General features: G+C 73.6%; 73 protein-coding genes. 19 read left to right on the forward strand and 54 right to left on the reverse strand.

Annotated elements, in window-relative coordinates:
• Nucleotides 1–39: 39 nt before the first annotated feature.
• The 13 genes from ACFVN3_RS16785 to ACFVN3_RS16845 form a co-directional block, all read right to left on the reverse strand.
• Nucleotides 40–1,170, reverse strand: a complete 1,131-nt coding sequence (locus ACFVN3_RS16785) for an adenosine deaminase (RefSeq protein ID WP_378234066.1) — start codon at nt 1,168–1,170, stop codon at nt 40–42.
• 63 nt (nt 1,171–1,233) lie between these two features.
• Nucleotides 1,234–1,473 carry a hypothetical protein gene (locus tag ACFVN3_RS16790; RefSeq protein ID WP_378234067.1) on the reverse strand — a complete coding sequence of 80 codons (240 nt, stop codon included), beginning with the start codon at nt 1,471–1,473 and terminating at the stop codon, nt 1,234–1,236.
• An 85-nt stretch (nt 1,474–1,558) separates the two neighbouring features.
• Nucleotides 1,559–2,467, reverse strand: a complete 909-nt coding sequence (locus tag ACFVN3_RS16795) for a hypothetical protein (RefSeq protein WP_378234068.1) — start codon at nt 2,465–2,467, stop codon at nt 1,559–1,561.
• On the reverse strand, nt 2,464–2,808 hold the full coding sequence (locus ACFVN3_RS16800) for a DUF202 domain-containing protein (RefSeq protein ID WP_378234069.1): 345 nt from the start codon (nt 2,806–2,808) through the stop codon (nt 2,464–2,466). Before ACFVN3_RS16800 ends, ACFVN3_RS16795 begins: the two co-directional genes overlap by 4 nt.
• On the reverse strand, nt 2,805–3,224 hold the full coding sequence (locus ACFVN3_RS16805; protein ID WP_378234071.1) for a YidH family protein: 420 nt from the start codon (nt 3,222–3,224) through the stop codon (nt 2,805–2,807). The genes ACFVN3_RS16800 and ACFVN3_RS16805 overlap by 4 nt, the downstream gene beginning before the upstream one ends.
• An 18-nt stretch (nt 3,225–3,242) precedes the next feature.
• Complete coding sequence (locus ACFVN3_RS16810; protein ID WP_378234143.1) at nt 3,243–4,508, reverse strand: thymidine phosphorylase; 1,266 nt, start codon at nt 4,506–4,508, stop codon at nt 3,243–3,245.
• Nucleotides 4,509–4,648: 140 nt separating this feature from the next.
• Complete coding sequence (locus ACFVN3_RS16815) at nt 4,649–5,122, reverse strand: cytidine deaminase (RefSeq protein WP_378234072.1); 474 nt, start codon at nt 5,120–5,122, stop codon at nt 4,649–4,651.
• A gap of 13 nt (nt 5,123–5,135) precedes the next feature.
• Complete coding sequence (locus tag ACFVN3_RS16820) at nt 5,136–6,431, reverse strand: ABC transporter permease (RefSeq protein ID WP_378234073.1); 1,296 nt, start codon at nt 6,429–6,431, stop codon at nt 5,136–5,138.
• The gene (locus tag ACFVN3_RS16825) at nt 6,428–7,729 is read right to left on the reverse strand and encodes an ABC transporter permease (RefSeq protein ID WP_378234145.1); all 1,302 of its coding nucleotides are present in this window, start codon (nt 7,727–7,729) and stop codon (nt 6,428–6,430) included. The genes ACFVN3_RS16820 and ACFVN3_RS16825 overlap by 4 nt, the downstream gene beginning before the upstream one ends.
• Before the next feature lie 11 nt (nt 7,730–7,740).
• Nucleotides 7,741–9,375, reverse strand: a complete 1,635-nt coding sequence (locus ACFVN3_RS16830) for an ABC transporter ATP-binding protein (RefSeq protein WP_378234074.1) — start codon at nt 9,373–9,375, stop codon at nt 7,741–7,743.
• Between the two features lie 168 nt (nt 9,376–9,543).
• Nucleotides 9,544–10,638, reverse strand: a complete 1,095-nt coding sequence (locus ACFVN3_RS16835; protein WP_378234075.1) for a BMP family protein — start codon at nt 10,636–10,638, stop codon at nt 9,544–9,546.
• Between the two features lie 226 nt (nt 10,639–10,864).
• Nucleotides 10,865–12,085, reverse strand: coding sequence for an amidohydrolase (locus tag ACFVN3_RS16840; protein WP_378234077.1), 1,221 nt, complete (start codon nt 12,083–12,085; stop codon nt 10,865–10,867).
• Entirely contained in the window at nt 12,082–13,230 is a 1,149-nt protein-coding gene (locus ACFVN3_RS16845) for a mannose-1-phosphate guanylyltransferase (protein ID WP_378234079.1), read from the reverse strand. The genes ACFVN3_RS16840 and ACFVN3_RS16845 overlap by 4 nt, the downstream gene beginning before the upstream one ends.
• 233 nt (nt 13,231–13,463) lie before the next feature.
• Here ACFVN3_RS16845 and sdhC point away from each other — a divergent pair, with 233 nt between their 5' ends.
• From sdhC to ACFVN3_RS16865, 4 genes are all read left to right on the forward strand, one after another.
• Nucleotides 13,464–13,847 (forward strand): succinate dehydrogenase, cytochrome b556 subunit, encoded by a 384-nt coding sequence (sdhC, locus tag ACFVN3_RS16850; protein WP_081772373.1) that lies wholly within the window; start codon nt 13,464–13,466, stop codon nt 13,845–13,847.
• Nucleotides 13,847–14,308, forward strand: coding sequence for a succinate dehydrogenase hydrophobic membrane anchor subunit (locus tag ACFVN3_RS16855; RefSeq protein ID WP_047233508.1), 462 nt, complete (start codon nt 13,847–13,849; stop codon nt 14,306–14,308). The genes sdhC and ACFVN3_RS16855 overlap by 1 nt, the downstream gene beginning before the upstream one ends.
• Before the next feature lie 67 nt (nt 14,309–14,375).
• The gene (sdhA, locus tag ACFVN3_RS16860) at nt 14,376–16,208 is read left to right on the forward strand and encodes a succinate dehydrogenase flavoprotein subunit (protein ID WP_378234080.1); all 1,833 of its coding nucleotides are present in this window, start codon (nt 14,376–14,378) and stop codon (nt 16,206–16,208) included.
• Entirely contained in the window at nt 16,208–16,975 is a 768-nt protein-coding gene (locus ACFVN3_RS16865) for a succinate dehydrogenase iron-sulfur subunit (RefSeq protein ID WP_378234081.1), read from the forward strand. The genes sdhA and ACFVN3_RS16865 overlap by 1 nt, the downstream gene beginning before the upstream one ends.
• A gap of 177 nt (nt 16,976–17,152) precedes the next feature.
• Here the strand turns inward: ACFVN3_RS16865 and ACFVN3_RS16870 are convergent, their stop codons facing one another.
• The 7 genes from ACFVN3_RS16870 to sigE all read right to left on the reverse strand — a co-directional run bounded on the left by ACFVN3_RS16870 (nt 17,153) and on the right by sigE (nt 23,440).
• Complete coding sequence (locus ACFVN3_RS16870; RefSeq protein ID WP_378234082.1) at nt 17,153–18,307, reverse strand: YihY/virulence factor BrkB family protein; 1,155 nt, start codon at nt 18,305–18,307, stop codon at nt 17,153–17,155.
• A 10-nt stretch (nt 18,308–18,317) separates the two neighbouring features.
• The gene (locus ACFVN3_RS16875) at nt 18,318–18,881 is read right to left on the reverse strand and encodes a 2'-5' RNA ligase family protein (RefSeq protein WP_378234083.1); all 564 of its coding nucleotides are present in this window, start codon (nt 18,879–18,881) and stop codon (nt 18,318–18,320) included.
• Entirely contained in the window at nt 18,878–19,969 is a 1,092-nt protein-coding gene (trpS, locus tag ACFVN3_RS16880; RefSeq protein ID WP_378234085.1) for a tryptophan--tRNA ligase, read from the reverse strand. Before trpS ends, ACFVN3_RS16875 begins: the two co-directional genes overlap by 4 nt.
• Before the next feature lie 71 nt (nt 19,970–20,040).
• The gene (locus ACFVN3_RS16885) at nt 20,041–20,391 is read right to left on the reverse strand and encodes a twin-arginine translocase TatA/TatE family subunit (protein WP_378234086.1); all 351 of its coding nucleotides are present in this window, start codon (nt 20,389–20,391) and stop codon (nt 20,041–20,043) included.
• A gap of 9 nt (nt 20,392–20,400) precedes the next feature.
• Complete coding sequence (locus ACFVN3_RS16890; RefSeq protein WP_378234087.1) at nt 20,401–21,858, reverse strand: S1C family serine protease; 1,458 nt, start codon at nt 21,856–21,858, stop codon at nt 20,401–20,403.
• Nucleotides 21,855–22,817 carry a zf-HC2 domain-containing protein gene (locus ACFVN3_RS16895; protein WP_378234089.1) on the reverse strand — a complete coding sequence of 321 codons (963 nt, stop codon included), beginning with the start codon at nt 22,815–22,817 and terminating at the stop codon, nt 21,855–21,857. Before ACFVN3_RS16895 ends, ACFVN3_RS16890 begins: the two co-directional genes overlap by 4 nt.
• The gene (sigE, locus tag ACFVN3_RS16900) at nt 22,814–23,440 is read right to left on the reverse strand and encodes an RNA polymerase sigma factor SigE (RefSeq protein ID WP_378234090.1); all 627 of its coding nucleotides are present in this window, start codon (nt 23,438–23,440) and stop codon (nt 22,814–22,816) included. The genes ACFVN3_RS16895 and sigE overlap by 4 nt, the downstream gene beginning before the upstream one ends.
• Before the next feature lie 251 nt (nt 23,441–23,691).
• Here sigE and ACFVN3_RS16905 point away from each other — a divergent pair, with 251 nt between their 5' ends.
• On the forward strand, nt 23,692–24,297 hold the full coding sequence (locus tag ACFVN3_RS16905) for an O-methyltransferase (protein ID WP_269430019.1): 606 nt from the start codon (nt 23,692–23,694) through the stop codon (nt 24,295–24,297).
• Nucleotides 24,298–24,328: 31 nt separating this feature from the next.
• Here ACFVN3_RS16905 and ACFVN3_RS16910 read toward each other — a convergent pair whose 3' ends face one another.
• The 6 genes from ACFVN3_RS16910 to dapE form a co-directional block, all read right to left on the reverse strand.
• Nucleotides 24,329–25,891, reverse strand: coding sequence for a leucyl aminopeptidase family protein (locus tag ACFVN3_RS16910; protein ID WP_378234091.1), 1,563 nt, complete (start codon nt 25,889–25,891; stop codon nt 24,329–24,331).
• 60 nt (nt 25,892–25,951) lie between these two features.
• Complete coding sequence (locus tag ACFVN3_RS16915) at nt 25,952–26,119, reverse strand: DUF3117 domain-containing protein (RefSeq protein ID WP_064506638.1); 168 nt, start codon at nt 26,117–26,119, stop codon at nt 25,952–25,954.
• Between the two features lie 120 nt (nt 26,120–26,239).
• Nucleotides 26,240–27,457: a hypothetical protein gene (locus tag ACFVN3_RS16920; protein ID WP_378234092.1), complete on the reverse strand. Its 1,218-nt coding sequence runs from the start codon at nt 27,455–27,457 to the stop codon at nt 26,240–26,242.
• Nucleotides 27,454–28,440, reverse strand: coding sequence for a dihydropteroate synthase (gene folP, locus ACFVN3_RS16925; protein WP_378234094.1), 987 nt, complete (start codon nt 28,438–28,440; stop codon nt 27,454–27,456). The genes ACFVN3_RS16920 and folP overlap by 4 nt, the downstream gene beginning before the upstream one ends.
• 13 nt (nt 28,441–28,453) lie before the next feature.
• Entirely contained in the window at nt 28,454–29,290 is an 837-nt protein-coding gene (locus ACFVN3_RS16930) for a TIGR00730 family Rossman fold protein (RefSeq protein ID WP_378234096.1), read from the reverse strand.
• A gap of 10 nt (nt 29,291–29,300) precedes the next feature.
• A complete protein-coding gene (gene dapE / locus ACFVN3_RS16935) occupies nt 29,301–30,428 on the reverse strand; it encodes a succinyl-diaminopimelate desuccinylase (protein ID WP_378234097.1) in 1,128 nt (375 codons plus the stop codon).
• A 36-nt stretch (nt 30,429–30,464) separates the two neighbouring features.
• Here dapE and dapD point away from each other — a divergent pair, with 36 nt between their 5' ends.
• The gene (dapD, locus tag ACFVN3_RS16940; RefSeq protein WP_378234099.1) at nt 30,465–31,457 is read left to right on the forward strand and encodes a 2,3,4,5-tetrahydropyridine-2,6-dicarboxylate N-succinyltransferase; all 993 of its coding nucleotides are present in this window, start codon (nt 30,465–30,467) and stop codon (nt 31,455–31,457) included.
• Nucleotides 31,458–31,488: 31 nt separating this feature from the next.
• On the forward strand, nt 31,489–32,466 hold the full coding sequence (locus ACFVN3_RS16945; RefSeq protein ID WP_378234101.1) for a hypothetical protein: 978 nt from the start codon (nt 31,489–31,491) through the stop codon (nt 32,464–32,466).
• A gap of 142 nt (nt 32,467–32,608) precedes the next feature.
• On the opposite strand, the gene ACFVN3_RS16950 is transcribed toward ACFVN3_RS16945, so the two are convergent.
• The 3 genes from ACFVN3_RS16950 to fdxA form a co-directional block, all read right to left on the reverse strand.
• Nucleotides 32,609–33,907 carry a citrate synthase gene (locus tag ACFVN3_RS16950; protein ID WP_378234102.1) on the reverse strand — a complete coding sequence of 433 codons (1,299 nt, stop codon included), beginning with the start codon at nt 33,905–33,907 and terminating at the stop codon, nt 32,609–32,611.
• 126 nt (nt 33,908–34,033) lie between these two features.
• Nucleotides 34,034–35,164 carry a succinyldiaminopimelate transaminase gene (dapC, locus tag ACFVN3_RS16955; protein WP_378234103.1) on the reverse strand — a complete coding sequence of 377 codons (1,131 nt, stop codon included), beginning with the start codon at nt 35,162–35,164 and terminating at the stop codon, nt 34,034–34,036.
• A gap of 19 nt (nt 35,165–35,183) precedes the next feature.
• A complete protein-coding gene (gene fdxA, locus ACFVN3_RS16960; protein ID WP_024841122.1) occupies nt 35,184–35,501 on the reverse strand; it encodes a ferredoxin in 318 nt (105 codons plus the stop codon).
• A 154-nt stretch (nt 35,502–35,655) separates the two neighbouring features.
• Between fdxA and ACFVN3_RS16965 the strand changes: the two genes are divergently transcribed.
• Complete coding sequence (locus ACFVN3_RS16965) at nt 35,656–35,949, forward strand: hypothetical protein (protein WP_378234105.1); 294 nt, start codon at nt 35,656–35,658, stop codon at nt 35,947–35,949.
• A 19-nt stretch (nt 35,950–35,968) separates the two neighbouring features.
• Here the strand turns inward: ACFVN3_RS16965 and ACFVN3_RS16970 are convergent, their stop codons facing one another.
• From ACFVN3_RS16970 to ACFVN3_RS17010, 9 genes are all read right to left on the reverse strand, one after another.
• Complete coding sequence (locus ACFVN3_RS16970; protein WP_378234106.1) at nt 35,969–36,964, reverse strand: prephenate dehydrogenase; 996 nt, start codon at nt 36,962–36,964, stop codon at nt 35,969–35,971.
• Nucleotides 36,961–37,923: a prephenate dehydratase gene (locus tag ACFVN3_RS16975; protein WP_378234107.1), complete on the reverse strand. Its 963-nt coding sequence runs from the start codon at nt 37,921–37,923 to the stop codon at nt 36,961–36,963. Before ACFVN3_RS16975 ends, ACFVN3_RS16970 begins: the two co-directional genes overlap by 4 nt.
• The gene (locus ACFVN3_RS16980) at nt 37,920–38,825 is read right to left on the reverse strand and encodes a hypothetical protein (RefSeq protein WP_378234108.1); all 906 of its coding nucleotides are present in this window, start codon (nt 38,823–38,825) and stop codon (nt 37,920–37,922) included. The genes ACFVN3_RS16975 and ACFVN3_RS16980 overlap by 4 nt, the downstream gene beginning before the upstream one ends.
• Before the next feature lie 32 nt (nt 38,826–38,857).
• Complete coding sequence (locus ACFVN3_RS16985; protein WP_378234109.1) at nt 38,858–41,761, reverse strand: VanW family protein; 2,904 nt, start codon at nt 41,759–41,761, stop codon at nt 38,858–38,860.
• 76 nt (nt 41,762–41,837) lie between these two features.
• Nucleotides 41,838–42,287, reverse strand: a complete 450-nt coding sequence (locus tag ACFVN3_RS16990; protein WP_378234110.1) for a hypothetical protein — start codon at nt 42,285–42,287, stop codon at nt 41,838–41,840.
• Between the two features lie 10 nt (nt 42,288–42,297).
• A complete protein-coding gene (locus ACFVN3_RS16995; protein WP_378234111.1) occupies nt 42,298–43,332 on the reverse strand; it encodes a PIG-L family deacetylase in 1,035 nt (344 codons plus the stop codon).
• Nucleotides 43,333–43,345: 13 nt separating this feature from the next.
• Nucleotides 43,346–45,256, reverse strand: a complete 1,911-nt coding sequence (gene typA / locus ACFVN3_RS17000) for a translational GTPase TypA (RefSeq protein ID WP_047232779.1) — start codon at nt 45,254–45,256, stop codon at nt 43,346–43,348.
• A 239-nt stretch (nt 45,257–45,495) separates the two neighbouring features.
• The gene (locus ACFVN3_RS17005) at nt 45,496–47,268 is read right to left on the reverse strand and encodes a BCCT family transporter (RefSeq protein WP_378234112.1); all 1,773 of its coding nucleotides are present in this window, start codon (nt 47,266–47,268) and stop codon (nt 45,496–45,498) included.
• A gap of 132 nt (nt 47,269–47,400) precedes the next feature.
• Complete coding sequence (locus ACFVN3_RS17010; RefSeq protein WP_378234113.1) at nt 47,401–49,230, reverse strand: ABC transporter ATP-binding protein; 1,830 nt, start codon at nt 49,228–49,230, stop codon at nt 47,401–47,403.
• Nucleotides 49,231–49,295: 65 nt separating this feature from the next.
• Here ACFVN3_RS17010 and ACFVN3_RS17015 point away from each other — a divergent pair, with 65 nt between their 5' ends.
• A complete protein-coding gene (locus ACFVN3_RS17015) occupies nt 49,296–49,874 on the forward strand; it encodes a PH domain-containing protein (protein WP_378234116.1) in 579 nt (192 codons plus the stop codon).
• 71 nt (nt 49,875–49,945) lie between these two features.
• Here the strand turns inward: ACFVN3_RS17015 and ACFVN3_RS17020 are convergent, their stop codons facing one another.
• The 6 genes from ACFVN3_RS17020 to ACFVN3_RS17045 form a co-directional block, all read right to left on the reverse strand.
• On the reverse strand, nt 49,946–50,986 hold the full coding sequence (locus ACFVN3_RS17020) for an ABC transporter permease (protein WP_378234117.1): 1,041 nt from the start codon (nt 50,984–50,986) through the stop codon (nt 49,946–49,948).
• Nucleotides 50,983–52,512: an ABC transporter permease gene (locus ACFVN3_RS17025; RefSeq protein ID WP_378234118.1), complete on the reverse strand. Its 1,530-nt coding sequence runs from the start codon at nt 52,510–52,512 to the stop codon at nt 50,983–50,985. The genes ACFVN3_RS17020 and ACFVN3_RS17025 overlap by 4 nt, the downstream gene beginning before the upstream one ends.
• Before the next feature lie 245 nt (nt 52,513–52,757).
• Nucleotides 52,758–54,620, reverse strand: a complete 1,863-nt coding sequence (locus ACFVN3_RS17030) for an ABC transporter family substrate-binding protein (protein WP_378234119.1) — start codon at nt 54,618–54,620, stop codon at nt 52,758–52,760.
• A 325-nt stretch (nt 54,621–54,945) separates the two neighbouring features.
• On the reverse strand, nt 54,946–56,031 hold the full coding sequence (ychF, locus tag ACFVN3_RS17035) for a redox-regulated ATPase YchF (RefSeq protein ID WP_047232774.1): 1,086 nt from the start codon (nt 56,029–56,031) through the stop codon (nt 54,946–54,948).
• Nucleotides 56,032–56,082: 51 nt separating this feature from the next.
• Entirely contained in the window at nt 56,083–57,669 is a 1,587-nt protein-coding gene (locus tag ACFVN3_RS17040; RefSeq protein WP_378234120.1) for a hypothetical protein, read from the reverse strand.
• Nucleotides 57,651–58,535, reverse strand: a complete 885-nt coding sequence (locus ACFVN3_RS17045; RefSeq protein WP_378234121.1) for an ABC transporter ATP-binding protein — start codon at nt 58,533–58,535, stop codon at nt 57,651–57,653. Before ACFVN3_RS17045 ends, ACFVN3_RS17040 begins: the two co-directional genes overlap by 19 nt.
• A 119-nt stretch (nt 58,536–58,654) precedes the next feature.
• On the opposite strand from ACFVN3_RS17045, the gene rmuC reads away from it, so the two are divergent.
• A complete protein-coding gene (rmuC, locus tag ACFVN3_RS17050; RefSeq protein ID WP_378234122.1) occupies nt 58,655–60,163 on the forward strand; it encodes a DNA recombination protein RmuC in 1,509 nt (502 codons plus the stop codon).
• Between the two features lie 45 nt (nt 60,164–60,208).
• Here the strand turns inward: rmuC and ACFVN3_RS17055 are convergent, their stop codons facing one another.
• The gene (locus tag ACFVN3_RS17055; RefSeq protein WP_378234146.1) at nt 60,209–61,228 is read right to left on the reverse strand and encodes a 4-hydroxy-3-methylbut-2-enyl diphosphate reductase; all 1,020 of its coding nucleotides are present in this window, start codon (nt 61,226–61,228) and stop codon (nt 60,209–60,211) included.
• A 300-nt stretch (nt 61,229–61,528) separates the two neighbouring features.
• On the opposite strand from ACFVN3_RS17055, the gene ACFVN3_RS17060 reads away from it, so the two are divergent.
• The 4 genes from ACFVN3_RS17060 to ACFVN3_RS17075 all read left to right on the forward strand — a co-directional run bounded on the left by ACFVN3_RS17060 (nt 61,529) and on the right by ACFVN3_RS17075 (nt 65,729).
• Nucleotides 61,529–62,980: a polysaccharide deacetylase family protein gene (locus ACFVN3_RS17060; RefSeq protein WP_378234123.1), complete on the forward strand. Its 1,452-nt coding sequence runs from the start codon at nt 61,529–61,531 to the stop codon at nt 62,978–62,980.
• An 82-nt stretch (nt 62,981–63,062) separates the two neighbouring features.
• Nucleotides 63,063–64,406 carry an exodeoxyribonuclease VII large subunit gene (xseA, locus tag ACFVN3_RS17065; protein WP_378234124.1) on the forward strand — a complete coding sequence of 448 codons (1,344 nt, stop codon included), beginning with the start codon at nt 63,063–63,065 and terminating at the stop codon, nt 64,404–64,406.
• Nucleotides 64,407–64,467: 61 nt separating this feature from the next.
• Entirely contained in the window at nt 64,468–64,767 is a 300-nt protein-coding gene (locus tag ACFVN3_RS17070; RefSeq protein ID WP_378234125.1) for an exodeoxyribonuclease VII small subunit, read from the forward strand.
• Nucleotides 64,764–65,729, forward strand: coding sequence for a carbohydrate kinase (locus ACFVN3_RS17075; protein ID WP_378234126.1), 966 nt, complete (start codon nt 64,764–64,766; stop codon nt 65,727–65,729). Before ACFVN3_RS17070 ends, ACFVN3_RS17075 begins: the two co-directional genes overlap by 4 nt.
• Nucleotides 65,730–65,786: 57 nt before the next feature.
• Here the strand turns inward: ACFVN3_RS17075 and ACFVN3_RS17080 are convergent, their stop codons facing one another.
• From ACFVN3_RS17080 to ACFVN3_RS17095, 4 genes are all read right to left on the reverse strand, one after another.
• On the reverse strand, nt 65,787–67,040 hold the full coding sequence (locus tag ACFVN3_RS17080; protein ID WP_378234127.1) for an ABC transporter ATP-binding protein: 1,254 nt from the start codon (nt 67,038–67,040) through the stop codon (nt 65,787–65,789).
• A gap of 103 nt (nt 67,041–67,143) precedes the next feature.
• A complete protein-coding gene (locus tag ACFVN3_RS17085) occupies nt 67,144–67,995 on the reverse strand; it encodes a carbohydrate ABC transporter permease (protein WP_378234128.1) in 852 nt (283 codons plus the stop codon).
• Nucleotides 67,995–69,041: a carbohydrate ABC transporter permease gene (locus tag ACFVN3_RS17090; protein WP_378234129.1), complete on the reverse strand. Its 1,047-nt coding sequence runs from the start codon at nt 69,039–69,041 to the stop codon at nt 67,995–67,997. The genes ACFVN3_RS17085 and ACFVN3_RS17090 overlap by 1 nt, the downstream gene beginning before the upstream one ends.
• A complete protein-coding gene (locus tag ACFVN3_RS17095; protein WP_378234130.1) occupies nt 69,038–70,330 on the reverse strand; it encodes an extracellular solute-binding protein in 1,293 nt (430 codons plus the stop codon). The genes ACFVN3_RS17090 and ACFVN3_RS17095 overlap by 4 nt, the downstream gene beginning before the upstream one ends.
• A gap of 128 nt (nt 70,331–70,458) precedes the next feature.
• Here ACFVN3_RS17095 and ACFVN3_RS17100 point away from each other — a divergent pair, with 128 nt between their 5' ends.
• Nucleotides 70,459–71,136, forward strand: coding sequence for a carbonic anhydrase (locus ACFVN3_RS17100; RefSeq protein WP_378234131.1), 678 nt, complete (start codon nt 70,459–70,461; stop codon nt 71,134–71,136).
• A 97-nt stretch (nt 71,137–71,233) separates the two neighbouring features.
• Nucleotides 71,234–72,679: a class II fumarate hydratase gene (locus tag ACFVN3_RS17105; RefSeq protein WP_378234133.1), complete on the forward strand. Its 1,446-nt coding sequence runs from the start codon at nt 71,234–71,236 to the stop codon at nt 72,677–72,679.
• Nucleotides 72,680–72,783: 104 nt separating this feature from the next.
• Here ACFVN3_RS17105 and ACFVN3_RS17110 read toward each other — a convergent pair whose 3' ends face one another.
• Nucleotides 72,784–74,298 carry an MFS transporter gene (locus ACFVN3_RS17110; protein ID WP_378234134.1) on the reverse strand — a complete coding sequence of 505 codons (1,515 nt, stop codon included), beginning with the start codon at nt 74,296–74,298 and terminating at the stop codon, nt 72,784–72,786.
• Between the two features lie 189 nt (nt 74,299–74,487).
• Nucleotides 74,488–74,976, reverse strand: a complete 489-nt coding sequence (locus ACFVN3_RS17115; protein WP_378234135.1) for a MarR family winged helix-turn-helix transcriptional regulator — start codon at nt 74,974–74,976, stop codon at nt 74,488–74,490.
• Nucleotides 74,977–75,051: 75 nt separating this feature from the next.
• Here ACFVN3_RS17115 and ACFVN3_RS17120 point away from each other — a divergent pair, with 75 nt between their 5' ends.
• Complete coding sequence (locus tag ACFVN3_RS17120) at nt 75,052–76,461, forward strand: FUSC family protein (RefSeq protein ID WP_378234136.1); 1,410 nt, start codon at nt 75,052–75,054, stop codon at nt 76,459–76,461.
• Between the two features lie 59 nt (nt 76,462–76,520).
• Here the strand turns inward: ACFVN3_RS17120 and ACFVN3_RS17125 are convergent, their stop codons facing one another.
• The 3 genes from ACFVN3_RS17125 to ACFVN3_RS17135 form a co-directional block, all read right to left on the reverse strand.
• Entirely contained in the window at nt 76,521–77,897 is a 1,377-nt protein-coding gene (locus tag ACFVN3_RS17125; RefSeq protein WP_378234137.1) for a PhoH family protein, read from the reverse strand.
• Nucleotides 77,898–78,239: 342 nt separating this feature from the next.
• Nucleotides 78,240–79,886 (reverse strand): DHA2 family efflux MFS transporter permease subunit, encoded by a 1,647-nt coding sequence (locus ACFVN3_RS17130; protein WP_378234138.1) that lies wholly within the window; start codon nt 79,884–79,886, stop codon nt 78,240–78,242.
• A complete protein-coding gene (locus ACFVN3_RS17135; protein WP_378234139.1) occupies nt 79,883–80,503 on the reverse strand; it encodes a PadR family transcriptional regulator in 621 nt (206 codons plus the stop codon). The genes ACFVN3_RS17130 and ACFVN3_RS17135 overlap by 4 nt, the downstream gene beginning before the upstream one ends.
• Before the next feature lie 171 nt (nt 80,504–80,674).
• On the opposite strand from ACFVN3_RS17135, the gene ACFVN3_RS17140 reads away from it, so the two are divergent.
• Entirely contained in the window at nt 80,675–82,132 is a 1,458-nt protein-coding gene (locus tag ACFVN3_RS17140) for an amidase (protein ID WP_378234140.1), read from the forward strand.
• Nucleotides 82,099–82,683 (forward strand): DUF1697 domain-containing protein, encoded by a 585-nt coding sequence (locus tag ACFVN3_RS17145; protein WP_378234141.1) that lies wholly within the window; start codon nt 82,099–82,101, stop codon nt 82,681–82,683. The genes ACFVN3_RS17140 and ACFVN3_RS17145 overlap by 34 nt, the downstream gene beginning before the upstream one ends.
• Nucleotides 82,684–83,472: the final 789 nt, after the last annotated feature.

The raw sequence follows: 83,472 nt of genomic DNA on the forward strand, positions 1-83,472 counted from the left end.
TCACGGCACCACGGTCGTGCTCGGCAACCCCGGGAAGGGTCAGAGCTGCGCGCCCTGGACCTCCTGGTAGCCCGGCAGGATCACGTCGTCGACGAGCGCGCGGCGCTCGTCGTGGTGGACGAACGCGCTCCACGCGGCGGTCATCGTCACGTCGGCGAGGTCGTCGATCGTCCACCCGGCGTGCTCGACGAGCAGCGCCATCTCCTGCGTCATCGTCGTGCGCGACATGAGGCGGTTGTCGGTGTTGAGCGTGACGGCGAAGTCGAGCTCCTTGAGGCGCGTGATCGGGTGCGCCGCGACCGACGTCGCCGCCCCGGTCTGCACGTTGGACGACGGGCAGAGCTCGAGCGGGATCTGGTGGTCGCGCACCCAGTGCGCGAGGAGGCCGAGCGCCGCAGTCCCGGACTCGCCCTCGGCGCTGTGCGGGAACTCGGGGTCGAACGTGATGTCCTCGACGATGCGCACGCCATGGCCGATCCGGCTCGCCTGCCCGAGGTGCACGGCCTCGGCGATCGACTCCGGGCCGGCGGCCTCGCCCGCGTGGATGGTGACGGGGAAGTTGTGGTCGGCGAGGTAGCGCCAGATCTCCGCGTGGCGCGACGGCGGGAACCCGTCCTCGGCGCCGGCGATGTCGAACCCGACGACGCCGTTCGCGCGGTTCGCGACGGCGAGCTCGGCGATCTCCTGCCAGCGGTCGGCGTGCCGCATGGCCGTGACGAGCTGCCCGACGCGGATGGTGCGCCCCTCGGCGGCGGCCTCGGCGACGCCCTGCTCGATACCGGACTGCACGGCGTCGACCGTCTCCTGGAGGGAGAGGCCGCGCTGCAGGTGCTGCTCGGGCGCCCAGCGCTGCTCGGCGTACACGACGCCGTCGCGCGCGAGGTCGAGCACCGCCTCGCGCGCCACGCGGGCCAGCGCGGCGGGGGTCTGCATGACCGCGATGGTGTGGTCGAACGTCTCGAGGTAGCGCACGAGCGAGCCGGAGTCGGCCGACTCGGCGAACCAGGCGCCGAGGGCCTCGGCGTCGCCCGCGGGGAGCTGGTGACCGACGTCGGCGGCGAGCTCGAGGATCGTGGCGGGGCGGAGCCCCCCGTCGAGATGGTCGTGCAGCACGACCTTGGGCAGCGAGCGGATGACGTCGACCGTCAGGGGGGCGTTCTCGGTGGTCATGCGCTCACGGTACCGGCCGGTACGCCTGCGCTCGCGCCGAGCGGTCGCCCGGTGCCCGGCCGGTCAGGCGTAGTCGTCCTCCTCGCCCGGCACGGCGGACGCCTGCTCGACGACGTCGGCCTCGTTCGCCTCGCCCTCGAGGTCCGGTCGCGCGGTGCGCGGACGGTACTCGTCGCCCTCGTGCTCGGCGTCGTCGACGCCGGGACCGGCGTCCTCCGACTCCTCGACCAGGCTCACGACCTCGTCGTCCTGCTCGACCAGGCCGGCGTCCCGCCACGCGTCGTTCCCGGGCACGGTGCTCATGGCGACTCCTCACCTGACGACTCGGCGCGCGCCACGGACGTGGCGGCGCCTCCATCCTCGCGCCGGGTGCGGGGGCTCGCCAGCCCTACCGGCCGGCGGGCAGGAGGGCCCAGCAGACGTGCGGCCAGCCCCCGAGCGCGCGTCGCACCTCCGGTGACCGCACGCCGTCCAGCAGCGACCCGGCGTCCAGGTCGTGCACGGTGCCCGACGACGGCTCGTAGACCCGGCACCGGCGCGCCTGCGCGTCGGCGTCCGTGAGGAGCACGACGTGGCGCGGCACCGCCGTCGCGATCCCGAGCGCGAGGTCGCCGCCCGTGAAGAGGGGCACCGGCACACCGCGCGCGGCCGCGACGAGGGCGGCCCGGACCACCCGCTCGCTCCCAGCACCGACGACGACGCGCTCGGCGTAGCGCACGTCCGCGTAGCACGCGGCGCGCGCGGCGCCCCACGGCGGTGTCCCGAGGGCGGCGGGCCACGGCAACGGCCCGAGGGCTCCGCGGTTGGTGCGCCGCTTCACCGCCTGCTGCAGCTCCCCGAACCGTGCCGAACCGCCCGACCAGGACCGGCCGCCGGGCCGCGGGTCGTCCCCGGGGCGCAGGCCCGTGGCGAGCCACAGGGCGAGCACCGGGTCGCCGGCCGCGGCGAGCAGGCCGAGCACGGCCGAGCCGCACGTCGTCGCGTCGGTCTGGCGCGCGGGATCCCCGCCGAGCTCGAGCGGTCGGGTCGGGCGGTCGCGTGACACCTCGGGAGCGGCGCGGCCCAGCGGGTCGACGACGGCGCGCCGGGTCCTCGGGTCGAGCGCGCCGAGGGTCGTGGCGAGGGCCCGCACCCGCGAGACGGGGTGGCCCGCGCGGCGGGCGAGGTCGAGCGCGCGCTCCGTGCCGCCGTCGGGCCGGTAGAGGGCACGGGGCGGTGGTCCCGGCACCGCCCGGGCGGCCATGAGCCGCGCGAGGTCGGTGACCCGGAGCGCGCCGAGCGCGCCGGGGACGTTCACGCCGCTCCCAGCGCCCGGCCGAGCGCCCAGACGGCACCCACGAGGGCCAGCACGACGACGAGGCTCGCGACGCGCACGAGGAACGACCACGAGTACAGCCGGCCGCTCCCGGGCAGCCCGCCGGTCGGGGACCGGAGCACGGCGGGGACGAGCGCCAGCACGCCGACGGCGACCGCCGCGCACACGGTCACCGTCGATCCGGAACGGAGGCCGGCTGCCGCGAGGACGAGCGACCCGACGACCACGCCGAGCACCGTCCGCTGCCACGCGAGCGCCGTGCGCTCGGGCTGCAGCCCCTCGTCGCGGGGCGAGGGAGCCGACGGCTCGGGGGCAGCGCTCATGACCCGGTCGCCGACCCGACGGCGTACCCGGCGAGCAGGAGCGCGAGGATGACGACGCCGACGACGAGCACGGGCAGCCCGCTCGGCGCGGGCAGCCGCCGACGCAGGCGCAGCGCGCGCTCGTTGCGGCGCCAGGAGACGAGCGCGTAGCCCGCGAACCCGGCGCCGGCGAGGCACGCGACGCCGGCGACGACGTCGAGCACGCCGGGCATGTCGGCGAACGTCGCGAACGACGTCAGCGCGACCCCGCCCGCGACGAGCCCCAGCCCTGTCCGGACCCACGCGAGCGCGGTGCGCTCGTTCGCGAGGCTGAACCGCGCGTCGGGCTCGGTCCCCACCCCGTACACCGAGCGGGGCCGGCGCGCGTCGGCCGGTGCCTCGGCGCCCGCCCGGACGTCCTGCTCGTCACCGCCCACGGTCAGCGCACGCCCACGTCAGTCCACGCGGTCCAGGACGACCGGTCGACGCTCGACGACGGTGCCCGGGTCCGCGATCGCCCACGCCCCCTCGAGCGCCTGCACGGCCCGCTCGAAGCGCTCGGGCGTGTCCGTGTGCAGCGTCATGAGGTGCTGCCCCTTGCGCACGGTGTCCCCCGGCTTGGCGAACAGCTCGACGCCCGCTCCCGCCTGCACGGGGTCCTCCTTGCGCGCGCGCCCTGCGCCCAGGCGCCACGCGGCGACCCCGACGGCGTACGCGTCGAGCCGCTCGAGCACACCGTCGCGATCGGCCACGACGTGCTCGCGCTCGCGCGCCACCGGCAGCGGGGCCCGCGAGTCGCCGCCCTGCTCGGCGATCATCTCGCGCCACTTGTCGAGCGCGCGCCCGCCGACGAGCGCGTGCCGCACGTCGTCCTCGTCCTGCGGGCGACCCGCACCGGCGAGCATCTCGAGCGCGAGCGCGACCGTGAGGTCGACGACGTCCTGCGGCCCCGCGCCCTTCATCACCTCGACCGACTCGCGCACCTCGAGCGCGTTGCCCGCGGTGAGGCCGAGCGGCGTCGACATGTCCGTGAGCAGCGCGACCGTGCGCACGCCGGCGTCGGTACCGAGGTCGACCATGGTCCGCGCGAGCTCGCGCGCCGAGTCGAGCTCCTTCATGAACGCACCGGAACCGACCTTGACGTCGAGCACCAGGGCCCCGGTGCCCTCCGCGATCTTCTTGCTCATGATCGAGCTCGCGATGAGCGGGATGGACTCGACCGTCCCCGTGACGTCGCGCAGCGCGTACAGGAGCCGGTCGGCGGGCGCGAGCCCGGAGCCCGCCTGGCAGATCACCGCGCCGACGTGCTCGAGCGCGTTCATCATCTGCTCGTTGGTCAGCGCCGCGCGCCAGCCCGGGATCGCCTCGAGCTTGTCGAGCGTGCCGCCCGTGTGCCCGAGGCCGCGCCCGGAGAGCTGCGGCACCGCGACGCCGTACACCGCGACGAGCGGCGCGAGCGGCAGCGTGATCTTGTCCCCCACGCCTCCGGTCGAGTGCTTGTCCGCGGTCGGTCGCGAGAGCCCCGAGAAGTCCATCCGCTCGCCCGAGGCGATCATCGCCTGCGTCCAGCGGCCGATCTCGGTCCGGTCCATGCCGTTGAGGTAGATCGCCATCGCGAGCGCGGCCATCTGCTCCTCGGCGACGACGCCGCGCGTGTAGGCGTCGATCACCCAGTCGATCTGTGCCGCGTCAAGCCGCGCGCCGTCGCGCTTCGTCCGGATGACGTCGACGGCGTCGAACGGCTCGGGAGCCGGCCCCTCGCCGTCCGCTCCCCCGGCGTCGCCGTCGGCCCCGACGGGCGCCTCCGCCGTCGCGTCCTGGTCCTCGGTCCCGCCACCCTGCGGGGTCACGTCGTCGCTGGTCACGAGCGCTCCTCCAGATCCTCGGGCCCGAAGGCGTCGGGCAGCACGTCCCTCATCGTCTTGATACCACGCACGGTGTCGACCAGCAGGTCGGGGCCCCCGTGCTCCCACAGGAGCTGTCGGCAACGCCCGCACGGCATGAGCGTGTCCCCGTGCCGGTCGACGCACGCGAACGCGACGAGGCGGCCCCCGCCCGTCCCAACGAGCGAGCTCACGAGCGAGCACTCGGCGCACAGCGTGACTCCGTACGCGGCGTTCTCGACGTTGCACCCGACGACGACGCGCCCGTCGTCGACGAGCGCGGCGGCGCCCACCGGGAAGCCCGAGTAGGGGGCGTACGCGCGGGCCATGATCTCGCGCGCGGCGTCGCGCAGGGCGTCCCAGTCGACGGACGGCCCGACGGCGGTCCCGCCCGGGTCCGTCCCCTCGCCCGGCCGGGGTTCGGCGTCGTGCACGTGCGGCAGGTCGGTCATCGGCACCGTGGCCTCACTTCACGTAGGGGATGCCCTCGGCGGCCGGCGGGCGCACGCGCCCGACGAGACCCGCGACGGCGAAGATCGTCACGACGTAGGGCGTCATGAGCATGATCTGGCTCGGGATCGGCGTGCCGACGATGCCGAGCACCGTCTGCAGGTTGTCGGAGAAGCCGAAGAGGAGCGCCGCGACGAGCGCGCCGACGGGGTTCCACCGGCCGAGGATCATGGCCGCGAGAGCGATGAAGCCCTTGCCGCCGGTCATCTCCTTGCCGAACGCGAGGCCCGCGGCGACCGTGAAGAACGCGCCGCCGAGGCCGGCGACCGCGCCGCCGAGGATCGTGTTGCGCACGCGGGTCGCGTTGACCTTGATGCCCACCGTGTCGGCGGCCTTGGGGTGCTCGCCGACCGCACGCAGGCGCAGGCCCCACCGGCTCCGGAAGAGGAAGACCTGGAGCAGGATCACGACGACGTACATGATGTAGACGAGCAGCGTCTGGCGGAAGAGCACCGGCCCCACGACGGGGATCTGCGACAGCACCGGGATCTCGATCACGGGGAGCGGGGTCCGCGTGTTCCACGTGCCCGGGTCCTCGGTCAGCACCGTGGAGTACAGGTAGCTCGTCACGCCCACGACGAGCACGTTGAGCACGACGCCGACGATGATCTGGTTCACCCAGTACTTCACCGAGAAGATCACGAGCAGCACACCCACGAGAGCGCCCGCGATCGGGGCCGCGATGAGGCCCGCGTACGCGGACGACGTCAGCGACGCGACGACCGCGGCGAGGAAGGCCCCGGCGAGGAGCTGGCCCTCGATCGCGATGTTGATGATGCCGACGCGCTCGCACAGCACGCCCGAGAGCGCGCCGAACACGAGCGGGACCGCCAGGAAGAGCGAGCCCTGCAGCAGCCCCGTGAGCGGGATCGCGGACTTGCCCGCCCCCGCCCAGCTCAGGAAGGCGAAGACCACGGCGACGCCGAACACGATGGGGAGCCAGACGCCGACCTTGCGCCGGTCGCGCGCCGCCCAGAAGGACAGCCCTGCGAGCAGGAGCGCGAGGATCGACAGGAACAGGGACGCTCCCGTGGAGCTGACCGTGATCGGCTCGATCTGGAAGAAGTCGTTCGCCGTCGAGAGGCGGAACGTCGTCTGCTGCCCGCCGGCGGGGAGCAGGGCGAAGAAGACCAGCGACAGCAGCCCGATGACCGCGTACGCGACGGGGGCCTTCCAGCTGATGGGCGGCAGCGGCTTGGCCGCGCGCTCCGGCGCGGCGGCCGGCGCCGGGGTGGTGGTCGCGGTGCTCATGCTCCGGCCTCCTGCGTCGTGGTGGTGGTCGTGGCCGCCTTGGCCCGCCGTCTCGCGGCGTGACGCTCGGCGCGCGTCGGGCCACCCGGGGTGGGGAGCCGGAAGATCGCCCGCACGAGCGGCGGGGCGGCGATGAAGAGCACGATGAGGGACTGCACGACGAGCACGATGTCGATCGGCGTCCCGGTGCGCGCCTGCATCGCGAAGCCGCCCGCGCGGAGGGCGCCGAAGAGCAGACCGGCGAGGACGGTGCCGAGCGGCCGGGAGCGACCGAGGAGCGCCACGGTGATCGCGTCGAACCCGAAGCTCGCGGCGACGCCGGCGGTGAGGACCTTCTCGGTGCCGAGCACCTGCGCGGCGCCGCCGAGACCGGCGAGCGCACCGGCGATGGCCATGACCCAGACGGTCACCCACGCCACGGAGATGCCCGCCGTGCGCGCCGCGTGCGGGTTCTCGCCGACCGCGCGGAAACGGAAGCCGAGCGTCGAGCGCTCCATGAGCCACCACACGCCCACGGCCACGAGCAGGGCGAGCACGAAGCCGAGGTGCAGGCGGAAGCCCTCGCCGAGCAGCAGCGGGAACGTGGCCGAGCTCGGGATGGGCGGGCTGATCGGGTTGCTGCTGCCCGGGCGCTGGAACGCGGGCGTCGTGAGCAGGTACGCCACGAGGTAGACCGCGATGTTGTTGAGCATGATCGTGACGATCACCTCGTGCGCGCCCGTCCTGGCCTTGAGCACGCCCGCGATGCTCGCCCAGATCGCCCCGCCGAGCGCGGCACCGAGGACCGCGAGCAGCAGGTGCAGGCCGGGGGGCAAGGAGAACGTGAAGCCGATGAACCCGGCGAAGATGCCGCCCAGGATGATCTGGCCCTGCGCACCGATGTTGAACAGGCCGGCGCGGAACCCGATGCCGAGGCCGAGGCCCGCGAGGATGAGCGGGGTCGAGACCGTCATGGTCTCGGTCAGCGGGCGGAGGGCCCGCTGGAGGTCGGGCGCCTGGAAGTTGATGACGGCGCCCTGGAAGAGCGCGCTGTAGGCGCCGAACACGGCGTTCCAGACGGCCTCGAAGAAGTCCGCCGGCCGCGCGAAGAAGTAGGTCGCGGCCTCCTGGACCTCCGGGTCGGCCGCCGCGATGAGCACGCCGCCGAGGACGAGGGCCGCGACGATCGCGAGCAGCGAGACGAGCCAGCTGCTCTCCAGCATCTCGCGCAGGATGCTCGCTCCGGCCGGCGGCCGGGGCTTCGTGGTGTCGCTCGGCGGCGCGGGCGTCGGCGGGACGGCCGCCGCGTCGTCGGGCATGGCCTGCTGGGTCACTGGATCTCCTCCTCGCGGGCGTCGGCGTCGGCCAGGTCGACATCGACCCCGGCGCTCGACGGCGCGTCTCCCGCCTCGATGTCGGCCTCGCCGAGGGTGGTGCGGTGCTCGGCCGCCTGCGCGACGGCCTCGTCGAGCGGGACCCCCGCCATCATGAGCCCCAGCACGTCGCGGTCCGTGCCGCCGGGGACGACGCCGACGATGCGACCGCGGTACATCACGGCGATCCGGTCCGCGAGGGCGAGCACCTCGTCGAGCTCGGTCGAGACGATGATCACGGGGGTGCCGTTGTCGCGCTCCTCGACGACCCGCTTGTGGACGAACTCGATCGACCCGACGTCGAGCCCGCGCGTCGGCTGCGACGCGATGAGCAGGCGCAGCGGGCGCGACATCTCGCGCGCGAGGACGACCTTCTGCTGGTTGCCGCCGGAGAGGTTCCCGGCCGGCACCTCGACCGTCTGGGTGCGGACGTCGAACTCGACCACCCGCTGCTCGGCGTTGTCGCGGATCGCGGCCCGGTTGAGCGCGCCGCCGCGCGAGTAGGGGGGACGGTCGAAGAGGTCGAGGACGAGGTTCTCCTCGACGGAGAACGTCCCGACGATGCCGTCCGTGCTCCGGTCCTCCGGCACGTACCCGACGCCGGCGGCGAGCACGTCCGACACCCCGCGGCCGACGAGCTCCTTGCCGTCGAGCGTGATCGAGCCGGCGACGGGCTTGCGCAGGCCGACGATCGTCTCGGTGAGCTCGGTCTGCCCGTTGCCCTGGACGCCCGCGAGGACGAGGATCTCGCCCCGCGCGACGTCGAGGCTCACGCGGTCGACGACCGCGGTGTCGAGGTCGTCCATCACCGTGAGGTCGGTGACCCGGAACGTCGCGTCGCCCGGCTCGGCCGTCGTCTTCTCCACGCCGAGCGAGACGGAGCGGCCGACCATGAGGGACGCGAGCTCGGTCTCGCTCGCGCTCGGGTCCGCGGTCCCGACGACCTTCCCGCGGCGGATGACCGTGATGCGGTCCGCCACGGCACGCACCTCGCGCAGCTTGTGCGTGATGAAGACGATCGACGTCCCCGCGGCCTTGAGCTGTCGCATGATCGCGATGAGCTCGTCGGTCTCCTGCGGGGTCAGGACCGCGGTCGGCTCGTCGAGGATGAGCACGCGCGCGTCGCGCGACAGCGCTTTGATGATCTCGACGCGCTGCTGCACGCCGACCGGGATGTCCTCGACCATCGCGTCCGGGTCGACCTCGAACCCGAAGCGGTCGGAGATCTCCTGGACCAGCCGCCGCGCGCGCCGGGCGTCGATGAGACCGGCCCCCTTCACGGGCTCGTGGCCCAGCGCGACGTTCTCCGCCACCGAGAACACCGGGACCAGCATGAAGTGCTGGTGCACCATCCCGATCCCTGCGGCCATGGCGTCGCCCGGTCCGGTGAAGGCGACCGGCTGGTCGTCGACGAGGATCTCGCCGTCGTCCGGGTCGTACAGGCCGTACAGCACGTTCATGAGCGTGCTCTTGCCCGCACCGTTCTCGCCCAGCAGGGCGTGGATCTCGCCTGGCTCGATCACCAGGTCGATGTGGTCGTTCGCGACCAGGGACCCGAACACCTTCGTGATCCCGCGCAGCTCCAGCTTCACCGGGCGGCCTCTCTGAGAACAGGGAACTCCATCGAACCGTACTTCCGTCGCGTCGTCGCCTCGTGCGTCGCCTCATGACGACGGTGGCCCGGGCGGGCTCGCCCGGGCCACCGTCCCGCCGGTCCCGGCCGCCGCAGCGGGCACGGGACCGACGGTCTCAGAGAGTCGTCACGGGGTGTTGGTCGACTCCACGACCAGGTCCCCGGCGATGATCTGCTCCTGGTACTGGGCGAGCATGTCCTGCAGCTCGGCCGGCACCTTGTCCTCGAAGTCGTGGAACGGCGCGAGGCCGACGCCCTCGTTCTCGAGCGTGCCCACGTAGGGCTCGTTGGTGAAGTTGCCGTCGACCGACTCGCTCACCGTGTCGAAGACCGCCGGACCGATCTGCTTCATCACCGAGGTGATGATGATGTCGCCGTACTCGGTCGTGAGGAAGCCGTCCGAGTCGACCCAGATGATCTTCGCGCCGCCGCTCTGCGCGGCGGCCGCCGCACCGAGACCCACCGGGCCGGCGACGGGCATGATGATGTCCGCGCCCTGGTCGATGAAGCCCTGCGCGAGGTTCTGGCCGTTCGCCTGGTTCTCGAAGTCACCGGTGAAGGAGCCCGTCTGGGCCGCCTTGTCCCAGCCGAGGGTCTTGACCTCGGTGCCGTTGTCCTCGTTGTACTTCGCGACGCCGTCGACGAAGCCGTCCATGAAGATGGCGACCGACGGGATCTGGATGCCGCCGAACGTGGCGACCGTGCCCGTCTCGGTCATGCCCGCCGCGAGGTAGCCCGCGAGGAACGCGGCCTCGGCCGTGTTGAAGAGGATCGGCTTGGCGTTGTCGATCTCGACCGGGTTGAAGTCCGCGTCGGAGAACGACGAGTCGATGAGGGCGAAGTTCGTGTCGGGGTTCGCCTCCGCCGCTGCCTGGATCGGGTCCTCGAGGAGGAAGCCGACGCCGATGACGAGGTTGCAGCCCTGCTGGACGAGGTTGTCGATGTTCGGCGCGTAGTCCGTGTCCGCCGAGGACTCGACCTCGGTGGCCGTGATCCCCAGCTCGGACTCCGCCTGCTCCAGGCCCTCGAAACCGGCCTGGTTGAAGGACTGGTCGTCGAAACCGCCGGCGTCGGACACCATGCACGCGGAGAAGTCGGAGTTGCCGCCCGCGGTGTCGTCGCCGCCGCCGGTCGTCTCGTCGTCCTCGGGTGCGGCGCCGCACGCAGCCAGCGCGAGCGCGGCGACGGCCGCGAGCGCGGTGACCTGAGTCGCTCTCTTCACCTGATAGCTCCTGTCGTTCTCGTAGCAGGGCCGCGCAGGGAAGGACCCCTGGGTCCTCCCGAGCTCCGTTGCACGGGAGGACCGGTCCGTCGGCCTCTATAGGACCGAACACTAATCAGCCGGAGGGGTCCTGCACGTTACTTGTCGGTAACGCCGCTGCTTCGTTATGCAAGCGTCACTTTGCGTCTGAGGCGTGACACACCCCTGTCCACGGGTCGGGACCGCTTCACCCGTCCTGACCGGCGGCGACACGGGCGAGCAGGCGCATCCCCGCGTCGACCGCGCGCTCGTCGACCTGGAGGTCGCCCTGGTGGATGTCGTAGCTGCGCCCCCCGGGGGTCCGCGTGCCCAGCCGCGCCATCGCGCCCGGGACCTTCGTGAGGTACCAGGCGAAGTCCTCGCCGCCGAGCGACTGCTCCGTCAGGAGCACCGAGTCCGGGCCGAGGACGTCGCGCGCCGCGGCCTCGAGCAGGCCGGTGCAGCGCTCGTCGTTCTCCACCGGCGGCACGCCGCGCGTGTGGTGCACGGTCACCTCGACCTCGTAGGGCGCGACGACCTGCTCGACGGCGTCGTGCAGCACCTGCCCCGCGAACTCCCACGCGCGCACGTCGAGGCAGCGCAGCGTGCCGCGCACCGTCCCGGTGCTCGGGATCGCGTTGTGCGCGGACCCCGCGTGCACGGCACCCCACGTGAGGTTCACGCCCGAGCGGGGGTCGAGCCGCCGGCCCAGCACCGCGGGGACCTGGGTGATGACCTGGCCCAGCGCGTAGACCACGTCACCCGTGAGGTGCGGGCGCGAGGTGTGACCCCCGGGCGACGCAATGGTCACGGAGACCTCGTCGGACGCCGACGTGATCGGACCGATGCGCGTCCCGATGCGTCCGACGTCGACCTTGGGGTCGCAGTGCACCGCGTAGATCTCGTCGACGCCGTCCATCGCGCCCGTGGCGAGGACGTCGAGCGACCCGCCGGGCTGGACCTCCTCCGCGGGCTGGAAGACGAGCCGCACGCCGCGGCGCAGCTCGCCCTGCGCGTGGAGGTCGGCGAGGACCAGGCCGGCCCCCAGCACCACCGCGGTGTGCACGTCGTGGCCGCAGGCGTGCGCGACGCCCGGGACCGTCGAGGCCCACGGGAGGTCGCACCTGTCCTGCAGCGGCAGCGCGTCGATGTCGGCACGCAGGGCGACACGGCCAGGGACGCGCGACGACGCAACGACCGCCCCGTCCCCGGGCTGCGGGCCGACGTCGCACACGAGCCCCGTGCCGGGCAGGAGCCGCGGCTCGAGCCCCGCGGCACGCAGCCGGTCGGCGAGCAGCGCCGTCGTCCGGGTCTCGGCCCGCGAGACCTCCGGGTGGGCGTGGATGTCGCGGCGGATCGCCACCACCTCGTCCACGTGGCGGGCGACGGCGGCGCCGATGCGGGCGGCGAGAGTCACGTCGGCGGTCACAGGAGCTCGTCCATCCCGAGCTCGCGCACCGTCTCGACCATCGACTTCACCTGCTGCGCCCGGGCGCGCGTGGTGACGAGCAGCGCGTCCGGGGTGTCGACGACCACGACGTCGTCGAGGCCGAGCACCGTGACGACGCGATCGCTCGCGGGCACGACCACCGACCCCGCGCTCTCCCGCCGGACGACGCGGCCCGTGTCTCCGAGGACCTTCGAGCCGGCACCGTCGACCGAGGGCAGCAGCGCGGCGAGCGAGTTGAAGTCGCCCACGTCGTCCCAGCCGAACGTGCCCGGCACCACCGCCACGCCGCCGACGGCGGCGACCGGCTCCGCGACGGCGTGGTCGATCGCGATCCGCTCGAGCGCGGGCCAGCGCTCGGCGAGCACACGGTCGCGGTCCGGGCCGTCCCAGACGGCGGCGATCGCACGCAGGCCGTCGTGCAGCTCGGGACGCTGGTCGGCGAGGTGTCCCAGCAGCACGGAGGACCGCACGATGAAGATGCCGGCGTTCCACCGGTACTCGCCGGACGCGAGGTAGCGCTGCGCGGTCGCGGCGTCCGGCTTCTCCGTGAAGCCGCGCACGTGCTGCGCGCTCGGCGCCCCCGTGACGCCGAGCGGCGCGCCGCTGTGGACGTAGCCGAACGCCGTCGACGGCCGGGACGCGGCGATGCCGATCGTCACGACGTAGCCCGCCCGGGCCGCCTCCACCGCCTCGCGGACCGACGACTCGAACGCGTCCCGGCCCGTGATGACCTGGTCCGCGGCGAACGACCCGACGACGACGTCGCCGTGCCGCTGCTCGAGGACGGCTGCGGCGAGCCCGATCGCCGCCATCGAGTCCCGCGGCGAAGGCTCCGCCAGGACGTTCTCGGCCGAGAGCCCGGGGAGCTGGGTGCGCGCCGCGGCGACGTGCCGGTCCCCCGTGACGAGGACGACGCCCTGCTCGCCCGCGAGCGGCACGAGCCGGTCGACCGTCGCCTGGAGCAGCGAGCGGCCCGACCCGGTGAGGTCCAGGAGGAACTTGGGCGAGCCCGCGCGCGAGAGCGGCCACAGCCGCGTGCCCGCCCCTCCCGCCGGGACGACGGCGTGGAAGGCGGGGATCGGCGCCGCGGGAGCGGCGGACGAGGGGTGAGGCGAAGAGGCCATGGGGGCAGCATAGTGAGGCGCGCAGTTCCCCCGCGGGCTGTGGGATCAGTCACAAACCCCCCGCGCAGGGCCGTTCCGCCGCCTCCGACGGTCCGCATCATGACGCCGATGTCACTATGGTGGAAGCCCAGAGACCGATGCCGACGACGGTCCCGCGGTCCGGACTGAGGGAGTTCCGGTCCACGGCCGGACGTGACATCTCCCCCCTGATCTCGCCACAGGAGGCCCCCAAAGTGCCCAGTGCACCAGCTGGCACGCTCTACCGCGGCCGTGAAGGCATGTGGTCGTGGGTCGCGCATCGCGTGACCGGCGTGCTCATCTTCTTCTTCCTGCTCGTCCACGTGCTCGACACGGCGCTCGTCCGGGTCTCGCCCGAGGCCTACAACGCCGTCATCGGGACGTACCAGACGCCGATCATGGGCCTGGGCGAGGCGGGACTGGTCGCGGCCATCGTGTTCCACGCCTTCAACGGCATCCGCATCATCCTCGTCGACTTCTGGGCCAAGGGCCCGCGGTACCAGCGCACCATGCTCTGGATCGTCGTCGGCCTGTTCGTCGTGACGATGGCGGGCTTCCTGCCGCGTCACCTCATGAACGTCTTCGGAGGGGGGCACTGATGTCGACCACGACCACGGCCTCGGCGGTGGCGAGCCCGCGCGACCCGTACAAGCGTCGCAAGGCCACGCGCAGCAACTACGAGCTGTACAGCTGGATCTTCATGCGCGCCTCCGGCGTCGTGCTGATCGTCCTCATCTTCGGGCACCTCTTCGTCAACCTCATGGTGGGCGAGGGCGTGCACGCGATCGACTTCGGCTTCGTCGCCGGCAAGTGGGCCTCGCCGTTCTGGCAGATCTGGGACCTGCTCATGCTGTGGCTGGCCATGTTCCACGGCACCAACGGCGTGCGCACGATCATCAACGACTACGCCGAGCGTGACGGCACTCGCCTCGTCCTCAAGCTCGCGCTGTACCTCGCGTTCACGATCGTCACGGTCCTCGGCACGCTCGTGATCTTCACGTTCGACCCGTGCCCCGCGAACGCGCCGGCCGAGCTGCTCGCGTCGTTCTGCACGGCCTGAGCACACCCCGCAACTCGCCCCCGTCTTCACGCTCCACCCGGCTCTCTCCCAGGAGGCATCGACCCCGATGCAAACCCATCAGTACGACGTCGTCATCGTCGGCGCAGGCGGCGCCGGGATGCGCGCGGCGCTGGAGTCGTCCGGCAAGGTCCGCACGGCCGTCATCTCCAAGCTGTACCCCACGCGCTCGCACACGGGCGCCGCGCAGGGTGGCATGTGCGCCGCCCTCGCGAACGTGGAGGAGGACAACTGGGAGTGGCACACGTTCGACACGGTCAAGGGCGGCGACTACCTCGTCGACCAGGACGCCGCGGAGATCATGGCCAAGGAGGCCATCGACGCGGTCCTCGACCTCGAGCGCATGGGCCTGCCGTTCAACCGCACGCCCGAGGGTCGCATCGACCAGCGCCGGTTCGGCGGGCACACCCGCAACCACGGCGAGGCCGCGGTGCGCCGCTCGTGCTACGCCGCGGACCGCACCGGCCACATGATCCTCCAGACGCTCTACCAGCAGTGCGTCAAGCAGGACGTCGAGTTCTTCAACGAGTTCTACGTCCTCGACCTCATCACGGACCACGACCTGTCGACGGGCGAGATCCCCGACGGCGAGCCGGTCACCGCGACCGGCGTCGTCGCCTACGACCTCGCGACCGGCGAGATCCACGTGTTCCAGGCGAAGGCGATCATCTTCGCCACCGGCGGCGCGGGCAAGATCTTCAAGACGACGTCCAACGCGCACACGCTCACGGGCGACGGCATGGCCCTCGCCTACCGTCGCGGCCTGCCGCTGGAGGACATGGAGTTCTTCCAGTTCCACCCGACCGGCCTCGCCGGCCTCGGCATCCTCCTCTCGGAGGCCGCGCGCGGCGAGGGCGGCATCCTGCGCAACTCCGACGGCGAGCGCTTCATGGAGCGCTACGCCCCGACGATCAAGGACCTCGCCCCGCGCGACATCGTCGCCCGCTCGATGGCGAACGAGGTCCGCGAGGGCCGCGGCGCCGGGCCGAACAAGGACTACGTCCTGCTCGACCTCACGCACCTCGAGCCCGCGCACATCGACGCGAAGCTCCCGGACATCACCGAGTTCGCCCGGACCTACCTGGGCATCGAGCCCTACACCGAGCCCGTCCCGGTGTACCCCACCGCGCACTACGCGATGGGCGGCATCCCGACCAACGTCGAGGCCGAGGTCCTGCGCGACAGCCACAACGTCGTCAAGGGCCTCTACGCCGCCGGCGAGGTCGCGTGCGTGAGCGTCCACGGTTCCAACCGCCTCGGCACCAACTCGCTGCTCGACATCAACGTCTTCGGCAAGCGCGCGGGCCGCACCGCCGCCGCGTACGCCGCGACGGCGTCGTACACCGAGCTCCCGGAGAACCCCGCCGCGGCCGTCGTCGCGCAGCTCGAGGAGATGCGGAACCGGCCCGACGGCGAGCGCGTCGCCGACGTGCGCAAGGCGCTCCAGGAGACCATGGACGCCAACGCCCAGGTGTTCCGCACGGGCGAGTCGCTCAACCAGGCCCTCGCGGACATCCGCGACCTGCAGAAGCGGTACAAGAACGTCTCGGTCCAGGACAAGGGCCGGATGTTCAACACCGACCTGCTCGAGGCCATCGAGCTCGGCTTCCTCCTCGACATCGCCGAGGTCACGGTCGTCGCGGCGATCAACCGCAAGGAGTCGCGCGGCGGTCACTACCGCGAGGACTTCCCGGACCGCGACGACGCCAACTACATGCTGCACACGATGGCGTACCGCCGCCCCACGTCGGCCAGCGACGTCGCCGACGGTCACGTCGCCGGCTACTTCGACCACGTCGAGGCGTTCGACGGCTACAAGGTCGCCCTGGGCTCCAAGCCCGTCACCCAGACCCGGTACGAGCCCATGGAGCGGAAGTACTGATGACTGCCACACTCGAGAGCCCCGCCACCGAGGCCAAGGCCGGCGAGATCCCCTCGTTCGAGGTCACGCTCCGCATCCGGCGCTACCTCCCCGAGTCGGAGCACGGCGAGGACGCGTACTGGGACGAGTTCACCGTCCTGGCCCACGGCACCGACCGCGTGCTCGACGCCCTGCACAAGATCAAGTGGGAGAACGACGGCTCGCTCACGTTCCGTCGCTCGTGCGCGCACGGCGTGTGCGGCTCCGACGCGATGCGCATCAACGGTCGCAACCGCCTCGCGTGCAAGACGCTGCTCAAGGACGTCAACCCCGACAAGCCCATCACGGTCGAGCCCATCAAGGGCCTGCCGGTGGTCAAGGACCTCGTCGTGGACATGGAGCCGTTCTTCGCGTCCTACCGCGAGATCATGCCGTTCCTCATCACGTCCGGGAACGAGCCCAGCAAGGAGCGCCTCCAGTCCGCCGAGCAGCGTGAGCGCTTCGACGACACCACCAAGTGCATCCTGTGCGCGGCGTGCACGTCGTCGTGCCCGGTGTTCTGGACCGACGGCCAGTACTTCGGCCCCGCCGCGATCGTCAACGCGCACCGGTTCATCTTCGACAGCCGCGACGAGGGCGCCACGCAGCGCCTCGAGATCCTCAACGACAAGGAGGGCGTGTGGCGCTGCCGCACGACCTTCAACTGCACCGAGGCCTGCCCCCGCGGCATCGAGGTCACGAAGGCCATCCAGGAGGTCAAGCGCGCGATGATCACGCGCGCCTTCTGATCTCTCTCGCACGTCCCGCACGGAGGGCGCCGACCGGCACGGTCGGCGCCCTCCGTCGTGCACGGGGGCACGGTCCGCATGGTCGGGTCGGGGATGGCCGGAGCCGTGGGGATTCTCGCGTGAAGGGCTGCCTGGCGGCGGAGGACGGCGACGAGAAGCCGGCACCGACGTCGGCTGCTACGCGCCGCGCGGGAGGCGGGCCCGACGGACCCCGCGCACGATCGGGCTCCAGGGCCTGCCGGACCCCTGGCCGGCACGGAGTCGTTCCTCCACCGAGACGAGCACGGCCGCCGAGCGCTCGGCGTCCTCGGTCGCCGCGTGCCGGGCGGCGCGCACGTGCCGCGCGTCGGTCGTGGGGGTGCCGTCGACGACCGGGAGCTCGGGGCGGCCGTCACGAGCGTGCCGGGGCCCGTCGGGCTCCGGGTCGGGCGGGCGGGGCGGGTTCGCCATCCAGGCGCACACCGCGAGGAGGATGCGCGCGGTGAAGTTCACGAGGACGAGGAGCGTGACGAGGACGGCGAAGGACGCGAGGAGCGCGTTCCTGCTGGCGCTGCCCGCGACGAACGACGACCCGAGGTAGCGGAGCACCCCGAACGCGACGGCGGCGGTGAGCGCCCCGACGAGGAGGTCGCGGCGGCGCACGTGGACACCGGCGAGCAGCGTGACCACCACGACGACGACCAGGGCGTCGAGCAGGATGCTCACCACGAGTCCGGCACCCGTCACGAGGAGCGCGGGCCCGCCCGAGATCCCGAGCGCCTCCAGGAGCTGGTAGCCGATCGCGGAGACGGCGATGCTGGCGACGGCGGAGACGAGCATGCTCAGCGCGAGGAGGAAGAACCCGAGGAGGGCGCGCGCCCGGGCGAGCAGCGCGCTCTGGCCGACATCGCTGACGCCGAACATGGTCCGGACGGCGCCGCGCAGGTGGTACATGAACGTGACGACGGAGAAGAGCAGCACGACCCCGGCCACGATGCTCGTGACGCTGAGCCCGGGCGGGAGGAGGAGGTCGTCGGGGTCGATCACGCCTTGCGCCCCGTCGACCGCGATGAGTCCGGGGACGAGCTCGTTGATCTCGCCGAACACGGCGTCCATGAGTTCCGCGCTGCCGCCGAGCACCTGCATGAAGACCGTGTAGCCGATGGTCAGGGCGGCGAAGAGGGAGAACAGGGCCGAGTACGCGATCCCGCCGCACAGGAGCGCACCACGTGCGTAGAGGTAGCGGTAGGTCGCGCGCCCGGCCCGGCTGTCCTTCCACCACTCGACGAGCACCTCCACGCGCTCCCTGGTGCGCGTGACGGCGCCGGGGGCGGGAGGGCGGGGCGACGTCACGCCCCGAACCTTACGAGGCGGTCGCGGTCCCGGCATCCGCGGTCAGCGGGAAGACCTGCTCCGGACGCCACACGCCGTCGTCGCCGTGCTCGTAGAGGGAGAACCCTGCGACCTCGAACCGCGCCTCGTAGGTGGCCATCTCGTCGAACGCGGCGTCGAGCGCGGCGTCCGGCACCTCGTGCGCGACCGTGACGTGCGGGTGGTAGTTGAACCGGAGGTCCTGGGCGAGCGGACCGGTACGGATGGTGCTCTCGAGGTGCTCGCACTCGGCGATGCCCTCGACCACCTGGATGAACACCACGGGCGAGATCGGCCGGAACGTGGCGCTGCCGCGCAGGTGGACCTGGAACGGCGCGGCGGTGGCGGCGACCGCGGTGAGGTGCGCCCGTGCCGAGTCGAGCTCGGCCGGGTCGAGCACCGTCGGCCCGAGGAGCGTGACGTGGGGCGGGATCGACCGCGCGAGCGGGTCGCCGAACCGTGCGCGCGCGTCCTGGAGCTGCGTCGCGAACGGTTCGGGCACCTCGATCGCGATGCCGATCCGCACCTGGTCCGGCCCACGCTCCGGGAGGTTCACGCGGTCGGCCCTCCGACGGGCAGGAGGCCGACGCGGTCGTAGATGCGCGCGAGCGTCCCGGCGGCGATGTCACGCGCCTTCTGGGCACCCCGCGCGAGCACCGCGTCGAGCTCCGCGGGGTCCGCGAGGTAGGTGTTGGCTCGCTCCTGGAACGGCACGAGGAAGTCGACCACGACGTCCGCGAGGTCGACCTTGAGCCGTCCGTACCCCTGGCCGTCGTACTCGGCGGCGATCGCCTCGACGTCGCGACCGGTGAGCGCGGAGTAGATGGTGAGGAGGTTCGACACGCCGGGCTTGGCGACCGGGTCGTACCGGATCTCGGCGTCCGAGTCCGTCGCGGCCGACCGGATCCGCTTCGCGGCGACCTTCGGGTCCTCGAGGAGCCAGATGACGCCCTTGCCGTTCGACGACGACTTGCTCATCTTCGCGGTGGGTTCCTGGAGGTCGTAGATCTTCGCCACCGAGCGGACGATGTGCGCCTCCGGCACGACCGCGGTCCCGTCGCCGAAGCGGGCGTTGAGGCGCTCGGCGAGGTCGCGGGTGAGCTCGAGGTGCTGACGCTGGTCCTCACCGACCGGCACGAGGGCCGCGTCGTAGAGCAGGATGTCCGCCGCCATGAGGACGGGGTACGTGAAGAGCCCCACGGTCGTGCCGTCGGCACCCTGCTTCGCCGACTTGTCCTTGAACTGGGTCATGCGCCCGGCCTCGCCGAAGCCCGTCTGGCAGGACAGCACCCAGGAGAGCTCCGCGTGCTGCGGCACGTGCGACTGCACGAACAGTGCGGACCGCTCCGGGTCGACACCGCCGGCGAGGTACTGCGCCGCCGTGCGGCGGGTCCGCTCGCGCAGACGCTCCGGGTCGGGGTTGACCGTCAGGGCGTGCAGGTCGACGACGCAGTACAGCGCGTCGTAGGAGTCCTGGAGCGCGACCCACTGGCGCAGGGCACCGATGTAGTTCCCGAGCTGGAGCGAGTCCTCCGTGGGCTGCATGCCGGAGAGGATCCGGGGCTTGGTGCTCGTCGGGTTCCCGGTCGCCTGCGCGGTCTCCGGGACCGGTGCCGGACCGGTGTGCGTCGCCTCGATGGACATTGCTCCATTCTGACAGGTGGTGCCGTGCCGGAACGAATCGCCTCCCGCTCCGGGAGGGAGCGGGGCTGGCGTCAGGTGGCCTCGTCGTCGAACGGCGCGGCGCCCCCCTGGGGCACGGACGACGGCGCCGGGGGCGGCGGCGGGGCGACCCGCTCGCGCGGTGGCTCGTCATCGTCGAGGAGCGCCTCGCGCACGATCCGGCGCGGGTCGTACTGGCGGGGGTCGAGCTTCGACCAGTCGACGTCCCCGATCTCGTCCCCGATCTCGGCGTCGACCCGGGCCTTGGCGTCCCGCAGGTACCCCCGGGCGGACCGGACGAACGACCCGAGCTGCTCCGCGTAGCGCGGCAGGCGCTCAGGACCGATGACGACGACCGCCACGACGAGGAGCACGACGAACTCGGCTCCGTTGATCCCGAACACGCCGACAGACTACTCGCTCGTGGCCTCGTCGAGGACGACGCGGACGTCGCGCTCCTGGTCGCCCGTGCGGACCCGCAGGGTCACCGCGTCCCCCGGTGCCTTCGCCCGGATGGCGACGATGAGCTCGTCCGACTCCGTGACGGGCCGGTCGTCGATGGAGAGGATCACGTCCCCGGGCCGGATCCCCGCGGCGTCGGCCGGGCCGTCGGGCGTCACCGCGGGGTTGCCGGCCTGGGCCTGCGTCGAGACCTGCACGCCCTCGCCCTGGTACCCCTGGTCGAGCAGCACGCCGATCACCGGGTACGTCGCGACGCCGTCGGCGATGAGCTGCTCCGCGGTCCGGCGCGCCTGGTTGGACGGGATGGCGAAGCCGAGCCCGATGCTCCCGGTCGCCGACTGGCTGCCCGGCGGCTGGGCGATGGCGGAGTTGATGCCCACGACCTCGCCGCGCCCGTTGACGAGCGGGCCTCCGGAGTTGCCGGGGTTGATCGCCGCGTCGGTCTGGATCGCGTTGATGAACGCGGTCTCGGCCGCGGCGCCGGCCTGGACCGGCCGGTTGAGCGCGCTGATGATGCCCGTCGTGACGGTCCCGTTGAGGCCCAGCGGGGCACCGACGGCGACCACGGGGTCCCCGACGACGACGCCGTCGGAGTCGCCGAGCGCGAGCGGCGTGAGCCCCGTGTCCTCGACCTTGACCACCGCGAGGTCGTAGTCGACGGTCCGCCCGACCAGCTCGGCGGGACTCTCGTGCCCGTCCGAGAACAGCACGACGACGTCCCCGCCGTCGGCGGCCGACGCGACCACGTGGTTGTTCGTGAGGATGTACCCGTCCTCGCGGAGGACGAAGCCGGACCCCGTGGCGACGCCGTCGGTCCCGCGGACCTGGAGCGAGACGACGCTCGGCAGCACCGTGCCGGCGATGTCTGCCACCGACCCCGCGGGGCGGTCCGCGCCCGGCTCGACGCTGGCGGGCGGCAGGGCCGACGTGTACGGGCCGGGCGAGTCCTGCCCGAGGAGCCGGTCGGCCGCGACGCCGCCGAGCGCGCCCGCGACGAGCGCGAGCACCGCGACGCCGGCCACGGCCGCGGGGCGCAGCCCGCGCCGGGACGGCGGGCCGGCGGCGCCCCGCGGGACCCCGACGAGCGTCGGGTCGACCGACCCGCCGGGTCGCGTCGGCGCCGACGGCGGCTCGGGCTCGCCGAACGAGCGCAGGGTCTGCCACGGGTCTGCGGGCCCTGGCGCGGCAGCCGGTACCGCGGCCGGGACCGGCGACGGCTGCGGGGCCACGCTCGGAGGCGGGACGGTCGCGCGCGGCGGGGGCGGGACCGGGCCGGGGCCGACCGGCGCCGACGGCGGGACGGGCGGCACGCTGCGGTACGCGGACGGCGGTGCGAACGGGTTCCGTGCGGCGTCGGGCGCCCCGGCGTGCTCCGGGCCGGACTGAGGGCCGGTCTGGGGGTCGGTCATGAGGTGCCGAGCGCTCCTGTCATGGTCGTCCAGCCCCGGGAGATGCGCGCCGGGACCCCGGCATCGTAGTCACGTGCGGGGAAGGCCGCCACGAGGGCGGCGACCGTCTCCTGCTCGGTGTCGGCGACGACGTCGATCACCGTGTCGCCGGACTGCCAGACCACGTGCCACGGCGCCTCGGACAGCACGTGCACCCGACGGCCGCCGACGTCCCACGTCTCCCCGCCCGCGAGCGCGGCGGTGTCCAGGAGGCCCGCCTGCTCGCGGACCACGGCCTCGCCGCCCGGCGCTTCCAGGTCGATCTCGACGACGCCGCGCGCGGCGTCGTCCCGGACGTCGACCACGCCGAAGCCCTCCGGGAGCGTCGTGGGGCAGGTCCAGCCCTGGGCGTCGAGCGCCGCGAGCGCCGCGGCGCCGTCGGGAGCGGCACCCGCACCCTCGGCCTGGTCCGCGGTGCGCACCCCTCCCACGACGAGCGCCCCGGTGGCCCGGGGCGCGGCCTGCGCCAGCACGCTGAGCGGGTCGCTGCGGTGGAGCTCGGGGGTGACGAGCGGGCTCTCCCCCAGCGCGAAGAGGCCGACCGCCGCGACGCCGACACCCCCGACGACGAGACCGACGACCCGGCGACGCACCGCTCCCCGGCGAACCTCCCCGCTCCACGCACCGCGCGGGAGGGGGACCGGCTGCGCCCAGGGGTCACCCGTCACGGGCGGCGCCGAGCGGAGCGGGTCGCCGTCGGTCGAGGGGATCTGGGCCGACAGGGCGAGCAGGCGCGTCGCGAGGTCGGGCGCGGGCTCGACCGGGCCGGCGCTGCTCAGGGCCCGCCGGGCGGCGCGCGCCGCCGACAGCTCGGCCGCGCACCGCGGGCAGCACGCCACGTGCTCGAGGGCACGCTCCGCCTCGGCGGGCGTGAGCTGCCCGTCGACGAGAGCGGAGAGGCGGGAGCCGAGGTGCGTCACGCCACCCCCCGGGCGGCCACGGGCGTCGGGACGTCGTCCGACGCCGGGCGGTCCGCGGGGTCGCGGTGCGGCAGCGCGGCGCGGAGCTGGGACCGCGCGCGGTGGATGCGGGAGCGGACCGTGCCGAGCTTGATCCCCAGCGTCACGGCGATCTCCTCGTAGGACAGGCCCTCGATGTCGCACAGCACGACGGCGGCCCGGTACTCGGGCGAGAGCGCGTCGAGCGCGCGCTGGACGTCGTGGTCGAGGTTGGCGTGCTCGAAGCCGCGCTCCGGCTGGGCCTCGGAACGGGCCGGGTACTGCCCGTCGTCGTCGCCCATGGCCTCCATGCGGATGCGCTGCTTGCGCCGGACCTGGTCGAGGAAGAGGTTCGTCGTGATGCGGTGCAGCCAGCCCTCGAACGTGCCGGGGGTGTAGCTCGACAGCGAGCGGAACACCCGCACGAACGTCTCCTGCGTGAGGTCCTCGGCGTCGTGCCGGTTCCCGGTCAGGCGGTACGCGAGCCGGTACACGCGCGCCGAGTGCTCGCGGACGATCTCGTCCCACGACGGCGGCACCCACGCGCTCCCGTCGTGCGTCCCGTGCGTGCTCGTCCCTGGTCGTGCGTCGTCCACGTCGTCCATCGTCCCAGAAGAACGCCTGGCCACCTCCCCGTGTTCCCCCTCTCGCGCGGGACGTGCGCGCGACGTCCACGGCCCGTGCACACACGCCCGGCGCGGGAGCGGGCCGCCGTGGGAGGGGGCGGGTACGATCCGAGACAGCGCACCCGCCAGGGGCACCCCGTCCCGGGCCGCACGCGCGGACGACGGACCACCAGGAGGCACCGATCACCAGCGACGTCGGCACCCACCGCAGCGCGAAGGCGGCGAGCTGGGTGTACAGCGAGGAGTTCGTCCCCGAGGACGAGGTCCTCCTGCGTGCGCGCGACCGCGCCGCCGAGCTCGGCTGCCCGACGGTGCTCCCCGGCGTCGGGGCGGTGCTCCAGGTTCTCGCCGCGTCGCTGGCCGCCCGCGCGGTGGTCGAGATCGGCACCGGCACGGGCGTGGCGTCGCTCTGGCTCCTGCGCGGGATGCCGGCCGACGGCGTGCTCACGACGATCGACGTCGAGGTCGAGCACCAGCGCGCGGCGAAGGAGGCCTTCGCGGAGGAGGGCGTGCCCTCGGCGCGGACCCGCACCATCCCGGGTCGCGCGAGCGAGGTCCTCCCCCGGCTCACCGACGGCGCCTACGACCTCGTCCTCGTGGGCGCGGACAAGCACAGCTACCCCGAGTACGTCGAGCAGGGCCTGCGCCTGCTGCGCCCGGGCGGCGTGCTCGCGGTCGACGGCGCGCTCTCGCACGACCGGGTCGCCGACCCGGCGCGGCGCGACGAGGTGACGACGATCGTCCGCGAGGTCGGCCGGTCGCTGCGGTCGGACGAGCGCGTGCTGCCCGCGCTGCTCCCGAGCGGCGACGGCCTGCTGCTCGCCGTTCGCCGCTGAGACGATCGGGCGGGCGCGGGGGCTCGGCAGGTCAGAGCCGGTCGAGCGCCTCGAGCAGGAGCCGCGCACCGTACCCCGTGGCCCCGGCGACGACCTCGTGCCGGTCGGCGGTCGCCCGCGCGGGGCCGGCGACGTCGAGGTGCGCCCAGGGCACGTCCCCGACGAACTCGCGCAGGAACAGCGCGGCCGTGATCGACCCGCCGCCCGGGCTCTCGACGGGCACGTGGCGGAGGTCGGCGACGTCGGAGCGCAGGGCTCCCGCGTAGTCGTCGACGAGCGGCATGCGCCACACCCGCTCGCCGGTGGCGAGCGCGGCGCCCTCCAGCGCCTCGGCGACGGTGTCGTCCGTGGCGAACAGCGCGCCGTGCCCGCGGCCCAGGCCGAGGCTCGCCGCGCCGGTGAGGGTCGCGACGTCGACGAGCACGTCGGGTGCGAGCTCCGCCACGGCGTACCCGATCGCGTCGGCCAGGACGAGGCGGCCCTCCGCGTCGGTGTTCGCCACCTCGACCGTTCGACCCGACCAGGTGCGCAGGACGTCCCCCGGGCGGTACGAGGCGGCGCCCACGTGGTTCTCGGCCAGCGGGAGCACCGCGGTGACCCGGCGGTCGGAGCGGGCGCGGGCGGCGCCGAGCACGACCGCGAGCGCGACGGCCGCGCCCGCCATGTCCGTCTTCATCGGCACCATCGCCTCGCGCGGCTTGATGGAGAGCCCGCCGGTGTCGTACGTGATGCCCTTGCCGACGACGACGACGTGCCGGACGTCGGCGCCAGCAGCGAGGACTCCGTGGTCCGCCGGGTCGTAGGTGACGGTCACGAGGCGCGGCGGTCGAGCCGAGCCCGCACCCACCGCCAGGATCGCCCCGAAGCCCTCCGCACCCAGCTCGGCGGGGCCACGGGTGGTCGTGTCGAGCCCGAGCCCGTCCGCGAGCTCCACCGCGCGGTCGGCGAACCACGCCGGGTCCTTGACGTCGGACGGGACGTTGGCGAGGTCGCGGACCAGCCAGGTCGCCGACGCGGCGCGCTGCGCGGCCTCGATCGGCGTCGCGGCGTCGGGCCGGTCCTCGGGCGTGAGCAGGACGAGCTGCTCCGCGGCCGACTCGGCCGCGGACGGCGAGGACCCGCTCTGCCGGGGCTGAGCGTACGCGGCGAGCAGGTAGCCCTCGACAAACGCGCGGACCCCGTCGGGACCGGCGTCGGCGGTGGCGGCGCTGACGACGCGCTCCAGGCCGCGCGACGCACGGGCCAGGGCCGCACCGGCGCGCCGGAGGTCCGACGCCGTCCCGGCACCAACCCCGAGCAGCAGGATCCGCGGGGGCAGGCCCGCCCACGGGAGCCGCGTCGCGGAACCGGCGTGCGCGCGCGGCAGGTCGACGCGCACGACCTCTCCGGACGCACCACGGAAGCTCCGCCCGCCCGCACGCTCGGCGAGCTCTGCGAGGTCGACGCCGTACCGCACCGTCGCATCGACGGTGCCGGCACGCGGCTGCACGCCGTCCTCGGCCTCGCGCGGAGGCGCGACGGCCACGACGACCGCGTCGACCTGCGCTTCGTCGAGGAGTGCCGCGTCGCTCAGAGCGCCCCGGGCACCGACCACCTCGGGCAGCGTGCGCGGCAGCCCGGGGAGACCGGAGGCCCGGCGCTCACGTGCGGGCAATCAGCCCACCACGGCCTGGAGCGCCTCACCCAGCTCGCTGGCCTCGGTCGCGTTGAGCTCGACCACCAGACGTCCGCCACCCTCGAGCGGGACCCGCATGACGATGCCTCGCCCTTCCTTGGTGACCTCCAGCGGCCCGTCACCCGTCCGCGGCTTCATCGCAGCCATCGATGGCACTCCATTTCCGTTGTCCCGAGTCCACCCCGCACGCGCGAGGAGGGGCGTCCGACCTCGGACGACGCCCGAGGACAGTCTAGTTCACCCGTGCCGACATCCCGGGCGTCCGGGTCACGGCGGCCAGCCGGACGGCGGGACGAGCCGCCACAGCGACCACACCCACCACACCTGACCCACGACGCCGGCGACGGTCACGGCGGCCAGCCACAGGCGAGACCGCGTCCACCCGACGGTCACCGCGGCGAGCGGGAAGGCGAGCAGCAGGAACCGCACGAGCGACGTGCCCGGCTGGATCGCCGCGACCAGGTAGGCGAGGTACGCGCCGGACCACGCGTGCATCTCCGGGCCGAGCCGCGCCGTGACGGGATTGAGCACGAGGGCGGCCGTCGCGAGCAGCACGAGCGCGAGGACCCACGGGCCGGCGTCGCCCATCAGCCACCGCGACACGTCGACCCACGGGACGACCGGCACGACCTCCGCTCCCCCGCGCCACGCCTCCTGCGTGCGGAAGTACCCCTGGTGCACGCCCGTGACGACGCTGCACGCCCACGGCCACAAGAACCCGCTCGCCAGGGCGACGGCGAGGAGACCGCCCAGCCGCGCGGCGTCGGGTCCGCGCAGGTCTCCGCGACGCCACCGGACGAGCCCGTGCCACAGGACGACCGCCGCCATCGGCAGCGCGACGGCGCGAGAGAAGCCGAGGAGGACGACCACGAGCGCCGCCCAGCCGTAGCGGCGCCGCGCCAGCAGCAGGAGCGCGGACGCCACGAGGAGGAGCGCGAGGGACTCCGTGTACGCGACCTGGAGGACGGGGCTGGACGGGAAGACGCTCACGAGCAGGACGGTCGCCAGCGGCAGGCCCGGCCTGCGTTCGACGGCCGCGGCGCCCGCCGTCGCGACCAGCCGGTGGATCACGAGGACGGCGCCGGCGCCGCACGCGAGCGCGATCGTGGGCGCGAGCACGTCCCACCCCAGTCCGGTGACGGCGTCGAGGGCACGGACGAGCGCCGGGAAGAGCGGGAAGAACGCCCAGACGTTCTGCTCGACGGCGCCGTCGGGACCCACGGGGAGGGTGTCGGGGTAGCCGGACGCGTAGATCTGCTCGTACCAGCTCGCGTCCCACATGCGCGCGACGTACGGCACGTACGACGGCGCGGCGTCCGTCCAGGGGTTCGCCTCCTGGGACCTCGCGACGACGAGGAGGATCACCGCGCTCACCGCGCGCGCGAGGCCGTACACCGCGAGGACCTGCGCCCACCACGGCCAGGAGGTCGGGTGCACCAGCCGCGGCCGCTCACCGGGGCCGACCGCGGCGCGTCGCGTGGTCACGCGAGGCCCCGCAGGGCGGCCGCGGGAGGGACCTCGTCGCGCACCGCGGCGACGAGGTCCAGGACGCGCCGGGTCGCCGCGACGTCGTGCGCGCGGAAGACGCGCGCGCCGAGCCACGCGGCGACGGCCGTCGCGGCGAGGGTGCCCTCCAGCCGCTCGTCGGCCGGCAGGTCGAGCGTCTCGCCCACGAAGTCCTTGCGGGACAGCGCCATGAGGAGCGGGAACCCGAGGCCCGCGAGGACCTCGGTCCGGCGCAGGAGGTGCAGGGAGTGCCACGTGTTCTTGCCGAAGTCGTGCGTGGGGTCGACGAGGACCGACGCCCGCGGGACCCCGCACGCGACCGCCCGTTCGGCCGCCGCCCGGAGCGTCGTCACGACGTCCTGGACGACGCCGTCGCGCGGGTCCGCGGCACCGGGCCGGGCGGGGTACGCGACGCGGAACGGGTCGGTGCGGGGCGTCGCGCCCCCCGTGTGCGAGCACACGACCCCGACGCCGTGCTGGCCCGCGACCTCGACCAGTCGCGGGTCGTGGCCCGCCCACGTGTCGTTGATGAGGTCGGCGCCCGCGAGCGCCGCCTCGTGCGCCACCTCCGCCCGCCACGTGTCGACGCTCACGAGCAGGTCCGGGAACTCGGTGCGCACCCGCGCCACGAAGGGCACGACGCGACGGACCTCCTCGTCGGGCGTCACCACGGGACCGACGCCGGCCCGCACTCCCCCCACGTCGACGATCTCGGCGCCCTGGACGACCGCGCGCTCGACCGCGGCGAGCGCGTCCCGGTCGTCGAGCTGGCGCGCGCCCGCGTAGAACGAGTCGTCGGTGCGGTTGACGATCGCCATCACCGCGGGCCGCTCGAGGACCCGCCCGCGCAGCACGAGCGACGTGCCGCGATCCGGCACCCCGAGCGGAGGCAGCGGTTCGGGTGCGCCGTCGGGGTGCCCGCCCGACGGCTCCGCGGGCGCGGCGGGGCCGGGTGAGGTCATCGCGCCGCGTCCGTCAGCTCGCGTCGCCGGCCTGCGCCCGCGCGAGCTCCTCGGTGGCCTCGAGCTCCTCGGCGCGCAGCTCGGCGCCGCGGTCGCACACGTACTCGACGGCCTCGGCGGGGTCGTCGCACAGGTGGACGAGGTCGAGGTCGTGCGCGCTGATCATGCCGCGCCCGGCGACCGCCGTCCGGGCCCACTCGAGCAGACCGCTCCAGTAGTCGGTCCCGACGAGCGCCACCGGGAACTCGGTGATCTTGTGCGTCTGCACGAGCGTGAGCGCCTCGAACAGCTCGTCGAACGTCCCGAACCCGCCCGGCAGGACGACGAAGCCCTGGGCGTACTTGACGAACATCGTCTTGCGGGCGAAGAAGTAGCGGAAGTTCACGCCGAGGTTCACGTACCGGTTCATGCCCTGCTCGAACGGCAGCTCGATGCCGAGCCCCACCGAGAGGCCGCCGGCCTCCGAGGCTCCCTTGTTCGCGGCCTCCATGATGCCGGGGCCGCCGCCCGTGATGACGGCGAAGCCCTCGTCGACCAGCCGGCGCCCGACCTCCTCGGCGAGGGCGTAGTCCGGGTGGTCCGGCTTGGTGCGGGCGGACCCGAACACCGACACCGCCGGTCCGACCTCCGCGAGCGCGCCGAAGCCCTCGACGAACTCGCTCTGGATGCGCATCACGCGCCACGGGTCCGAGTGGACCCAGTCCGCGCTGCCGCCGGTGTCGAGGAGTCGCTGGTCCGTCGTCTGGCGCGGGATCTGATCCCCGCGCAGCAGCACCGGACCCTTGCGGTACCCCGAACCCGCCTGCGGCAGCCCGTCGTCGGAACCCTGCTCACGCACCGTGTCGCTCATGGTCACGAGCCTATGCCGCAGGGGCGGCCGTCAGCCATGCGCGCAGCGCGTCGCGGCACAGCGCGAGCTCGCCGACCGGGCAGCGCTCGTCGTCCTTGTGCGCGAGGAGCGGGTCGCCCGGGCCGAAGTTGACCGCCGGGACGCCCAGCTCGGCGAAGCGCGCGACGTCGGTCCAGCCGTACTTCGGCGCCGGCACGCCGCCCGTGACGCCCAGGACGGCTGCCGCGAAGTCCGCGGCGAGCGGGTCGTCGAGCCCGGGGCGCGCGCCCGGCGCGGCGTCGGTGAGGACGACCTCGAAACCGGCGAACAGCTCGCGCACGTGCTGCTCCGCCTCGGCGACCGTGCGCGACGGCGCGAACCGGAAGTTGACCGTGACCACGCACTCGTCCGGGATCACGTTGCCCGCGATCCCCCCGCGGATCCCCACGGCGTTCATGCCCTCCCGGTACACGAGGCCGTCGACCTCGATCTCCTGCGGGACGTACGCCGCCAGGCGGTCGAGCACCTCGTGCGCGGTGTGGATCGCGTTGGAGCCCGTCCACGCGCGCGCCGAGTGCGCCGTCACGCCCGGCACGCGCACGTCGACCCGCAGAGTCCCGTTGCACCCGCCCTCGAGGCCCGCCGACGTCGGCTCGCCCAGGACCGCGAAGTCGGCCGCCAGCAGGTCGGGACGGTTGCGCGCCAGGCGCCCGAGCCCGTTGAGGTCGGACGCGACCTCCTCGTTGTCGTAGAACACCCACGTGACGTCCTGCGCCGGCGCGTCGAGCTCCGCGGCGAGCGCGAGCGCGACCGCGACACCGCCCTTCATGTCGACCGTCCCGCGGCCCCACACCTCGGCGTGGGCGCCCTCCCCCACGACGCGCGTGGGCAGGTTCGGCGGGTCCGTGAGCGGCACCGTGTCCAGGTGGCCCGCGACCACGACGCGCCGCTCCCGGCCGAGCGTGGTGCGCGCGACGACCGTGTCGCCGTCGCGCACGACCTCGAGGTGCCGGCACCCCCGCAGCGCCGTCTCGACCGCGTCCGCCAGCGCCCGCTCCTCGCCGCTCACCGACGGCGTGTCGCACACGGCACGGAAGAGGGCGACGAGATCGCCGCGGAGGTCGAGCACGGGCGGGGCGGCAGCGGTGGGAGAGGTCACGCCAGCACCCTACCGGCGGCGGATAGGGTGGGGCGCATGACTTCTGCGACCCCCGCGACCGCCCCCTCGGCGGCCGCGTCCGAGCCGCGTACGGCGTGGGGCTACGGCCTGGCGACCGTCACCGACGACGGCACGACCCTCGACGTCTGGTACCCGGCCCCGGCGCTCGGCAGCGCCCCGGCGGACACGACCGTCCCCGCCTCGCTCGACGCGCTCGCCGAGCGCGACGAGCTGCGCGGCGTGGACGTCGTCGTGGTCCGGACCGAGATCGACCTCGACGCCGCCCCCGCCGACACCGCCGACGCGTACCTGCGCCTCCACCTGCTCTCCCACCGCCTCGTCCCCCCGCACGGGCAGAACCTCGACGGGCTCTTCGGCGTCCTGACGAACGTCGTCTGGACCAACCACGGCGCGTGCGCGGTCGACGGCTTCGAGGAGACGCGCCTGCGCCTGCGCGCGACCGGGCAGACCGTGACCGTGTACGGCGTGGACAAGTTCCCGCGCATGGTCGACTACGTCGTCCCCTCGGGCGTCCGCGTCGCCGACGCCGACCGGGTGCGGCTCGGGGCCCACCTCGCGCCCGGCACGACCGTCATGCACGAGGGCTTCGTCAACTTCAACGCCGGGACGCTCGGCACGTCGATGGTCGAGGGCCGCATCTCCGCGGGCGTCGTCGTCGGCGACGGCTCCGACGTCGGTGGCGGCGCGTCGATCATGGGCACCCTCTCCGGCGGCGGCCGCGAGGTCATCTCCGTCGGGCAGCGCTCGCTCCTCGGCGCCAACGCGGGCCTCGGGATCCCCCTGGGCGACGACTGCGTCGTCGAGTCCGGCCTGTACGTCACCGCGGGGACCAAGGTGACCGTCGTCGGGCAGACCGACGCCGCGGGCGAGCCTCTCGTCGTCAAGGCGCGCGAGCTCTCCGGCCGCTCCGGCATCCTGTTCCGGCGCAACTCGCTCACCGGCGGCGTCGAGGCCGTGTCCCGCACCGGCGCCGGCGTCGAGCTCAACGCCGCGCTGCACGCGAACTGACCCCCCACCGACGAGCACGACGGCGTCCCGCATGACCACGACCCGAGCCCCCCGCCCGCGGGACCTCCCGGACGTCGGTCGTGCGCGCCCCCGGCGTCGCCCGCTCCGCGCCGCGGTCACCCTCCTCACGGTGGCCGCGGTCGGGGTGGGCGGCGTCGTCGTCGCCCTCAACCGGCTCGACGACGAGACCCCGGTCGCCGAGCGCTGCGCCGCGACCGCCGACGGCCGCACCTGGTACCTGTCCGTCACCCAGGCGGACAACGCGGCGCTCGTCGCGGGCACGGCCGTGCGCCGCGGGCTCCCGGCCCGCGCCGCGACGATCGGCCTCGCGACCGCGCTCCAGGAGTCCCGGCTCGTCAACATCGACTACGGCGACCGCGACTCCGTCGGCCTGTTCCAGCAGCGCCCGTCCCAGGGCTGGGGCACCGTCGAGCAGATCATGGACCCCGTGTACTCGACCGGCGCGTTCTACGACGTGCTCGAGACGGTCGAGGGCTACGAGGCCATGGAGGTCACCGTCGCGGCGCAGACGGTCCAGCGCTCCGCGTTCCCCGACGCGTACGCGCAGCACGAACCCCGGTCCCGCGCGTGGGCGTCCGCGCTCACGGGCTGGTCCCCCGCCTCGCTGACGTGCGACCTCGCGGCCGTGGCCGCGACCGAGATCCCCACCGACGGCGCGGCGACGCAGCCGTTCCAGGACCGTCTCGCCCGCGACCTCGGCGGCGGCGCCCGCGTCGAGCCCCTCGACGGCGGCGACGGGGGCACCGTCCAGGTCGACGCCTCCGGCCTGCCCACCGCGGCCGAGGACGGCGGACTCGACCGTGCCGGCTCGGCCGTCGCCCAGTGGGCCGTCGCCACGGCGGACGCGACGAACGTCGTCGCCGTGGAGGTGGGCGACCGCCGCTGGTCCCGCGACGACTCGACGTGGAGCCCGCTCGACACCGACGAGCTCGCTCCGCTCGACCCGGGTCTCGTCCGCGTCCACGTCGCCGTCCCCGACGAGTCCTGACCGCGGCGTGCTCGCTCCGGGTCGCGCTCGGAGCACGGTCGCCCGAGGCGGACGCCGGTGCTCGCGCCGGGTGGTCGGGACGACGGAACGCCGCGCCTCTCACCGTGGGGTGAGCGGCGCGGCGTCCGTAGGTGCGGGTGCGTCAGCGGTCGGAGACCGGGACGTAGTCGCGCTCGGTCTCGCCGACGTAGACCTGGCGCGGGCGGCCGATCTTGGTCTGCGGGTCCTTCATCATCTCGCGCCACTGCGCGATCCAGCCGGGCATGCGGCCGAGCGCGAAGAGCGGCGTGAACATCGCGGGCGAGAAGCCCATGGCCTTGTAGATGAGGCCGGTGTAGAAGTCGACGTTCGGGTAGAGCTTGCGCTCGATGAAGTAGTCGTCGTTGAGCGCGATCTCCTCGAGGCCCATGGCGATGTCGAGGAGCTGGTCCTTCTTGCCGAGGGTCGAGAGCACGGCGTCGGCGGACTTCTTGACGATGGCGGCACGCGGGTCGTAGTTCTTGTAGACCCGGTGGCCGAAGCCCATGAGGCGGACGCCGTCCTCCTTGTTCTTCACCTTCTTCATGAAGGTGTCGACGTCGTACTCCGCGCCCGCGATCTTGTCGAGCATCGTGAGGACGGACTCGTTCGCACCACCGTGCAGCGGGCCGGAGAGCGCGTTGACGCCGGCCGCGACGGACGCGTAGAGGTTGGCGTGCGACGAGCCGACGACGCGGACCGTCGAGGTCGAGCAGTTCTGCTCGTGGTCGGCGTGCAGGATGAGCAGCTTGTCGAGAGCGTCGACGACGACCGGGTCGGCCTCGTACTGCTGGTACGGCGTCGCGAACGTCATGCGCAGGAAGTCGTCGACGTAGCCGCGCGAGTAGTCGGGGTACAGCAGCGGCTCGCCGACGCGGCGGCGGTGCAGGTAGGACGTGATGGTGCGTGTCTTCGCGAGGAGCAGGACCGTCGCGAGCTCGACCGTCTCGTCGTCGAACGGGTCGAGCGACTCGGGGTAGAACGTCGACAGCGCGTTGATCGCGGACGAGAGCACGGCCATCGGGTGGGCGCCCCGCGGGAACGTCCCCATGAACGTCCGGAAGTCCTCGTGCACCAGCGTGTGGCGGTTGACGCGCTCGACGAACGCCTCGAGCGTCGGGGTGTCCGGGAGCTCGCCGTGGATGAGCAGGTAGGCCACCTCGAGGAAGCTCGACTGCTCGGCGAGCTGCTCGATGGGGTACCCGCGGTACCGCAGGATGCCGGCGTCGCCGTCGATGTAGGTGATGCTCGACTCGCACGAGGCCGTGTTCATGAAGCCCGGGTCGACGGTCACGAGGCCGGTCGACTTGAGCAAGGAGGACACGACGATGCCGTCGTTGCCGTCGGTCGCCGCGACCACGGGCAGGTCCTGCGCCTGGTCGTCGACGAGGAGGCGGACCTTCGCCTGCTGAGTGGTGGTCATGGTTCCCTTCCTGCTGCTGCTCGCGCCGTTGCCGCGCGGTCGACCGTACCCCGCTTCACCCGCACGTGACCAATCCTGAACCGTCACGAGAACACCACACCTCTGTGAGGCAGGTCACGTCAGCGATCAGGCTCCGGAGAGTCGAGCGGCGGCCTCGTGGACGCGCTCGTCCGTCGCCGTGAGCGCGACGCGCACGTGCCCCGCGCCCTCCGGTCCGTAGAACGCTCCCGGCCCGACCAGTATGCCGAGGTCGGCGAGGTCGGACACGGTGCGCCAGCAGTCCCCGCCGCGGTCCCCGGCGGGCCGCGACCACAGGTACAGGCCCGCCTCGGAGTGGTCGATCTCGAGGCCCGCGGCACCGAGCGCCGCGACGAGCACCTCGCGACGGCGCGCGTACACGTCGCGCTGCGCCGCGACGTGGGCGTCGTCGGACAGCGCCGCGACCATCGCCGCCTGCACCGGCGCGGGCACGATCATGCCGAGGTGCTTGCGGGTCGCGAGGAGGTCCGCGACGAGGGCCGGGTCGCCGGCGACGAACGCGGCCCGGTACCCGGCCATGCTCGACTGCTTCGAGAGCGAGTAGGTGACGAGGGCCCCGTCGTGCGACCCGCCGGAGACCGCCGGGTCGAGCAAGCTCGGCACGCCCCGCGAGGCGTACGGCTCGGCCCACGCGAGCTCCGCGTAGCACTCGTCGCTCGCGACGACCGCGCCGATCTCGCGCGCCGCGGCGACGACGCGCGCGAGGTGGGCGGAGTCGAGCACGCGGCCCGTCGGGTTGCTCGGGGAGTTGACCCAGACGAGGCGCACGTCGGAGCGCCCGGCCCACTCGTCGACGTCGTCGGTCGCGAGCGGCGTCGCGCCGGCGAGGCGTGCGCCGACGTCGTACGTGGGGTAGGCCGTGCGGGGGTGCACGACGACGTCCCCGGGCCCGAGGCGCAGGAGCGCGGGCAGCAGCCCGACGAGCTCCTTGCTGCCGACGGTGGGCAGCACCGCGTCGGGGTCGAGGCCGAGGACGCCGCGACGGCGGGCGAACCAGGCCGAGACGGCCTCGCGCAGCGCCGGGGTGCCGTGCGTCGTCGGGTAGCCGTGCGCGTCGGACGCCGCGGCGAGCGCGTCGCGCACGACGGCCGGCGTCGGGTCGACGGGCGTCCCGATCGAGAGGTCGACGACGCCGCGCGGGTGCGCGCGGGCGCGCTCCGCGTACGGGGTCAGCGTGTCCCAGGGATAGGCGAGACCGGAGAGGTCGGCGAGTCCCACGTGCGGCGGTGCCGGGTGCTCAGGCCTGCGGCGGCAGGGCGGCGATCATCGGGTCGTCCTTCTCGATGAGACCCATCTTCGCGGCGCCGCCGGGCGAGCCGAGGTCGTCGAAGAACTCGACGTTCGCGCGGTAGTAGTCGCTCCACTCCGTCGGGACGTCGTCCTCGTAGTAGATGGCCTCGACCGGGCAGACCGGCTCGCACGCACCGCAGTCGACGCACTCGTCGGGGTGGATGTAGAGCGACCGCTTGCCCTCGTAGATGCAGTCGACAGGACACTCCTCGATGCACGCCTTGTCCTTGACGTCCACGCACGGCTGAGCGATCACGTAAGTCACGACCGAGTACCTTTCTGGATTCGTCCGGACCCCGGCCCGGCGAGGGGCGAGGTCACGACAGGGAGACGCAGGACTAGTATCGCTCAGGTCGGGCGGTGCCCGACGCTTCCTGACCAGCCCGTGGACGAACGTCACAGACCCGAGGAGCAGTGCCGTGCCCGACGCGCCCTGGACCGCGTGGGCCCCGGGCACCCGGGTGGTCGTCCGCCGTCGCCTCACCGCCGACGAGGCGGCCGGCGCGGGCAAGCCCCTCACGGACGTCATCGGCATCGTCGTGCGGACCACGGCGACCGAGCTCGTGCTGCGCGAGGACGCCGGCGGGAGCGCGGCCCCGCCGCACCGCGGTCACGGCGTGCACGACGACGTCCCGCCCCTCGTCGTCGTCCCGCTCGACGCGATCGTGGCCGGGAAGCCCGTCCCGCCGCGTCCACCACGTCGGCCCGCCTGACCAGGCCTCCGGGCCGGCCTCAGGCGACGACGACCGCGTCGTCCTCGACGGCCACGACGACGGCCCCACGGGCCCCCGCCGCGGTGAGCGCCTCGCGCCAGTCCCCCGCGTCGTCGAGCACGACGCGCAGCCGCTCGCCGGTTCCCGCCTCCGCGGTGGGGACACGGACGGGGTCGGGCCGGTCGAAGAACTCCCCCACGGGCGCGTTCGACTCGAGCGCCTCGACGAGCTGCTCGAGGTCGCGCACGACCACGCGCAGCGCCGACGCCACCCAGGCGGCGTTGTCGGTGACCATCGCCTCGGTGCGCCGGGGGTCGGTGCGACCCACCCGCGTCGCGTCCCGGAAGCTGCCCGCCGCGAGCCCGCGCGCGACGTCGCGCACCGGGGCGTCCGCGACCACGCCGAGGAGCTCGGTGGCGAGCACGTGCGGGACGTGGCTGACGAGCGCGGTCGACTCGTCGTGGACGTCGTCGGTGAGGACGTGCACCGTCCCGCCGAGCGGTCCGGTCACGAGGCGCAGCACCGCCACGAGCGCCTCGCGCCGCGTCGTCCCGTCGACCGTGAGGGCCCAGCGTGCGCCGTCGAGCATCGACGGGTCGGACGCCTCGAAGCCGGAGTGCTCGGTGCCCGCCATGGGGTGCGCCCCGACGTAGCGCGCGTCGAGACCTGCCGACCGGACGGCGTCGCGCACCGCGCCCTTCACGCTCCCGACGTCGGTGACGACGGTCGCGCCGCGCACGTGCCGCGCGACCTCGGTCGCGACCGACCGCATGGCCCGCAGCGGGACCGCGAGCACGAGGACGTCGGGCTCCGCCGCGCACACGTCGGCGACGTCGCCGACGACCCGCAGGCCCGCGGCGCGCGCGGCGGCGCGCGTGGAGGCGGACGCGTCGAGCGCGGTCACCTCGACGCCCTGCTCGTGCAGGAGCCGCGCGACCGAGCCGCCGACCAGCCCGAGCCCGACCACCCCGACCCGCAGCTCCGTCCCCGCGGCCGCCGCGTCGTCGGCCGTCACCACAGCAGCCCCGCCGCGAGCGCGGCCGCATCCGCCGAGGAGTCGACGCTGCCCACCGGGACGTGCGCGACGTCCACGTCGGCGTGCACCGACTCGTCCAGCTCGCCGCGCGCGGGCACGACCCCGAGGGTCTTGAGCGAGTCGCCCGCCCGGACCAGGTCGTCGAGCACGGAGCGCACCGGCGCGTCCCACGGGGCGCCGTCGACGGTCAGGACGAACACGTAGGTGCCGGCCACCGCCTTGAGCGGGCGCGTGATGAGGCTCGACAGGTTGACGCCGCGCTCGCCGAAGGACCGGGTGATGCGGGCGAGCACGCCCGGCCCGGTGACGACGGGGGTCACCGCGAGCATCGTGCGCCACGGGCCGTCGCCCCGGGCGCGCGCCGCCTCCAGGGCCGCCGTCGCCTCTGCCCGCGGCGCGAGGACGAGGAACCGGGTCCGGGCGCCGGCGAAGTCCTCGACAGCGCGCTCGAACGTGTCGAGGCTGTAGAGCTCGCCGCAGATCGTCGGCCCCAGCGCGACCTGGTGCGGACCGGCGTCCCGGCACGCCGCCGCGTTCGACGACGCGGCGAGCGGAGCGAGACCGGTCCGGCGGACGAACTCCTGGCACTGCGCGAGGCCGTGCGGGTGGGCGGTGACCTCGGTCAGCTCTGCGTGGCCGGGCCGCACGAACGCGTCGAACGAGATGTCGAGCACGACCTCGTCCACCGCGACGACCGTCGCGCTCCCGACGATCGCGTCGAGCGACGGCACCACGTAGCCCTCGACCGTGTTCTCGATCGCGACGACTCCGCGCGCGAGCTCTCCGGCGGCGACCCCGGCGAACACGTCCGCCACCGTCGTGCGCGCGGAGAGGCGCGCGGACCGGTCGGCCTGGCCGTCCGCGTGGTCGGCGCACCACCGGGCCGCGGCCTGGTGCGTGAACGACCCCTCCGGGCCGAGGTAGCCGACGACGCTCACGCGCGCACGGGGTCCGGCGCCGACGCCCAGCGCGGCGCGAGCGCGTCCGGGCCGGGCACGAACTCCTGCCCGGGCAGGACGGCCAGCAGGCGGTGCGCGACGCCCCGCTCCGCGAAGCCCGCGAGGAGACCGTCGAGCGCCCCCGCGTCGGGGCAGGAGAACGCGCAGAAGAAGATGTGGGGTCCGGCCTGGGAGCCGTGGCTGCGCAGGTGCTGGAGGTCGATGCCCGCCTGGGCGACGAGCGCGAGCGTCTCCTGGAGCGAGCCGCGGTGGTCGTCCCGCGGCCCGAACGCGAGCCAGACCTGGGCGACGCCCTCGGCCCGCGGCACGGCGACCCGGCTCTCCAGGAGCCCGTACCAGACGGGCGCGCCGTCGCCGAGGACCTCGCTCCCGGAGAGCTCGGCGTACCCGAGCGCGGCGAGCGGTCCCGCGGCGACGGAGCGCTCGACGACGAGGCTGCCGTCGGGGCCGGCGAGCGCGATGCGCTCCTCCAGGCTCGTCCGCGTCGGGACGAGGGACGGGCTCACGCCCATCGTGCGCAGCACGTGGCGGCGGTCGCGCATGCCCGCCTCGTCCACGACGACGTGCCCCGTCAGGTCCCGCGCGGCGCCCGAGCGCCCGACCCAGACCCACTGCGCCGGCACGGCAGACGCCCCCGTGAGCACGAGCGAGGGCGGCGCGGCGAGCAGCGCCCGCTCCAGCTCGTGCGACGGCTGCGCCGGGTGCCCCAGGTGCACGACGGCGGACAGTCCGTCGATGCTCGCGACAGTCGACAGCGTGGCGGTCGTCGACCCGAGGTCGAGCAGCGCGTCCGCCTCGGCGGGTTCGCCCTCGACCCAGCCGGCCGCCGTGGCCGCGAGCAGCGCCTGCGCGCCCGACTCCCGTTCGCTCCGTCCGAGCATGGGACCTCCGTGGGTGTGGTGGACCGGGTCGTCTACTCGCAGACGACCGCGTTGTCCGGCTTGTACGTCCACCGGTAGGACTCGTCCTTGATGAGCTCGCCCTCGCGGTAGACCTTGCGGTAGTTGGTGATGGAGAAGCCCGGGCTGCCCGCGGGCGTGGGGGCGCAGTCCGCGCCGGAGTGCGTGACCGACGTGGGCTGGACCACGTTCGACTTGCCGCTCGACGACGTCTCCACGTCGTAGTACTTCGTGCTCCAGATCGCGACGTGCAGCTCGCCGCCGCCGACCCAGGACTGCATGAGGACGCCGTACGGGGTGTCGTTCTTGAACTTCATGTCGATCGACCCGACGAAGATCGTCGCCTCGCGCCCCGCGGGGTAGCGCTCGAACCAGTAGCTGTGCGGTCGGTGCTCGACGTCCTCGAGCCCGGCGAAGAAGCCCGCGTTGTACGTGGTCGTGGCCATCTGCGACAGCCCGCCGCCGACGCCCTCCGTGTGCCGGCCGCTCTCGACGATGCCCGCGGCGAAGTAGCCGCCCTCGAGCGTGATGGGAGACAGCGTGTCGACGAGCGAGAAGGTCTCGCCCGGCTTCACGAGGGTCCCCGTCACCTTCTCCGCGCCGCGCCGCAGGTTCGCGGTGCGGACCGGGACGTTGGGCACGGGCGTCGAGAACTCCGAGACCTTCTCCTTGATCCCGAGCGCCTCGAGCGCGGCGACCGACTGCTCGGGGTCGGACTCGACGAGCTCGACCGTCGCGGTCCGCTCGTCGCCGGAGGCCGCCGTCGTGACGGCCGCCGAGAGGGCCGCAGGGTCGATCGTCGTGCCGGGCTCCCCGCCCTCGATCACCGGGGCCCCGTCCTGGAAGACGAAGTGCGCGTCGTCCGCGGCGGTGAGCAGGTCGTTCGTCCGGTCGACCACCGAGTCCACGAGCGTCGCCCCGTCGAAGGTGAGCGTGAGCACGCCGTCGGTCGCAGGGAACGACGCGGCGGCCGCGAGGGCCTCCGGCGGGAGCTCGGCGTTCTGGCCCCCGACCGACACGACGACGGGCGCGGACACGACCTTCTCCGCCTGTGCGAGCCCGGCGTCCGTCTCCTCCTGCGTGATCGCGGGCTCCACGGGCTCGGTCGGCAGCGCGACCGGGCCGTCCGAGACGAGCCAGCTCGACGTGATGGCTGCCGGGACCTCGTCCGTCACGAGTGCCGAGCCGTCGGCCGCCGGCGTGCTCGTCGGGGCACCGTCCACGAACTGCACCGTGCCGTCCACCGGCTCGATCTCGAGACTTCCCCGCAGCGCCTCGACCTGGGCGTCGAGCGCCGCGTCGTCCACGGAGACCACCGGGGCCTCGTCCTCGCCGCCGAACAGGTGCTGCCACAGGCGGGCCGGGCTCATCGAGAAGGCCGTGAGCTCCTCGGCCGTGGCCGCGGCGTCGAACGTGAGGCCCGCGGCCGCCGGGTCGAGCGTCGTGCTCGCCTCGCCGGCCGTGAGCGTGACCGGCTCGGCGGCACGCGGCCCGAGCTCGGCCTCGAGCGTGTCCTGCGCCGCCGTCCGGGTCATGCCGCCGACGTCCACGCCGGCGACGCTCGTCCCGCTCGGGACCTTGTCCGAGTAGAACCACTGCGCGCCGGTGTACAGGCCGCCGAGGACGAGCACCCCGACGCCGGTCCAGAGCAGACCCCGCACCCAGCCGCGGCGCGGAGCCTCCTCCTCGAAGCCCTCGAAGGGTGAGGTCTCCCGCGAGTCGTCGGGCGGGACCGGGCCGAAGGCGCTCCTCAGGCCTGCCGCCGGTGCTACCGCCGGGGTCGCCGCGGCCTCCGTCGCGGCGGGGTCGGCCGGCCGGACCGACGTGCGGACGACAGGGGCCGGCCGCGACCACGGGTCGACGGGCGGGATCACCTGCGTGGCGTCCACCGGCGTCGTCGGGGTCGGCTCCGTGGCCCCCGGCGCGGCCTCGGCCGTGGACTCCGCGGGCACCAGCGGCACGACCGCCGTCTGCTCGGCGTCGGGCTCCTGCACCACGGGCGCCGCTGCGGCCTGCCCCGTCGCGTCGGGCGCCGCGGCGTCCGGCTCCGCAGCGGGGGTGTCCGGAGGTTCGGCGCCCGGGTCGCTCGCCGCCGCGGCGGGCTGCGCCTCGGAGGCGGGCGGGGGGACGAGCACGGCCGGCACGCTGGGGTCGAACGCGAACACCCGCGGGACGTACGGCTCGTCCTCGTCGTCGTCCGCCGCGGGAGAGCCGTCCCCGTCCGGCCCCGTCGGCGCCTCCGGCGCTGGTGCGGGTTCCGGCGCGGGGGCGTCGGCCTGCTCCTCGATCGTCTCCACCGCGTCCGCGCTCGCGGTCGCCTCGGCAGCGCCGTCCCCGGTCGGGCCGTCCTCGGGGCCTGCGGCCACCACGGCGACGTCCTCGTCAGCGGTGGGCGTCTCGGCCGCCGGTCGCACCTCGACCTCGGGCACGTCCCCCGCGGCGGGCGGGGTCGGCTCGGCGGGCTCCGGCACGGGCTCGTCGGCGACGTCCCCGGGGATCTCCTCCGTCTCGACGCCCGGCTCCTCGACCTGGTCGGTGGTGGTCTCCACCGTCTCGCCCTGGTCGGCCGCCGTCGCCGGCTCCGCGGAGTCCTCGTCCTGACCGACCGGTGCCGCGGGCTCCTCAGGCACGTCGTCCCGCTCCGGCACCACGGGAGCCTCGTCCTTCTCGCCCGGAGCCGGGTCCTCGAGCTCGCCCGGCTCCGCGTCCTCGACCGTCTCGTCGGCGCCGGCCGCATCGGCCTCCGCCCCCGCGGCACCGTCGTCCGTCGCCGGCGCCTCGGCGCGGGTCTCGTCGGTGGGCGACGGCTCCGGCGTCTGACCGGACGTCTGACCAGGCGTCTGACCGGGCTCGGCGGGCTCGGGCACGGCGTCCTGCGGGGAGTCGAGTTCGGCGTCTCGGTCGGTCGGCTGACCCATCCACTGTCTCCGTGACGAAAGGCGCGCGGTCGAGCGCGCGACGACGAGGGGTGTGCGGGGATCCGCACCGCGAATTCTAGCGGGACGCGAGGGGGTCCTCGGGTCCGTCGTGCCTGGTGGGACGCCCGTGGAGCGCCGGTCGGAGAGGTCGGTCGCTGAACCACGAACGTGGCAGGAACGCGACCGCCGCGACGACGAGCAGACCCCCGTAGATCCAGACGTACCCGACGGGCTCGCTGGGCACGAGGACGTCGCCACCGGGGCCCTCGAGCGAGAGCAGCTGGACCACGACGACCCATCCGATGCCGTAGCCGAGCAGGCCGGCCATGCCTCCCCACGCGCGTGCGAGGGTCCCGGCCGCGAAGACGGTCAGCAGCGCGAGCACGATGCCCAGCCCGACGTCTCCGGGAAGGTCGACGCCGAGCAGGTGCGCGCGGTGCGCGACGGTGCCGACGAGCCCGACGATCACACCGACGAGCGCGCACGCCACCCCGCGGCCGACGAGCCGCCCCATACCGGTCTCCACGGGCCCCAGGTTAACGCGTGGGCTCGGGCCGGACCCGGTCGCCCGGGAGAGCAGCGCCGGAGGGAGCGTAGAACTCGTGTGAAGGGACGGGTGCCAGCACGTCGTTGCTGAGCGCGTACCAGCCCAGCACGCCCTCGCGGTCGTCGCCCTCGCTCGACCGCACGCCGTCGGCCGCGGCGGTCACGCGCTGGACCTGCGTCCCGTGCGCCCGCACGGCCGCGAGGACCTCGTCGAGCACGGGCGCCACCGGCACGGTCACGAGCCGGGGCAGCGTGGCGTCGGGGCGCGCGACCGGCGGCAGGTCCTCGTCCGGGTCGGGCAGGACGAGGGCGGCGTCGTCCGCGAGGAGGGCGCGGACCGCGGGGTGCGCCGCGAGGGCGCGCCGCGCGGCGCGCACCGTGCTCGCGGGGGCGACGGCCAGCCAGAGCGCGGGCACGGGCTCGCCGGCGGCGTCGAGCAGCTCCAGCGCCCGGACGGTCACGTCGTGCGCGCGCACGTGGTCGGGATGCCCGTAACCGCCCCCGGGCTCGTACGTCGCGACGACGGCGGGACGGCGGTCGCGCACGACGGCGGCCAGCCGCCCGGCGGCCTCGTCGAGCGGGACGGCGACGAACGCCCGGGGTGGGAGGTCCTCCGCGGAGCTCGCGACGCCGGGCGCGACCCAGGCCATCCCGGAGTCCTCGAACCGGGGCCGCGCGGCACCGTCGGGAAGCGCGCTCGCCCCGGGAGGCGTCACCGTGTCGAGGAAGACGTGGTCCGCGACGCCGAGGGCGGCGAGCGCGCGGGCGAGCTCCCCCTCGCGGTGCGCGGCGAGGGCGGGACCGTCGCCCTCGAGGTGCCCGACGCCGGTCGGGTGCGCGGGCGTGTCGATCACCTCGCCCCGCTCGCCGCGCGTGCACGTCACGACGGTGACGCGCTGCCCGGACCGCGCCCAGGTCGCGAGGAGCGCACCCGTGGCGAGCGTCTCGTCGTCGGGGTGGGCGTGCACGGCCAGCAGGCCGCCGTCGGGCACGACGGCGGCCTGCTGGTACGACGGGACGGTCACCCGCGGGGCGACGTCAGGCGCGCTTGGCGCGCGAGACCGCGCGAGCGCGCTCGGTCTGGTCGAGCAGCACCTTGCGGATGCGGACGACCTCGGGCGTGACCTCGACGCACTCGTCCTCGCGCGCGAACTCGAGCGACTCCTCGAGCGTGAGGTGGCGCGGCGGGATGAGGTTCTCGAAGTTGTCGGCCGTCGAGGACCGCATGTTCGTGAGCTTCTTCTCCTTGGTGATGTTCACGTCCATGTCCTCGTTGCGCGAGTTCTCGCCGACGATCATGCCCTCGTAGACCTCCTGGGTGGGGTCGACGAAGAACGAGCCGCGCTCCTGGAGGTTGATCATGGCGAACGGGGTCACCTTGCCGGCGCGGTCGGCCACGAGCGAGCCGGTCGTGCGGGTCTCGATGTGCCCGGCCCACGGCTCGTAGCCCTCGGAGATCGAGGCCGCGATGCCCGTGCCGCGCGTCTCCGTGAGGAAGCGCGTGCGGAAGCCGATGAGGCCGCGCGCCGGGACCATGAACTCCATGCGGATCCAGCCCGTGCCGTGGTTGGACATGGTCTCCATGCGGCCCTTGCGCTGCGCGAGGAGCTGCGTGACGTTGCCGAGGTACTCCTCGGGGACGTCGATGGTCATGCGCTCCATCGGCTCGTGCGTCTTGCCGTCGATCGTGCGCGTGACGACCTGCGGCTTGCCGACCGTGAGCTCGAAGCCCTCGCGGCGCATCTGCTCGACGAGGATCGCGAGCGCGAGCTCGCCGCGGCCCTGGACCTCCCACGCGTCGGGGCGCTCGGTCGGCAGGACGCGCAGCGACACGTTGCCGACGAGCTCGGAGTCGAGGCGGTCCTTGACCTGGCGCGCCGTGACCTTGTGGCCCTTGCCGCCCTTGCCTGCGAGCGGCGACGTGTTGATCCCGATGGTCATGGAGATCGCCGGGTCGTCGACGGTGATGAGCGGGAGCGGGCGCGGGTCCTCGGGGTCGGTGAGCGTCTCGCCGATCGTGATGTCCGCGATGCCGGCCACGGCGACGATGTCGCCGGGCGCGGCCGACTCCGTGGGGACGCGGTCGAGCGCCTTGGTCTCGAGGAGCTCGGTGATCTTGACGTTCTGGAGCGTGCCGTCGTGGCGCGCCCAGGCGACGACCTGGCCCTTGCGGAGCTCGCCGTTGAAGATGCGCAGCAGCGCGAGGCGGCCGAGGAACGGCGACGCGTCGAGGTTCGTGACGTGCGCCTGGAGCGGCGCGCCCTCGTCGTACGTCGGCGCGGGGATCTTCTCGAGGATGGTCGTGAAGAGCGGCTCGAGGTCCTCGTTCGACGGGAGCTGGCCGTCCACGGGCTGGTCGAGCGACGCGCGCCCGGCCTTGGCCGACGCGTACACGACCGGGACGTCCAGGATGGCGTCGAGGTCGAGGTCGGGCACCTCGTCCGCGAGGTCGGAGGCGAGGCCCAGCAGCAGGTCGGTCGCCTCGGCGACGACCTCGGTGATGCGCGAGTCCGGGCGGTCCACCTTGTTGACGACGATGATGACCGGGAGCTTCGCGGCGAGCGCCTTGCGGAGCACGAACCGGGTCTGCGGGAGTGGGCCCTCGCTCGCGTCGACGAGGAGGACGACGCCGTCGACCATGGAGAGGCCGCGCTCGACCTCGCCACCGAAGTCGGCGTGGCCGGGGGTGTCGATCACGTTGATCGTGATGCCGTCGGGCTCCCCCACCGCGGCGGCGGCCGGGCCGGCGTAGCGGACCGCGGTGTTCTTCGCGAGGATGGTGATGCCCTTCTCGCGCTCGAGGTCACCGGAGTCCATGACGCGGTCGTCCACGTGCTGGTGCGCGGAGAAGGCGCCGGACTGGCGCAGCATCGCGTCGACGAGCGTGGTCTTGCCGTGGTCGACGTGGGCGACGATCGCCACGTTGCGCAGGTCGGAGCGCACAGACATCTACGGTTCTCATTTCGTGGGGTTCGAGGGGCGACGACGGCCGGCCACCTCTGCGCGCACGGCGCGGGAGCAGCCCGCCGCGGCATCACGGAGCACGGGCCGTCACCCGGGCACGGCTATCCTACCGGGTCGCGCTTCCCGCCACCATGACCCGCGTCACTCCCCTCCGCGGGCAGCCTCGCGACGCGGCGTCGGGTCGCGCCTCCGGACCGCACGTCGCCGGGCCGGGCGCGTCGGTGTCAGTGCGGCGGCGGTCCCTTGCGCGAGCGCCGGGTCAGGGCGCGAAACCGGTCCGGGCGGTCGGGGTAGAGCTCCTCCCACTGCTCCGAGATGCTCTCCGAGACGTGGGTGGTCACGTGCTCGGTCAGCGCGGCGCGCGCGGCCCGGCGTTCTGCCCGCAGGATCGCGGCGTGCTCCGCGCGCAGGGCGCGGACGGTCGAGACCGCCATCCCGATCATCACGACGGAGAACGGCAGCGCGATGAGGATCGCCGCGGTCTGGAGCGCCTGCAACCCGCCCGCGAGCAGGAGCGCGATCGCCAGGAGCCCCGAGACGCCGGCCCAGAAGATGCGGCTCCACGTCGGCGGGTTCGGGTTGCCCCCGCTCGCCAGCATGTCCACCACGAGCGAGCCCGAGTCCGACGACGTCACGAAGAACACGACGATGAGCAGGATCCCCACGACCGAGAGGACGTTGCCGAGCGGCAGGCCGTCGAAGAGCTGGAACAGCGTGGTGTCCGTGTCGACCTCGCCGTCGACGAGCATGCTCCCCGGCTCGGTCAGCTCGCGGTAGAGGGCCGACCCGCCGAAGATCGAGAACCACAGGGTCGTGACGACGGTCGGGACGAGGAGCGTCCCGAGGACGAACTCGCGCACCGTGCGCCCGCGCGAGATCCGCGCGATGAAGACGCCCACGAACGGCGCCCAGGAGATCCACCAGCCCCAGTAGAAGATCGTCCACGACGACTGCCACTCGAGCCCGGCCTCGCCCTGGAAGGCGGTCGTGTCGAACGACAGCCGGACGATGTTCTGGACGTAGTAGCCGAGCGACTGGACCCACTCGCGCAGGAGGAAGAGGGTCGGCCCCAGGGCCAGCACGAGGACGAGGACGACCCCGGCCAGGATCATGTTGCCGTTGGACAGCCACTTGATCCCCTTGCCCAGCCCCGACACGACCGAGATCGTCGCGAGCGCGGAGATCGCCGCGATGAGCCCGATCTCGAGGGCCGTGCTCGGCTGCACCACGTCGAGGTACCCCAGGCCGGCGGCGATCTGGAGGACGCCGAAGCCGAGCGACGTCGCCACCCCGAACACCGTGCCGATGATCGCGACGACGTCGATGACGTCCCCGAGCCGGCCCTTCACCCGGTCGCCGAACAGCGGCTCGAGCGCCCAACGGATCGACACCGGCCTGCCCTTGCGGTGGATCGCGTACGCGAGCGCGAGGCCTGCCACGACGTAGATCGCCCACGCATGGACGCCCCAGTGGAGGTAGCTCTGCCCCATGGCGGCCTGCGCGAGCGCCGGGTCGCTCCCCTCGACGCCCGGCTTGGGGTCGACATAGTGGGACAGCGGTTCCGCGACACCCCAGTAGACGAGCCCGATCCCCATGCCCGTCGCGAAGAGCATCGCGAACCACACGGGGAGCCGGAACAAGGGCTCGTCCTCGTCCTTGCCGAGCACGATGTCACCGAAGCGGCTCAGGCCCATCCACAGGGAGAAGACGACGAACCCTGCCACGACGACCACGTAGTACCAGCCGAAGGCGCCGATGACGTCCCGCTGGAGCGTGTTCATGAGCGCCGTCACCGTGTCGGTGAAGAGGATGGTCGCGAGCACGAAGAGCAGGATGATCCCGGCGGCCGGGTAGAAGACCCGAGGGTCGGGGCGTCCGGTGCGAGGGCTGTCGAGGTCGTCGGCCGCCGTGGCCCCGCGGGCGGGAGAGCCCGCGTCCGTCGACCCGGCATGGTCCGCGCCGGGCGTCCCCGGAACGTCGTCCTCGGCTCGTGTCATGCCTCCCAGGCTTGTCGCGCAGCCGGTCTCCGGCAACCGGAACGCCCCGGCGCGGGCCACGGTCGTGGCCCGCGCCGGGGCGTCAGGTCAGGGGTCGAGCGCGCGGCCCGCCCTGCCCGGTGGTCCGGAGGCTCAGAACCCCGCGCCCGCGGTGGGCGGCGCGCTCCGCTCGTGGTCGATGTCGTCGCGCGACTCGGCGAGCGACCGCTCCTCGTCCACCAGCGACGACAGCTCGTCGTTCGCGATGTCGCGCGCCGCGGCCTCGAGCAGGGCGTCGCGCGCGGCACGGCGCTCGCGCTGCGCCGCCGGGTCCGGCACCGGCACCGCGGCGAGGAGCCGCTGCGTGTACGGATGCTGGGGGGCGTGCACGATCTGCGACGTCGCGCCCACCTCGACCAGCTTGCCCTTGTGCATCACGGCGATGCGGTCGGACAGCATCTCGACGACCGCGAGGTCGTGCGAGATGAACAGGCACGCGAAACCGTGCTCGCGCTGGAGGTCCGTGAACAGGTCGAGGACCTTCGCCTGCACGGACACGTCGAGCGCCGACGTCGGCTCGTCCGCCACGAGCAGCTTGGGCTCGAGCGAGAGCGCGCGGGCGATGCCGACGCGCTGGCGCTGCCCGCCCGAGAGCTCGTGGGGGTAGCGGTTGCGCATCGCGCGCGGCAGCTCGACCTGGTCGAGCAGACGCTCGACCTCGCGGCTGAGCTCCTTGCCCTTCACGCCCTTGTGCAGCATGAGCGGCTCGCCGATGGACTCGCCGATCGGCAGGCGCGGGTTGAGCGACGACCCCGGGTCCTGGAACACGATGCCGACCTCGGTGCGCAGCGGCTTGAGGTCCTTGGGCGTGGCGCCCACCATGTTCCGGCCGACGATCTCGAGCGAACCCCCGGTGACCGGCAGGAGGCCGACGGCCGCGCGGCCGATCGTCGTCTTGCCAGACCCCGACTCTCCGACGAGCCCGAGGACCTCGCCCTGGCGGATCTGCATCGACACCTCGTCGACCGCGCGGAACGCGGCCTGGCGGCGTCGGCCCGGGTACTCGATGACCATGTCCTGCGCGTCGAGCACGAGCGGACGCTCCTGCACTGCGGCAGCCGGGACGCGGTCCGTGGCCGTGGTCGCCTCGCGCGTGGAGCCCAGGTGCGGCACCGCCTCGAGGAGACGGACCGTGTACGGGTGCTGGGGGTTGCCGAAGATCTCGGTCGACGTGCCGCGCTCGACGACCTGGCCGTCCTTCATGACCATGATCGAGTCGGCCATGTCCGCCACCACGCCCATGTCGTGCGTGATGAGGATGATCGCCGCGTCGACCCGGTACCGCAGGTCGCGCAGGAGCTTGAGGATCTCGGCCTGGACCGTGACGTCGAGCGCCGTGGTCGGCTCGTCCGCGACGAGGAGCTTGGGGTCGCACGCGAGGGCCTGGGCGATCATCGCGCGCTGGCGCTGCCCGCCGGAGAGCTGGTGCGGGTACGCGTCGAAGCGACGCTCCGGCTCCGGGATCTCGACGAGCCGCAGGAGCTCGATCGCGCGCTTCTTCGCGTCGGCGGGGCCGACGTTGAAGTGCGTCCGGATGGTCTCGACGATCTGGAAGCCCACCGTGTACACGGGGTTCAGCGCCGTCATCGGCTCCTGGAAGATCATGGAGATCTCCTTGCCGCGGACGTGCCGCAGCGAGCCGTGCGACATGCCGATGAGCTCACGGTCGCCGAGCTTCGCCGAGCCGCTCGCGCGGCCGTTCGGCGGGAGAAGGCCGAGGAGCGCGAGCGACGACTGCGACTTGCCGGAGCCCGACTCGCCGACGATCGCGAGGACCTCACCGGAGTGCAGGTCGTAGCTCACGCCCGTGGCCGCGGGGTACCAGGCCTTGTCGACGTAGAAGTCCACGCCGAGGTTGCGCACGGTCAGCACAGGGCTGCCCTGGCGCGCGGCCGGGGCCGCGGGAGACGTCTCGATGGCCACGCTGATCAGTGTCCTTCCTGCTGGAGCCGGCGCTCGTGGCGCGGCGACTCTGCGAGCATGGGCGCATGGGTCCCACGCTGGTCTTCCGTTCGACGTACGGCCGTGTCCTCACGCTGGCGACGGGTGCCGTCGCCGTCGCGCTCGGTGTGAGCACGGCCCTGACGGGCGACGTCGGCGCGCTGGTGGGCGCTCTGGTGCCCGCCGCGCTCGTGACGTACCTCGTCTGGATGCTGTTCTGGCGACCCGCCGTCGAGGTGTCCGACGGCGGCGTCGAGGTCCGCAACGTGACCCGCACGGTCCACGTGCCGTGGACGGCGTACGAGGGCGTCGAGGCCCGGTACTCGCTCGAGGTGCGCCACACGGGCGGCACGGTCACCGCCTGGGCGGCACCCCGGTCGAGCGGCTCGGCACGCTGGCTGCGCAGCTCGCGCCGGCGACCCGTGGACCGCGACCGCGTGGTCACCGGCGCCAACGCCGAGACCGTGGCCGAGGCCGTCGCGCAGCGGTACGGGCTGCTCGCCGGCGCCGGCCACCTCGACCGCGCGGTGCCGGGGGCTCCCGGAGCGCGCACCACGTGGCACGTCGTGCAGCTCACGGTGCTGGGCGCGCTCGCCGTCGGGACGGTCGTGGTGCTCACCGCCTGACCGCGACCGCGGCGCGCCGCGCCGCCCGGGAGATCGACGACCTCCCGGGCAGGCGGCGACGGGCGCGGTCATCAGCTCGCCCCGGCCTCACCGGTCGTGCCCGACGTCGCGGCGGTCGCCTTCGGACGCGCGACGCGCTGCGCGCGCGCCATCTTGCGCTCCGACGGGATCCGCTTCTGCCGCGGGTCGAACGCGTCGCGCAGTCCGTCACCGATGAAGTTGACGCACAGCGCGATCGCGACGATGAACAGACCGGGCCACCAGAACAGCCACGGACGCGTCGCGAACGCCTCTTGGTAGTCGCTGATGAGCTTGCCGAGCGACGTCGCGGGCGCCTGGATGCCGACACCCAGGTAGCTCAGCGCCGTCTCGAGCAGGATCGCTGAGCTCATGAGCAGCGTGACGTTGACGATGATCACGCCCACCGCGTTGGGCAGCATGTGCTTGAAGATGATCCGCCGGTCGCTCGCGCCGGCGACGCGGGCGGCGTCGACGAACTCCCGCTCGCGCAGCGACAGGAACTCGCCGCGCACGAGGCGCGCGAGCGGCGGCCACAGGACGAGCCCGAGGAACGCACCCAGGATGAGCGCGTTGCTACCCCCGGAGAGCAGCGCGAGCACCGCACCGATGACGATGACCGGCATCGTGATGATGAGGTCGGTGAACCGCATGAGCCACGAGTCGGTCTGGCCGCGGTAGTAGCCCGAGAGAGCGCCGACGAGCACACCCGCGAGCGTCGCGATGACGCCGACGGCGAGCACGACGAGGAGCGAGGTCTGGGTGCCCTGCATGACGCGGGCGAAGACGTCGCGGCCCGCCTCGTCCTGGCCGAAGATGTGCTCCGAGGACGGTCGGCCGCCGTCGACGAGCGGGTACGTGGAGCCCTGGCCGGAGGCCTTGTACTCGTACCACCCGTGCCACCCGCCGATGCCGATCGACGTGATGGCGAGCAGCACGATGCCGATGAGGACGACGAGCGCGACGACCGCGCCCTTGTGGTGGAAGAAGCGTCGGCGGACGATCTGGCCCTGCGACAGACCCTCGACCTCGAGCAGCTCGATCTGGTTCTCGAGCGCGCCGCCCTGCGGCGCGTCGTTCGGTGTGTTGCTCATGCGTTCACCCGGATCCGCGGGTCGAGGGCTGCGTAGATGAGGTCAGCCACAATGTTGGCGATGATGGCGAGGGCCGCGACGATGACGAGGTACGCCATGACGGGGTCGATCTCGCCGCCCGTGAGGGAGTTCAGGAAGAGCAGGCCCATACCGGGTCTGGCGAAGACCTTCTCCGTGATGATCGCGCCGCCCAGGAGGGTGATGACGTCGATCGGGACGATCGTCGCGAGCGGGATGAGCGTGTTGCGGAAGCCGTGCCGCATGACGACCGTCCGCTCCGGCAGGCCCTTGGCCCGGGCCGTGCGGATGTAGTCCTGGCTCATGACCTCGAGCATGCTCGCGCGCGAGTAGCGCGTGTACCCGGCGAACTGGATGAGCACGAGCGCGATCGTCGGCAGGAGCAGGTGGGTGTACTGGTCGAGGACCTGGACCCAGAAGTTACCGCCGAGGTTGGGCGTGCTGTTGCCGATCGTCGGGATGGGCCGGTTGTTGATCGCCGGCGCCCCGAGGTAGGCGGGCCAGAACTGCATGACGCGGTCGACGAACACCATCGAGCCGACGAGGAACGCGGTGATCCCGGCCGCGCGTGCGGACACGCCCTTGTCGGGGCCGCCCCACGCGTACCCGATCCCGATGCCGACGGCGACGGTGACGACGGCGAGGACGAGCACGAGCAGCCAGTTGTCGACCTGGCGGAGCACGGACTGGATCGGGAAGTAGACGACGACGCCGACGACGACGGTCGTCAGGGACGCGTAGAGCGCGCGGCGGTTCTTCAGGCCGGAGACGAGCGCGGTGACCGCGAAGGCGAGCGCGGCACCCGTGACGGCGATGATGACCGGGCCGAGGTTCGGCTCCTCCCACCAGCCGGAGAGCTGCAGGTAGAGCAGCGCGACGGCGGTCGCGGCGAAGCCCATGCCGAAGACGGCGAGCCGGCGACGCAGGGTGCCGCCGAAGGCGAGCGACCACAGCAGGCCGATCACCACGCCGACGACCGCGATCGCGAGGATCGACAGGTTCGGGTCGCGCAGGAAGTCGTTGAAGCCGATCGCGCCCCACTGCTTGAGCAGGACGGCGACCCAGAAGGCCGGGAGGGAGTAGAGCACGAACGAGACGAAGATCGTCAGGTAGTCGAACGTGCTGTACTGCCGCAGCGCGCTGACGATGCCGACCATGACGCCGAAGATCACGGCGAGGACGGTCGCCGCGGCGACGAGCTGGATGGTCGAGATCACGGCGCCCTGGAGCAGGTTCGAGACCGACTGGCCGCTGCGCCAGGCCGTCCCGAGGTCGCCGGTCACGAAGTCGCCGAGCCACTTGAAGTAGCGGATCACGACGTTCGTGTTCAGGTCGAGGTCGAGCGTGCGCTGATCGATGAGCTGCTGCTTGTTGGGACTCGTGCTCGCCTCGAGGTCCATGAAGATGTACGGCCGGATCGCGGCGCTGACGAGCAGGAACATCGCGAACGTGGACACGAGGAGGGTCGCCAACCCTGCCAGCACACGCCGCGAGATGAAGGAGAACATCGGAGGTCTTACCTCGCTGGTCGGTAGGGACCCCGGGTCGGGGCCGGTCGATTCTACGCGTGGGTCTCGCGTGATCGTGAACCGACGGCACGGGACGCCGCGGTGGAGAGGTCGAGAGCGCCGGAGCACGCGAGAACCGGGGGCCTCGGCGGACGGGCCGCCGAGACCCCCGGTCCCACGAGTCCGGACGCGGCCCGTCGCCGTCCGGTGGGACGGCGACGGGCCAGGTCAGACGGTCAGGCCTCTCAGCCCTCGAACGTCCAGTTCCAGAACCCGTGGAAGATCGTCGGGCTGATCGTGATCGACTCGACGCCCTTCAGGTTCTCGTTCCAGCCCTGGATGGCGGGGAACTGGAAGATCGTCACGCCGAAGCCGTCCGCCCAGAGGTTCTTCTCGACCTCAAGCTGGAGCTGGAACTGCTCCTCGGGGTCGGTCGAGACCTGGAGCTTGTCGAGCGCGGCGTCCACGGCCGGGTTGTTGTAGAGGCCGTAGTTGTTGACACCACGATTCGGCGCCCAGCGGAAGTTCGCGTCCGACTCGGTGACGGCCGTCGAGGTCGACTGCCAGCCGAACAGCGACGCGTCGTACTCGGTCTGACCGGTCGCGAGCAGGGTGCCCCACTCGGCGGCCGGACGGCCGGTGTCCTCGATCACGAAGCCGGCCTGCGAGGCGGTGTCCGTGATGAGCGCGAGCTCGTTCACGCGACGCGTGTTCTCGTTGTTGTACGCGAAGCGCACCTTGACGCCCGGCGCGACGCCCGCGTCGGCGAGGAGCTGCTTCGCCTTCTCGATGTTCTCGGCCGCCTTCGAAGCGTCGTAGAACTCCGAGCCGTTCTCCGCGACCATCTGGTCGTAGTTCGGCGAGCCCGGGATGAGGATGTTCGAGTTGCGCACCTCGGCGTCCGGGTTGAGCGGCTTGATGAGGTTGTCGACGATCGTCTGGCGCGGGATCGTCAGGAGGAACGCCTGGCGCACGGCCTTGGCCTTCTCGGCGTCGCCACCGTACGTCGCCGGGTCGAAGGGCCCGCCGTTCTCGAAGACCAGGTCGACGTGCTCGTACGTGCCCTCGATGCCGGAGTGGGTCTCGACGCCGTCGAGCGCCTCGAGCGCGGTACGGACGTCCGCGGACGCCTGCGGGCCGATGAGGTCGACCTCACCGTTCTCGAGCGCCTGGACCTGGGCCATCGGGTCGTCGATGTAGCGGACCGTGATGGTGTCGACCTGGCCCTTGTTGGTGCCCTTGTAGTCAGGGTTCGCCTTGAGCGTGAGGTACTGGTTCTCCTCGTACGCGTCGAGCGTGTACGCGCCGTTGGAGACGTAGAGCGCCGGGTCGTCGGGGAGGGTCGTGAACTCGAAGCCGGAGTTCCAGAACTTTGCGATCTTGGAGAGCGCGGCGGAGTCGTTGTTCGCGATCGCGTCACGGACGGCGGCCTTCGCCTCCTCCGGGTCCTCGATCTCGAGCGCCTTCTGGCCGACGACGTGCGCCGGGACGAACTCGTTCGTCCAGCTCAGCTCCCAGTCACCGAACGGCTTGTCGTAGACCACGGTGATGGACTTGTTGTCGTCCGAGATCTCCGGCGTCTGCGAGATGAGCGCGATGCCCGGGTCCGAACCGTCGAAGTAGACGCCGGCGTCCAGCGCCTCCTGGTTCGTGATGTTGCCCTCTTCGTCGGTCTCGGCCTCGACGTTGTTGAACTTGCCCGACTGGCCGGCCCAGTCCAGCAGGATCTCCGTCGCGTCGACCGGGGTGCCGTCCGACCACTTGGTGTCGTCGCCGAACGTGTACTTCACCGTCAGCGGGTCGTCCGAGAGCTTCTCGTACGTGCCGAACGACTCGTCCTTGACGATGTTCAGGTCGGCGTCGTAGTAGCTGAAGCCCGAGTTGAGCATGTAGTTGATGACGGCGTTCTGGGTCGCGTTGCCGTTCGACGAGCTGAGGTTCAGCTCGTTCAGCGGGGCCTCCCACGCGACGGTGACCGCGGACTCGGTGTTGATGCCCGCGTCCTCGCCGTCGGTCTCGCCGTCACCCGACGTGCCGCTGCACGCCGAGAACAGCAGTGCCCCGGTGACCGTCACCGCGAGGGCGGCACTCGTGCGCCTGATCTTCAATGTTCCTCCTCCAAGGGATGGTGAGCGCGTCCGAGAGAGCGTCGTTAGCCCTCCGGCCGCCCCGTCGCCCGCGCGTCCGGTTGGTGTCGGCGCGCGTGGACGGGTATGCCCACCACGGTTTGAGGCAACGCTACCCAGCAAGTTGCGTGGCTTCTCCCCCTTGCCCGGTTGCTGCGGTCGATCGTTACCGAGTTGATACTGGCCGGTACGGGTGCGTTTCCACCCTGCGACGGCCGCGAAACACGCGCGAAACGCCGCCGCCCGGACACGCCGACGCCCGCCGCGTCTCACGATGCGGCGGGCGCCTGAGCCGGTGACCTGCGTCTCAGACGTTGAAGCGGAACTCCACGACGTCGCCGTCGGCCATGACGTAGTCCTTGCCCTCGACGCGCGCCTTGCCCGCGGCGCGCGCGGCGGCGACGGACCCCGTCGCGACGAGGTCCTCGAAGGAGACGACCTCGGCCTTGATGAAGCCGCGCTCGAAGTCGGTGTGGATGACCCCCGCGGCCTGCGGCGCGGTCCAGCCCTTGCGGATGGTCCAGGCGCGCGCCTCCTTGGGGCCCGCGGTGAGGTAGGTCTGGAGCCCGAGGGTGTCGAACCCGACGCGCGCGAGCTGGTCCAGCCCAGCCTCGTCCTGCCCCGACTCGGCGAGCATCTCCTTCGCCTCGTCCGGCTCGAGCTCGACGAGCTCGGACTCGAACTTCGCGTCGAGGAAGATCGCCTGGGCCGGCGCGACGAGCGCGCGCAGGCGGTCCTGCAGGTCGTCGTCCACGAGGCCGGCGTCGTCGGTGTTGAAGACGTAGATGAAGGGCTTGGCCGTGAGGAGCTGGAGGCTCGCGACGTCGGCGAGGTCGAGCCCGGCGGCGGCCGCGCCCTGGAAGAGCGTCGTCCCGGCCTCGAGGATCGCCTGCGCCTTCTGGGCGGCGTCGAGGAGGGCGGCGTCGCCCTTCTTGATCTTCACCTCCTTCTCGAGGCGAGGAACCGTCTTCTCGAGAGTCTGGAGGTCGGCGAGGATCAGCTCGGTGCTGATGGTCTCGATGTCGCCCTCGGCGTCCGTCGAACCCTCGACGCGGACGACGTCCGGGTCGGCGAACGCGCGGGTCACCTGGCAGATCGCGTCGGCCTCGCGGATGTTCGCGAGGAACTTGTTGCCGAGCCCCTCCCCCTCGCTGGCGCCCTTGACGATCCCGGCGATGTCGACGAACGACACGGTCGCGGGCAGGATGCGCTGGCTGCCGAAGATCTCGGCGAGCTTGTCGAGCCGCGGGTCGGGGAGCGAGACGACGCCGACGTTCGGGTCGATCGTCGCGAACGGGTAGTTCGCCGCGAGGACCTGGTTGCGCGTCAGGGCGTTGAACAGGGTGGACTTGCCGACGTTGGGCAGGCCGACGATGCCGATAGTGAGTGCCACGTCGGCCGAGTCTACGGGCCGGGGCCGCGGTGCGCGGACCCGGCCCGGAGGTCAGGCCGAGGCCATCACCTTCTGGAGCAGCTCGGGCGCGCGCCGGTCGTACGCGCGGGCGCCCCAGCGGACGCCCAGGAGCAGGACGACGACCCCGAGGCCGACACCCACGACGAGCGTGACCCAGCCCACGACCGGCAGGTCGGCCAGGATCGCGACGAGCCCGGGTACGAGGAACGGGAGCGACAGCGCGAGGACGAGCAGCATCGCGACCGACTGCGCGACGAGCGTCGCCATCGCGGCGCCCTGCGGCTGCTTGAACGGGCTGTCGCCGGGCTTGGGCACCGGGTACAGCAGCCGCGCCGAGGTCGCGCTCGAGACGCCGGTCGCGACCAGGAGGGTGCCGACCGTCAGGCCGAGCAGGGCCGGCAGCGCGTCCCAGCGCCCCGCCACGGCGACGGAGACCACCGCGAACACGAGCGACACGGCACCCCCGGCGACCAGCACCGGGAGGGCCCGGCCCCATCGGTCCGCGCGGCCGGACACTCCCGTCGACACGTGCAGCGCGAACGCCGTGTGGTCGTACGCGATGTCGGCCGAGATCGAGAAGCCGAGGATCCAGGCGGTGAACGGCGCCAGGGCAAGGAAGATCTCGGATCCTGCACCGCCGCCCACCACGAGCAGCACGACCGGGATGAGCGGGACGACGGCGATCGACCCCGAGTAGCGCGGGTCGCGGAGCCAGTAGGTCGCGGTGCGCGCCGCGACCGCCCCGGTCGGCGTCGCGGGGAACCGGGAGAAGAAGCCCAGCCCCTTGGCCCGGCCCCCGGAGCCCGCCGCGGGCGGTGTCACGAGCGCGCGGGCGAGCGCCTTGTCCCACACGACCCAGGCGAGCGCGAGGGTGGCCAGCGCGACGACGAACCGCGCGAGCGCGAGGCCCCACGCGCCGTCGTGCACCGCGGCGCCCAGGCCCCACGGGGCACCGAAGGGGGTCCAGGCCGCGATCTCCGCGAGACGCGACACCATGCCCCGCACCGCGTCGCCGTCGACGGGGCCACCGCCGAGCTGCGAGCCGACCCAGGCGAAGGCCGGGCCGACGAGGACGAGCGGCACGAACGCGGCGATCGTCACGACCTCGCGGTAGCGGCGCGACTCGAGCAGCGGGGCGAGGGCCGTCGTCGTCGCCCGCGAGCCGACGACGCACAGCGCCACCGCGAGGACCGCACCCACGAGGGCGGCGAGCACCGCGAGAGGTGTACGCCACCAGGCGAAGGAGACGCCGAGCGCGGCGAGGGCCGTGACGATCCCGGGGATCGACACGACTCCCGCGACGGCGAGTCCGGCCAGCAGCCGGCGCTGCGGGATCCCGAACAGGACGAACCGCTGCGGGTCCAGTGTCGCGTCGACGCCGAACGCGAAGAGCGGGATCACCCACCACCCGAGGACGGCGAGCGCCCCGACGAGGATCATGATCGACCCCGCTAGCGCGGGGTCGTCCGTACCGAGGACGATCATCCCGACGACGAGCATGCCGACGACGAAGAGCCCGTAGAGCGCCCCGACGAGGAACCCGATGGTCTGCCACACGCTCCGCCGGAACGTGTTGCCCATGAGGGTGAGCTTGAGCCTTACGAACTGCGCAACCACGCCAGGCCCTCCGTGCTCTGCCGGCCGCCGACGAGGTCGACGAACCGGTCCTCCAGGCTCTGGTCGCCGCGCACCGCGTCGACCGTGCCCGCCGCGAGCACGTGCCCGCCCGCGACGACGGCGACGTGGTCGCACATGCGCTGCACCAGGTCCATGACGTGCGACGACACGACGACCGTCCCGCCGCTCGCCACGTAGCCCGCGAGGATGTCGCGGATGTTGGCGGCCGAGACCGGGTCGACGGCCTCGAACGGCTCGTCGAGGACGAGCGTCCGCGGCGCGTGGATCAGCGCGGTCGCGAGCGCGATCTTCTTGGTCATGCCCGCCGAGTAGTCCACGACGAACGTCGTGGCGTCCTTCGCGAGGTCGAGCGCCGCGAGGAGCTCCGTCGTGCGCTCGGCCACGGTGTCCCGGTCCATGCCACGCAGCAGGCCCGCGTACGTGACGAGCTGCGCACCGGTGAGCCGGTCGAACAGCCGGACGCCGTCGGGCAGGACGCCGAGCTGCCGCTTCCCCGCGACGGGGTCGGCCCAGAGGTCGGTGCCGTGCACGTGCGCGGAGCCCGCGTCGGGGCGCAGCAGCCCGGTCGCCATGGACAGCGTCGTCGTCTTGCCCGCGCCGTTGGGCCCGACGAGCCCGTAGAAGGAGCCCGCGGGGACGTCCAGGTCGATGCCGGCGACCGCGATCTTCTCGCCGAACCGCTTCCACAGGCCGCGGAGCGAGAGCGCGGCCGCGGGGTCGGGCGGCGTCGGGAGGCCCGGCTGCGTGCCGGTGCCGGGCCCTGGTGCGGCGCCGTGCGCCGGGCCCGGCGCGGGGGCGGGCGCGTCGGCGGGCGCGACGGGTGGTACGGGGGTGGGATCGACCATGCGGCCAACGTAGCCGAGCCCTCCGACCTCGTGCCGTGCCTTTTGTCACGACCTGTCCGCCGGAGTGCGCGCGACGTGTCGGAGGCCGTCGTGTCGGTCCCCCGTGGGAGGGTGCCGCCATGGACACCTCGGGATGGTTGCTCTTCGCGGTCGGCCTCGTGCTGGGGCTCGTCGGCGGCGCCGCGCTCGTCCTCACCGTGCGGCGCGCGTCGCCCGACGCCGCCGCTGCGGAGGTCCGCCGGCTCACCCACCTCCTGGGGCAGGCGCAGCAGGAGGCCGCGCGCGGCGCGGGCCTGGCCGAGCGACTCCAGGCCGAGCGCGAGGGCTTCGCGCGCCAGCTCGGCGCGGCGCAGCGCAGCGCCGACGAGCGCCTCGACCTCGCGCGGGCGACCCACGAGCAGCAGCTCGCCGAGCTGCGGGCGGCGGCCGAGCGCCGCGTCGAGGAGGTCCAGGGCGACCACCGTCGCCTCGAGGGGCAGTTCGAGGCGCTCTCGCGCAAGGTGCTGGCCGCGGGCACGGAGCAGTTCCTCATCCAGGCGGAAGAGCGCCTGCGCCGCAGCCAGGAGCAGGGCGCGGCGGAGCTCGAGCGCCGCGAGGAGGCCGTGCGGCACCTCGTGGAACCGCTCGCGGGCGCGCTCGAGAAGGTGCGCACCGAGGTCGCCGAGGCTGAGCGCGCGCGGCTCGCGGCGCACGGCAGCCTCGCCGAGCAGGTGCGCGGGGTGCGCGACGCGTCGGAGCTGCTGCGGGTCGAGACGTCTCAGCTCGTCACCGCGCTGCGGTCGTCGCAGGTGCGCGGCGCGTGGGGCGAGCTCCAGCTCCGGCGCGTGGTCGAGGCGGCCGGCATGCTCCCCCACGTCGACTTCGTGGAGCAGGACCAGGTCGCCACGGACGACGGCGCGCTGCGCCCCGACATGGTGGTCCGCCTCGCCGGGGGCAAGCAGGTCGTCGTCGACGCCAAGGTCGCGTTCCTCGGCTACCTCGACGCGCAGGGCGCGACCGACCCCGCGGTGCGCGCCGACCGGCTCGCCGCCCACGCCCGCCACATGCGCAAGCACGTCGACGACCTCGGCGCCAAGCGCTACTGGGACCAGTTCGGCCCCGCGCCGGAGTTCGTCGTCATGTTCGTGCCCGCGGAGTCGTTCCTCTCGGCAGCCGTCGAGCAGGACCCGTCGCTCCTCGAGCACGCCGTCGCGAAGAACGTCGTCATCGCGACGCCCATGACGATGGTCGCGATGCTGCGGACCGTCGCGTACGCGTGGCGGCAGGACGCGCTCGCCACGAACGCGCAGCAGGTGCTCACGCTCGGCAAGGAGCTGCACGGCCGCCTCGCGGTCATGGGGTCGCACCTGGCCAAGCTCGGGCGGCAGCTCCAGAACGCCTCCGACGCCTACAACCGCACGGTCGGGTCGCTCGAGACCCGCGTGCTCGTCAGCGCCCGGAGGTTCGCCGACCTGCACGTGGTGGACGAGGAGCTCGCGACGCCCGCGACCGTGAACCCGCAGCTCAGCGCCATCAGCGCGCCCGAGCTCCTCGCCTCGGTCAACGAGTCCGTGGTCGCGATCGACGAGCGCCCCGAGGACCGTGAGGGATCCCGTCGGGAGCCGTCGGCCGGCGGGGCGAGCGCCTGACCACCCGCCCGGAGACGGCGGCTGCGGCCGACTCCGGCGCGACCGTCAGACGGGCTGGACGGAGAGCGTGGTGCGGCCACCGCGGGCCGGACGACCGCCGTCGGACCCGGACGCCTTGAGGTCCGTGCGCAGCTCGCGCGGCAGCGAGAACATGAGGTCCTCCGTCGCGGTCCGCACCTCCTCGACCTCGCCGAACCCGCGCTCGGCGAGGTAGGCGATCACGTCGTCCACGAGGATCTCGGGCACCGACGCGCCCGACGTCACCCCGACCGTCGTCGCGCCGTCGAGCCAGGCCGGGTCGATCTCCTTCGCCCGGTCGACGCGGTACGACGCCCCGGCACCCGCCTGGAGCGCGACCTCGACGAGGCGCACCGAGTTCGAGGAGTTCGCCGAGCCCACGACGATGACGACGTCCGCGTCGGGCGCTAGCTTCTTCACCGCGACCTGACGGTTCTGCGTCGCGTAGCAGATGTCGTCGCTCGGCGGGTCCTGCAGCGTCGGGAACTTCTCCCGCAGCCGGCGGACGGTCTCCATGGTCTCGTCGACGGAGAGCGTGGTCTGCGAGATCCACACGACCTTGTCGGGGTCGCGGACCACGACCTTGTCGACGTGGTCCGGCGAGTCGACGACCTGGACGTGGTCGGGCGCCTCGCCCGCCGTGCCCTCGACCTCCTCGTGCCCCGTGTGGCCGATGAGCAGGATGTCGTAGTCGTCCTTGGCGAAGCGCACGGCCTCCTTGTGCACCTTGGTGACGAGCGGGCACGTGGCGTCGATGGTGTCGAGGTTGCGCGCCGCCGCGGCGGCCTTGACCGCCGGTGAGACGCCGTGCGCCGAGAACACGACGCGGGCGCCCTCGGGCACCTCGTCGGTCTCGTCGACGAAGACCGCCCCGCGCTCGCTCAGCGTCTCGACGACGAACTTGTTGTGCACGATCTCCTTGCGCACGTACACCGGCGCGCCGTAGTGCTCGAGCGCCTTCTCGACCGCGACGACGGCCCGGTCCACACCGGCGCAGTAGCCACGCGGCGCGGCCAGCAGGACGCGCTTGCGGGGCGCGGCGTCCAGCGGTGCCGCCTCCGGCGGGACGGCGGGGCGGTCGGACGGGTGCGCGGACGAGCCGGCGGGGAGGTCGCTCACGCCACCGAGTCTAGGCGAGCGCCCGCGCGCCGACCCCGGTGAGGCCCGTCACCACGGGCCGCGCCCGTGCTCCTCCCGCCCTCCTCACAGCACCGACTCCGGTGCTCCACCGTCCCTCCGCGACTCGCTCGCAGGAGGGGCACGGGCGCCGGACCAGGAGACGGATCTCACCCCGGCGGGACGGCGCTCCGGGTCGCCGGACGTCCGACGTCCCCGGAGGATCGAGTGATGGCCGACGACCTCGACCCGACCGACCCGACGACCCCTGAAGCGTCCGGCCACCGCGTGTCCGGGGGACCCGTCGACCCCGACGAGCCGACACGACGACGGCGCCGCGTGTGGCCCTGGCTCGTCCCCGGGGTCGCCGTCGTGGTGGCGGGGGCGCTGGTCCTCGCGGCGTCGCTGGAGCACGACCGGTGGGTCGCTTCCGTCGAGCGGTACCACGCCGACGTCGCCCAGGCCGAGCACGACGCCGTGACCGCCCGTGCCGAGGCGGAGGCGGCCTACCTGCCCCGCCTCGCGACGCTCGCCGTGGCGGAGGTGATCGGCAGCGCCGTGCTGACGCAGAGCGAGGGCCAGGTCGAGGACCCCGCCGTGCGCGACCCGCTGGCGGCGGCGCTGCCGGAGGCCGCGACGCTCGTCGGGGCGCCCGTCGAGTACCCGGTCGAGGACCGCACGGTCGACGAGCTCACGCGTCCGAACCCGTTCTTCGCTCGTTCGTTGCCGGAGCGCCGGTTCGAGGTCGTCACGGGGTCCACGCCGCCGCCCGAGGCGCTCGACGCCGCGACCGCGGCGGTCTCCGCCGCGACCCAGGACGTCGCGACGGCGTGGCAGCGGTGGGCGTACGACGGGCTCGAGGGCGCCGTCGCGGAGGGGCGCCCGGTGCTCGCCGAGTCGGCAGGGCTCGTCTCGGACGAGGGCCACCGCACGGCGCTGGACGCCGCGCTCGCCGCCGCCGGCCCCACGCTCGACGCCGGCGCGGGCGGTGCCCCCGTCGCCGCGACCGTGGCGCAGCGGGACGCCGTGCTCGGCGCCACCGAGGCGGTGTGGACCGACCGGCTGGCGCTGACGCTCCAGCAGCGCCGCGAGCTGGGGCGGGCGCAGGGCGTGGACTGCACGGTCGACCGGTGCGTCGCTCTGACGTTCGACGACGGGCCCGGCGCGGACACCGAGCGCCTGCTGAAGACGCTCGCGGAGAAGCACGTCAGCGCGACGTTCTTCCTCGTCGGGACCAACGTCGAGAAGCGACCCGACGTGGTGCGGGACACCGCCGCCGCGGGCCACCTGCTCGCGAACCACACGTGGGACCACCCGCAGCTCACGACGCTCGACGACGACGAGGTGCGCGCCGAGCTCGAGCGCACCCAGGAGGCGATCACGAAGGCCTCCGGCGAGACGCCCACGTTCCTCCGTCCCCCGTACGGCGACGTCGACGACCGCGTGCGGTCGGTCGCGACGCGCACAGGGCTCCAGGTGATCCTCTGGAACCTGGACACGCTCGACTGGAAGACCAAGGACGCCGCGGAGACCCGGCGGCGCGCCGTCGAGGGCGCCCGGCCGGGCAGCGTCGTCCTCATGCACGACATCCACGCCACCACGGTCGACGCCGTGCCCGGCATCATCGACGACCTGCGCGCCCAGGGGTACCTGCTCGTGACGGTCGACCTGCTCGCCCCGTGAGCGGCCGCCCAGCCACGGTGACGTCCGCTCCGACCGGTGGGCACGCCGGGTGGGCGTGGGTGGGGTGCGGCAGGCTGGTCCCGTGACCGCCTCGCTCCCCCAGCCCGACGACGTCCCGCGGCCGGGCACGCCGTCGACGCGGTCGCCCCGGCCCGGGGACCGCGGCCCGTTGCCGGCGCGCGCGCTCGAGACGAGCGCGGACCACCCGTGGCCCGTGCGGCTCCTCGCCCGCAAGATCGAGCAGTACGTGGACCGGATGGCGCCCGTGTGGGTCGAGGGGCAGGTCGTCCAGCTCAACCGCCGCCCCGGCACGTCGACCGCCTTCCTCACGCTGCGCGACACGGACCTGGACATGTCTCTGCCCGTCTCCGCGGCCACGCGCGTGCTGGACGGCACGCCGCTCACGGAGGGCGCGCACGTCGTCGTGCACGCCAAGCCGGTCTTCTGGACGCGGCGCGGCACGCTCCAGCTCCAGGCGCGCGAGATCCGCCCGGTAGGCGTCGGCGACCTGCTCGCGCGCATCGAGCACCTCAAGCGCGTGCTCGCCGCCGAGGGGTTGTTCGACGCCGACCGCAAGCGGCCGCTGCCGTTCCTGCCGCAGGTCGTCGGGCTGGTGTGCGGCCGGGAGTCCAAGGCCGAGCACGACGTGGTGGTCAACGCGCGCCCCCGCTGGCCCCAGGTCCGGTTCGAGATCCGCGAGGTCGCGGTCCAGGGGGCGCACGCCGTCCAGCAGGTGGGCGACGCGATCCGCGCGCTGGACGCCGACCCGGACGTCGAGGTGATCGTCGTCGCGCGCGGCGGCGGGGCGGTGGAGGACCTGCTGCCCTTCTCGAACGAGGCCCTCGTCCGGGTGGCGGCGGCGTGCCGCACCCCGCTCGTGAGCGCGATCGGGCACGAGACGGACAGCCCGCTCCTCGACCTCGTGGCGGACTACCGCGCCTCGACCCCGACGGCCGCCGCGAAGCGCGTCGTCCCGGACGTCGCGGAGGAACGGGCCCGGGTGGCGCAGGGTCGTCACCGGCTGTGGACGGCGATCGCGGGGCGCGTGGCGCGGGAGCAGGCCCTGCTCGACGGCCTCCGGTCACGCCCGGTGCTGGCCGCGCCCCGCACGATGCTCGCCGACCACGCCGAGCGCGTCGCCGCGCTGCGCGACCGCGCGCGACGCGCTCTCGACACGCGGCTCGTGCGAGCCTCCGGCGAGGTGGGCCGATTGGAGGCCCAGGTCCGGGCCCTGTCCCCGGCGTCGACGCTCGACCGAGGGTACGCCGTCGTGCAGCGGGCGGACGGGCACGTGGTCCGCTCTCCCGACGACGTCGCGACGGGCGACGTGGTCCACGTGCGGCTCGCGCGCGGCGCGCTCGACGCGGCGGTGACCGCCACGCACGACGGCGAGCCCTCGACCGACGCCTCGCGGGGCGCGTCGTGAGGCGCGTCCCGCACCCCGCGGCGCCCGGTTCGCGGACGCCCGGTCCGACCATGACGCACAGATGGGGTTGAATACTGCCGTGACTTCCTTTGACAACGCTGTCACGACCGATGTCGCGACGCTCTCCTACGAACAGGCGCGCGACGAGCTCGTGCAGGTCGTCGCGCGGCTCGAGGCCGGCGGCGAGCCCCTCGAGGCGTCGCTCGCGCTCTGGGAGCGCGGCGAGGCGCTGGCCGCGCGCTGCCAGGAGTGGCTCGACGGGGCGCGGGCCCGGCTCGACGCCGCGCGCTCCCAAGACACGGGAGGTCCGCACGACACGTCCGACGAGACCCCCGACGACACCACCGGAGACGACCGATGAGCACCTCCCCCGCCACCCCCAGGACCGACGGCACCCCTCCGCACGGGCAGCACGTGCTCGTGGTCGGAGAGGCGCTGATCGACGTCGTGCACCGCGCCGACGGCAGCGTCGACGAGCACCCCGGCGGGAGCCTGGCCAACGTCGCCCTCACCCTCGGGCGGCTCGGCCGCGACGCGCGCCTGGCCACGTGGCTCGGCACGGACGAGCGCGGCGCCGCGATCCGGGCCTGGCTCGACGACTCCGCCGTGACCCTCGCCCCCGGCAGCACGGACGCCGACCGGACCAGCGTCGCCACCGCGAACCTCGACGCCGAGGGGGCCGCCACCTACGAGTTCGACCTCGAGTGGCACGTCCCCGCCGGCACCGCCCCCGACGCCGGTACCCTCGCCGTGCACACCGGCTCGATCGCCGCCGTCCTCGAGCCCGGCGCGTCCGCCGTCCGCGCACTGGTCGCCGCCGCGCGCGACACCGCCACGATCACCTACGACCCCAACGCCCGACCCGCCCTCATGGGCGACCCCGCCGACGCCCTCGCCCGGATCGAGGCGCTCGTCGCCCTCGCCGACGTCGTCAAGGTCAGCGACGAGGACGTCGCGTGGCTCGTGCCCGGCGAGGACCCGGTCACCGTCGCGCACCGGTGGCTCGCGCTCGGCCCCGCGCTCGTCGTCGTGACGTTCGGCGGCGAGGGTGCCGTCGCCGTCACCGCCTCGGGCGAGCAGCGAGTCGCCGCGCCGCGCGTGCGCGTCGTCGACACCGTCGGCGCGGGCGACTCCTTCATGGGCGCCCTCGTCGACGGCCTGTGGGGTGCCGACCTGCTCGGTGCGGACCGCCGCGAGGCGCTGCGCACGATCGACGCCCTCACGCTCACCGACCTGCTCGAGCGCTGCGCCGCCGTCGCCGCGGTCACCGTCTCCCGCGCGGGCGCCAACCCGCCGCGCCGGGCCGAGCTCGCGTCGGCCTGAGCAGGCGTCCGGGGACGCCGCGGCCGCCCGGGCAGACCACCCGGGCGGCGGCCGCCCTCAGACCTGGGCGTCCTGCTTCTGCGCACGCTCGAGCGACCGCTTGCGGTCCTCGGCGTTGTCCTCCTCGATCCGGTCGGCCTCGGCGTCGTCGCGCGTGAGGTTCTCGCTCGTCTCCGGGTCGAAGATCATCATCTTCGTCGGGTCGAACCACAGCTCGGTGGTGTCGCCGTCGCGGACCCGCGACGCGGAGTCGAGGGCGACGACGAACTGGGTGCGCAGGCCCTCGCCGTCGAGCTCGCGGTCGAGCTCCTCGAGCTGGCCCTTCACGGACTCGTGCATGTCGAACGGGACGTACGCGTAGAGCTCGGCCCCGAGCCACTCGGTGACGTCGATCTGGATCTCGAAGGTGTGGCCCCGGTCCTTCTTGGACGGGTCCACGAGCCGCGCGTCCTCGAAGTGCTCCGGCCGCAGCCCCACGATGACCAGCCCGCGGTCCCCCACGACCGACGCGACGTTCTCCGGCATGTCGAACTCGCCGAAGGGCAGCGTGATCCGCCCGCCCGACACCTCGCCCGGCAGGAAGTTCATGGGGGGCGTGCCGATGAACCCCGCGACGAACAGGTTGACCGGCTGCTCGTACAGCCCGCGCGGGCTCGCGACCTGCTGGAGGACCCCGCGACGCAGCACCGCGACGCGGTCGCCGAGCGTCATGGCCTCGGTCTGGTCGTGGGTGACGTAGACGGTCGTCGTGCCGAGGCGCCGCTGGAGGCGCGCGATCTCGGTGCGCGTCTGCCCGCGCAGCTTGGCGTCGAGGTTGGACAGCGGCTCGTCGAAGAGGAACGCCTTCGCGTCGCGCACGATCGCGCGCCCCATCGCGACGCGCTGGCGCTGGCCGCCGGACAGGTTCGCGGGCTTGCGGTCCAGGTGCTCGCGCAGGTCGAGCATGTCGGCCGCGCGCTCGACCTTCTCGCGGATCTCCGCCTCGCTGTGCTTGCCCTTGGCGAGGCGGAGCGGGAACGCGATGTTCTCCGCGACCGTGAGGTGCGGGTACAGCGCGTAGTTCTGGAACACCATCGCGAGGTCGCGCTCGCGCGGCGCCTTCTCGTTGACGCGCACGTCGTCGATGTCGAGCTCGCCGGACGTGATGTCCTCGAGCCCGACGATCATGCGCAGCACCGTCGACTTCCCCGAGCCGGACGGTCCGACGAGGATGACGAACTCGCCGTCGGCGATGTCGAGGTTCACGCGGTCCACCGCGAGGAACCCGTCGCCGTAGCGCTTGACGATGTCCTTGAGGGTGATCGACGCCATCAGCTCTCTCCTCGGGTTCGGCGTGCGGCACGGTGCCCGACGGCGCGGGCGGGGCGCGGCGGTGCCGCGGCAGGCTGCGGGGTGGGCGGGCGGGCGGTGGTGCTCATCCCTTCACCGCCCCCTGGGTCAGCCCGGACACGATCTGGCGCTGGAACAGGACGACCAGCACGACGACCGGGATCGTCACGACGACGGCCGCCGCGGAGATCGCGCCGGTCGGCTCCTCGAAGTACGACGCCCCGGTGAAGAACGCGAGCGCCGCCGGGACCGGGCGGGCCGCGCTCGTCGACGTGAGCGAGATGCCGTAGACGAAGTCGTTCCAGGCGATGAAGAACGCGATGAGCGCCGTGGTGAAGACGCCGGGTGCCGCGAGCGGGACGATCGCCTTGCGTAACGCCTGCCACGGCGTCGCGCCGTCGACCTGGGCCGCCTGCTCGAGCTCCCACGGGATCTGCCGGAAGAACGCGGCGAGCGTCCAGATGGAGATCGGGAGCGTGAGCGAGAGGTACGGGATGATGAGGCCGATCCACGTGTCGTACAGGCCGATGTTGCGCCACAGGTTGAACAGCGGCGTGACGATCGAGACGACCGGGAAGATCGAGACGCCGAGCGCCGTCGTGAGGATGAGGCGCTTGCCCGGGAAGTTCAGACGCGCGATCGCGTACGCGCACAGCGTCGCGAGCACGACGGCGATGACCGTCGCGATGAGCGAGATGCCGATGGAGTTGCGCAGCGCGGAGAGGAACAGCTCCTGCGCCGAACCGCCCGTGGCGAGGATCTGCTCGTAGTTGTCGGTGCTCCACTGCGGCGGCAGGAACGTGCCGGAGTTGATGTCGCTGGGACCCTTGAAGCTCGTCATGAAGATCGACACCACGGGGAACAACGACCCGACGAGGACGACGACCGTGATGACGGCCCACCAGATCTTGGCCCGGGTGCTGAGGACGCTGCCCATCACTTCTCCCCCCTCGCGCCGGCGAGATCCACCTTGAAGAGCTTGATCGCGATGAAGCAGATGAGCACGACGCACAGGAACAGCAGCACGGAGATCGCCGAGCCCATGCCGATCTGGAGCTGGCCGATCGAGGTGCGGTACGCGAGCAGCGAGAGCACCTCGGTGCCGTTGGCGCCGTTCGTCATGATGAAGACGTTGTCGAAGATGCGGAACGCGTCGAGCGCGCGGAACAGGACGGCGACCATGATCGCGGCCTTCATGTTCGGCACGATGACCCGCGTGAACCGCTGCCACGCGGTCGCGCCGTCGACCTTCGCGGCCTCCTCGAGGTCGCCCGGCACCTGCGCGAGGCCGGCGAGCAGGAGGAGGGAGATGAACGGCGTCGTCTTCCAGACCTCGGACGCGATGATGACGAACAGGCTCGTGCCCTGCTGCGCGAACCAGTTGAGGTCGGGGCCGATCCCGGGAACCCAGTCGAACCAGTGGTTGACGTACCCGGACGTGATGTCGAACGCGTAGAACCACGCGAACGCCGAGACGACGGTGATGATCCCGTACGGCACGAGGATCGCCGTGCGCAGGAGCCCGCGCAGGCGCTTGATCGCGCGGTGCATGACGAGCGCGAGCGCGAAGCCGAGGACGAGCTCGATGGCGACGGTGATGACGGTGATGAGCAGGGTGACCCAGAGGGCCTTCCACCACACCGGGTCCGTGAGGATCACGACGTAGTTGTTGAGCCCGACGAACGCGCGGTCGTCGGGGGCGGTGAGCTTGTAGTTGAAGAGCGAGTCGTAGACCGCCTGGAGGATCGGGTACAGCGTCACGGCGAGCATGACGACGAACGCCGGCCCGGCGAGGTACCACCCGAGGCGCGCCTCGGCGCGGGCCCGGTCGCTGCGCGCAGCCTTCGCGGCGGCGTCGGGCGCGCCGCGCGAGTCCGTCCGCGCGGCCGAGCCGCGGCGGGTCGGGGCGTCCTCGGTGGCGGTCGAGGGTGTGGAGGCGTGCCGGCCGCGGGGTGCGGGCTCGGCGGGAGGTCCGGCGTTCACAGGAGTCGCTCCCCTCGCAGGACGGCGGTGATGAACTCGGTGGACTCCTGCGGCGTCGTGTCGGGGTCGACGTCGGCCGGCGGGTACCACGTCTGCTGGAGGCCCGTGGAGACCTCGTTGTAGAACGGCGTCTGCGGTCGCGGTGCGGCCTGGTCGAGCGAGTCGCGGATGACGTCGTACATGGGGAACGCCTCCTGCACGTCCGGGTCGTCATAGGCCTTGATGCTCGCCGCCGGGTTCCCGTTCGTCACGAAGTACTCGGCCTGGTTCTCCGGGCTGACGATGCACTGCGCCGCCTCGTACGCGAGGTCGGTGTGCTTGCCGAACGCCCCGATGCCGAGCGAGATGCCGCCATAGGGCGGGCGGGCGTCCTCGCCCTCGGTGGTCTGCGGGTAGAGGGCCCAGCCGATGTCGTCGAGCAGCGACTGGTCGAGCGACCCCGCGTCGACCGCGCCCTGGGTGGAGGACCAGACGAACGGCCAGTTGACCATGAAGGACCCGCGGTCGCCCTGGAACTTCGTGAGCGACGCCGGCTCGTCCTCGCTCGGCAGCCCGGGGCCGCCGACGCCGGACCTGCCGATCTCGCCGATGATGGTCGCGGCCGCCTTGCCTGCGTCGGTGTCGAGGCCGAGCTGCACCTCGTCCGCCGGCGCCTCCGGGTTCTCGAGGATGTGCCCGCCCGCGCCCTCGACGAGCGCGTTGATCCAGACCGTCAGCGACTCGGCCTTGGCGCCCTGGACCGCGAGGAGCTTGTCCTGGTCCTGCGCGGCCTGCATGATCTGGTCCCACGTGACGGGCTGCGACATGTCGAGCCCCGCGGCCTCGGCGACCGACTTGCGGTACCAGAGGAGCTGGGTGTTGGCCCAGAACGGGATGGCGACCAGCTCGTCCTTCCACGTCGACGCGTCGATCGCGCCCTGCACGACGTCCTGCGTCGTCGCGTCGGCGACGTCGTCGGGGACGGGAGCCAGGAAGTCGGCCTCCGCGAACTCGGCGATGAACACCGGGTCGAGGCTCATGATGTCGATCGACGAGTCCTTCGCCGCGAGGCGGCGGGCGAGCTGCTCGCGCTGCGAGGCGGCGTCGCGCGGCAGGAGCTCGGTCTGGATCCGGTACGCGCCCCCGGCGGCCTCCGTGCAGGAGGCGGCGATGTCGGCCTGGCCGCCGTTGTCCGGGTTGATGTACCACGTGAGCACCGGCGTCCCGTCGTCGCCCGGGCCGCACGCGGCGAGCGGTGCCACGAGCCCCACGGCGACCAGGACGGCGAGCGCTCGGGTGCGTCGACGCACGTCAGCTCCCCTCGGTCGCGGCTTCCCCGTCTCCGGGGTGTCACCCTTCATGGATACCGCCCCCCGGCCCGGCCCGCCATGCGAACGGGCACCTCGGGCACGCCGCGACCTGCGCGATGATGGGAGCCATGACCTCTCCCGCCCCCGCACAGCCGGTCCGTTCGCTCACCCCCGCAGAGGCGTGGGCGACGCTGCGAGCCGGCAACGACCGTTTCGTCGCCGACGCCCCGATCCACCCGTCTCAGGGCGCGGACCGACGGCGGGAGACCTCTGCCGCACAGCACCCCCACACCGTGCTGTTCGGGTGCTCCGACTCGCGCGTCGCGGCGGAGATCATCTTCGACCAAGGCCTCGGCGACATGTTCGTCGTGCGCACCGCGGGGCACGTCGTGGACACGACCGTGCTCGGGTCGATCGAGTACGGCGTGGAGATCCTGTCCGCGCCGCTCGTCGTGGTGCTCGGGCACGACTCGTGCGGCGCCGTGGGCGCCGCGGTGGAGACGCTCACGACCGGCGCCCAGGCGGACGGTTTCGTCCGGGCCGTCGTCGACCGGGTCATCCCGTCGATCGCGAAGATCACGGGCGCCGGGAACGGCTCGCTCGAGAACCTCGACCCCGCCGTGCTGCGCCGCGAGCACGTGCGCAACACGGTGGACATGCTCCACTCGTACTCCGCCGGCCTCGCGGCCGCGGTCGCGGAGGGGCGCTGCGCGATCGTCGGCGTCGAGTACGACTTCGCCGAGGGCCGCGCCCACCTGGTCGACGTCGTGGGCGACGTCGGCGAGGCGCCCCTCGCCGACGCCTGAGGCTGCGAGGCGGCGCGGGATCGGCCCGCCCCGCGCCCCGCGTGACCTCGGTCACGCGGGTTGCGGGTGCCCGCGGGCGGTGCGGCAGGATGGCCCCATGACTGCATCTCCCGAGGCCTCCGGCGCCGCCGCCGGCGAGGCCGCACCGACGACCGAGTACCGCATCGAGCACGACACCATGGGCGAGGTGCGCGTCCCCGCGCAGGCTCTCTACCGTGCGCAGACGCAGCGCGCCGTGGAGAACTTCCCGATCTCCGGCACCCCGCTCGAGCGCGGCCACATCGAGGCCCTCGCGCGCGTGAAGAAGGCCGCGGCCCGGGCGAACGCCGAGCTCGGCGTGCTCGACGAGGACGTCGCCGCCGCCATCGTCGCCGCCGCCGACGAGGTCGCCTCGGGCGCGCACGACGCGCACTTCCCGGTGGACGTCTACCAGACCGGGTCCGGGACGTCGTCGAACATGAACACCAACGAGGTCCTCGCGACGCTCGCCACGCGCTCGCTCGGGCGCGACGTGCACCCGAACGACCACGTCAACGCCTCGCAGTCGTCCAACGACGTGTTCCCCACGTCGGTGCACGTCGCGGCGACCGCCGGGGTCGTGCGCGACCTCGTGCCCGCGCTCGGCCACCTGGCCGAGGCGCTCGAGGCGAAGTCGGCGGAGTTCGCGACCGTCGTGAAGTCGGGCCGCACCCACCTCATGGACGCCACGCCCGTGACGCTCGGCCAGGAGTTCGGCGGCTACGCTGCGGCGATCCGCTACGGCGTCGAGCGACTCGAGGCGGCGCTCCCGCGCGCGGCCGAGGTCCCCCTCGGCGGCACCGCCGTCGGCACGGGCATCAACACGCCCGCCGGGTTCCCGCAGCGCGTCATCGCGCTGCTCGTCGAGGACACCGGCCTGCCGCTCACCGAGGCGCGCGACCACTTCGAGGCGCAGTCGTCGCGCGACGGCCTCGTCGAGCTGTCCGGCGCGCTGCGCACCATCGCGGTGTCGCTCACCAAGATCTGCAACGACCTGCGCTGGATGGGGTCCGGCCCCAACACCGGCCTCGGCGAGATCTTCATCCCCGACCTGCAGCCGGGCAGCTCGATCATGCCGGGCAAGGTGAACCCGGTGGTCCCGGAGGCCGTGCTCATGGTCGCCGCGCGCGTGATCGGCAACGACGCGACCGTGGCGTGGGCCGGCGCGTCCGGCTCGTTCGAGCTCAACGTCCAGATCCCCGTCATCGCGCAGGGCGTGCTCGAGTCGATCCGCCTCCTCGCGAACGCGTCCCGCGTGCTCGCCGACAAGACCGTCGCCGGGATCACCGCGAACGTCGAGCGGGCGCTCGCGCTCGCCGAGTCCTCGCCGTCGATCGTCACGCCGCTCAACCGCGTGATCGGCTACGAGGCGGCGGCGAAGGTCGCGAAGCACTCCGTCAAGGAGGGCCTCACCGTCCGCCAGGCCGTGATCGACCTCGGATTCGTCGAGCGCGGCGAGGTCTCCGAGGCGCAGCTCGACGAGGCGCTCGACGTGCTGTCGATGACGCGTCCGCCGCAGGCCTGAGCGTTCTCGCCGGGAGGCCGGGCGCGGTGGGGCGACCCACCCGCCCGGCCTTCGTCGTCCCGCGCCGCGTCCCGACAGCGGCCCGACGGGCACGCCGGCTCGGCTCAGCCGAGGTGGACGGCGACCTGGTCGCCCGCGGGCAGCAGCCGCTCCTTCGGGCCGCGCACCAGCGCGAACGCGAGGACCGCGCCGAGGACCATGGTGACCGCGGCGGCCACGAAGACGGCGGAGTATCCGGCGACGAGGTCCGGGAGACCGGGCTCGCCCGTCGCGGGCAGGGCGCCCGCGTAGACGGTCGTGAAGACCGACAGACCCACCGAGCCGCCCACCTGCATCGCCGCGTTCACCGTCGCGCTCGCCGCCCCGGCGTCGTGCGGGGCGACACCGGCGAGCGCCACGTTCTGCAGCGGGACGAGGACCAGCGCGAGGCCGACGCCGAGGACGACCTGCGACGGGAGGATCTCGGCGACGTACGAACCGCCCACCGTGACGCGGCTCAGGAGCAGGAGTCCTGCCGCCGCGACCACCGGACCGGTGACCATGAGGGGCCGCGGACCGACCCGGGGCAGCAGGGACGTGACCACCGGCGCGAGGACGAGGATGACGAGCGTCATCGGGACCGACCCCAGCCCCGCCCGCAGGGGCGAGAGGCCCATGACGACCTGGAGGTGGAACGACAGGTAGAGGAGCGCGCCGATCATGAGCGTGCCGACGACGGCCTGGAGGAGGAACGCCCCGGCGCGGACGCGATCCCGCACGATGCGCAGCGGGAGCAGCGGCTGCGCCGTGCGCGACTCGACGACGACGAAGAGGGCGAGCAGGATCACGCCCGCCGCGAGGCACGCGAGGGTCCCGGGCGCCGTCCAGCTCTGCTCGGCGAGCGTGAGCCCGTAGACGAGGGCCCCCAGGCCGAGGACGACGAGGACGGTCCCGAGGACGTCGTAGCGGTTGTCGCCCTCGGCACGGCTCTCGCGCAGGAGGAGGCCGCCGGCGACGAGGCCCACGACGACCACCGGGACGTTGACCCACAGGCACCAGCGCCAGTCCGTGAGCTCGGTGAGCAGCCCGCCGAGGACGAGGCCGACCGCCGCGCCGACGCCCGCGATCGACCCGAAGACCGCGAACGCGGTGTTGCGCTCCCTGCCCGCGGGGAAGGTCACGGTGAGCAGCGCGAGCGCGGCCGGCGCGAGGAGCGCCGCGCACGCGCCCTGGAGGCCTCGTGCGGCGACGAGCTCGACGCCGTCGCGCGCGAAGCCGGCGAGCAGCGAGGCGACCCCGAACCCGGCCATCCCGACGAGGAACGTCCGCTTGCGCCCGGCGTAGTCGGCGATCCGCCCGCCGAGCAGCAGGAGCGCGCCGAACGCGAGCGCGTACGCCGTGACGACCCACTGGCGCTGCGCGTCGGAGAGCCCGAGCTCCGCCTGGGCCTGCGGGAGGGCGATGCTCACGATCGTGCCGTCGAGCACCACGAGGAGCTGGGTGAGGGCGAGGACGACGAGGACCCACCAGCGGCGGGCCGACGGCGCGTGCTCGGGAGGGACGACGTGCACGGCGTCGGTCACCGGGGCGGCGACGGGGGGCGCGGCGGCGTGGGAGGGCGGGGAGAGGCGTGCGGGCATGGTGCGACCTTCTGCGCGGGAGGGATCGTGGGGTTTCCAGCCCGGACCCGGTCACGCGCTCAGCGAGACCCGGCCGCTCCAACCGCGGGGTCGGACAGACGGGACACTGTAGCCCGCACGCCGCGCCGCGCACGGTGTGCGGGCGCGGTGACGTCCCTCACCCTCGGTCGGCACGTCCTGCGGGGACCGTCAGTAGTCGACCGGGTCGAGGCGGCGCAGGACGACGCCGAGCAGCCGCGCGAGCTCGGCCCGCTCGGCGTCGTCGAGGTCCGCGAGCGCTGCGCGCTCCCGGTCGAGCTGCTGGGGGAAGACCTCGTCGACGAGCGCGACGCCGTCCGGTGTGAGGGCGACGAGGACGCCGCGGCGGTCCCGCTCGGCGACGGTCCGCTCGACGAGCCCGGCGCGCTCGAGCCGGTCGAGGCGCTTGGTGATCGACGCGCCGGGGGCGCCGGTCATCGTGGTGACCTCGCCCGCGCGCAGCGGCCGGCCCGCACGCCGCAAGGCCGCGAGCACGTCGAACTCCGCGCGCGAGACGTCGTGGCGCGCCGCCGAGCGCTCGAGCGCACCCTCGAGGAGCCCGGCCGCACGGCGCAGCCGCGCCCCGACGGCGGAGGTCGAGGTGTCGAGGTCCGGCCGCTGCTCGGCCCACTCCGCGCGCACGCGGTCCACGTAGTCCACCGACCCAGGATAGGGCGATCGTCACAGTATTTCACCGGTAAAACATCTCTGAATCACCGCTACGCTGGTTCGGTCATGCCACTCCTCTCCTCGATGCCCTCGCCCACGCCGGCCGCTCTCACGCCCGTGCGCGCCGCCGCACGGGACGTCCTCGACCTCGACCACCTGCGCGCCGCACTGCGCGTGAGCCCTGCCGACGCGACGCTCGCCGCCGCGCTGCGGTGCGGTGCGGCAGTGGCCCTCGCGATCGCGGTCCCGGGCCTGCTCGGCCGACCCGGCCTCGCGGCGTTCGCGTCGCTCGGCGCGCTCACGTCGCTCTACGGCCGGTACGACCCCTACCGCCGCCGCGCCAGTCTCCTCGCCGCCGTCGGCGCGCTCATGACCGGCACGATCGCGGCGTTCACGCTCCTCGCCGTCGCCGGGGCGCCCCCGCTCGCCACCACCGCGGCCGTCGCGCTGCTCGCGGCGGGCGCGACGGCCTTCTGCGCCCTCGTCCGGACCGGCCCGCCGGGGGCGACGATCGTCGTCTTCGCCGCCGGAGCCGGCCTCGCCGGCTCCCCCGCGCTCGTGGACCTCGGTCCCCGCGTGCTCGCCGGCGCGTCCGGCGCGCTCCTCGCGTGGCTCGTCTGCATGGCCGGCGCGCTCGTGCGCCCGACGGCGCCCGCGCGCCTCGCCGTTCGGCGCGCCGCCGACGCCGTGGCGGTCGTCGCGCGGGAGTCCTCGCGCAGTGCGGACGCCCCCGGGGCGCGGCCGACCGACGCGGCTCCCCCCGTGCCGGTCCCGCACGGTGCGCACGCCGCGCGATCCGCCGTCGGCCGGGCGCGCGAGGCGCTCGCCGACGACGCGTCGTGGCGCCTGCCCCGGAGCGCCGTCCCGGTGCTCTCCCGCGAGCTCGACGAGATCGAGCGGGCCCTCGACGCCCTGTGCGTCCCGGGCGAGGACGCCGCGGCGCCCGTCCGCACCTCGCTCATCGCCCAGGCGCGGTCCCGCGTCCACGGCCCGTGGCGGCTCGCGACGGCCCGCGTCGGGGTCTCCGGGCTCGTCGCCGGCGGGGTCGCCGCCGTCGCCGGCCTCGGCCACGCCGCCTGGGCGACCATGGGCTCGACCGCCGTCCTCCAGGGCGAGTCGGCGCGCCACGCCGTCGTGCGGGCCATCCAGCGCGGGGCGGGCACCGTCGCGGGCGCGCTGCTCGCGTGGCCGCTGCTCGCGGCGCCGCTCGGCTTCTGGGGGACGGCCGCGGTCGTCGTGGTGCTCCAGACCGTGACCGAGACGATCGTGGGACGCCACTACGGGCTCGCGATGCTCACCATCACGCCCATGGCGCTCCTCATGACCTCGCTCGCGCACCCTGCCGCCCCGGCCACGCTCGCGCTCGACCGCGCGCTCGACACGGTCCTCGGTGCGGTCGTCGGCGTCCTCGCGGTGGTCCTGGTCCACCCGCGGACCCGTCCCCGCGCGAGCGAGGTCCCCGGTCCGCCGGGGTAGAGGCCTGGTACCGCGAGGTAGAGGCCTGGTCATGACCAGGCCTCTACCTCGGCGGCGGGTCAGACCTCGATCGACTCGAGCATCTCCGTGACGAGCGCCGCGACGGGCGAGCGCTCGGAGCGCGTGAGGGTCACGTGCGCGAACAAGGGGTGGCCCTTGAGCGCCTCGATGACGGCCGCGACGCCGTCGTGCCGCCCGACGCGCAGGTTGTCGCGCTGCGCGACGTCGTGCGTGAGGACGACGCGCGACGACTGCCCGATGCGGGACAGCACCGTGAGCAGCACGTTCCGTTCGAGCGACTGGGCCTCGTCGACGATGACGAACGCGTCGTGCAGCGACCGGCCGCGGATGTGGGTGAGGGGCAGCACCTCGAGCATCTCGCGGTCGATCACCTCGTCGAGCACCTGCGGCGAGACGAGCGCGCCGAGCGTGTCGTAGACGGCCTGCGCCCACGGGTTCATCTTCTCGGCCTCGGTCCCCGGCAGGTACCCGAGCTCCTGACCGCCGACCGCGTAGAGCGGGCGGAACACCATGACCTTGCGGTGCTGCCGGCGCTCCATCACCGCCTCGAGCCCCGCGCACAGCGCGAGCGCCGACTTGCCCGTCCCCGCCCGGCCACCGAGCGACACGATGCCGACGGACTCGTCGAGGAGGAGGTCGATCGCGACGCGCTGCTCGGCCGAGCGACCGTGCAGCCCGAAGAGCTCCCGGTCGCCGCGCACGAGCTGGACGTGCTTGTCCGCCGTGACCCGGCCGAGCGCCGACCCGCGCGGGGAGTGCACGACGAGCCCCGTGTGGCAGTGCAGCGGCCCGGCGGCCTCGACGACCTCCGGGTCGAGGCTCGTCAGCTCGACGGACTCGTGCTCCCACAGCGCCGCGGCCTCGGCGTCCGTGAAGGAGATCTCCCCCATGCCCGTCCAGCCCGAGTCGACGGCGAGCTCGTGCCGGTACTCCTCCGCGCGCAGCCCGACCGCCGACGCCTTGACCCGCATCGGCAGGTCCTTGGACACGACCGTCACGTCGTGGCCCTCCGCCGCGAGGTTCGCGGCGACGGAGAGGATGCGCGTGTCGTTGTCGCCCAGCCGGAAGCCCGCGGGCAGCACGTCGGGATCGGTGTGGTTGAGCTCGACGCGCAAGGTCCCGCCGGCGTCGCCGACCGGGATCGGGGCGTCGAGGCGACCGTGCTTGACGCGCAGGTCGTCGAGCATGCGCAGCGCGCTGCGGGCGAAGTACCCGAGCTCGGCGTGGTGACGCTTGGCCTCCAGCTCGGTGATGACGACGACCGGGAGGACGACGTCGTGCTCGGCGAACCGCCCGATCGCGCGGGGGTCGCTCAGCAGGACCGAGGTGTCGACGACGAACGTGCGGCGCGCGTCGTCGCTCGCATCGTCCTGCGGGGTGGGTGAGGTACCGGGGGTGGGTGAGGAATGGACCACGAGGGCTCCCCTCCGGCGCGCGGGCGCCGTTCTCTCTCTGGGCGAGGCAGGCGACCGGCCGTCGGGCCGTGGGTGCCACGGCTCAGCAGCGCCGGTGCCGGCCCTCCTGAGCAGAGCGTGAACCCCATCGGCTGGCCTCCCGGAGGACGGCGGTGGTGCCGTCCGTCCCCTCGAAACTACGCCCGTGTGATTCCGGTCACCACCCCCGACACACCTCCGGGGCGAGGTTTAACCCGCCGTTCACGCGGCGGTCCTCCATGCAGGATGCGCGAGATCGGCCCGAGCGTCCGAGATCGACCCTCGGGAGGTCGACCTCGTGCCGCACGGGCCGATCTCGCGGGGTCAGTGCTCCACGTGCTGGGGTGCCATCGCGACCGCGCACACGAACCCGAGGACGAGCACCACGGCCGTGACGGCGAGCGTCTGCCCGACTGCGGTCGCGAAACCGTCGTGGAACGCGGCCGTGGCGGCGTCGGTCACCTGGCGCGCGACGTCGTCGGGCACCCCGGGCGGGAGGTCGAACGACCCGCCCGCACCGCCTTGCAGGGTGCCCGCGTTCGCGAACCCGTCGACGAACTGCTGGCGGAACCGCTCCGGGAGCGACGACGCCGCGTCCCGCGCGGCGGCCGGGAGGGTGACGGCGAGGCGCGCGGTGAGCGTCGCGACGATCGCCGCCGAGCCGATGACACCGCCCACCTGGCGCGTGGTGTTGAACGCACCGGCGCCGGCGCCCGCGGTGCGGTGGTCGAGGCCGGAGGTCGCGAGGTTGGCGAGCGGCGAGAACACGCACCCGGTGCCGATGCCGAACAGCGTCATCGGTAGCACGATCGTCACGACCGACACCCCGGGACCCACGACCGCGGCGAGCCAGCCGATCGCGACCGCGAGGACGCCGAAGCCCGTCGCGACGACCCACTTGGCCGGGACCCGGTCCGACAGGCGTCCCGCGAGCGGCGCCACGATCCCCGACACGAGCGACCCCGGCAGGTTGACGAGGGCGGCGTGCAGCGGCGACAGCCCGAGGATCGACTGGAGGAAGATCGTCAGGGGGAAGAAGATCCCGATCATCGCGAACGAGACGGACATGCCGGCGACGTTCGCGAGCGAGAAGTTGCGCGAGCGGAAGAGTCGCAGCGGCAGGAGCGCGCCGTCGCCGAGGTGGCGCTGCCACAGGACGAAGCCCACGAGCACGAGCAGCCCGGCGCCGATGACGCCCCAGACCGTGATCGGCCCGGTGATGGTGCCCCAGTCGTACGTCTCCCCCTCCTGGAGGCCGAAGACGACGGCGAACAGGCCGACGACCGAGAGCACGACGCCGAGCACGTCGAACGAGCGCTTGTTCGTCGCGAGCCGCGGCAGCCGGACGAGCGCGAACCACAGCGCCACGACGCCGACCGGCACGTTGACGAAGAAGATCCACTCCCATCCCCACGACTCGACGAACACGCCGCCGAGCAGCGGTCCGGCGATCGTCGCGACACCGGCCGTGGCGCCCCACAGGCCCATGGCCGCGCCGCGCTGCCGCGGCGGGAAGACGCGCGTGATCATCGCCATGGTCTGCGGCGTCATGAGCGCCGCGCCGACGCCCTGGACGACGCGTGCCGCGATGAGCATCTCGATGGAGCCCGAGAACCCGCACCACGCGGACGCGAGCGTGAACACCAGCAGGCCGACGACGAACACCGGCTTGGGGCCGTAGCGGTCGCCGAGGCGCCCGGCGAGCAGGAGCAGCACGGCGTAGGAGAGCAGGTAGGCGCTGTTCACCCAGCCCACCGCGACGAGCGACGCGTCGAGCTCGGTCTGGAGCGTCGGGACGGCGATGTTCACGATCGTCGTGTCGACCATGATCATGAAGAAGCCGAGGATGAGCGGCGGCAGGATGCTCCAGGCGCTGCGGCCGTGGAGGTCGACGAGGGGCACGACGCGCGAGCCGGCGTCGGCGGGCGCCGGGGCCGTGCTCGGGCTGCTGCCCGGGGTGGGAGTGGTCACGAGGTCTCCTGAGGTGAGGCAGTGCGGGGGAAGCGGAAGGCGGCCGCGGGCTCCTCGGTCCAGCTCAGCGCGCCCGACTCGACGTCGGCGATCGTCGCGTCGAGCCACGCGATCTCGGCCTCGGTCTGGTGGAGCTGGAACGACGCGTCGAGCAGGATGCGGCGGGGCAGCCCGCGCGCCACGACGCCGTCGAGGTGCTCGCGCACCCCGTCGGTCGCGGCGGCGAGCGTCGCACGACGCTCGCGCAGGAGGGCGAGGGCGTCGTCGCGCGGGAGGTCGTGCACGAGCGCGAGCCCGACGGGGAAGGCCGGGTACTCGGGCGGCGTCTCCCGCACGAGCTCGCGCGTGCGGTCGTGGTGCGCGGCGACGCCCGCGTCCGTGACGGCGTAGACCGTGCGCTCCGGACGGTTGCCGTCGCGGTCGACGCCCGCGCGCTCGACGAGGCCCTCGCGCTCGAGCCGGTCGACCGCGTGATAGACGGCGCCCGGGTTGAGCCGGACGAGCCGGTCGTCGCGCCGCTTGCGCAGGCGCACGAGCATCTCGTACGGGTGCATGGGCTGGTCGAGCAGCACGGCGAGCACGAGGGTCGCCGTGGGGCTGAGGCGCGGTGCGGGCACGGTCGTCTCCGGGGACGGTTTCACGGACGGGCGCGGCGGACGGTGCGGGCGTACGACCCGGACGGGGAGGTCCGCATGGAATATTCCGCTTGGAATATACGCCGCGGCCGGGCGGGGTGTCGACCCCGGACGGTTCGCGCGGGCGTGGCACGCCGCGTAGGTTCACGAGCCATGAGCGTCACCGACCTGCTCGACCTCGACGCGACCGCCCTCGCCCACGTGCTCCGGACCGGCGACGCCTCCCCCACCGAAGTGCTCGACGCGACGCTCGACGCCGCCGCGGGCGTGGGCACCGACGTCGGCGCCTTCACCGTCCTCACCGCCGACCTCGCGCGCACGCAGGCGCTCGCCGCCGAGTCGGCGCTCGTCGCGGCGCGCCGTGCGGGGAGCACGGTCGGAGGAACCGACGAGCTCCCACCGTTCCTGGGCGTCCCCTGCCCGGTCAAGGACCTCACGATGGTCGAGGGCGTGCCGATCCGCGCCGGGTCCGCCGCGATCGACCCGTTCCCGGCCCCCTACGACGACGGCGTCGTGACGCTCCTGCGGGCGGCGGGCACCGTCATGGTCGGCAAGACGACCACCCCCGAGCTCGGCCTGCCCTGCTACACCGAGCCCGACGTCGGGCCGACCGCCCGCACGCCGTGGAACCTCGCGCGGTCCGCGGGCGGGTCGAGCGGGGGCGCGGCGGCCGCGGTCGCGGCGCGCGTCGTCCCCGTCGCGCACGGGAGCGACGGCGGCGGGTCGCTGCGCATCCCGGCGAGCGCGTGCGGGCTCGTCGGGCTCAAGCCGTCGCGCGGGCTCGTGAGCCCGGGGCCGTACGGGGTCGACGGCGCGGGCCTCGCCACGCACGGCGTCCTCACTCGGTCGGTGCGCGATGCCGCGGCGTTCCTCGACGTGCTCGCGCGCCCGTGGCCGGGCGACACCTTCACGGCGCGCCTCGCGGCCGCACCGGGCGAGCGGCGGCTCCGGGTCGGGCTCCTGCTCGACCCCGTGATCGCCGCCGACGCTCCCGTGCACCCCGCGTGCGCCGACGCCGCCCGCGCGGCCGCGGCGCTCCTCGCCGGGCTCGGGCACGACGTCGTCGAGATCCCCCCGCCGTTCGGCGCCGAGCGCTGGGACGCGTTCGCCGCGCTGTGGTCGGTCGGCGCGCTCCAGGCGCCGGTGCCGCCCGACCGCGAGCACCTGCTCGTGCCCCTCACCCGGTGGCTGCGCGAGCGCGGGCGCAGCGTGAGCGGGCTCGCGTACGCCACCGCCCTCGCCGGGGTGCAGCAGCTCACCCGCGAGGTCGCCACCGCGTGGGCCGGCGTCGACGTCGTGCTCTCCCCCACGCTCGCGCAGCCGCCCGCGCTCGTCGGGAGCCAACGGATCGACGACGACCCCGCCGCCGACTTCGCCGCCCAGACCGCCTTCACGCCGTGGACGAGCGTCTGGAACCTCACCGGCCGGCCCGCGATCTCGCTCCCCCTCGGCGAGGCGCGCGTGACCGACCCCGACGGGTCCTCCGCCACCGTCCCGGTCGGCGTCATGCTCGGCGCGGACCACGGCGACGACGCGCTCCTCCTGGACCTCGCCGCCCGCCTCGAGGAGGCCGCGCCGTGGTCCCACCGGCGGCCGGGGGCGACGTCGTGACCGCCTACGTCGCCCTCCTGTTCGCCGTGAACGTCGGGGGCCGCAAGGTCCCGTCCACCGCGCTGCGCGAGCTCGCGGGCGAGCTCGGGTTCGCGCACGCCCGCACGGTCGTCAACAGCGGCAACCTGGTCGTCGCGCCCGGCACCTCGGGCGTCTCCCGGCCCGACGACGTCGCCCGGCTCCTGCACGACGCCGTCGCCGAGCGCTTCGGCGTCGACGCCGCCGTCGCCGTGCTGACCACCGAGCGCCTGCGCAAGATCGTGCGCGGCAACCCCCTCCCCGACGACGCGCAGGAGCGGCCCGCCGCGCTCCTCGTCCTCGTGGGCGAGACCCCGGTCGACCCGGACGGCGCCGCCACGATCACCGGCCGCGACGGTTCCGAGCGCGCGGCCGTCGCGAACGGCGTCCTCTACGTCGCCTACCCCGACGGCATCGGCCGCTCGAAGCTCACGACGGCGGTCCTCACCAAGGCCGCCGGCACCCCGGTGACCGGACGCAACTGGAACACCATGACCCGCCTCCTCACCCTCGCCGAGGACACCCCCACCTGACCGGCCCCGCAGAGCGAGAACCGTGGCCACGCGAGGCAGAGCCGTGGTCCGGCGAGGTAGAACCGTGGTCCGGCGGGGTAGAGCCGTGGTCCGGCGAGATAGAGCCGTGGTCACGCGACGTAGAGCCGTGGTCCGGCGAGATAGAGCCGTGGTCACGCGACGTAGAGCCGTGGTCCGGCGAGGTGGGCGTGGTCGGGTTTCAAGCCCGCGCGGTCGGGTCCGCGGCGCGGGTGGCCTCGGTGCTCGGGGCTGCGGCGCCGTCACCCCGGCCCTTCGGCCGTGGGTTCTAGGAGCGCCGCTCTGACGCCCCTTCGCATCCGAGCCCACCCCCACCGCTCAGCCGTCGGCCCGCCATGGTCCGGCAACGGACCGACCACGCGATCCAGGTACGTCGAACAGGCCTCTACGGCTCGTCAGACACCCACGACGAACTGGAACCACATGGTTGGCTGGCGTCGCGACGACTCGGCGTGACGTCACTTCGACCCATGTCGAGTCGCGATCGTGGCGCGCCCCTCGGCCCTTGCCCTCCCCCCGCAACGCCGCGGCGCGGCGGCGCAGCGGTGCAGCGGTGCAGCGGTGCAGCGGTGCAGCGGCTTCATCCGGCGGCGGCAGCGGCGGCAGCGGCGGCAGCGGCAGCGGACTGGCGAGACCGACACCGCGGGCGGTCGCCCGGGTGAGCGAAGACCAGGGGGACGACGCCGGGCGGGGTGGGTGGTGGTGCCGCGTCGTGGCGGGCCTGGCGGGAGCCGCGAGGAACGAGCGGCGGATGGTAGACGCGGCACCACC

This window comes from Cellulosimicrobium sp. NPDC057862 (assembly GCF_042797035.1).
Classification (GTDB): domain Bacteria; phylum Actinomycetota; class Actinomycetes; order Actinomycetales; family Cellulomonadaceae; genus Cellulosimicrobium.

Excerpts from the sequence above, each read along its gene's own strand:
- ACFVN3_RS16785 (WP_378234066.1), bottom strand. The coding sequence starts at position 1,170 with ATGACCACCGAGAACGCCCCCCTGACGGTCGACGTCATCCGCTCGCTG.
- ACFVN3_RS16790 (WP_378234067.1), bottom strand. The coding sequence starts at position 1,473 with ATGAGCACCGTGCCCGGGAACGACGCGTGGCGGGACGCCGGCCTGGTC.
- ACFVN3_RS16800 (WP_378234069.1), bottom strand. The coding sequence starts at position 2,808 with ATGAGCGCTGCCCCCGAGCCGTCGGCTCCCTCGCCCCGCGACGAGGGG.
- ACFVN3_RS16815 (WP_378234072.1), bottom strand. The coding sequence starts at position 5,122 with ATGACCGACCTGCCGCACGTGCACGACGCCGAACCCCGGCCGGGCGAG.
- ACFVN3_RS16820 (WP_378234073.1), bottom strand. The coding sequence starts at position 6,431 with ATGAGCACCGCGACCACCACCCCGGCGCCGGCCGCCGCGCCGGAGCGC.
- ACFVN3_RS16825 (WP_378234145.1), bottom strand. The coding sequence starts at position 7,729 with ATGCCCGACGACGCGGCGGCCGTCCCGCCGACGCCCGCGCCGCCGAGC.
- ACFVN3_RS16845 (WP_378234079.1), bottom strand. The coding sequence starts at position 13,230 with ATGGCCTCTTCGCCTCACCCCTCGTCCGCCGCTCCCGCGGCGCCGATC.
- ACFVN3_RS16855 (WP_047233508.1), top strand. The coding sequence starts at position 13,847 with ATGTCGACCACGACCACGGCCTCGGCGGTGGCGAGCCCGCGCGACCCG.
- sdhA (WP_378234080.1), top strand. The coding sequence starts at position 14,376 with ATGCAAACCCATCAGTACGACGTCGTCATCGTCGGCGCAGGCGGCGCC.
- ACFVN3_RS16865 (WP_378234081.1), top strand. The coding sequence starts at position 16,208 with ATGACTGCCACACTCGAGAGCCCCGCCACCGAGGCCAAGGCCGGCGAG.
- trpS (WP_378234085.1), bottom strand. The coding sequence starts at position 19,969 with ATGTCCATCGAGGCGACGCACACCGGTCCGGCACCGGTCCCGGAGACC.
- ACFVN3_RS16890 (WP_378234087.1), bottom strand. The coding sequence starts at position 21,858 with ATGACCGACCCCCAGACCGGCCCTCAGTCCGGCCCGGAGCACGCCGGG.
- sigE (WP_378234090.1), bottom strand. The coding sequence starts at position 23,440 with ATGGACGACGTGGACGACGCACGACCAGGGACGAGCACGCACGGGACG.
- ACFVN3_RS16915 (WP_064506638.1), bottom strand. The coding sequence starts at position 26,119 with ATGGCTGCGATGAAGCCGCGGACGGGTGACGGGCCGCTGGAGGTCACC.
- folP (WP_378234094.1), bottom strand. The coding sequence starts at position 28,440 with ATGACCTCACCCGGCCCCGCCGCGCCCGCGGAGCCGTCGGGCGGGCAC.
- ACFVN3_RS16930 (WP_378234096.1), bottom strand. The coding sequence starts at position 29,290 with ATGAGCGACACGGTGCGTGAGCAGGGTTCCGACGACGGGCTGCCGCAG.
- dapD (WP_378234099.1), top strand. The coding sequence starts at position 30,465 with ATGACTTCTGCGACCCCCGCGACCGCCCCCTCGGCGGCCGCGTCCGAG.
- ACFVN3_RS16945 (WP_378234101.1), top strand. The coding sequence starts at position 31,489 with ATGACCACGACCCGAGCCCCCCGCCCGCGGGACCTCCCGGACGTCGGT.
- ACFVN3_RS16950 (WP_378234102.1), bottom strand. The coding sequence starts at position 33,907 with ATGACCACCACTCAGCAGGCGAAGGTCCGCCTCCTCGTCGACGACCAG.
- ACFVN3_RS16980 (WP_378234108.1), bottom strand. The coding sequence starts at position 38,825 with ATGCTCGGACGGAGCGAACGGGAGTCGGGCGCGCAGGCGCTGCTCGCG.
- ACFVN3_RS16985 (WP_378234109.1), bottom strand. The coding sequence starts at position 41,761 with ATGGGTCAGCCGACCGACCGAGACGCCGAACTCGACTCCCCGCAGGAC.
- typA (WP_047232779.1), bottom strand. The coding sequence starts at position 45,256 with ATGTCTGTGCGCTCCGACCTGCGCAACGTGGCGATCGTCGCCCACGTC.
- ACFVN3_RS17005 (WP_378234112.1), bottom strand. The coding sequence starts at position 47,268 with ATGACACGAGCCGAGGACGACGTTCCGGGGACGCCCGGCGCGGACCAT.
- ACFVN3_RS17015 (WP_378234116.1), top strand. The coding sequence starts at position 49,296 with ATGGGTCCCACGCTGGTCTTCCGTTCGACGTACGGCCGTGTCCTCACG.
- ACFVN3_RS17020 (WP_378234117.1), bottom strand. The coding sequence starts at position 50,986 with ATGAGCAACACACCGAACGACGCGCCGCAGGGCGGCGCGCTCGAGAAC.
- ACFVN3_RS17025 (WP_378234118.1), bottom strand. The coding sequence starts at position 52,512 with ATGTTCTCCTTCATCTCGCGGCGTGTGCTGGCAGGGTTGGCGACCCTC.
- ACFVN3_RS17045 (WP_378234121.1), bottom strand. The coding sequence starts at position 58,535 with ATGGTCGATCCCACCCCCGTACCACCCGTCGCGCCCGCCGACGCGCCC.
- rmuC (WP_378234122.1), top strand. The coding sequence starts at position 58,655 with ATGGACACCTCGGGATGGTTGCTCTTCGCGGTCGGCCTCGTGCTGGGG.
- ACFVN3_RS17060 (WP_378234123.1), top strand. The coding sequence starts at position 61,529 with ATGGCCGACGACCTCGACCCGACCGACCCGACGACCCCTGAAGCGTCC.
- ACFVN3_RS17070 (WP_378234125.1), top strand. The coding sequence starts at position 64,468 with ATGGGGTTGAATACTGCCGTGACTTCCTTTGACAACGCTGTCACGACC.
- ACFVN3_RS17075 (WP_378234126.1), top strand. The coding sequence starts at position 64,764 with ATGAGCACCTCCCCCGCCACCCCCAGGACCGACGGCACCCCTCCGCAC.
- ACFVN3_RS17080 (WP_378234127.1), bottom strand. The coding sequence starts at position 67,040 with ATGGCGTCGATCACCCTCAAGGACATCGTCAAGCGCTACGGCGACGGG.
- ACFVN3_RS17085 (WP_378234128.1), bottom strand. The coding sequence starts at position 67,995 with ATGGGCAGCGTCCTCAGCACCCGGGCCAAGATCTGGTGGGCCGTCATC.
- ACFVN3_RS17100 (WP_378234131.1), top strand. The coding sequence starts at position 70,459 with ATGACCTCTCCCGCCCCCGCACAGCCGGTCCGTTCGCTCACCCCCGCA.
- ACFVN3_RS17105 (WP_378234133.1), top strand. The coding sequence starts at position 71,234 with ATGACTGCATCTCCCGAGGCCTCCGGCGCCGCCGCCGGCGAGGCCGCA.
- ACFVN3_RS17110 (WP_378234134.1), bottom strand. The coding sequence starts at position 74,298 with ATGCCCGCACGCCTCTCCCCGCCCTCCCACGCCGCCGCGCCCCCCGTC.
- ACFVN3_RS17120 (WP_378234136.1), top strand. The coding sequence starts at position 75,052 with ATGCCACTCCTCTCCTCGATGCCCTCGCCCACGCCGGCCGCTCTCACG.
- ACFVN3_RS17140 (WP_378234140.1), top strand. The coding sequence starts at position 80,675 with ATGAGCGTCACCGACCTGCTCGACCTCGACGCGACCGCCCTCGCCCAC.